The organism is Paenibacillus nitricinens (assembly GCF_052056485.1).
GTDB classification, from domain to species: Bacteria; Bacillota; Bacilli; order Paenibacillales; family Paenibacillaceae; genus Paenibacillus_AQ; species Paenibacillus_AQ nitricinens.
Genome location: NZ_CP183948.1, coordinates 6400913 through 6516255 on the forward strand (window position 1 = coordinate 6400913; position 115343 = coordinate 6516255).

Sequence of the window (115343 nt, forward strand, 5' to 3'; positions counted from 1 at the left end):
GTTATTACCTTCCAGAATCTGAAGAGCCTCCAGTCCATCGGATGCTCCATAGATCTCATCCATTCCTTCAGCTCTCAGAAATACTTCTACCAATTCGCGGATGTGCGGATCGTCGTCCACTACTAGTATTTTTGTCATACAGCACTGGAGCCTCCTCTTTAATGTCCTGAATCTCGGGGTTATTCATCTGTAGCTGCTGGGTGGCAAATTCACGATATAATTCATGGTTTTCCAGTAGCTCCTCATGACTTCCCATTCCGGTAATTTGACCCTTTTCCATAAAAATAATCTGCTCTGCATTTACAACTGTAGCCAAACGGTGCGCTATTACAATCGTAGTCCGACCCTCCATCAAATTGGACAGTGCCTTCTGCACCACGGCTTCCGATTGGCTATCCAGACTGGAAGTGGCTTCATCAAGCATAAGAATCTTCGGGTTCCGCAGCAGTGCTCTAGCAATAGCAATCCGTTGCCGCTGTCCACCAGACAGCTTCACGCCTCTTTCGCCGACATCCGTATTATAGCCTTCAGGAAGTGCATCAATAAAGCCATCTGCATAAGCCATTGCTGCTGCTGCGTGCATCTCCTCCCTGCTAACGTCACGATCCAATCCGTAGGTTAAATTCTCAGCAATCGTACCTGAAAGCAGCGGACTTTCCTGCGAGACATACCCTATAAGCTTCCGCCACGAACGCAGTGAGAATGTAGATACTGGCTTGTCACCCAGCTTAATCAGGCCTGACTGAGGCTCGTAAAAACGTTCTAGCAAGGAGAACAACGTGGTCTTACCGCCTCCACTCGGTCCGACAATAGCCGTCACCTGCCCAGGAAGCATCTGGAAGCTTACATCATTCAATACCTTCTCACCATTTTTATATCCAAAGCTTAATCCCTCTACTGAGATCGGACCTTCTTCGCCATTTGCCTCTTCCTGTCCTTCATATACTTCCTCTTCTGCTGCCAAGGTCTCAATAATACGCTCAGAGGCACCCTTAGCTTTCTGAATCTGTGTGAAGAACGTAGTCAGTTGAGTAAGTGGCATAATAATCTGAATAAGATAAAGAATAAAGGCGACTAGTTCTCCAGCCGTCAAGACGCCGGAAGATACCTGCATCCCACCATAACCGATAATGACCACAAGCAGCATCATAAAAACAAAGGAGACAAGTGGACTGATCATCGCGCTAATCTTGCCTTCACGAATACCAAAAGAAAGCAGGTTCATAATTCCAGCCTTGCCTGCCTCGTACTCTTTTTTCTCTGCGCCTGAGGATTTGACCAGACGGATCTCAGATAAAACACCACTAAGTGTAGCAGTAAAAGAAGCTGTCTCGTCCTGCATACCCTTCGAGATTTTGTACATCTGCCGCCCAAGTGGTACTAGTATCAGCGCAGAAAGTGGAAGAACAGTGAATAGAACAAGTGTCATTTTCCAATTTAAAAATAGTAGAACTGAGATCGAACCTACAATGGAAATCACTCCGGTAAATAAGCTGGCTAGATGTTCAGAAATTAGCGTTTTGATAATCCCTGTATCATTCGTCATGCGGCTGACACTTTCTCCCGTTCGGTTGTCATTATAATAAGCCACAGGCAGAACTAGAAATTTACGCCACAGTCGGTCCCGCAGACCTGCAACCATCTTCTGACCTGCATAATTGAGCAGATAGATAGAGATCCCTCCCGCAATGGTCTGCGCAATAAATGCAGCTGCTATACCCGCAATTTGCAGCTTGCTCACGGAGGCCAGAGAAAAGCCATCCACCAAGTTCTTAGTGAACATCGGGATGACCAGACTGACCAATGTCGATATCATGCTTAACGCAATGGCTATAGCCAATAAGCCGTATGAAGGCTTGGTTTCTCTTAATAGCGTCAAGAACGGCTTCAGCGCCATCTTTCGCTTGGATTCGGATTTCTTCATGACAATGACTCCCCTTTTCTTAATAGCTCTACGAAAAAAGCATAGTAATATCTTTCTCGCCTTACACCCATCCTATCTGCAGATTGTAAACTGAAGTTAAACGCGCCGATCAGACAATAATGCCTTGTCAGTTCTCATTCTGCGGGAATAGTCACAGGCCAAAATAACGCCCGTTACACTTAGCGTTTGTACCTTCTACGCACGCATTCACGCATTTTTTGTCGCTTAGCGTCTCAAACATAAATAAAACCCAAAATAATGAAAAAAAGTAAAAAAGGGTGTTTGTATCCCTTTTCAACACGTGTTACAGTGATAGAAGGGCCTACTATTGGCCACTCTACTCCATGCAAGATATTTAGTGAGAAAGGAGTGAACCATTTGCGAAAAGGCGTTATTCCATCTTCTATCACGTCTTTAAAATGGTTCAATTTTTTTGTATATGGAACCATGGTCCTCTTCACCAGCTTCTTTCAACTATACCTGCTGGATGTAGGGATGAACAAATTAGAGATCGGTGTCTTATTCTCTATGGGAGCGCTAGTATCCATATTTGCAAATCCATTTTGGGCGTTCTTAACAGACCGTTCTCAGAATATACGGCGTATCGTTTTGCTAATGTTATTCGGAACGTTAGTGTGCTCACAGTTTATGTTTCGAGCAAATACATATGAAACGATCTACAACGCCATTATTTTGTTCTATTTCTTCCAAGGACCACTATTTGCTCAAAGTAACACGATGATTCTCAGCTATATTGATGGAACTAATCAGCGCTTCCGTTCTTTCCGGCTTTGGGGTTCAATAGGGTGGGCACTGATTGCGATTGTCGCCGGCTTTATCCTGGATTGGGCTGATGTATCCATCTTGACCTATCTGCTTACAGCGTTACTAGGTGCATCAATCCTATCCGTTCTTGTATTACCTAAAATAAACCATACCATTATGAGAGCTCCGATGCCGTATAAGGGCTTAGGTAAGTTGATTTTCAATCCTTTTTTCTTGTGTTTTTTAGTGTTTGGTATTCTGGTATCCATACCAAACACTATGAACACTACATTTATATCCTTGTATATTACGGATCTGGGCGGTTCTAAAAAAATGATTGGTCTTGCCGTATTCCTCTCCTCCATTTTGGAGGTAGGCGTATTCGTTCTCTGTGACCGGTTCCTGAAACGTAAAATTTCTGTTCTGCTCGGCTGGCTTGCATTGGTCAGTGGTTTGTTCGTTCTGCGTTGGTGGTTTATGGCTGATGCGACTACTGCCCTTCAAGTGGTGTTCATTCAAATTTTACACTGCATAACGTTCGGCGGCTTTTTCTATGTAGGCACCCAATTGACGATGCTCCTGATTCCACGTCCTTATCGCTCTTCCGGACAAGCACTCTACACCCTAAGCTGGAGTGGGATATCCGGTTTCATTGGAGGTATTCTCGGAGGTTGGATGTATCAGTATCTGGGTGCACAAAGCATGTATCAGACAGGTGTATTCTTGACGCTTATTGGAACGCTTGGCTTTGGTTTCATGTGGCTCTTTGTTAGCCGCGGCGGGTATCGTCCCCCTTCAGAGGAAGATGAAGAGATCTTCGACATTGAAGCATTATAATCAAGTATAAACGCCTTCGGCGTCCTTATAAGGACGGTAAGCGTTTAAGCGAGAAATATAAGACATGAAGTATAGGTGCAAAACTTATACTTTCTTATATTTTCAACAAAAAGCAGGCTCAAACGTACCTATTCGGGACGTTTGAGCCTGCTTTGTTGTTACCTTAATTAATTTATCTGTTTAGCCTTGTTTAGGAGGCTGAAATGAACTCTTCAGTGAAACGATAAGATTGAATACAAGATGTCCAGGCGCCGAATATTTGCTATCCACATTAAAATAGCCATGACGGAAGAACTGGAATTTATCCTGAGCCACGCTATCCTTAAGCGCAGGTTCAACAAACCCTTGCAGGATTTCAATGGATTTAGGATTTAGCTGATCTAAGAAACTAGGCTCCGATTTCTCTACCGAGGAATCCAAACCTTCAACCTCCACAGCTTCATCCGCTTCTTCAGCAGAAATCAGAGGCTCATATAGACGGAATTCCGCAGGAACCGCTTGGCTAGCTTCAACCCAGTGCAACGTACCCTTTACCTTGCGGCCTGTAAACCCGCTTCCACTCTTCGTTTCTGGATCATACGTACAATGCAGCTCCACTACCTCGCCATTCTCATCCTTAATAACATCATTACATTTAATGAAATAAGCATGCTTCAGACGTACTTCATTGCCAGGGAACAACCGGAAATATTTGTTCGGCGGATTCTCCATAAAGTCATCACGTTCCACATAAATTTCACGCGAGAATGGAATTTGGCGTACACCCATTTCTTCATTCTCTGTATTATTCTCCGCTTCAAGCCATTCCGTTTGACCTTCTGGATAGTTGGTAATTACAACCTTAAGCGGTCGTAACACAGCCATAGTACGCGGTACAGTTAGCTTAAGATCCTCACGAATAAAGTGCTCCAGCATTTGCAGGTCCACCAGACCCTGACTCTTGGAGATCCCTGCTTCATATACGAATTTACGAATCGCTTCCGGTGTATATCCTCTGCGGCGTAGACCAGAAATCGTAGGCATCCGTGGATCATCCCAACCGTCTACATGTCCTTCGTCTACAAGCAGCTTCAGCTTACGCTTACTAGTCATCGTTTGAGCCAGATTCAGACGACCAAATTCATATTGATGAGGGACAGCTGGCATCTCACATTCAGCTACAACCCAGTCGTAGAATGGACGTTGATCTTCGAATTCAAGTGAGCAAAGGGAGTGGGTAACCCCCTCAATAGCATCTTCTAACGGATGAGCGAAGGTATACATTGGATAGATACACCATTTATCGCCTGTGTTATGGTGATGTGCATGTGTAATCCGATAAATGACAGGATCACGCAGGTTAATATTCGGTGACGCCATATCGATCTTGGCGCGAAGAACCTTCTCACCGTCCTTGAATTCGCCTGCACGCATACGCCGGAACAGATCCAAATTCTCTTCGATGCTACGATCGCGATGCGGACTGTTCTTTCCTGGTTCCGTCAGCGTTCCACGCAATTGACGAATTTCATCCGCACTGAGGTCATCGACATAGGCTTTGCCCTTTGTAATTAATAATTCGGCACGTTTGTACATTTCCTCAAAATAATCAGATGCAAAACGCAGCTCTTCCCATTCATAACCGAGCCACTTTACATCTTCCTGAATGGAGTTTACATACTCCATGTCCTCTTTGGCCGGATTCGTGTCGTCAAATCTTAGATTAGTCTTACCACCGAACTCGTCCGCCAGTGTAAAGTTAATCCAGATCGCCTTGGCATGTCCGATATGTAAATAACCGTTCGGCTCCGGCGGAAAGCGTGTGACAACTTCCTTTACTTTACCTGTACGGAGGTCTTCGGTAATAACATTTTTAATAAAATTGGAGGGGGTAGTACGGTTCTCCACAGCTATCAACCTTTCATTCTGTAGTGTTACACTACTTCTTGTATAAACATGTTTCCTACTAATATACCCGTTAACTCTAGATTGTTCAATAAAAGGGGGCACAAGGTCAGGATCATTTTTTAGCGTCTTTAGACCTTTTGACTTCTCTGCGGGCGATAGAGTAGCATGATAATCATAAGAAATAATCCATAATCATACATAAGGCCTTGTGCCGAAAAGGAGGCAACCGCTTGTTTAATTATGTCATCGATGAAGAGCTGATGTTAAAGCCGCTCCTGCCTGAGCATGCTAGGCACATATTCGCGTTAGTGGAGCGCTCGCGGGAACGGCTTAGGCAATGGCTTCCTTGGGTGGACGCCGTTACGGAACAGGATCACAGCCTTAATTTCATCAAAAATGCTACAAAACAAGGCACCGAAAATGGCGGCTTCACCGCCGGGCTTTGGATTCGCGGCGAGCTGGCTGGCATCATTGGGTATCATCAAATTGACTGGCATAACCGCTCCGTAGGGATTGGTTATTGGCTAGGTGAAGGTTATGAAGGCAAAGGTTATATGACCAGCGCCTGTCGCGTTCTAGTGGACTATGCACTATTGGAAATGGAGCTGCAACGTGTAGAAATTCGCTGCGCGACCGGAAATGTTTCCAGCCGGGCGATCCCGGAACGACTTGGTTTTGTTCTTGAGGGTGTGATTAGACAGGCAGAGAAGCTGCCTGATGGCTACGTCAACCATGCCGTATACGGTTTATTGCGTAGTGAATGGCAGCTGCTCGGCTAAGTTAGGCTAAGCCATGCAACACACATAAGCTCATAATTCAAAATAAACCTGGAAGGCATACGCCTCCAGGCTTATTTTGATTTGTAGATAGTGTCTAACTCTCCGGCAGACCCAGCTGTTTTCGAAACTTGTTCCGAACTACGGCGGAGAGAGTTCCTAGCTCCGCAAGAGCTGCCAGTGCAGCTTCCTCTTGCAGCCCTACTTGCATTAAATGTAGTACATGCGCCACGGACGCACCGCCAGCTCCACTTTCTTTTTTGACAATAGCATCTCCGGTTGAAATCTTTCCTTCACGAAGCACACGCAAGTAAAATCCGCTATATCTAGTGTCCAGCACTTGAGCCGGGAGATCTGCGGGGCCATGCTTTTGTGAGATTTTGAAGCAAGGATAACGCGGCTGACTGACCTGTAGCACAGTGGTACCTATTTCGTACACATCGCCAATGCACACGTCTGTCTCTAATAAGCCTGACGTTGTTATATTTTCTCCAAAGGCAGAGTAATCCAGTTTCTTCCCAAGCTGCCGCTGCCAGTAGGGATAATGCTCGATGGGATAGGCACAAACTGCCTTATCAGGGCCCCCGTGATGTTTCAGGTCCGCCTGACCATCTCCAACAAAACCATTGGCATGTAGCTGAACTGATCCTTCTACAGGCATTTTATAAATTCCAGTCTCCAAAGGTTTCCCCCGATAATCCACTGTTACCGGCCGCCCCACATTAAGCGAGATGATCTCCATATCCTTCTCCTCCTGCCAGCATACAGCACATAAATATTTCATCCACATATCGACCGCCAAGATAAAACTCCTCCCGCAGACGTCCCTCTTCCACAAACCCGCATTTACGATAAAAAGAAAGCGCTGATTCATTACAGGATAATACGCGTAGACGCAACTTACGAATGGCATTATCTGCGGCATGTTCCTTAATAGCCTCTATGAGCTGCCGGCCAATACCTAAACGTTGATAATCCGGATGAACAGCAATATTGACCTCGCACACATGCCTGTTACTCTCCATTCGACTAGGGCAGCCAAACCCAACATATCCGCATAGCTTGTCATCCTTTAGCGCTACTAGCTGCGAACCCGGGGGAGCATTCAGTAGGTAATCCTCTTGGGAACGCCAGATTAATGGCCCCGGGCTAGTGTCCTCCGTCCAGATCATATGATCCAGATGAATCAGTTCCCGCACGTCTTTAATTTCTGAGAACCTTATTATAAACCTGTCCCTGTTGCTAAGTTTCATAAAGATGTACACCCCTTGCCTTGCACCTCTATAGAATTCACAGTAGATCATTTGAATCCACTATGCTCAACTATCCTATTGACCGCTCCAATGAATTTCCTCGGCGGTTGATATACGCATGAACGATAAAGAATCCTACGGACAGCAGTGCCATCGCACATGCCAACCATGCGGTAGGCGCTAGACCTCCACTGTCGTATAATCTACCCATTAAGTATGGCCCAATCACCCTACCGACTGCCCCCATTCCTCCACTTAGACCTAGATAGAAAGGAGCACTGCGACCTGCATGATCTGAAATAAAGGAAGGCATGGCCGGAGATATCAGCATTTCCCCAAGCGTAGCGAGTACCATCCCAAGCACTAGACCTGAATAAGTCGGCATCCATAAAAGAACAGCATACCCTCCTAAATAAAATAGAGCACTTACTGTCATTTGCGCCGTTGAGGTAGATGCGAACCAACGTTTAATTACTGTTACGAGCGGCTGAGCCGCAAAAATGAGAATTCCGTTAAGCGTCCAGAGAAAACCATAAGTCTTCTTAGGCCAGCCCTCAGAAATAATGAAAGGAGATACTCCTGTATTCCAGATAGAGTTACCTAGCAGTAGGAACATCGAGGCAATACCCATATAAAAATAAATTCGTGTGTGCCCCATTAGCTTCCAGGTGGATTGTTTGTCAGGACCAGCCTTCTGATGTTCTGCGACCTCCTGCGAAGAATCTCCTCCGACTTTCTTGAGATATACAAAAAAGAATACCGCAAATACCGCAGAAGTTACGCCGTTCATCACAAAGCTGAGCATATAAGAAATATCGGCCAAAAAACCACTTAACGCCGTACCCAGTGCTACACCAATATTATTGGCGACATAAATAACATTAAACAGCTCTCCGCGCTGCTTCGTAAAACGAAAGCCGATAAATGCCTGAATCGCAGGTAATGACAGTGAATTAAAGAGCCCTACCAGTCCCATCGCGACCATAAATAACGTCCAGTTGTTACTTGCTGCCGGCAAAGTGAACAGTGCAAGTGCATTCATGCCCAGCGCTCCAACAATCAGCCGGTTAACGCCTACCTTATGATAGAGTGAGCCCCCGAGTAGTTGACCCACAATCCCTCCAACCGATTGAATAAGAATCACTAATCCAGCATCCGACATGCTGCGTCCAAGCTCATCAAAAACATACATCGTAACCAGTGGCCACATCAGTGCACTACCCGTTGCATTAATAAGGCTAGCAATTAAAAATATCTTAACTTCTTTAGGATAATTCTGTAAAAACTTCATAAGTAGTGTACATCCCCTGTAATATATGTGTCATTATTCCATCCAGTATTATCCCAAAACAGGGTTCAGGGCAAGCAGACGCATTGACGTGCTATCGTGATAAAGTATTAGTATACTTCACTTCTTATTTAGGGCTAACTTCTAACGTCGCTGAGAAAAAAGCGGCACCGTTCACGTCCACTGTCCGCCCTATTTTTATTATCTATTTATATTTTATAGTTGCCGCTGTCGTCCGTAAAGTAGACTGAACGATAATGAAGTGTTTCGTTATTACAAAGCCGGGGTAATAGAGCCTAGAAACACTCCCCCTTTTAAAATTCGCCGTGCATCCGATTTCGTTCCCCCGAGCTCGGATACATCACGGCGGATTTTATTTGTCTATACAGCAAAAAGCACCCCTCGACTATTCTAAGGAGTGCTCTATAAGATAGGTTTAGGCGTGTTTCTTTACACCGCTGCCGGACATGCTGTCCACGGACTGAATAGATGCAGGCTCTTTACGCAGGTAAGCCATCCAATAAGCTGCCGCAACAAAGATTGCACCACCCGTCAAGTTGCCTAGCCATACCGGAACAAAATTGTTAAAGTACTCTCCCCATGAAAAATAACCTTCAAAAATAGCTGCGGGAATTAAGAACATGTTGGCTACAACGTGCTGGAAGCCGATAGCTACAAAAGCCATCGTCGGGAACCAGATGCCGAGGATTTTGCCACTGAAGTTATCTGCTCCATAGGAGAGCCATACCGCCAAAGCTACGAGCCAGTTACAACCTATACCGGAAACAAATGCCGGAAAGAAGTCTGCTTCAAGCTTATGTCCTGCCATCTCCACTAATTTTTCCAAATACACACCGTCAGAGGTTAAACCAACCACGTGACCGAAAAAGTAAGCTACAAACAAAGCTCCCGCCAGATTGCTTAGGGTAATCAATACGAGATTCTTAACAACCTCCCAGAAGGATATCTTCTTAGCCATAAAAGCAAGTGGCACAGCCATCATATTGCCTGTCAGTAGTTCTCCCCCTGCAAGCAGTACTAGAATCAACCCAACAGGGAAGACAGCAGCTCCAATAAAATTAGCGATGGATCCCCATTCATGTGGTGCGCCAGCAATAACGCGAATATCCAGTAAAAATCCGAGCGCGATAAACGCTCCTCCCAGAAAGCCCAGAATTAGTACGGTGCTTAAAGGATTATGCGCCTTTTTTATGCCGTTCTCGACCGTGACTGCGGCAATCTGCTGCGGTTTATTATAAGCCATGATTCCTATCCCCTTCATCTATTTACTTAAAATTTGTTCCTTTACGACCATTGTAGCGTGTCATAAAACACATTAACGTGATAATTATCACTTAATGAAAAACTAAGTGAAACTTTTCACTGACATGTCAAATTTAACGAAGCGCATCCATAATTACATTTATAAGAATAAGCTCCATATTATTTTAAAGGTAAATAGTACCAGCTTCAATCACAAAAAACCGGAGCCATATATGGCTCCGGTTTACCCTTTATTGTTCACAGGCAATTAAATTATACGGTTACTGCCTCTTTGCTTGGTACTGATGCTGGTAGCGATTCGAGGCCAACTGTATTCAGGAAGTTCCAAGGCTTGTTGTAATGAGGTTGGAAGAAGAAATCGATAAAGGCAAGCTGATCGATTGTCATTTTATTTTGAATACATACAGATACTGTGTTGATTGATTGCGTCAAATCCGTCTTGGACAAGATTTGCGCTCCGAGAATGCGGCGTGTGGCGCGATCAAATACCACTTTTAATTGCACCTGCTCGAAGGTTGGCATAAATTCTGGACGGTAGTTGTCAATAATCATGGTAGTTTCTACGTCCATTCCTTCAGCCTTAGCCCCTTCTTCAGTAAGACCGGTAGCAGCGATATTATCTTCATAAATCTTAATGCCCGAAGTCCCTTGAGTACCCATATAAGGAATCGTCTCTTTCACTAAGTTACGTGCGACCAAAGTGCCCATCCGTACTGCATTGGTTGCCAGTGGAATATAAGCGTGCTTACCTGTAGGGTTGTAATGAATCGCGCAGCTGTCACCAGCGGCATACACATCTGGGCAACTGGTCTGCATATAATCATTGACCAGAATTGCGCCATTTGGCAGCATATCCACTTGACCTTTTAACAGCTCAGTATTCGGACGGAAGCCGATGCAGAGAATTACAAGATCCGCCTCATGCTCCCCTTCGCTTGTGATAACCTTGGTAACTTTACCACCTTCACCAGCAAAAGAACTTACCTTCTCATTCAGCGCTAATTTAATACCATGGTCCTTAAAGGATTGTTCGATCGGCGCAGTAAACTCTGGATCTAAATATTTATTCAAAATACGATCCTCACCATCAATGAGCGTAACTTGCTTTCCGTTCATTTGGAAGGCTTCCACCAACTCAACGCCGATATATCCAGCACCTACAACTGTGATTTTATTCGCTTGTTTAGCTTTTTCTATAATGGTATTGGAATGATCATAGTTCTTGCAAAGTAAGACGCCTTCCAGCTCAATCCCTTCGAGCTTCGGCACAATAGGCCATGATCCCGTAGTCATAATCAGCTTATCGTAGGTATCGTCAAACTCCTGTCCGGTTGCCAAATTGCGAACACGCAATGTTTTGGACTTCGTATCCACAACAGTCACTTCATGACGCATGTTGGTCTTTACACCAAGCTCAGCAAGCTTCTCAGGGGAAGAATAGAATAGCCCGTGTGGGTCCTTGACCACTCCACCTACATATAAAGCAATTCCACAGGATAAGAAAGAAATATTATCATTACGCTCATACACCGTAATCTCGGCTTCCGGGTGAAGCTTAGCAGTATTTACAATTGCGGCAGTTCCGGCATGGGTACATCCAATGACAGCTACTTTCATTATTTTCTTCCTCCTTCAAATGGACAACCTGGTTATATATTCGAATTGCTTGACTGACCAAATTAGATATCTGATCACCGATGAGTTAATTGTGATTTATTTCACTTTATAAACTGATTATATTGTGATATTTATCACATTACAAGTCTTTTCGCCTATATTCTCAGATTGTTCACAATTTTAAGCATTTTCCGTCACTGCTGCCGATTGCGACCTCGTTAGCTTTGCCATGGGCGTAGAACATTATGTTCTGCCCCCTCAGGATATACTTTCTTATAACGCGCAAAAAAAGGCTTCCCCCTAAACCACAGGGAAAAGCCTGATCATAAAATAAAAATAAATCTACACCAAACCGTGAATTACGCCATCCTCATCCATCCATAGTGCCTCAGCAGCAGGCTTAGCCGGTAGACCTGGCATCGTAACAATATTGCCCGTAATCACTACAGCAAACCCTGCGCCGAGCGAAAGGGTAATATCACGGATACCTACCGTGAAACCTTCTGGAGCGCCAAGAAGTCTAGGCTGATCTGAGAAGGAATAAGGGGTCTTCGCCATACATACTTGAAGATTATTTAACCCAAGGCGCTCAATCACCGCTAGACTGCGTTTAGCCGCAGGGGAAAAGTTAACCTCCGCACCACGGTAAATTTCACGAACAATCTTGGTGATTTTGGAAGAGATGTCGAGTTCATTCTCATACAGAGGAGCAAAACGTTCAGTATCTCTCTGGTCCAGAAGTTTCTTTAGTTCCGAAGCCAACTCTTGTCCGCCCGCACTACCTTCTGCCCACACCTTGGATATTGCCGCAGGAACGTTCAATCGTCGACAAGCTTCCACAACGTCATTAATCTCTTCTGGACTATCCCCTTCAAAATGATTAATAGCAACAAGAACAGGTACTCCAAATTTGCCGAGATTCTCTACATGGCGCTCCAAATTAGACAATCCAGAGCGCAGCGCCGTCCGGTTCTCGGTTTGGAGCTCATTCTTAGGTACACCACCGTTATATTTCAAGGATTTCACCGTCACGACAAGCACTGCCGCTGAAGGGGTTAGACCCGCTTGCCGGCATTTGATATCCATGAATTTCTCTGCACCAAGATCCGCTCCGAAGCCTGCTTCCGTAACAACAACATCTCCCAGCTTGAGTGCATATCGAGTACCGATAACACTACTGCAGCCATGGGCGATATTCGCAAATGGACCACCGTGTACAATAACAGGAGTGCCCTCCAGGGTCTGCACCAGATTAGGCTTAACTGCTTCCTTCAGCAGCGCTGTCATCGCTTCAACTGCCCCTATTTGCTCGGCCGTTACAGGCTGTCCCTCTTGGTCATATCCAATCAAAATACGGTTCAGACGCTTTTTGAGATCACTCAGATTATCACATAGGCATAATACAGCCATAATCTCAGAAGCTGTTGTAATCTGAAATCCACTTTCCCGCACAGCTCCATTTCCATCTCCGAGTCCTGTCACGATATTCCGCAGACTACGATCATTCATATCCATCACGCGTTTCCAAACGATACGCTGCGGATCAAGACCCAGCTCATTACCTTGGAAGATATGATTGTCAATCATCGCAGACAATAAATTATGTGCAGAAGTCACCGCATGAATATCACCCGTAAAGTGCAAATTAATCTCATCTGCCGGAATGATCTGTGACTTGCCGCCGCCCGTGGCACCACCTTTCATGCCTAAGCATGGTCCGAGGGATGGTTCACGCAAGGCAGCCACTGTTTTTACTCCTGCTGCGTTCAATGCCTGTGCCAGCCCAATGGTTGTTAAGGTCTTCCCTTCGCCAGCAGGGGTTGGATTCACCGCAGTGACCAATACCAGCTTGCCATCTGGTTTGTTCTTCATGTCTTCCCATAAGGACGGCGATAGTTTACTTTTATATTTGCCGTATAGTTCCAGATGCTCTTCGTCAATTCCCGCTTGTGCTGCTACCTCTGTAATTAACTTCATGCTCGTATTGAACCCTCCTGCCGTTATTATCCTGCTGTATTCCACGCTTTATGCATATTTTGCATGGGCATTACATTCTCTTCAAAGGATACATGGTCTCTGTAAAGCGTCAAGTATAATTTATCACAATAAAATTTAAGGCGCCTATTCTATATTCCTATGTAAAAAAAGAAAATCCCGTCGAAGCTCGGCCAAAGACCGAGATCGAAGGGATACTTGTAAAAGAACAATTCATCAGTCCCTAAATAATCTACAATAAGGACTCAATCTGTTCTGACATCGTTTCTGGTGATTCCTTAGGCTCAACCCGAGCGACAACACGGCCGCTATTATCTATAAGGAACTTCGTGAAATTCCAGCTAATGTCGCTGCTGTCTCCAGCACCGGGTTGCTGCTCTTTTAAATAATTAAAAAGAGGGCTGGCGTCCGGTCCATTCACATCCACTTTGGCAAACACAGGAAATGTAACGCCATAATTAATCTGACAGAATTCTTCTGCCTCTTCACTTGTACCCGGCTCCTGACCCGCAAATTGGTTACAGGGGAATCCTAATACTACAAGTCCCTGATCCCCATACTGCTCGTACAGCTTTTGGAGATCTCCATACTGCGGTGTAAGCCCACATTTGCTCGCCGTATTGGCAATCAGCAGCACCTTACCTTCATACTCCGTGAATGACACTTCTTTACCCGAAGGCGTAACACCGGAAAAATTGTAGATCGACATCGTTATTCCCCTTCCTTCCATGTACTTAGACTACACTACGTATCTTACCCGAACTGTAATAGAATGCAACTTATCGAAACTCTCTAACCACAAAGAAAGAAAAAAGCAGCCCTATATATTGCTTAGGACTGCTCTCTATGATTCTGTTATTTGGATACCGGTACAACATCATAATATTCTTCCAGTGTAATATCTTTATCCACGATATAAGTAGCTATATCCTTGCCTACATAACGAATATGCCAAGGCTCATACTTATATCCTGTAATGTCCTGCTTACCTTCTGGATAGCGGATGATAAAACCATATTCCGCTACATGCTGTGCCAGCCACTCCGCTTCCTTCGTCCCACCGAAACAGCTCTCCGCAGCACATTTTCCATCACTTCCTGAGACATCGATAGCAAGTCCTGTCTGATGCTCACTGTAGCCCGGTACGGCACTGTATGTGCGGGCCATTTCTTCTCCGTCTTTCTCTACATAACGATTATACAGTGTCGTCTGGGTTTTCTGAGAACGGTAAGCTGAGACACCAGCCAAATAAATTCCGTCGTCCTCCGCACCTGCGAACATTTTCTCTAAAGCTTTGGCAGCTTCACTGCGCATCATACGTTTTTCAATTTTCTCTTTAAATGTAAACCGTACATCCGGGTAGACGAGATCGGCTGGTTTATAATTATCAGGCAGTCCATACTCCTTATTTACCATCACAGCTATGCTGTCAGGCCCTTTAAAAGAATCATCAGTGCTATTTCCCTTGCCGTTACTATCCGGTTCGGACGGATCAGAGGGATCCGTTGTATTAGATGGATTAGCTACCACTGGGTCTGTTATGCCCTCTTCAGTGCTATTACCATCTTCACCAGGCTTAGCTTGAAGATCATCCTGCACATTTATATTGGAACCGCTACTATCTGAAGCAGAAGGAGAAGGCGTCGTATACTTCCCAATCCCCCACCCAACAGCAATAACGACAATTAACAAGACTAATATTTTTAATTTTTTAGACATCTGCAAGTTCTTCCTCCTCGAAGTCGAAACACTATATTTATCTATTAGACAGGCTTTCCTTCAAAAATGTTACACTAAGATCCTTTTTTAGACAAATATCGCTCAAATCTGCCCACAAAATAAAGTTACCATAGGTGATTAGCTTGTCTGCTAACTTCCCTATGGTAACAAGTTTTAGCTATGAAATTCCACTTACTTTATCTGGATGTGCCTCTGCCGCCGCTTTTAAAGCCGCCGGAGCTGCCACGTCCACCGCGTGAGGAGCCAGAGTTTCCGCCGTTGCGGCCACCTTTACCAGCGCCACCCTTGGCACCACCGTAACCGCCTTTGCTACCTTTTCCACCTTTACCGCCGCCTCTAGACGGGCTTGCACCGTAGCCGCTGCCTAAGCCGCCTCGTGGCGTGCCTCCAACGTAGGCACCACCGTCTGCACCTCTGGCTACGTTCTCGCTGTAGCCAGTGCTTGGTCCGCCCTTGCGGTTCGCAACGCGCGAACCAGTGCTAGGCGCTGCCGCGTTGCCGCTGGCGGGCGCCTCGCCTCTGGAGGCGAAGGCGCCATAGCCGCCGCCTACTCGCACTACGCCGGCAGCCTTGCCGCCGCCCTTTGGAGCGGCAGCGTCATAACCGCTGCCGCCACGCTTGCCAGCCGCCGCATCAGAACGGCCGCCGCGGCGACCTTCTGCAGGCGCACCCCAGCCGCCTGCTTCCTTACCGCGGCCGCGGCCACCTTGCCGCGCTCCGCCTTCGCCGCGCGGAGCTCCGCCGCGGCCAGAGCCGCCGGTCTTTGGTCCGCGGCCCGTACGCGCTGCCTCAGCACCACCGCTTTGACGACCGCCGTGGCGTCCGCCGCCTTGTACTGCAACGAATTCGCCAACGCCGAATTCATCCTTGTCGTAACGGCGACGATCCAGGCGCTGCGATATGCCGTGCTCAATCAAATCTAGTCCATCTTGCTCACGTGGAGAAGTGAACGTGATTGCAAGCCCTTTACCTCCGGCACGGCCTGTCCGGCCGATCCGGTGAATATAGCTATCCACATCAAGTGGCATATCGTAGTTAAAGATATGGGTGATACCTTCGACATCCAGCCCCCGAGCCGCTACATCTGTAGCTACAAGAAGCTGTAGCTTCGCATCACGGAATCTCTTCATTACACCTTCACGTTTACCTTGAGACAAATCACCGTGCAGCTCATCACAATCATAACCTGCTGCTTGGAGTGCTTCGTTCAGCTTGGACACCCGACGTTTAGTCCGGCAGAAAATAATAGCCAAGTAAGGACGATCCCGTTCAATCAATGCTTTGAGTGCCTCTTCTTTATTACGATCTGAGACTTCCACGACTTGCTGTTTGATATTATCCAGCGGAATCGGAGAACCACTCTTAATAATGATATCCAGAGGCTCTTTCATGTAATTAGCTGCGAGACGTTTAATCGGATCTGGCATCGTCGCAGAGAACAACATCGTTTGACGGCGATAAGGAACAGCCGTAATAATGGTCTCTACATCCTCCAAGAATCCCATATGCAGCATTTGATCCGCTTCGTCCAGAACGAGCATCTTAACGCCACTAAGATCGAGCGTCTCCCGGCGCATATGATCTAGCAGTCTACCCGGTGTACCGATAATAAGATGTCTGCCGCCTTCGAGCTTACGCAGCTGCTTCTCAACATCCTGACCACCATAAACGGCCAGGATTTTGATATCCGTATGACGCGCCAGCTTTCGTGCCTCTTCTGTAATCTGCAAAGCGAGCTCACGAGTTGGAGCCATAATTAGCGCCTGCGGATAAGCTCGCTCCGTGTGGATCTTGTCCATAATTGGCAGCAAGAAAGCTAATGTCTTCCCTGTACCTGTCTTCGCTCTTGCAATTACATCCAGACCCTGCACCAATGGCGGTATTGCTTCCTGTTGCACTGGTGTAGGCTTAACGATGCCTTGACCTTGAAGCAATGTACACAGTAATTCTGAAACACCTAATTCTTTAAATCCCGGCAAATTCTCCACCTCACTATTTTCTCAGTTAAATTTGATTACATCTCTTACTTAACTTCCGTCTTCCAAAGCCCTATTCAGGCAGCCCCTACCCGACTGTCCTTTTGGGGGCGTATGCTTCCGATTCAGCTATATTCAAACAAAAGCGGAAGAACCCCGTCACCGGCATTCTTCCGTCCCATGTATCCCTTGACCCGTTAAAAGAGTGCGGTCAAAGTTCGGTTTCTGGGCAGCAGCGATCCACCGGACGTTTAGACGGCACTCCATTTGCGTTCCATTCCACTTTATACAATAGAAGTAAAGTTAAGCTTAGAAAGTTATCTTTTATATTGTACTTGATAGAACGGCATTTGTGTGAAACTGCAGAATAATAATTATTCTATCCTGTAGTTGTAGGTTAGAACCTTCCTGATTTAAAAATCGCAAAGATCAACCATAAGAACATCAGAAGCGCTACTACGCCGCCAATCTCCACTGTAGGGAAATTCCATAACACTGAAGGCTGACCGCGCATTGCAGTGCCAATAATGAGTCCAACCATGATGATACTGAACGCAAGCATCACAATACTAAACGCTAAGCGGTTCCCAACCCGGTCCAGCTTTCGCTCTAAATTCTTTATCTCAGGTGCCACTACCTCCACCTTTATTTTCCCCTTACTAATTAGCGCGGATAACTGCCTTGCCTGCCCAGGAAGCTCTAGAAGACTCTCCGTTAAATCGGCTACGCCTCCAAGGAGCTTGCGCTGCAATCGGGGACCACTAAATCGCTGCTTCACAAGTTCCCGTCCAAAAGGCTCTGCCATCTCTAAAATGCTAATCGTTGGATCCAAGTTGCTAATGACACCCTCAAGCGTCAGCATCGTCTTACCAAGCATCGTTAGATCCGGCGGAAGGACTAATCGATGCTTGCGAGCAATGCCAAACAAATCATTTAGCGCTTTACCTATGCTCATCTTACTAAACGGAACATCATAATACTCTTCGCGAAGTCGATCCATATCATTATGCAACGCCGTTCGATCAGCATCCTCAGGGATGACTCCGAGACGCAAAATTGCCCGGACCATCGCATCCGTATTCTTGCGCATTAGTGCGATGACAAGCGCAGACAGCTGCTCTTTCATCTCTTCGTTCAGCCGACCCATCATGCCAAAATCAATCAAAGCCAGCTTCCCATCAGCCATTCGTATAACATTCCCTGGATGCGGATCCGCATGAAAAAAGCCATGAATGAAGATTTGCCTTAGCATCATTTCCACGAGTTGCTGAGCGATAACCTTAAGCTTAACTCCGTTACTCAATAACTCATCGCGACGACTCAGCGTAATCCCTACCACATATTCCATCGTCAGCACCCGTGCTGAAGTGTAGTCCCAATAGATATCCGGGATGTATACTCCGTTATAATCCATCTGTTGAGCAATTTTCTCTGCATTGCGGCCTTCTTGGCCGTAATCCAGCTCGCCAAGCAGAGATTTCGAGAATTCCTCTACCATACGGGACAACTGATATTGCCTTGCCCAGCCTAGCTGCTTCTCAGCAAGAGCACTTAGATCTTTGAGAATTTCCAAATCTCTACTCATCGTTCGCAGTATGCCAGGGCGCTGAACTTTAACAGCCACCACTTGCCCACTATGAAGAACAGCTCTATGCACTTGACCGATCGACGCAGCCGCAAGGGGAGTATCCTCAAAGGAATTAAAGATTTCATCCATCCGTTGATCGAGTTCATGCTCCACAATCGTGCGCACGCGCTCCACAGGGAACGGGGGGACATTATCCTGTAGTTTTACCAATTCTTGAATAATAGAATCAGGCAGCAGATCCGAACGGGTACTGGCGAGTTGTCCAAGCTTAATAAAGGTTGGACCCAAATCCTCCAATACGAGCCGAATCCGCTCCCCGAGCGTAAGACTTGTATGAGCTTCTTGCGTTACAAGACGGCGTGGAAGGGATAATAAATGATAGAGCCCCAGCTCCTCCACCATATAGCCAAAACCATGGTGCATAAGCGCCATGGCAATGGACCGGTATCGTCCGGCATGTCTAATACGTACTGCCATTTAGTCCGTACGCGTTTCCGCCGATGTTCCTTCTAGATGGGAAATGCCCTCCAGCTCGGCCAATCGACGCTCCAATACAGCAATTCGGCCTTCCAGCTCATCAATATCACTTTGTGCAGGAACCTTCATTTCCTTTAACACGCGTTGTACTTGTTCTTGTACAACAGACTTGAGCATACCTCGCTCTTCTTCACCGCGTTCAATCAGACGGTCAACTAGGGCCTTAGACTCCGAAGGAGCAAGCTCCCCACGCTTCACTAGTTCCTCAACAACCTTTTCTACTTTTTCCTTACTAACAATGGTGAGGCCCACTCCTAAAGAGATCGCTTTTTTAAACAAATCACTCATAGTACTTCCTCCCAAAGATTCCGTTTCGTTACAAACGGAGTTGATGATTAAAGTATACCTCACTGTGTGCGTATTTCAAAAAAATGCGATATCACTCAGTTGCTTACCGGAATGCGTGCAGCCCAAGTAGCTGCCTGCAAGATCAGTTTACGCAGTGCTGGATGGCGGAAGGATGGCTCATGATGCCCAGGCATAAGGAATACTACTCGTCCTAAACCATAGCTGTGGCACCATGCAGCTGGAAGCCATTGCCCCTCCGATTCATACTGAAGAAGAATAGTCCGATCTGTGAACGGATCAAATTCGAAATGATAAGGCTCTTCATCCAGCTGGAAGTCTTCAACGCCCTCAGTAATGTCATGCTCCAGCACCTTAAAATTCATTGGCTCGTAAGCGGTGTGACCATTAAAGCGGCCCCCGATCAGCTGAGCTAATTCGTTACGCTTCGTCAATGAAGCACCTGTATGAAGAACAATTAGTCCTCCACCACCGCTCACGTAGCTGAGTAGGCCAGCGGTTTGCTGAGGAGATACCGTTTCATTCCATAATTCGTTGTAGGCAATGCATAAGTCATAACTTCCCAAATGCTCAATGCGCATCATTTTTTTATTTTCTGAACACTGAACGGTTAATAAATCATTTAAGATCTCGCTAATTTGTTGGTCCACTCCTTGAAGTGGATGGAAACGGGGATGGGTATAATCACCAAGTAACAGACATTTTCTTTTGTCCATGGGGATCCTCCTCCTTATTCATTGTTATTATTCATCACATGTTGCCTATATTCTAAGGAAAACTGCTGCGAATGTCCATGCAGATGGCAGGTTTACTACTCTTAAGGCATTCTCTTCCGGGTAAAAAAGCATCCCCACCCATTGAACCCGGCGGGAATGCTTCTGTGTGGTAACGTCGATCTTGTAAAGCTGCCGCACATTGTGGGCTAGCGATTCGCCCCCACATATTTGCCCAGCTCTACAATCATACTCCCCATCCGTTCATGCTCAGGCATGATGATACGCTGTACGCCCTCTTCCTTAAGTGCCTCAGAGGTAATACGCCCTACAGAAACAGCAAGCACTTTATCCTCGAAAGACTTCAGCATCTCCTCCAGCTTACCCTGTTCCCGAGCAAATTGAGAGAGGAAACGAAATTGTGGCGCACTCGTAAAAGCCACGGCATCAATCTTACCTTCTATGATTTCTGTAAGCAATCTTTCAAGCTCACCCGGTTCTGGTAGAGTATGACGATACGGCAGCACTTGGCGGGTATTCGCCCCAGCCTCCTGCAGCCATTCGAGCATACGAGGCGCTGGATCGCCGTGCAGCTGCAGTACGACCTCCTTGCCCTGCAAATCCAGAGATTGAAGCCCACGAATCAATCCGATCGTACTTCCGTCGTCGTCACGAACCTCCGGCGTAAGTCCTCTTTTTTTCAAAGCATTCACTGTCTTATAACCCCGTGCAGCAATAATAGAACCAGAAAGGACTTCTAAGAAACGCTCAGCGATATTCAGGCGTTCAGCCGTTTGGAAGAGAGCATCCAGTCCCATGCCTGTGGTAAGGATCACCAAATAAGGCGGATCACTAATCCATGAATTCAATCCTTCCTCCAACGCCTCATCATCAAGAAAGACAGTACCTTGAGCAGGTCGGCATAACGCCGTCCCCCCCATATTTTGCACCAGCTTGGCCATCTCTTCCGATTTGCGCGGACCCGCCAAGGCGACCGTGAACCCCTTCAGTTGCTCTGCCATGTACTATTATCTCTCCTCTCTCCGTTGCCTAACCCAACATTATTGTTTATCAGTATACTTGCAAAGGGCTGCAAAAGGGAAGATAAAAGCATCGTTTTCCTATATGAAATATATATCATTACTTGGAGGAGTGTATTTTAAAGCTACTCACAAGCTTTTGCAGTTCCTCTGCAAGATGGCTAAGATCGGTAGATGAAGATGCCATCTCCTCAACAGAAGCGAGCTGCTCTTGCGCTGCCGTTGCGATGGTCTCTGTATTCACAGCCGCTTCTTCAGAAATGCCACGAATCTCTCCTATAGCCTTCTCCATGTGATCTGATTCCACCAATAAGGTCTGTACAGCCCCACCCATTGCCTCAATCTTCTCTGCGGCACTCTTGACCGCTCTACGAATACGGGAGAAAGAACGTCCGGAAGTATCCACGGCCTCAATCCCTTCGGTTACGCGCTGCTTTGTGTCTTCCATCGTATGGGTCACCAGTGTCATCTCACTATTAATGGCGGTAATCTGCTCAGCAATCAAATGCGCTGATTTCTCTGATTCCTCTGCCAGCTTACGCACTTCAGCAGCAACAACGGCAAATCCACGGCCATGCTCTCCAGCTCTGGCCGCCTCAATAGATGCATTGAGAGCTAACAGATTGGTCTGACGGGCAATCCCTGTGATGACGCCGACAATGCCCTCAATTTGACCGGTCCTTTCATTTAGCTTGTCGATTACACTGCCAAGCTCACCCACCGTTCTATCGATACCATTGATCTTATCCACCACGCTGATGACAGAATCATTTCCTTCCGAAGCAGAGAGTGAAGTCTTGTCCATCATCGCAGAGACCTGCTCCATATATACAGAAATATGATCCACTTCGCTGGTCGTCGCCGCTGTACTTTCCATTCCTTTTCGTACACCAATTACCTGCCGTTCAGTCCCTGCTGCTACCTCCTGAATTGCTATCGTCATTTGTTCGATCGTTTGAGCATTCTGCTCCGCACTGGCAGTTAGCTCTTCGGCTGAAGAGGAGACATTACTCGTCATCTCCTGCACACCTATGATCATCTCGCGCAGGCTGAGCACCATTAATTGAAAGTTCTCTGCTAGCATACCAATCTCATCTTTACGGAAAGCCCCCATGTCTTCGGACAGATCCCCTTTAGCTATCACTGCAGTTGCTTTGCGCAGACGGGTAAGCGGCTTCAGAATAGATTGAATATTAAAATAAACCACGATCAGTGCAAGTAAAACGGAAACTACGATAACAAGCAGCGCTGTATCGCGAATCCCGCTTGTTGCCGAAGTCACTTCATCTATGCTTATCGTACCGCCGATTCTCCAGCCCGTAAGCTCATTCACCATAAACGTCATCTTTTTGTGCGTATCCTTGTAAACATAATCAAAGGTACCTTGTTCTTCCTTGAACATTTCCTTTACAAAATCAGCCGATGATTCCTGCCCAATAACCTCTGTTGGATGAACAAGATATTTCTTGCTGTTATCAAGGATAATAATATATCCTTCCTTGCCAACCTTAGCCGAGGTCAAAGCTCCTAAAGTGGAGAGATTGAGATTCAAGGTAACCACCCCGTCTCCGCTCTTCAGGACCGTTGATATGGCAACTGCCGTTTCCTGATTTACGGTTTGAAAGGCCGGAGAGATCACCACACCCTTCCCGTGCTTCAGAGAATTCACATAAGCACTTTCCTTCCTTGGATCGTAGCCTTCAGGTAGCTTGGCTTCCGAAGCATGGATAGATTCCCCTCTGCTTGTACTAACATAGATGTCTAGAACATCAGGATGCAGCACAGCATATTCCTTCAGTCTGGATTCCATAGAAGCTGCCGTCTGCCCAGTTGCCTCCCTGTTGGCACTCTCAGCAGTGAACTCAGCGGCAAAATAAGAAATAGCATCTATTTTGGATTGAATATTCGAGTTGATGATTTCATTTACTGCCACAACACTTTCAGTAGCATTGCTCACTAGATGATCTTCCACTTCATGGCTGGCAGATTGATAGGTACGCCAACCTATAATGATACTGGGTAAGAGCAGAACTAGTAGGTATGTAAGAATTAATTTGGTTCGGATACTCATACCCGCTTTTTTGTTCATAGTTGTCATCACTCTCTCTCTCTTCGAGTCTTAAAGAAGGACTTATTTACCAGACTTACTATATAATTATATATCCTCCTTTGGAACCGATTTTCCTCCTATCTTTCTTCATTTTTCTCATCATTCTTAAGAATTGTCATATAAACGCAACAAAAAGACCGCCTCAAAGAGCGCGATCTACTCAAATAAGCCTATTTCTTATCATTACCGCAGCAAAAGGCTCCGGTTCTTTCATCCCTAGTTCACGTTCTTGTTCTTGCAGTTCGGGCAGACGCCTCCGAATACCACATGAGCATGACCAATCGTATAACCTGTATCCTTGGCCACTGTGTTCATCCAGTCTCGTGGAACTTGGTTCATTACCTCATCAACCGCACCGCAAACCTCACAAATGATATGCTGGTGATCATCCATGCGGGCATCATATCTGCTGGCAGCCTCACCGAGCTTGAGCTCACGAATCATTTGTTTATCTGAAAGATAACGAAGAGAGTTATATACAGTACCGTATGCTAAGCTATGACCTTGCTCTACTAGCCGGTTCATCACTTCCGCGGCTGTGGGATGGTCATGTGAATTAAGGACGATATCGTAAACGGCTTGACGTTGGGAAGTCAAATTTAGACTTTTCATTGCTATCATCCTCTAACTTATTTTTAGATCAAGTATAAATCGCGAACGTAAGAACGTCAATCCCACTTTTATCCACTGTTTACTCTCTCAGCTACTTAATCAATCCAGAATATTTGATGTCAACGTCAGCTTTGACCTGAAAATCGAGACCCGCATAAAGCCCCTTCCACACTTCCATTTCGGTATCATTATTAAAATGCCTGGCTCCATAGTGCAGACCCCACCCAAATGGATCCAGACCACTAGCTTGAATTTTAGTCAATAACGATAATATATCTTGTTCCAGTTCTCTTCCCCCGGCTGCCGCAATCCCCTCCAACTTACCATTGGTCACCAGATCCGGACTGCTACTTTCTTCGAGAATCCCTCTAATCTTAATATGATATCGAATAGTAGCTTTCCCGTGCTCTGGCGTCAGAATTTTGTAGTCTGAGGACGATCTCTCTGTGTAGTACTGATACATAACTCCCTCTGAATGGGCCGGCAAATTAGTTCGTAAGTTCGAGCGCGACAGCAGATTATATAACCGTGTTTCGTTGGGAGTAAGAACCATTTTAATTTTCTCATTATTAAGCAGAGCAATTTTATTTATTAAAAACTCCTTATCCCCTCTTGCCTCGATAATCGGTAGAATCGGATCAATTCCCTTCTCATAAATATTTCTCATCAGCTGAAAGGAATATACACTAGAAATAAATGGAGATTCCGTGCCTTGTCCACTCATCGCCAGAATAAGAGAATTTGATGGGATCCGCTCCGATTGGGGTCTTACCTGTAGAACCTGAAGTGCTTCCGGACGCCCTATTGCGAAATTAAGAATAAGCTGCATATCTCTACGTCGCACAGCCCAATCCATAACATGTAGAATGTCTTTACGCGCAACCCCCTCCCCCAAAATAATCGATTTACAATGGGAGTAATCAAGCTCCTTTTCCACTCTGGATTTCATTCTACGAAGCGCTTCCGAAATGCTCGGAGACTCCTCAGTCAATATTTGCATCTTCTCATCAATCTTGGTAACATCCCCTTGAGGGATGGCAAGCTTCAAGCTAATCTTAAAATTGCCTTCTTCTGCACCTTGATCAACGCCGATCGCCAGCACAAAAATCCGCAAATCAATCTCCTTGAAGTCACAACCAGCAAGAAGAAGGAATAAGGTAATCCCAATTCCGGCAAGGAATCTTCTCACAGGTTCCCCCTCCTAACTTTGCGATAACAATAAAATAACAGAGCGATGATGAACATCTCACCAAACCAGCGAATTTGCAGAAACCAGGCACCAAACATGTTAAGTTGATATTGATTCAGCCCCATTAAGGACAGAACCATTGCGCTAAACAAGACTAGGATGCTCCACTCTTTCCATTGCTCTGCTTTTGGGGACTGTTTTTTTACAGATGAAACGGCACCTTTAAAAAGCTCTAGACCTCCATGCCAATGAACAATTACACTCACCAGAGATAAACTCAAATAGGCGAAATAAAAAATAAACAGCATCCGTTCAATAATAAAGGATTCCATCCGAATACTGTCGGCCGTCGAGAACCATGTATACACATGTCTATCAATTGCAATGGTTCCAAAGTAACCGATGGGGACCAAAAAGGTTAAGAGAAGTACGAGCAGTCCCTCCACCCCTAAAATCCAAACATGCTTTAGCTTCAGCCCATGAAATACCCGATTAAATATAGCAAGGTTTAAGTAACCACTAAAAGAAAAGGTAGCTGCCGAAAGGCTCATTAGGTCCGGCTTATGCCAGAAGTATGTTAAGACCTGCAGAACAGAATCCCAATTGAAGTCCGGATTGGTCAATGCTTTTACGAGGCCATAAATAATTAACGGTAAGGTTACGCTGAGAATGATTTCAAGCCCATACAAGATGGATAGAGAATCGAAACGACAGCAGATGCAGACCAGGACTAAAAAACTGATCACAACAGTATAAGGACTCGAATCCGGACTGATAAACCGCAGCGTGATATCTACAAAAGAAAGTAGCGTAACCCCACCGGCCATACACCATAAGCCAGCAAAAAGGAGTAGCAAGGTTCTGGCTAACTTCTTAGGAAGCAAAGAGTAAAATATTTCTGGAAAACCCTCTCCGGGGAACTTAGCAATCAATACAGTAAATATATAAACAAACAAAGTGCCAAAAATCGTTCCAATTAGTATGGATATCAAAGCACCTGAAAAACGTCTGTCTATTAGTTCCCTAGGAACAAAATTAATGATATTAATCAAGCTGTTCATCAGAAAAAGACAGTAGAAATAACGGCTTTTGGCCATCAATATTTCCCGCCCTTCTTCTTACCAAAGTTATCAAGAAAAAACAACCTGAAATAGGGTTGTCCAAAACTCCGTTGATTGCATAAATACATCGCGAACCCCACCACACAGATCACTACACCAACCATTCCTAGAACAGCGGCAGCTATAAGAAAAATGTACTTCAGCACGCGTATCGACAAGCTCATCATATTCAATGGAATCAGAAAATTGGATATTGCAACGGCCGAGACCAATATAATCATAATGTTACCTACAAGCCCTGCAGCCGTAGCTGCTTGACCCAAGATTAGACCTCCGACCGTCGTGGCCGTAGGACCAATCGCCTTGGGAAGCCGTAAACTCGCCTCGGTCAGAAATTCCATCATCATAAGCATTAAGAGCACTTCTACAAAAGATGGATAGGGCACAGTCGCACGACTACCTGAAATGAGCAGTGCAACCTGTACACGAATAATCTCGGGATTATAAGAGGTAAGTGTTACATAGATCGCAGGCAGCCACAACGTCATGCACACACCGATAATCCGGAGTAGCTTTAAGAACCGACCCACAATAGGAAATTGTATTTTATCATCCATGGATGTAAAGAAATCGTTAAATATGGAAGGCAGCACTATCGCATATCCCGTTGTATCCAGGAGTATCGCTACTTTTCCTTCAGACAAATTAAATACGACTCTATCAGGCCTTTCGGTCACAATGGACTTGGGCAATATTCTCAGACTGTCACTACTTATAAATTTCTCAAGTTCTCCCATTGCCTGCAAAATATCAACCTTTAGGGTACTCATCTTCTCCCTTAATTCCTCTAACACATTATGATCAACACGCTTAGTATCATATAGGATTGCCACCTTTGTTTTGGAGACATCGCCGATGACCATGGTTTCCATTTTGAGATTAGTGGATTGATAGCGCCGACGAATCATGTTCAGATTCACCGCAAGATCCTCCGTTAGCGCATCTGAAGGTCCCTGAGAAATGCTTTCTGCAGACGTTTCACTGACACCACTACTTTCCGTACTCATTGCGTCATAAAAACAAATCACATCATTTATGCTAAGAAGAACATATCCGCTAAGCAAAAGATTGATCGCTGTTTCCTTCGTAGTCTCTTCTTCCGTGCCCGGATACGTCGTAATGTAATCAAGGTAAGCGTTAGTATCGCCCATCTCATAAAATGGTGTAATCACATGGCGACTGAGTGTCTGCGAATCTGTAACGCTTTTAATATAAATTAAGTTGATCTGCCCAAAAGGCGCTACGAGCGTCCTTTCGATTAAATCGGCGAATCCGTCCAATTCACCCTTGATCCATTCCAGAGAAACATCGTGCTTATCCTGTTGAACTGACATGGATCATCCCTCCTAATTATCCTGCGCTTCCCGGATGCCACCTTATTTTGGCACTATTTCTCTCAATTCATGCACTACACATATGAACACAGAGTTTCTTTTAACGGGTCTGTGGTAATAAATGAAATGAGTATTGTATAGATGGAGGGATAATAAGATGGATCCACATCGTAAAATAACGCAAGGTCTCCCGCAATTTCCTGAATCATTATGGAGAGACACTACGGATTTACCGACTTTTCCAAAGCTGACTGAAAATATTACTACAGATGTCGCAGTGATCGGCGGCGGGATTACAGGCATTACTACAGCCTATCTCTTAAGCAAAGCTGGATACAAGGTCACACTATTGGAGGCAGGGGAAATTCTCAGCGGTACTACGGGGTTTACAAGCGCCAAAATCTCTGCCCAGCACGGATTAATCTACAATCATTTGATGAAGCATTTCGGAAAAGAGAACGCCCTTCTCTATTATCAATCAAATCATAGGGCTATGAATTGGATCATAAATACAGCTGAAGAACTTGAAGTGTCTTGCGGCATGAAACGTGAAGCAGCCTATCTATACGCGGATGCTGAAGATCATAAAACGCTTAAAGAGTTGGAAGAAGAGTATAAAGCCTATGAACAATTGGGTCTGCCCGGTGAATGGCTGGATAACGTATCTATCCCTCTGATGGCGAGCGGTGCGATTAAATTACCAGGACAAGCTCGTTTTCACCCCCTGCAATATCTGAAGGCCTTGTTGAAGGTTATCGTGGAAAAAGGTGGCGTGATCTATGAGCATACGATGATGACGGACAAGGTGGAGAAGAACGATAAGCTTACGCTTTTTACAGAAAAGAATGACCACCGCATCACCTGCCGTTACGCTGTGTCGGCTTCTCATTTCCCCTTCTACGATGGAGGTGCGTTATATTTCTCGCGACTTCATGCTGAACGTTCCTATTGTATGGCGATCCAGCCCGAAACGGATTTTGAGGGTGGAATGTATTTAAGCGCCAGCGAACCAACCCGTTCTCTGCGTGCTGTGGAGTGGGAAGGACATCCTCTGGTTATCGTAGGTGGGGAGAATCATAAGACAGGCCAAGGCATCTGCACGATAGGTCATTATGAGAATCTGGAACTGTTCGCAGGTCACTTGCTGGGCATCAAATCGATCCCTTACCGCTGGTCGGCACAGGATTTAATTACCCTGGACAGGGTTCCCTACATCGGCAAGATTTCAGACAACGAAGAGATTTATATCGCTACGGGATTCGGAAAATGGGGCATGACAAGCGGTACCTTGTCCGCTCAAATCATCTCGGATCAGATTCAGCGCAAAGATAATCCATATACAGAGCTATACGATCCATCCCGCTTCAAAGTTGGCGCCAGCCTAAAGAGCTTCTTCGTTCAAAATGCCAATGTGGCAAAAGAGCTTGTAGCGGGAAAAGTTGAGATCGTCCACAAAAAGACAAGTGACCTGGAGGCAGACGAAGGAGCCGTTGTCTTCCATGACGGCAAACGGGTTGGCGCCTACAAAGATCCAGAAGGTAAACTTCATCTGGTGGACAGAACTTGTACGCATATGGGCTGTGAATGTGAATGGAACGACGGCGATCGTTCTTGGGATTGCCCTTGCCACGGCTCCCGTTTCTCCTATGATGGAGAAGTATTGGAAGGACCTGCATCGGTGCCACTGACGAAGCTTTACGAATAAATTGAGGTCCTTCGGCAGGGGCGGTTGTGAATGCCGTATAGCATTCAGGTATAATAGGACATGAATGAAGCATTAGCTTCAAAAATGTTTAAAGGAGCGTGACGTTAGAGATGGATTTGAGAGGAAAGAGTGTTGTGATTACGGGTGCGGGCAAAGGGATCGGCAAATCCTTAGCCATGGCACTAGCTAAGGAAGGTGCTAATTTGGGCCTGATCTCCAGAACTTCAGGCGATCTCGAAGCGTTGAAATCAGCTTTAACGGAAGTATACGACGTGAAAGTCAGCATTGCCGTAGCGGATATCGCTGTACGCGAAGAGGCTGAACGTGCGGTTGCTTACCTGCAAAATGAGCTAGGACCATTTGACGCATTGATTAACAATGCCGGAATTGCAAAATTCGGCACATTAGTAGAAATGGACCCCGCCGATTGGGAAAGCCATATCCAAGTCAATCTTTACGGAACCTATTATGTAACTCGCGCTGCACTGCCAGCTATGATTGAGAAAAATGGTGGAAATATCATCAATATCTCTTCTACCGCGGGAGAGCGTGGCTTCGCGACAGGCTCGGCTTATTGCGCATCCAAGTTTGCACTGATGGGCATGACCGAAGCCCTCGCACAAGAGGTGCGTAAGCACAACATCCGCGTCGTAGCCTTGACTCCAAGCACTGTAAACACTGGACTAGCTTCCAACGCTGGACTTAAGATCGGTGACGAAGACCGCATGATGCAGCCTGAGGATGTAGCTGAATTGGCCTTAACAGCCTTGAAGCTCCCGGATCGTGTCTTCCTAAAAACAGCAGGACTCTGGACCACGAATCCGCAATAAAACAGAGCTGGCTGGTTCTACGCCAGCCGTACTTTGTGGAGAAGAAAACCTCAAGACTGCTCTTCTCCATCCTCTGATTACACTTTGTGCGATAGAATGCCTCTATACCTCGAACTCTGGATACTATTTGACGTTCGAATGACGTTCGAATAACGTTCGAATAACCGATAGTTGCACTTTGTACATCTATTCAGCGTAAAAAGAGGCTCCGTCACACTTTAATTGCACTCTGTGCAACTAAAAGTAGGAAATTCTCGACCATTGGCCAGATTCATCTAATTTAGTTGCAGAGAATACACTTATTGCTTCTTTTCTAACGAATCAGAGCTTTTAAGTGTATAAAGTGCAATTATATATTCAGCCTAATGTTTATGTATGGATATCACACTACTGAACGGAGGTTTTCCTAACATGCTGGTAGTCACAAATACTATTAAAGTTAAAGAAGGTCATGGTGAAGCCATTGCTCAACGTTTTGGAGGAAATAATGGTGTACAGGATATGCCAGGATTCGTCCGCATGGAGGTTTGGCAAGGAAGTGCCAAAGAAGGTGTTGAGGAATTAAAAATCTGTACCATGTGGGAGAATGAGGAGGCATTTAAAGGCTGGACCTCCAGTGACTCCTTCCGTCAATCACACCGCGGTGCTGGTGGGAATGAAGCCATTCTTGGTGCTTCGATCGACAAATATAAGCTGATGATCAGCCGAACACCTGGCACCAGCAATTAAGTGTAGAGATTGGACGACTAGTCCCAATAGCTATTCGTATAACTTACGTCTACAATTAACAAAAGTACGACTGCCGCGACAAAAACAACAGGGATGCCCTAAGCCGATATGGCTTTGAGACATCCCTGTTGTTTTTTACAGTGTGTCGCTTATTGCTCACTAACATGAGGCAAAGCTTGCTCCACCTCTTGATGTTTCCCCGGCCAGAATGCCCACCGGCCAAAAAGTGTCGTAATAGCGGGCACAAGGAACGGACGAACTACGAAGGTATCAAGTAGGATACCTAGCGCGGTGATGATACCAAATTGCACAAGCACCTGAATCGGTAAGCTAGCTAATACAGCAAAAGTACCTGCCAGAATGAGGCCTGCCGAGGTAATTACTGAGCTGGTCTCATTCACGCCTTCCGCGATCGCCTGCTTAAGCGGCATGGTCTTACGCTTTTTCCAAATATTCGAGATCATAAAGATATTATAATCTTCTCCAAGTGCCACCAGGAATACAAAGGAATAGAGCGGGATCGCTCCTTGAATAGCATCTGCACCCATCACATAGTGAATGATAATCCAGCCTAAGCCAAGTGCAGAGAAGAAGGAGAGAATAACTGTTCCGACCAGATAAATAGTTGCCACTATCGAACGCAGATATATCAACAACAGCAAAGTGATCAACCCGATAACAACAGGGATAATCAGATCGGTGTCGCGATCTCCGATTTTTTTGGTATCATACTGAGTCGCTGTCTGACCACTTACCCACACATGATCTGAAGGACTCTCTACCCCTACATCAATCAGCGCTTGCTCTGCCGTTTCTAAAAGGGCTGGAATATGCCCCATCGCTTCAAGTGAATAAGGATTGTTCTTAAATTCGATATCAAAACCCAGAATATCCTTGTTCACAGCGCCCTGCTGCGGATCAGAAACCGTATCCACATACGTGAGCCCTCCGAGAATGACTTTAAGGTCCTCTCCACTCGCTTGCCCCTTAGTATTAATAATCAGTTTAGCGGGAGCTAGTTCGCCCGGTGAAAACTGCTTACCGATGAGGTCGAACCCTTCGCGGGACTCCATATTTTTAGGAAAAGAAGAGAGGATATCATACGTAAACTTGATTCCACTGGAGAATGAAGCCAGAATCCCCAGTCCGATAACGGTCACTCCTACGATAGCCCAAGGCCTGGAAACTACAAATCCGCCAATCCCTTTTTTATGGGAGACTTTAAGTTCTGGAACTGGTTTCCCTTTAGCCTTAGCCCGTTCAACCTCCATTTGCGGCGTGCGCGGAATGAATGGGAAGAACGAGGTCCGTCCGAAGATCGCCAAAAGTGCAGGTACAAGCGTTAAGCTAGCAATTCCCATAATGAAAATCGAAACACTGAACGGTATTGCAAAGCGATGATATGCTCCATACTTAGCCAGTAATAGCGCGAACAGTGCGAGCACAACGGTGAAACCACTCATTGCAATAGCCCCTGAAGAATCGGTAATGGAACGAAGCAGGGCACGAGTTTTGCTTTGCTCTATCTTCAGAAGCTGACGGAATCGCGAAATCAGGAACAAACAATAGTCCGTACCCGCACCGAACAACAGAACCGTCATGATGGAGACTGCCTGCGAATCCACGGTGATCCAGCCTTCTTGCGCCATTTTTCCAAGGATCGGGCTAGTAATACCATAAGCGAATCCAACAGCAATAAGCGGAATAAACGCCAAGATAGGCGAACGATAAATCACCAATAAGAACACCAGCACAAGCACAACCGTAGCAATCAGCAAGGAAACGTCTGCGTTCTGGAACAGTCCAGTAGCATCGATAGATATACCCACTGGACCCGTAACACGTAAACTCAGGTCTTTTCCATCCGCCTTAGCAGTGGACGGATCTCCTCCGGTCTCCGTGTTTATGATCTTTTTCATTTCTGTCACAGCTTCGCCGAGCTGATCACTATCTGCCGTTTTATCAAAAAGCACCGGGGTTACCAGCGTACTAAGATCCTCGGATAACGAGGCCTGTAGTGCTTGTGGCGGCAGCTGTCCTAATGGAGGGACAAAATTCTGATGGGGCAATGGTTGCTGCTCCAACTTCTTGTACACAGCAGTGATATGTACTAAATCATCTTGTGAAAGCCCACCTTCTCTATGCCATACGAGCAGCGCAGGCACTCCGCTTCCACTAGGGAATTCCTGCTCTGCAATAGCTGCTGCCTGTACCGACTGTGCATCATCTGGGAGGTTAGGCGCATTATTAGCAACCTGAGAATTCACTGCAGGCCATAACAGGGTAAGTGCACCTACAAGCACTATCCACACGAGAAGAGTAATCCACTTCGTCTTTTTTCCTGCCACCCATTTTCCATAGCCTGACATTCCCTTCATCCTCTCCTTTACCATGCAGCCTTAAAAATGAGCCGCGGGTCATTTTTAATTCTATCATATATATGCTTTAATTTTTAATCAAACTTTTTTTATTTTTCCGAAAAATCAAAACACCTCACCACATATAAAATACCCCTCTCTTCACATTGAAAATCAGCAACATGTGAAAAGAGGGGTTTATGGTCTGCTACACTTTTTTCTTTACTTCAATTTAGATTTAGCCTGCGTCCAAATCTCCTTCAGAGAACTGACTGTTATAGAGATCAGCATAGAATCCGCCTTGTGCCAGCAGCTCCTCATGGTTGCCCTTCTCGATTACACTACCTTGTTTCATAACAAGGATAAGGTCGGCATCTCGAATCGTCGAAAGACGGTGGGCAATTACAAAGCTGGTTCTGTTTTGCATCAATGCCTTCATTGCTTTTTGAATCAACAATTCGGTCCGTGTATCGACACTGCTTGTTGCTTCATCAAGAATGAGGATCGATGGATCAGCCAGAATCGCACGGGCAATCGTGATCAGCTGCTTTTGTCCTTGTGAAATATTAGAAGCTTCTTCATTTAACACCGTATTATAGCCAAGCGGAAGTGTGCGGATAAAGTGATCGGCATGGGCAGCCTTGGCCGCACGCACCACATCAGCCTCTGAAGCACCTTCACGTCCGTAAGCAATGTTATCGCGGATCGTACCATTGAACAGCCAGGTATCCTGAAGCACCATACCAAATTTGCTGCGCAGGTCGCTCCGTTTCATATTGGTAATATTGACGCCATCAATGATAATTTCCCCATCGTTCAGCTCGTAGAAGCGCATCAACAGGTTAATCAAAGTGGTTTTACCAGCACCGGTAGGACCGACAATTGCTATAGTCTGACCTGGACTAACCTCAATGTTCATGTCCTCAATCAGAATCGCATCTTCTTTATATCCGAATTTCACATGACGGAACTCAACGGAGCCTTCCGGAGTACCATCATCAAGCTTCGCAACTGTAGTAGTAACTTCCTTAACTTCCTCTTCTTCATCCAGAAGTTCGAATACCCGTTCTGCAGAAGCAATCGTGGATTGAATAATATTAGCAATATTAGCCGTTTGTGCAATCGGCTGGGTGAACTGACGGGAATACTGAATAAAGGCTTGAATATCCCCGACATCGATCATTTTTTTAGTAACAAAGATACCGCCGACTACACAAATCATTACATAACCCAAGTTACCAATAAACATCATGAGCGGCATAATCATACCGGACATGAATTGGGCACGCCAGCCAGAGTCGTAAAGCTTATCGTTAATTTCATCGAAATCCTTAAGGGACTGCGGTTCACGACCAAATGCTTTAATAATCCGGTGACCGGTATACATTTCCTCTACATGACCATTCAACTGACCAAGTGATTTCTGCTGGCCCACAAAATAAGTCTGCGAGCGCTTGGAGATAGCCATAATCACAACGAAGCTGAGTGGCAATGTAACAATTGTAATCAAAGTCAGCCATGGGCTGATGGTAAGCATCATTACGATGACACCGATAATGGTGACAATAGAAGTAATCAATTGAGTTAAGCTCTGCTGCAGCGTAGTACTGATGTTATCCACATCATTCGTAGCACGGCTTAGAATTTCCCCATGGGTACGGGAATCAAAATATTTCAAAGGCAAACGTTCCAGCTTGCTGTTGATTTGCTCACGCATGTCGTAGACGACCTTCTGAGCTACGCCAGCCATTACATACTGCTGGATATAGCTAAACAGAGCACTAAGCAAATACAGACCCGCAAGGATGATCAGGATATCATTAATGTATCCAAAATCAATGGAAGCTCCCTCAACACCCATTAATTTACCATAAGCACCTTCAAACAGTTTAGTTGTTGCTTTACCCATAACCTTAGGACTGAAAATACTGAACACCGTACTGGCAATAGCCATAACTAGAACGATGATTAATTGAACCATACGAGGTCTTAAATATTTAATCAGACGACGAAGTGTACCCTTAAAGTCTTTAGCCTTTTCTGCAGGCATCCGCATGCCAGGTCCGCCACCAGGTCCAGGACCTTTATGGGCGCGTGGAGCTGCAGGCTTATTGTTTTGTTCACTCATGCTATTTCCTCCTCTGACAGCTGCGAGGATACGATCTCGCGGTACACATCACTGCTCGCGAGCAGTTCACGGTGAGTGCCCATTCCGGCGATTTCACCCTCATCAATAACAATAATCCGGTCGGCATCCATAACGGTACTAACCCGTTGAGCTACGATTAGAACAGTGGATTCCGTGGTTTCATCTTTGAGTGCCGCGCGGAGCTTAGCATCTGTTTTGAAATCAAGCGCTGAGAAGCTGTCGTCAAACAGATAAACTTGAGGTTTTCTCACAAGCGCACGTGCAATGGACAACCGTTGTTTCTGACCGCCGGAGACATTACTACCGCCTTGAGCAATTTCCGAATCAAACCCATCTTTCATGGCTGAGACGAAATCGTAGGCCTGAGCTACCTTGGCTGCATGAATGATTTCTTCATCGGTAGCATCCTCTTTACCGTAGCGAATGTTTTCGTTAATCGTACCTGTGAACAATACCGCTTTTTGAGGGATGTAACCAATTTTGCTCCGTAGCTCTTCTTGTGTCATCTCACGTACATCTACTCCGTTCACACGTACAGCACCTTCGTTAACATCATAGAACCTTGGAATCAAGCTGAGCAGGGTAGATTTACCTGAACCTGTACCACCGATAATCGCCGTAACTTCACCTGGACGAGCACTAAAGCTAATTTTCGAAAGTGCAGGTTGTTCCGCCCCAGGATAAGAAAAGGAAACATTATCGAATTCAACAAAACCACGCATATGATCGCGGCCGTCTTTTTTAGTAGCTTGAGCCGTTGTTTGCAATTCACTCTCTGATGGATCTGTGAACTCCGGACGCATATCGAGCACTTCATTGATACGTAAGGCTGAAGCTGAAGCACGAGGAATCAGCACGAACATCATCGACACCATAATCAGGGAGAACATGATTTGCATCGCATATTGAATAAATGCCATCAGTGAGCCGACTTGTAAATCGCCATCGCCAATTCGAATCCCACCAAAGTAAAGAATTGCGATCATGGAAAAGTTCATAACAATCATCATAAGCGGCATCAAACCGGCCATGATTTTATTTACTTTGATCGCTGTGTCTGTCAGATCACGGTTAGCCTCGGAGAAGCGTTTATTCTCATGATCAATCCGGTTAAATGAACGGATAACACGGATACCCGTCAAATGTTCACGTAACACCAGATTTAATTTATCCAGCTTGATCTGTATCGCTTTAAACAGTGGTAATCCCTTCATTCCGATAAAGAAAATTGCGCCAACGAGTACCGGAATAACTACTACAAAGATCAATGATAATTTCGCATCTTCAGATACCGCCATGATAATACCACCAATCATCATCATCGGTGCACCGATCATCATACGCAGCATCATAGTAAGTACCGTCTGTACCTGCGTAATATCATTCGTTGTACGGGTAATTAAAGATGCGGTACCGAGTTTATCAAATTCATGTAGCGTGAAATTCTCTACATGGTTAAACACACGAGCACGGGTAAGTTTACCGAATCCTGCTGCCACTTTTGCCGATAAATAGCTGGCAATGACTGAACATATAGCCCCGCCCCCTGCAACTAAAAGCATGAAGCTACCTATTTTCCAAATAAAACTACGATCTCCCTGAACAATTCCTTTGTCGACGATGTCGGACATCAGCGTTGGGAGGTATAAGTCGCCCATGGACTGTAAGAACACAAGAATTAATACAGCACCAATAGCTACTCGAAATGGCTTCAGTTGTTTAAATAATTTAATCAAGCTTCTCATCTCCGTTCATTTGTAGCCTATCCCAATTAGGTGGTGGATTATCCTCAACAAAAGCATGTACCTTCAGCAATAGTTCTGTGAGCTGCTTAGTCTCTTTTTCACCTAAGTACTGTACGAGCTCATCCAGCATTGCATCTCTATATTGCTCTGCTCTTCGTGTGAGGTTTTTTCCACTCTCCGTCAATTTCACGCGTACGACTCTTCGGTCCGAAGGATCTGCGTGTCTTTCCACCATCTGTTTCGCCTCAAGACTATTAATCAATTGCGTAATAGTTGGAGGTGTGAATCCGAGGAGTCGGCTGATTTCAGATATCTTTAGACCCTCATCATCAGAATGATTCCATTTTTCAATGCATATCATTAAAGTCATCTCACTCGGCTTATGGCCTTCAACACCCTTTTGCCATTGGCCTTTATGCAGCCGTTTCATCGCCGCGAAAAGCCCGTGTGCGACTGAATTTTCAGTATTTTCTGTATTTCCTCCGTTTATCCCAATTTCTATCACCTCTAATTTAGTTAGGTCAGCTAATTATTAAACACTGAATTATTTAGGCTACCTAATTATATTTTCGGCACAACGCTTTGTCAAATTTTGAATACGGTATCAATTATTACGAAATAAAAAACTCCCAACCACAGAGGTAAGGAGTTCAATAAGCAGATATGTAACTATATATATTATAATGTCGAACATAACTTTAATATTAGAATCCTACTCCGTGCTCCATAGTCGTAATGCCTCCATGGCCGCCACCAATGGTCGGTTGACCAATAACGATGAAGCTAAACAATACTAAAATGCCGGCCATCATCAATAGTGATTTTTTCATCTTTTCTCACCTCCCTTATTAAATTTCTATATTTCTCCTGTTGATTCTGAGTTGCGTAGTCCCTGTTGGTCTCAAATAAAGTTACACACTTTATGAAGTCTATTCCATTATTCGTCTTGATAGATAATTCTAAAGACTGAATAGTATACTCCACACCTGTAGTATATTGTTTGTTTCTTATTTGATATATGGCTATTTGATAATACAACCGGTATAGTCGGTCGATATTAATAGGATCTTCAAACTGTTCAAATCGCAACATCTCCCGTGAGAACCTTGTAAGCACATTGTCTACAGAAAATTTGTGAAGATTAGCCGATTCCATAATAATAATGAGACCTGGCAATATTTCACCGGGATGATCAGCCAAGAAGGCTACATAATCCGGCACGACATTAACATTACCTTCCAACAACTCTAATGTAAAGTTATTGCCGATTGCAAATAATCGGAATTTATCTACGGCTTGATGACCTGCTTCGTCCAACATTTCAAACCAACTAAGGTCTGCGTAACCTGCAGTATATTTCTTCGCCGCTTCGTATTCACCTTGTTTTGTCAACGCAGTTGCTTTGAGCAAATATCCATGACCATAATAGACGACGAGCGGGCGTTCAGTACAGAGTGTTTCTGTTCGTTTATCTTCACTTCTTCGCAGTTCTTGGCGGTAAACTGCATTGGCTAAGGCCCTCAACTCATCTGCGTAGCTTTCCATTTCTCCCCATCTACGAAGGGTGAAACATAACTGCGTCAGCATTAATAAACCATCCAATTGCATGTTTTCTGGAAGACGCCTCCTGAATGGACTAAAACTAATGACTGCGCTCAGTTTCTCCTCCATATCCAGCGTTTGTAAATATTTAAAAATACGATAATGACTGATCGCGAGACGTTCACTGTAACTATCAGACTCGTTCTCTACTACAATCTTGTAAAAGAGGATTGATTCCTGTATTTTTCCCTTGTTAAACAATTTATCAGCTACCGAATAAACGATATCTAGCGATTTCGGATATTCCAATAACCTGTTTAATGTTTCATCAATGCATTGCTGCTTGCCCAACTCAGCACAACGTATTAAAAAGGGCTCTACCCTGCGGCGTGAGACCTTCTCCTCATTGAAGCATTCATCTACATAAAGTGGATACAGCCATCCATCAGGAAAACCAAAGGCTTTAATGATTGCATCTATTTGTCCCAGGGACATAGGCTTCGGTGGATTCCCGTGCAGGATTGCACTGAGACTTCCTCGATTCAGACCACAAATTTTTGAAAATGAGGCGAGATTATGGCCGGAGCGGGACAGATTTTTCTCAATTTCTGAGCGTATAGTTGTTAACTTTCCCTCCACTCGGCACCCCCAAAGTTTGACTTGAAAAGATTCTATTAATTGACATTATAGGTGAAAGTTATGGATTGTACAACCAATAGATTGTACGACAAAAAGAGGAGCGTATTTCTCTCCTCTTTATCGGTTGGATCTTCGTAATAGTGTAATTCTATGGATGTATCGAAGTTTAATTTATGGTATTAGCGGCTTTTGAGCTTCAGCAGTAAGCTGTTGCACTCGCCTTGCGACTGCGCAAGTTCTCCATCATCTTATGTTGTGCCAGCAAAATATAACCGTCCAATCGCTCGCTTAGCTCTAGGACAGCATGGTCACTAAGACTCCGTTTCTCCGCGACTTCCAGCAATTCGCATCTAAGGCTCTCTATAGTCACAAACAGCTCATCTTCTCTGTAGTCTCTTCTATAAGCTTTCTCGGAAGAACCTTGATATAGTGTCACAACTCTCTCCTTCTCTCTATCAACATCTCCTCCTATCATAATCCATGATACCAAAAAACATATTTTCAAAAAAAAAGAAAAATTTGCAGAACATCCACAAAAAATAAAATAGTTATTATTTCTGATGTTCTATAGACTCGTAGGGAAGTCATTTGGGTATTGTTCTCTCAATAGACCCTTTGCAAAAGAAATCCATTCCCGTGCTGCAAAGGATAAATAACGATCTCTACGCCACGCCATAGCGAGCTGCCAAGGGATTACTGGATCTGTCAAAGGAATAACTACCAATCGTGAGCGGTCCATGTCGCGGCAAATGGTTTCCGGCAATAATGCGATTCCCATTCCCGCGGCGACCATCTTGCTGATTAAGTCCCATTGTGAACTCTCATATATAACCTTTGGCTGAAATCCAGCTTTTACACATTCCGTAATGATCCGATCATGCAGCGTAAAATCCTCTCGAAATAGCACGAACTCCTCTTCTGCCAGTTCACTTAGCGGAACAAGCTCTGCCTCGGCCAGCCGATGTCCCATAGGCAAAATAAGATTCAGCGTCTCTTCAACAAAGGTAAAACAATGAAGTTTGGCTGTATCTACAGGCAATACGACCATTCCAATGTCCAGTAGTCCGGTTTCTACATCTTCCTCCACTTTTTTGGCCCCATCCTCATGCAGACGAATCGTAACCTGTGGATATCGCTTATGAAATTGACCAATTACTGAAGGAAAAAAACTCGCGCCTACCATAGGAGGCAAACCGATACGGATGTGACCCTGCTCCAGATTCCGTAAGTTATCCAGTTCAGAAGACAAGCTGGCGAAAGACTCCACGATATTTTGCGCTTTGGTGAACAAAATTTCCCCTGCGTCTGTAAGCCTTACACTCTTCCCTTCACGGTAGAACAAGTCTGCCTCCAGTTCGACCTCCATATTCCGAATCATTTTACTGATCGTGGGCTGTGTTATATATAATGATTCAGCAGCTCTGGTAAAGCTTTTCATTCGTGCCGCTTGAACGAAATATTCTAATTGTCGGATATCCATTTATGTGCCCCCCTAATCCATAGACAAAAGGAATGTCATTTATTCGATCTATTCATTTTACCTATGAAAACAATTGATGTAAACTTTCATTATCATGAAAGGAGCGAAGCCTTATGAAAAAGATTGTTATAGGCTTGCTGCAGGTAGCGGGACTTATGTTATTCTCTTTACTTATCAACGCTTTGACCCCATTATTGCATATCCCTATTCCCGGAAGCATACTCGGAATGATTATATTGTTTCTCCTGCTTGAGTTCGGTGTCATTCGTCTAAATTGGGTAGAAGTGGGTGCTTCTTGGCTACTCGCCGAGCTCCTACTGTTCTTCATTCCATCTGCTATAGGTGTAATGAAATACGCTAATATTCTGGAAACGGATGGATTACGTATTCTTGCCGTTGTCGTCTTAGGCACATTTGTTGTGATGGCTAGTTCCGGATTACTTACCAGTAGAATTTATAAAGCGAAGGAGCGGAAAGAATCATGTTAAACGCTCTGCTATTCTTTGGTCTCACGGTCGCGGTGTATTTACTCGCGAAACGTATCTATGCTTCTACTGGTAAAGTCTACACCTCTCCATTAATCATCACACCAGTGATTATGATCATCTTTCTGCTTATAACAGGCATTACTTATGACTCATACAATGCGGGAGGAAAATGGCTGACGGATTTGCTGCAACCAGCAACCATGGCCTTTGCCATCCCTTTGCATAAGAACTTCAAGGTACTCAAAAAGCACGCCGCCGAAATTGCGGCAGGCGTGCTATCAGGGACGATAGTTGCGGTGATCTCTTCCATTCTGCTCGCCAAATGGCTGCATGTTAGCGGCGATCTGGCAGCAAGTCTGGTCCCGCGTTCGGTAACCACACCGATCGCTATGAGCATCTCGCAAAGTATCGGCGGTGTACCGAGTATCACAGCAGTCTTCGTCATTATTACCGGGATACTGGGTACAATGATGGGCCCTACTGTACTTCGTATCTTCCGCATTGAGAATGAAATTGCGCGCGGTGTATCGCTGGGAACCGCTGCACATGGTACAGGAACATCCAAAGCCTTCGAGCTTAGTTCACTGACCGGAACCATCTCCAGTATTGCGATGATTCTGTCCGCGCTGTTATCTATAGGTGTGGCGCCAGCTTTGCTCGCGATATTCCTCCACTAGGCTAACCCAGCTTGGGCCAAGGGCATGTCACTTTAGTACATCTAAAGTAGCATGTCCTTTTTCTATGAATCGAACCTTAGAACTTAACAGGCAACCCGCTTTGCGCTGAATCGTAGGCCGCACAGGTGACTTTGAGGGTTTTGTATCCATCCTCATAGTCGCATAAAATGCGCGAGCGATCCCCCGTCCGTACAGCATGTATGAAGGCTTCACTTTCTACTAAATATGGGTTTCCTGTATTCTCAAATTCGGTACTATTGCCGCTTCGCACTTCCAAGAGACGATCCGGGTTCCAGTCCAATAGTCCCCGATCATTATAGAAGCTTAGACCTACACTGCCCACCTCATCAGGTAAAACGCATGTATTTGAAATATTAGCAATAATTCCATTTTCAAGCTTCAGGGATACCGTACCTACATCTGCCACGCTCACACCTTCATGCTGCTCATGCATAATCCGGTTTCCGAACATGCCGTAGACTTCCTTTACTTCTCCGGCTAGATAGCGCACCAAATCGACGATATGTGTAGTTTGCTCTGTGAATTGTCCTCCGGATTGCTTCTGATCACGCCACCAAGCTACGCCTGGCATGCCGCCCATCCATTGCCCCATAATCATACCAACCTTGTCACCACGCAAAGTTTCTTTCAGACGCTTAATGTTCTCCTGATAGCGTAAATGATATCCTACCGAGGTTAACAAATGATGTTCTTTAATATCCTGAAGTAGGCTTGCGGGAATTTCAGTAGTCATACTAAGCGGTTTTTCTATAAAAAAGGGAATATCCCTCTTGATTAATGATCGTTCGATCGCACCATGAGATTGTGGAGGCACACAAATATAAACAGCATCGAGCTTCTCCGCATCCAGCATCTCTGTAATATCACCATATCCAGCAGCATCGTATGGTCGTGCCATATCTTCGCCTTTAGCCTTACTGCTTCCGCAGACCGCCTGCAAACGGACATCATCCATCTCTGCCAGTAAATCAGCATGTACCTTAGAGAACCAACCCGTACCCACAATACCCACTCTTAATGTCATACTTTTTCCTCCTGCCGATTGATTATGAATACCTTTTCATAGATTATACCCTCTTATGAGCGGATAAGATAATCTCTCCATTCTTCGGGAAGCAAATGCATATAAGGACGCTGCAAAAAGCGATCATCCGCAAGCACAATAATGCCTGTATCTGTCTCACTTCGAATCAGCCTGCCTCCAGCTTGCAATACCTTGCACATTCCCGGGTAGACATAAGCATAATCAAAGCCGTTTTTACCTCTGGCATTAAAATACTGACGCAGTAGATTACGCTCAAGACCAAGCTGTGGCAGGCCAACACCAACAACCATCACCCCGTTGAGACGGTCTCCTGGCAAATCTACACCTTCCGAAAAAATCCCTCCGAGTACAGCAAAGCCTAACAACGTCTCGTCATTATCTGGACGAAAGGATGCTAAAAAAATCTCTCTAGCCTGCTCACTCATGCCTGTATCCTGCATCAAAGTCCGTACTTCGGGGTAATTCTCCGTAAAGGCCTGATATACGTTTTGTAAATAGAGATATGAAGGAAAAAAGACCAGATAATTGCCCTTCTTTGAAACCATTTGATGCAATGCCTGAGTTAACGGGATGAGAGAAGCTTCCCGGTCATGATAACGTGTGGAGACAGGCAGCACGGTCACCTCCCATTGCTCCTTCTGAAAAGGAGATGAGACCGTTAAGCTGTAATCTTCCTCCACCGCACCAATCATATCCCGATAATACGATAATGGAGAAAGCGTAGCAGAGAACAGAATCTGACTTCGAAAGCTCTTAGACATTTGCCCCAGCAAATGCGATGGATCCAAATTAAATAACTTCAAATACACATCACCGCGCCGGACCTCAGCATAGGTTATGTAGCGTTCATCATAGGTCTTAAAGGTGCGAAGCATCCCTTGAACTGCAAAATAGGTATCCAGGAGAACATTTTCTCCTTCTCCATTCTGAGGAACAATGCTGGCGCTCGGGTGAATAAGTTCCTGTTCCGCCTCCAAAGAAAATATCTCAAGCAAGGCTGGCAGCTCCTCCGGGAATGAGGCCCACTGCCCTTGCCCCTCTTCATTACAAATTTTGCGAAGGGAGATGAAAAAAGCATTCACCGATTTACCTGCAGCACTCAAATTACGGTTTACTTCCTTGTACTGACGCTGGATTTCTAGAAAGGGGGCCTTCAGCAAAGAGGCCGAGAACATCTCTCGTCCCCGGTCTACCAGATTATGCGCTTCATCTACTAGAAGCACCGTTTCTCTCTTTCTCTCCTCCGTTAGCCGTTTCAGGCTGATCCGAGGATCATATATATAATTGTAATCGCAGATCACCGCATCACAGGCATAGGCTGCATCCAGCGAGAACTCAAACGGGCACACTTTATGTTTGTGAGCATACAGTGCTAGGGTGTCTCTGCTCATCAGCGTCTCATGCTCTAACAGATCCATTACTGCATCATTAATCCGATCATAATAGCCATCCGCATAGGGACAGGAATCTTTACCGCAAATCCCTTCATCATGAAAACAGCTCTTTTCTTTAGCAGTAAGTGTGATGACATGCAGCTGAAGTCCCTGTGTCAGCAGTAGAGAAATGGCTTCCTGCGCGGCAAAACGGGTAACCGTCTTAGCCGTTAAATAGAACAATCCTTTAGCTTGTCCTTCGCCCATTGCTTTAAGGACCGGGAACAGCGTTGACATTGTTTTCCCAATACCTGTGGGCGCCTGAGCGAACAGACTGACCTTTTCTACGATGGATTTGTATACCGCTCCGGCAAAATGGCGTTGTCCCTTTCGATAAGAAGGAAACGGGAATTGTAACTCTCGAAGGCTCTGCTCCTTCTTAGCCTCATGACGAACCATCATTTCAGCGTACGGAGCATATCTGGCTACAGTATCATTAGCAAATGAGATCAGTTCATCTAAAGACAACGTTCGGTACAAGCTTTTTTGCTCATCAGTAGCCCGGTGGACATAGGTAAGCTTTACTTGAATAGAAGAAAGCTCCTGCTCCAGCGATACCATATATGCGTACATCAGCGCCTGAGCCCAATGAACCTCATGTCCCTCTTCCTGCATATCCAGCAGTCCGGAGGTTGATTTGATTTCTTCGACCGTTAGGCTCCCATCCTCCGAAACAAGCAGTCCATCACAGCGTCCATCTACTATATAGAGTAAGGTACCATAAGGGATCTCTGTTTTCAGATAGACCTCTTTGCGGTCGCCCTCTTTATATTGCTTTTGGATTTTCTGATGTATTCGTGTTCCTTCAACCATGGAGGAAGTACCATGAAATCCAGGCTCAATACTACCGCTGCGAAAAACATACTCGACGAGCGTTCTAACGGATAGGGTTACAGTACGATCCAACTATTCTCGCCTCCCTTAATTAGCCATATATCCTTTTTGTTCCCAATGTCTATTTCGGTCCTTTAATCGCTGTATATCCCCATAGGATAGCATAAACATCATCTTTCACCCATGCGTGTTTAACTTTACGCACTCCACAAAGCTTATACTTACGCTTTCGGTTTTTGACTTTCTTCTGCTAGCCCTGCATAATAAATTTTATTACTATGGAATCAATTTGTCTTGGTGCTGTTTCGTCCTGTTTGAGAAATGGCGTTTTATCATGTAGAAAGAGGGGGAAGCTGTGTCATCCTTTAATATTAAACGTTGGATCATTAAACCTTTTGTGTTTTTCACAATACTTTTTATCCTAAAAGCATTTCTGGCTTGGGGCGTCATTTTTGATGATGTGCTGCCTTGGAAATCATTATTGACAGAAATCCCTTTTGCCTGGGCGCTCTTCTGTATTATTGAGCGGTTCGCCTCCAAACGAAAGCTTGGATATTACATGACAGTCAACTTATTAGTGACAGCCATCTTTTTCGCAGCCATTATGTATTTTAAATATTATGGTGTCATTGTAACTTACCATGCCGCTGAGCAGGTGAATCAAGTCACAGCCGTCAGCAACAGCGTATTCTCACTCATGGACCCTTACTACCTACTAATCTTTACAGATATCATTGTCCTAGGAGGCTATTTCTTCTTTAATAAGAAAGGCCGGATCTATAAAAAGGAAAATATCAACCGTCGTAACGGAAAAATAAAGTATAGCGTAATATTCGCAGTCTCACTTGGCTTATGCTTGTTCAATATTTTGCCTAATAAGGCCAGTATGAACGAAATTAAAAAAGCTCAGGAGATGGGTATTCTTAATTATGAAGCCTATACGATCTTTGCTAAAGAAGAACCAGAACTTGTGCAATCAAGTGACATTACACAAGATGCCATCAACAAAGTGAAGGGAATTAATACTGCAGTTAGTTCTCCGCTTCATGGCACGGCTAAAGGCAAAAATCTTATTATCATTCAATTGGAATCCTTCCAGAGCTTTTTGATGGGTCTTCAGCTAGACGGGCAAGAGATTACACCGAACCTGAACAAGGTAATGAAGGATAGTCTCTACTTCCCTAATTTCTATCAAATGGTCGGTCAAGGGAATACGTCGGATGCAGAGTTCGTAGTGAACACTTCAGCCTACATCCCTCCACGCGGAGCAGCAACCATGTCCTATGTGGATAAGGTGCTTCCAAGTCTGCCACGCTTGCTAAAAGACAATGGTTATCAGACCGCAACCTTCCACACCAATGTCGTAGAGTTTTGGAACCGCGGTGAGCTGTACGAATCGCTGGGCTTTGATCATTATTATGATCGTAAATTTTTTGGGGAAGATGATGTCTTCTTCTTCGGTGCTTCTGATGATACGCTTTATAGTAAAACAGCCGACAAGCTGAAAGAAATGAGCAACGAGGGTCAACCTTTCTACGCTCAGGTCATTTCGATGTCAGCGCATCATCCATTCACAATCCCTGAGGAAAAATACCGTATGAAGCTTCCAGAGCGTTACGAAGGTACTTTTGTGGGTGACTATATCCGTTCCCAGAACTATGCGGATGATGCCTTCGGACATTTCGTAGAAGAGCTTAAAGCGAATGGCGTATGGGATAACAGCGTAATCATGATTTATGGAGACCATATGGGACTGCCTATTTATTCTCTCGATCATGATGATAAGCAATTAATGACTGAAATTTATGGTCATGAATATTCCTATGCGGATATGTTAAACATTCCTCTGCTCATCCATACAGGAGACAGCACAGCACCACAGACCTTAGAGCAAGTCGGTGGCGAAGTGGATATTATGCCAACTGCTGCTGGTCTTCTTGGAATTTCATTAGAGAATAACCTGGTTTTCGGTCAAGATCTACTCAGTCAGACTTATAATTTGCTGCCAGAGCGATATTATTTACCTTCCGGTTCTTTCATTTCCAGTTCAGGACTGCTTATTCCGGGTAACAGCTTTGAAGACAACACTCAATATTCAATCGATAAGAATGGAAAAGCACCGTCTGCCACTGAGGATGAATACAACCGAGCATTGAGACTTTTACAGCTCTCCCATAGCTATATTACGCAACTGCCAGACAAACCAATTGAACCATAAGCCATTCATAAAATAAGATTTCAAAAAAGGCCACCTTCCGGAGAAGGTGGCCTTTTTCTGTATCAATATACTAAACCTGGGGATTTACCGTTCCTGATCCTCGATCATACGGTAGTACTCTGCAAAATTTTGCAGCTCTTCCGGTTTCAGTATAGATAAATGTTCAGCAAGCAGCTGTTTTGAACGGAAATGTCCTTCTTCAAGTGTCCGCTGGCCTAGCTCGGTGATGGTTACGACAACCGCTCTCCGATCTTTTCCATCCGTCTCACGCTTAATGAAACCCAGCACTTCCAGACGATCCAACATCACTGTAATGGCACTCGATTTGACCTCCATAGACTCCGCCAGTTGTACAACCCGCGACTGCTTCTCTTTCGCTACTATATTTAACAGACCCATCTGAGGTACGGTAAGTCCGAGTTCTTTGTGCAATGACATTTGTGACATGATCTTACGTTGTACTCTCCACATAGATAATCCAAGACGCTCTATTAACGGATCTAATTGATGCGGCATCCTTGTTTCAACTCCCAATCCGTTTTTAATAACTCAAGCGTACCACTAGAACTGGTTAGGATTCAATGCTTTTGTCTACTAAACATTTCATAATCACGTTTATTTCCATAAATATTCCACTAATTTACAATTTCCGACACAAAAATACTATATTCTATGTAAGGTTCTAGGCTTAACGATACGCTATAATCGTAGCAGTGAGATCGATTGTCACCGAAAACATAATTTGTCAAGGTTGGTGCAAAAAATGAAATTGGCAACTAAATTAACTTGGATGATGTTTATCGTGTTACTTCTTGTTGGATCATCCATCGGGTTCTTCGGATACCGTACTGCTTACAAGCAAGTAGACGAAGCAGCAGGTATTGAATTGGTAGGCTGCGCCAATATTACAACCGGACTGATTGACCCCTCAGACATTACCGCCTTAATTGCAGGAGATCAAAGCAAACTGGAGGCTGTCGAGGACCGGATCGGTTGGATTGTGGCACATAAGGCTATTTTTAAAGAGGCGTTCATTTTATCGCTAGACGGTAAGATACTCGCCGCTGATTCAAGTTTCAAAGCAAGAGGTTATAAAGCAGGCGACACTTTTTATTTCTCAGATGAAGAGAAGCAAGTGATCACTAAATCTAAGCATTCCGCTTACTCCAAGGTTTATACATACGAAGGTACCTCACTTAAGACGGGTTACGGCCCCATCTATCAGGATCATGATCCGTCCAAGCCTATAGTTGCGCTAATGGCTATTAACTTTGATGGCCCTTTAATTCAAGAACGGACCCGGGACATCATTGTTCAGCCTTTTATTATCGGGACTTCCATTCTAGTTATTGCTATTGTGGCAGCATACCTCTTAATCCGCCGAATGGTAAGTCCACTAACAAAGTTATCCCGAGGCGTAAATCTTGTTGCACAGGGTGATCTTACTCATGATCCTATATCATTCAACAGCAAGGATGAGATTGGTACACTAGCTCGAAATTTCAACGGCATGACACAGAGCTTGCGCATGCTCATTACCGAGGTCAATGAAACCTCCATGCAGGTAGCATCTTCATCTGAAGAGCTCTCTGCCAGTGCGCAAGAAACTAATCGTGCTGGTGAGTACAGTGTGAACGTTTCGATTGAGCTTGCTGATGGAGCTAATACACAATTGCAAAATTTGGAGGGTGGTTATAAGTCTGTACAAGATTTGTCACACTTCATTACAGAGATTGCAGGAAATGCAGATAACGCAATGAATAATGCTACCAGTAACGCTGAAAAGGCTCGTACAGGTCGAGAAGCAATGGATTCTACTACGCAGCAGATGAGCGTCGTCAGTGACAGCATCACTGATTTAGCTGTCATTATTGAAACCTTGGGCGGCTACTCCAAGGAAATCGAGAATATCGTGGGCACGATTGCAAGTATCGCAGAAGAAACCAATCTGCTGTCGCTGAATGCAGCCATTGAAGCTGCAAGAGCCGGAGAAGAGGGAAGAGGCTTTGCGGTAGTTGCACAATCCGTACGCAAGCTTGCCGAACGTTCCGCCCAATCCGCTGCCCAAATCGGTCAACTCGTAAACATCATTGTAAATCAGATGGACCATGCAGGAGAAACCATGAAGCGCTCTACAGAAGAGATGGAGCAAGGCCGGGAATTAATCGTAACGGCAGGTCAATCCTTCTCCGAGATTGAAATGTCTGTCTCTGGGATGGCTTCACAAAGTCAGCAGATTTCCGGTACAGTCCGCGAACTAGCCTTCATCTCCGATGGTCTCGTTACTACTCTACAGAATATTGTAGACGTCGCTAATCAGACAGCAAGTGGTGCGGAAACATTATCCGCCTCCTCACAAGAGCAGCTTGCAGCCATGGAAGAAGTGGAGTCAGCTGCAGGTTTCCTGTCCTCGCTAGCTGAGAAGCTACAGATTCTAATTGAACGCTTCAGAGTATAATCCTTCTCATCCATGTAAGTTCTTAAACTTAAAGGGGCTAGCGACCAAGCAGAGAAATTCTGCTTGGTCGCTAGCCCCTCTTCTATGTATTGAGATCACGACGCTGCCGTATGCGCTAAAAACCACTCACCCAGCTCATGTACAGGCATCGGCCGACCGTAATAATAACCCTGCATGACTCTACAGCCCAGTGATTTCAGCAATTCAATCTGCTCTGGTGTCTCCACACCTTCCGCCACGACTTCCATATTAAGATGAGTCGCAATCGCAATAATATTGCTGATAATAGCTTTCTTGGAGTGCATCTTGCTGTTACGAATAAATACTTGGTCAATCTTGAGTGTGTTCACCGGGATCTCATCCAAATTACCAAGGGAGGAAAAGCCTGTCCCAAAGTCATCCAGCGATACTCTTACCCCAAGCATTCGAAGTCTAGACAGCTGTGCAACCGTCTCTTTCATGTTATGCATCGCAATGGACTCTGTAATCTCCAGTTCGAGAAAGTGTGGCTCTAATTCTGAACATGTGAGTGCTTCCGCTACAACATCGTATAGACTTCCATCCTCAAACATCCGTGCGGACATATTAATAGAGACCGGTACGTTAGCTATCTCTTCCTTATGCCAGAACCTGTTCTGGCTACACACATCATGTAACATCCAATAGGTAATCGGAACGATCAGTCCGGTCTCCTCTGCAATAGGAATGAACTCTCCTGGTGAAATAATCCCATGTTCTGGGTGTCTCCAGCGCAGTAACGCTTCAAGCCCCACCGTAACATTCATATAAGAGTCCCATTTCGGCTGATACACAACCATAAACTCAGAACGAGCCAATGCTTTTCGAAGATCCTTCTCTAGCGACATCCGCCGCAACTGATTGCGATTTACTTCTTGGTCGAACACACTCCATTTATTCTTACCTGAATCCTTAGAAGTATAAAGAGCCGTATCCGCAGCCTTCATTAGCGCTGAGCGGTCAGTCCCATGCAAAGGAGTCATACTAATTCCAACGCTTGCAGTAACATATAGCTCGTTGCCCTGAATACGATAGAATTTCTTAAGTTCATGCATAATATGCGCCGCCTCTTCCTGCGCACCCTCCAGCGTGCAATCTGGCAGAGCAATCAGGAATTCGTCACCGCCTAAACGGAAGGTCTTCCCTTTATCTCCTACAGAACGGATTAATCTAACAGCAACCTCCTGTAGTAACATATCACCTATATCATGTCCCAGCGTATCATTAATTGACTTAAAGCGATCTAAATCCACTATAAAAACAGCACCAGATCCACTTTCAAAAAATTCATCTTTAAAATAGCGTTCTAGTCCATGTCGATTCGGCAGCTCTGTTAGTGGATCATGATATGCCATTCGTTCAAGCACATGGCGATCCAGAAATACGGCGCCAGCAGAAACTGCGAGCATAAGTAACGCTGCCAGCGAAAATGCCATTAACAGTATAACATCCGTCTCCACAAAAAAAGGTTTGCTTCCAGGCAAGTTGTTATATTCAAAATGACTAGCCCTTACACTTGTGTAATGCAATCCGGTAACTGAAAATCCAATAAACAACGCCGAGTATAGCTTCCATCGCTGAAACCCTGCGCATTCTTTAAACTTGTGAAACATCAATAATCCGATATAAGACGAAACCAAAACCAGAATTACAGCAGCGGCTTGAATCCATATATCATAATGAATCCTCGTCACAATCTTTATAGAAGACATTCCGATATAGTGCATAGCCGAAAAGCCGCTTCCCAAGAGAATACCACCTACTACTAAATTCCATATCCTTAATTGAGGAACAGATGTGATCCGGAATGCCAAATAGCAGAATGACACACCCACCAATAGCGATATTATAGATCTGCCTGGATAATAATTGACCTCCGCTGGAAAGCGATTCGCCATTATCCCAACATAATGTATTGCCCAAATACCGCAGCCTAACACACATGCTCCCGAGATCAACCACAGACGTCGGATTTTGCCAGTAGAACGCGGAACTTGCGAAATCAGATTCAGTGCAGAATAAGTAACTGTCGCCGCTAGCACAAATGATAGTAAAACAATCCATACATTATAGTGGATTCCCATTTTATCCATTAATTAACCTCTTCACCGGTTTTGAATCCCGTAATCACTCAGCGTATTTCTCAAGTAAAAAATCAGTACACGAATATCAGATATGGAAGAGTGCGTAAAGATTATAGGTTATCCATAAAAAGAAACTTTAGATGTATTCTACTCTGTATTCAGAAGATTGTCTAAGTAAATACTGGAATTTATACCCTTTTTTTATTTCGTGAAAAATGTCCATATTTGACACATTACTCAACCCGGAAAACTTGAATTATGACCTGTTAATGATATATTTTTCGGAAAGGTAATTCGCCAAATCCATAGATTCAAAACTACCAGTACCAACAGGTAGATATAAATTCCACCCATAAACAAAGTAAAGACATAATGAATACCTGCCATCCCCATCAGCAAAAATAATAACCCAAAGGAATTTGCAGTGTAATCCTTCTGTTTAGCTGCCTCATAACGTTCTGAGAAAGGTAGTACCGGAGGATAAGAACGGAAACAAATGACTCCATAGATCAGCATTGCAAACAGCACAACTACCAAGTCTGGTATAATTCGCAGCCCAAACAACCAAAGATACACTATCGCTTCTATAGCGAATAAAGGTAATAGCAGGCGAACTATCGCTGCCTTAAGCATTCCACGATAGATGGGTGCGGTGTTCGGCAGAGGAATCAGCTTATAAATCCAAGAGCCTTTATAACCCGCAGAGTACCTTAGCATTAGAACAACCGTCTGAAGTAACGTCGCACCGAAATAAATCATCAGGAAAGTGTTTGAATCCTTGATAGACGATGCATTCCCATCCCAAAAGATCCCAAATATAAAAATGAACGGGAAGACAATGGAATAACCGATTGCCGGATATACCTTTAACTTGAAGTCACGCTCATTCTTCATCATTGACCAGCTAAAACGAAAGAACATTCCCTCTAACGGGTTCTTACAAGTTATTTTCGACAACCAGTCCACCATTCGGGCGTTACTGTTGCCAACATTCCCTTGCTCTGAAAGCTTCTGTAAGCTGTTTTCGAATAGAGGCATCAGTTTAACATACGCCACAATCAGCAGAACCGGAATTACTAAAGCTAGTACTGAAAGCACGACGAAGTGTGTATCTCTGGCCCCGCCAATCAACATCTCAAAGGGAGCCGCAAACCAAATCGGAGAAATCAGATACTGCCACCATGCCGGCTTAAAAGAGAGGCTCAATTCAGCAATATCGAACAATCTAACTACGAGCTGATACCCTACTGTAATCCCTATAGTCAAAATGATCTGTACATAATTAATAATATCCTTGAGCTTCTCCCCGTCGAAAAACTTCATGATCAGTAAATAAAGCAGCGCCGTAATAACGAGGATAAAGCAGTCCATCAGAATGATCTCAAAAGCATATATTAGAAAAAATAGTACTCCCTGTTTAAACAGGCACAAAATCAGCGAAGGTCCGGTCAATGTCAGCGTCACTGAAAATAAATAAATGAGAATGTGGATGCTCTTCGCCATGTTCAAGGTACGGCGGTTCACTGGCTTTGAAGCAAGTATGTTTTTGTCCCGAAGATCAAGCATCACGGAAGAGAAATCAGAGATCAGCGTGGTCGTAATCATAAACATCACTACGCCAAATACAAGGCTCATTTGTAGCATATAATTGCCCGTTAACATCATAAGAGGAACTAACATGACGCCAAAAAGTAAATAAATCCATTGCACACGCAGCGGCGAGCCCTCTTTCTTCTCCTCCTTTTTCTGCATTCCAGCCAGCACTGTCGGTGTTCTTCTTCCGTCCATCGTCAGTTTGACCTGCAGAATACTCCGCATCACATCATAATCAACTCCGATTCGGCTAAACCCACCTCGCAGCTTATCCAGAAGCTTCAGCACATAGAAATCAGTCATGAGAAGATACCTCTTGCATGACCGCAACAAATTCCCCAGCAATATCACGGTATTTATCAAATCCAGTTAACTGATTAAAAATATCCTCAAGCGACCCTTCGCGGCCCTTCTCTCTTAACTCAGCAAAGCTCCCATCCGCCACGATATCTCCACCATCGATCAAAACAATCCGGCTACTGATCTTCTCAACCACATCCATGATGTGTGAAGAATAGAAAATGGTCTTGCCCCTTGCCGCCAAAGATGCAAAAATCTCCTTTACCACCATTACGCTATTGGCATCCAGACCGCTTAACGGTTCATCTAGGAACAGAATATCGGGATCATGAAGCATGCTGGAGATCAGCAGTACCTTTTGTTTCATCCCTTTGGAGAAGGTTGCGATCCGCGAATCATAAGCCTTCTCAAGACCTAGTAAGGCCATTAATTTTCCAGCTTTGTAGTCCACATCACTACGCTTCATGCCATACAACTCACCTACAAAGGTTAGATACTCTCTAGCGGTGAGACTATCATATAATTCGGCCACCTCCGGCACGTATCCTATTCTTTTCTTGTAAGAAACATCTCCATCAGCAATATCCCTACCGAAAATCTCTACTTTGCCGTTATAGCCTTCTACCAGACCGAGCATAATCTTAACAGTTGTGCTCTTTCCTGCCCCGTTAGGGCCGATATAGCCAATAATTTGTCCTCTGTATACCTTAAGGTCAATGCCCCTTAGCACCATTCGGTCCGTGTAGTTCATCCATAAACCAGAAATCGCAATGACTGGATCATCAGCAAGGCCCATATCCTAATCCCCTCTCTAGCGACTAATTGACGATGTTAGGAATTACCATTCCATGAAATTACAATAATTGTATCATTCAACTGAATCCCACTCCATAATTTAACTCACTAATCTTATATTTATGAATGTTAATGCCTTTTTCAGCACAAAAGGGAGAACCATTGGTTCCCCCTTAGAGTGAAGAGATCTATCCCACGCAAATTATTCTGTTTGATCCACTTGATCATATGAAGCTCTGGTCTTTTAAACCCATACATAATTTTGACTCGTCCACTGATTTAATGCTCTCATAGGCTCAAGTAACGATACCCCTAGGGGTGTTAGGGAATACTCTACGACGGGTGGAACGGAAGGTGTAATCTCGTGCTCTATCAATCCATCCTGTTCCAGTTACCGCAAAGTTTGAGTTAGCATTTTTAGAGATGCCTTCGATTCGTCTTCTGATATCACTGTAACAAATGATTCCATCTTCCATGTACACTTCTGAAAAATCTGCATTAATTTTTAACAGTAGAACCCCCCTGCTTTTTTTTGCAGGGGGGTTCTACTGTTACATTCAGCTACCGCTCAATCATTTCGATAATAGATTATAAATGACCTGTGCCGCTTGCGCTCTTGTAGTAACTTCTTTAGGACTCAGCTTGCTATTCGCTCCGGTTACTACACCTCTTTCCACCAGAGCCTGAAGGGCTTCCTGTGCATAGCCAGCAATATCCCCTACATCACCAAAATCAGAAAGAGTTACAGCCTTCTTCTCGGATGGCAGTTCACCTAGCGCTACAAGTGAGCGATACAGAAGTGTAAATAGCTCCTGTCTAGTGATCTGAACCTCTGGCTGGAATTGATTATCTCCCGAACCTGTGGCTACCCCAAGGCGCTTAGCAGTCGCGAGATAGTTCGTGTAATACGTATTGCCCGCATCCGCAAAATTATCAGTTGCGGTAGCGTCGGGTATGATTCCATAAGCATTCAAGAGCAAGACTATGAATTGCCCTCTAGTTATTGCAGCATTCGGACTGTAATGCTCTGCATCCGTACCGGATGTGATACTGCGTGCCGCAAGATAACCTACTGCACTGCTATACCACGAAGTCTCTGAAACATCCGCAAAGCTCACCTTGTTATATCCAATAATATATTGGGAGAAATGTGTGGTAACAAAATCTACGGTTCCCTTGGCAGCGTTATAATTCCCGCGTACATTCTCCAGGCTTCCGTTGGCATTGATATGGTATACGATGACCGCATCTTTCTGCTCTCCTGCTTGCAGTGTATACGGCACACTGATATGGATAATGCCCCCACCAAAGGTGGAAATGATACTCTGACCTGCTTTTACCGACAAATCATAAACGGGTCTGTCCCCGAGAACAGCCTTACCTTCTGCCGTTAACGAAACCTTAGCAATGGTTATGACAATATCCCCTGCATCCGAGGCTGCGCTGATACTTGCCAAAGATTTGGCATCGAGCGTAATCGCACCTACATTCTCATAATAAACGGTAATCTCGGTCTTTGTGCCAGAGACCAACTCGTTAATTATGCCTCTCGGTAGCGTAAGCTCGGCTGTTCGGGTTTCAGAAGTAGCCGCAACTTTAATTTCCAGTACGGCTTTCTTCCCATCCGCTTCTGCTTTTTTAGCAAGATTCACAAGCTCGGTAGCCACTTCCTTCGTGATTGTTGCTGTGGTTACTCCTGTGGTTTTATCCGTTTTGGTTGCTGCTGTTGATGATAAATTCACAGTGTTACCAGTTGTTGTTGTAGCAACCAGTTGAGGGCTTGCTATTGGTGTTGGTGTAGTCGTGATCGGTGTAGAATTCCCACCCGATCCACCTGTTCCAGGATCTGAAATAGGCACATAGGCCGGAACAACAATGTCAGTCGCTGGACTTGCCTTATAACCTTCTTTGGCTGCGTATCTCACTTGATACGTGCCCGGTATTAATCCTGTGATTTCTTTGTCTGGTGCATACACATAATTAGTTACACTAGACAGCTTATATTCTAAGGCTGTCGTGGTTCCTGTAATTTTCCCATCATTGTTCGCTGTAGAGGTAGGTGCTACCCCCTGTAAACCGGATGGCGCTGCTTGCTCTGCACTGAATGCTGGAACGATTACATCTGCTGCTCTACCCGCGTTAAATCCCTCTTTAGCTGCGTATCTTACCTGATAGATACCCGGCACCAATCCAACGATCTCTACATCTGATGCGTAGACATAATCGGTAACCGTAGACAGCTTATATTCCAGCGCTTTCGTAGTCCCTATAATTTTACCGTCGTCATTAGCTGCACTGGTTGGTGCCACACCTACTAATCCTGTAGGTGCCGCTTGCTCGCCATAGGCCGGAACTTCAACAGTAGCATCTTTACCTACACTGTATCCTTCTTTTGCCGCAAATCTTACTTTATAAAAGCCCGGAGTAAGACCTGTGATAGCTACGCCTGTTACAGGCTTATAATCAGCTTCTCCAACACCTTTATACTCCTGCCCTTCAGCTGAGCCCGTAATTTGCCCATCATCGTTAGCCTCAGAAGTAGGAGCTACGCCGAATAGACCTGTTGGAGCTGCTTGTTGATGGCTATAAGCAGGCACCTCCACACTTACGTCTTCTCCAGCATTATAAGGAATGATCGTTGGTCCCGCTGCGTTCGTCGGGCCTTGATATCCTGATGTAGCCGCATATCTTACTTTATAAACACCAGGCGCAAGCCCTGTAATCGCTGAGCCTGATACTTGCGTATATGCCATATCTCCAGCCAGCTTATATTCCAAGGCTGAACTTGTGCCCAAGATTTGCCCATCCTTCTTGTCTGCTGCGGTTGGTGCTACACCTGTAAGTCCAGCAGGCACAGCTTCCAGTTTAGAGAATAGCTTATCCAGAGCTGTTGTAGTGTTAGTGTATCTGGCTCCGACTGGGTAATTCGCCTGCACGTAATCCGGTTGGATGTTCGTCCAGCTGTACATAAGCTCAATATGCCCTAGAATAGGTGCATTTGTGCCGCCTGCATCTTTGTTATCCTTGTTGTACGTGAACAGATATGGAACCTGAAGTCTATCTCCAATCACGGTGTCTCCAAGCTCATTCACATAACTAATCACAGATGGCTTGGCTGCTGTATTGTTCTCGGTCTTGATATTGGTCAGATAAGTACGGACCAGATCGACATACAGCTTCGCATATGGATGATTCGTTGTTCTAATCTGTAGCTCATTGTTGTTATGCGGATTCGCATTGCCAGCGGTACCACTGTTATTACTAGGCTCAGCAACCGTCACACCCGAGTCCAGTTTAGTATCGAAGAGGTAGACCTTAGCGATATTATGTTTTTTGGCATACTCGTTAATATATTTAATAACGGCTTGCGTGTTGGGGCACCATGAGCCCCCTAACAAGATCGCATAGTTGCCCTCACTCGCCAAAATTTGCTTCAGCTGATGATAGGTAACATGTTCATAAACAAGCGTACCATCCGATTCATTAAAAATCGTAGGTTTCCCTGGATTTTCACCTTCATAGTTCTTGTTGAATGCTGCCTTGATATAAGCGGACTCATCGATCGTGCTGTACCCAGAAGCGGCACTAAGCACCTGTCTTACGGATGCTTTATAAGCATTAACCTTCGCCGCATCAAGTGTTCCGTTCGTCAGGAACTCATTCCACGAGTAGCTTTTATCCAGATAGGATACAACAGGAGCGATATTTCCTTGTGCATCCTTGTGATCCTTGTTGTATACCAAGAGAAATGGAGATTCGATCTTATTAGCCGTTACGACATCCCCGTTTTTATTGGTATAGCTAACATTGCGTTCTGGAACGTCCTTTGAGGATAGATTTAAATTCTTCAAATATTTATTTACTAAATCAACGTATTTGTAAGCAAATTTATTATTGCTGTCTGCAATCTGAAGGGTATCCCCATCCAGCTTAGTATCAAAGTTATAAATCGTAGAGATGCCATATTCCTTGGCTACCTCGTTGATAAAGCCGATGTCGGCCTGTGTATTCCCGCTCCAAGCACCGCCAACCAGAACAGCGTAAGTGCCTTCACTCTCAAAAAGATGAACGATATCCTCATAGGTTGCCGTTTTAAATACATGGTTAGGATCATTCAGACGGTCATAAACATGATTGAAATAATCATACTGGTTAACGCCAGCTTGGGAAGAGGTCAGCGCCTCTGCGTTATCCGGATTAGCATAAGCTCTTCCTGCCTGAGTAGGCAGAATTAGCAGGGAGGCTGCCAGCAGCAGCGTTAAAAATTTTTTAAAGGTTAATGGTCGTATCATTATGTGCACCTCGCCTTAAATCGATTTATGTGATATATGAGCTGAAAGGAATCCTGAATGAGCCTGCTGCTCATCAAGGACAAACCTCTTCCTCAACGGCTGGTGCTGGTGCCTGAACCGTTTCCGCTGGAGCTGCTGCTGGTGCGCTGACCGTGGATGACGATGAAGAAGAGGACGATGTCTTCGGTTGGGCAGGCTCAACTACTGGAGCAGCAGTCGCTTTAACGACCTCTGTAGTAGAGAAGGTAATCACCTTTTTGGTAGGTGTCTCCGTTGCTTTGGCTACAGGTGCCGCGGTTTCCTTAGGCTGTACAGATACGACAGGAGCGGCGGTCGGTTGAGCGGCTTTAGCCGTTACATTTGCTTTGGGAGCTGCCGTAGGCGCAGCCGATGGAACCGGTGTAGCTGTTTGAGTTTGCGTGTTGACAGTCGCAGCTACCGTGGTTGTAGTTGTAGCTACCTTAGCGGTCTCCACGGCTGGAGCGACGGTCGCCTTAGGCTGAGTTTCACCCACCGCTGGAGCTGCAGAGGCAACAGTCTTCTCCCCAGAATCAACGGTTACGTCTGGAGCAGCAGTCGCTTTTGCGGAGACAGTCTCCACGGCTGGAGCTGAAGATTCCGGTTGAACCGTTTCTGTAACAGGAGCCGAAGTGGCTTCTGCCTGAACAACGACTACGGCTGCAGAAGTAGCTACAGATGCCGCTGCTGCAGAAACGGATACTGCTGTATTACTGCTTGCTTCAATGGATGCTGCCTCTGCTGTCTTTTTATTAGCGGATACTGCAGCATACGTCAGTGCGGAAAAGACGACAGTTGCAGCAACCAAAGATATCGTAAGTTTTTTCATAATGTGTACCATCCTTTTCAAATAAAATAAGATTCAACACGGTACGTATTACGTACCTGTTGAATCTCTGGCTGTCCAGTCGATCCATGCCACTTCACTACATTTTCGCATCTTACCTCCATTACCTCTCCCTTCTCTAAAATAAAAAAGAGACTCAACGAGACGCAGATTACGCGTCTTTCGTTGAATCTCCGGCTGTCCAGTCGATTCCAATTGGTCTAACAATTAAGTTCCATATTATTCATGCTACAGTCCCTTGTCAATCAATTTTTATTTTTCACATGGTTTTTATCGGGATTAATTATTTTTAACATATTATTACATTGACTTTACTATAAATTCTATATAGATTGATCTCAATAGGATTAATCACATTAAAAAACTAGGTTTAAGGGGGTATCGGTAGTGAACATAGATAACAACTTGTTATCCGCCATCGAAACGAACTGGTATGGATTTGTTGCTTCCATATTTGTTTTTGCAATTTTGTTTCTACTGGCACGTAAACGAATCGGGTTTGGTACTCGGGTACTCATCGGACTTGGCATCGGACTTATTGCCGGAATATTCTTTCAATACTTCGATTTAGAGACCAAAGCTATCAGTACATTCGGCAGCATTTATGTAAGCTTGATTCGCATGCTCGTCATTCCTTTAGTCTTCATACTCGTATTGAACAGCATTTCTTCCTTAACTAATCTGGAGTATCTACGTAAAATAGGGATCAAAACCTTCGCCTGGTTCCTCGGTACGACGGGTATTGCTTCTATTATCGGCCTATCCGTGGCATTGCTGTTCAATCCCGGCCAAGGCATTCAGCAGGATGTACCCGCAGATTTCGCTGCTCGGGAAATTCCGACCTTCTCACAGGTTATTCTAGATCTCGTTCCATCTAACCCTGTGAATGAAGCAGCTACGGGAAAAGTTGTGCCTCTGCTCATTTTCGCTATCTTCCTAGCAGTAGCTATCATCAAGATTGGTTCTAAGAAACCAGAAGCCGTGAAACCTGTACGTGATCTTATTGAGTCATTGACACTGATACTGCATCAGGTCGTGAAATTCATTATTCGCCTGACACCTTACGGCGTATTCGCACTGATTGCCGGAATTACCGCTCGGTATGGCTGGGAAACGCTGCAGGAGCTGGGCAGTGTTATTATCACCTCATATGTAGCAATGATTATACATTTTGTGCTTATCTTTGGCGGGTTGGTTCTATTGGTAGCGAAAGTGAACCCAATTCGTTTCTTCCGCAAAATATATCCAACCATTACTGTTGCCTTCACAACCAGAAGCAGCTACGCAACACTTCCTGTCAATCTTGAAGTCATTACGAAGCGTCTGCATGTCTCCCCACGGATCGCGAGCTTTATCGCCCCATTAGGAGCATCGGTCAACTTTAATGCTTGCGGCGGGATTTGGCCGGCAATTGTGGCTGTGTTTACCGCCCAAGTATTCGGTATTGATCTGAACTGGACGGACTACATTACGCTGGTCTTAGTAAGTATTATCTCTTCTATTGGTGTAGCTGGCGTACCTGGACCAGCCGTAATCTCCACTACGGTAGTATTAACCGCTCTTGGTCTGCCGCTTGAAGGAATCGCTATCGTTGCAGGTGTAGAAGCGCTCATCGATATGGGTCGTACCGCTGTAAATGCAACGGGAACAGCTGTAACCGCGTTGTTGGTCGCAAATTCAGAAGGTGAATTTGACCGCGAAGCCTTTAATAGCAATGACGACGAAGATGATATTCTAGTGGGTACAGTTTAAACGCTGAACACGCAAGCAAAACGCCTTTCTTATATTTTAAAAACCTCCGGCATCTGCTTATAGCAGAAAGCCGGAGGTTTTTTTGTAGATTCATATAAGATTCAGCTATTACTGCATGCTAATTCTTTGGCGTTGTTTAGCTGAAGCAAGACAGGTTTCAACCAGCCGCATACTTAGCACTGGATCCTCCGGTGCAATGAGTCTCTTTCCTGTGAACACAGCAGCTGCAAAATCATCCACCTGCCGAATGTACGGATTAGCCCCTGTGGCATCAACCCGTCTCATCTCATCGCCAGTGTACACAAAGAATTCCGCATCCTCGTCTCTAGCGTTGAAAGGCATAGGCACCTCAATTCGTCCCTCAGTCCCAAGAATCTCCAAGAGCTGGCGGTTATATGCCCACATACCGCAATCAAAGATCAAGCTTAAACCATTTGGAAACTCTACCAGCCCTGAAGCCATCATATCTACATTATCATGCTCAGGGGAGAACTTCGCATGCACGGTCACAGCTTCCGGCTCCGTCCCAAACAAAAGTCGTGCTGCACTTAATGGATAACAGCCCACATCATAAAGCGAGCCGCCGCCCCAAGCCGATTTAAAACGAATATTTGAAGTGTCTGTAGCATCATTGTAAGTAAATGTACCTCGAATCGAGCGTAATTCTCCGATTTCACCGCTAGCGATAATGTCCCGGAGTTCAGCAATCCGTGGATGATGCCGATACATGTATGCCTCTGCTAAGTGGACGCCTGCATCGTTGCATGCTTTCACCATCTCTGCAGCCTCTGCACTGTTCAGCGCGATCGGTTTCTCACACAACACATGCTTACCTGCTTCTGCCGCACGGATCACCCATTCTCGATGAAGATGATTCGGGAGCGGAACATACACCGCATCGATTTCTTTATCTGCAAGTAACTCTTCATAACTGCCATATGCTTTCTCTATTCCGAACTCTGCGGCTACAGCGCTGCTTTTTTCCAAGCCACGACTTGCTACCGCCTTAATCATTCCCGAATCTGAATTCATGATAGCTGGCATCACTGAACCTGTCGCAATCTGCGCACAGCCTATGATCCCCCAGCGAAGTTTTTGCACCATAACGGCACACCTCTTCCCTTGGTCTAGTTACTATACTTTAAGACACCTTATCATAAAATGAAACGCAGCACTAATCAAAGAGAACAGTCAGAACGTAAAAAAAGCAGCACCCAAAGGAGCCTCCACTCCGATAGACACTGCTTTTTAATTCGATGGAAAAGCTATATGACCATACTTAACAGGACAGCCGCACCAAGCACAACCATACGTGCCGTGCTCATCAACACAAAATTTTTGACGGCAAGAATAAAGGTACTCGCCTTCTCTTGCCTCTGTGTGAACAAATCGATATTTCGGTGCAGCGGGATCAGTGTAAGTAGAATCGCTAAGACAAGAATAGGGTTAATCCCCAAGATCAGCAGCACTACAAGATCCAGATAAGAGACATAGTAGAGATATTTAAACAGCACGAGCGCATTGCGGCGGCCAATATAGACCGGAAGCGTGTATCTGCGGTTCTCCATATCTTCATCAATATCACAGATATTATTAGCGAGCATAATCCCTGCAATCCCTAAAATGGCGGGAACAGAGAACCAGAACAGGTATAGCACTTCCACAATGTTAATATTCAGGCTGACCCAGCCGTTCTGAAGCAGCAGCGACACCACATGCTCGTCGGTATGGATATAAGCAGAGATAAAAATAATAACAAAACCCATAAACAAACCTGAGAACAGTTCACCTAACGGCATCCGCGAGATCGGAATCGGTCCGAACGAATAAAGGATACCTATTAAGAACGACAGTCCACCCAGCAAAAAGACCAGCAAACCTGTCTGAGTAACAAGGGCGATCCCTCCCCCTGCAGCCAACACTAGCAAAATAACAATGGTCGCCACGACGGTGCTCTCTTTTAGCTTAAAATGTACAATTGCATTATGCGTTTCATAGCCATAGCCGTGGGTTTTGGAAGCTTTTTTAAAATCGTAATAGTTGTTAATCGCTGTCGTTGCCATATCAAAACTTAGTAAGGAAACGAACATCAAACCAAAACGCAACACATAAAAATCCTCAAACCGGTGCAGGGCATACAGCGTCCCCATTAGGAAGGGGATCATACTGGCTACTTTTGTCGGCAACTCCACAAATCTTAGAAAGCTTTTAATATTCACACCATACACCCTTATTTATCAATTGAGCCTGCAAGGTATTACTGTTCAGTCGTTGTAATCTTTACTGGGGACCATTCAGCAATAACCGTTTGTCCATGCACAGACACGCTACCCTCAGGACTCAGATCCTTCTCTGTCATAATTCCGAGCGCCACTGTAAAGTTGTTGAATTTGAGCGGAATATTTTTCTCGCGGCGTACCTCTTTGCCATTCAAATAGAATACAGCCTCATCCTTGCCACGGTGGTACGTAATGCGGTAGGTATTAAATTCACGTGGCTGGAAATCCGTATCTTCTTTAAAGATGCAGAAATATTTCGTTCCTTTGCTCTCTGGTACTTGTACGCCCGGGAACGGCAGAATACCATATACACTAGCATATTTATCATTTCCCGCAAAAAAGTCTAACGCCGCACCTGTCGTAAAATCAAGCAAGTTCAGCGATACATAACCGTCGTACAAGTCTCCAGGTGCTGTTCCTTGTGTGCGGCAACGAATTTGCAGCTCGAAGCTAATCTCTCCAGCCTCAGGAATTTCCACTGGCTCCGCGGAGTAATACATATGCTTAGCATTGTCTAGAATTTGCACTTGATGATTCTCACGAGATAATTTGGCACGTACATACAAGGTATCATTACGAACAATAACTACCGCTTCCGGTTCACGATAAGCCCAGAACGATCCATCAGGCAGTGTAAATCCACCTGTTTTCCAAACCTTTCCTTCTTCTAAAATAGAGTGGAAGTCTCCAAGCACCATTTGGTTACTTTTAGCGTTTGGTTCTTCCTTCATCAATTCCTTGTCCTTCTTTTCCATGAAAGCTCACTCCTTCTGTATTCTTATATTTTCAGAATAATCCTTGAATTAGTAATGCTGCTGCCATCACTACACCGCAACGCACGGAGGCCTTTTGTGAAGCACCCATGAGTGGGATATAGGCTGGCGAAGCATTATGTGGCTTCAGTTCACGATAAATACGAATCGGCCAGAAAGCTGTAACTAGCGCCAAAAGCGCATAAACTGGAAGTACGCCCATCAGCACACAGACCACCACAGAGGCGTAACCAGTGAAGAGAAGTACACGCGAAAATACAAGTGCCTTCTGCTCCCCCCACACTACAACAAGCGTAAGCTTTCCAGCCTGCTCATCCGCTTTCCAATGTAGGAAATGGTGATTAAACAACAATAAGGTAGTTAAAAATCCAACTGGCAACGAAAGAATAACAGGCTTCATGCTGAATTGACCCGTTTGTACGAAATAAGAGCCCAATACCGGCATAATACCAAAAGCAATAAAGATGGCCAGCTCACTGTACCCTTTGCCGCGATATCCATAACGCAGTGGCGGAGCCACATAGAAATAAGCGATTAAAGCACCTACAAGTACAAACCAGAGGATATTCCAACCGCTATATATACTAAGGATTCCACCGCAGATAAGAGCAATCCCCAGCATACTCCAGGTCATCCTTGCATAAAAAGACTCCGAGAGGATTCCACCTGTCAGTAGCCCGGAGTTTGTGCTGATTTCACCAGCGGAATTCTTTGCTTCTGTATCGGTTCCGTTGCGGAAATCCCACAGATCATTCACCATATTGGAGAATAAATGCGCCGAAATTGCCCCTATTAAGGTAAGAATAAATAAAACCGGATGGAATGCCCCTTCCCATACATATGCCCCAACCGTACCCAAAACAATCGGGATGAGCATAACAGAGAAACTCCAAAACCGGGTCGCCTTGGTAAATAATGTCCATTTGTTCACTTCAAGCTTACCGCCTTTTTCATTTGATTTGATAATAATTATCACTGACTATTATACATCAATTTTCGATAGATTGTGAAGATTATCACTGCATATAATGTCTAATCTTGACATAATAACTCCGTTTGTTCGGCTAAAGGATATATTAATAGATGATAAACGTGTAAATACCCTCTTCTTGGACATAAGACCACCCTTTCTCAACAAAAAATGAGTGTTGTTTTATAGGCAAGCCCATACCGATATGATATGATAGGCAAGCCTATGAACAGCGCTCCCTGAGTGCTGTTTTTAAGAGCGTAAAACTATATATAATAATGGAGGCTTTTACTGTCATGTCAGCGCAATCCCCTAACACCCAATCTGTCAAAATCGTCACCGCAGACCCTAGCGCCATCGGGCTATTCGGACTGGCTATTGTCACATTGGTTGCTTCTTCGCAGAAGCTTGAGTTTACAACAGGACTTAGCTACGTCATTCCTTGGGCTATCTTCCTGGGAGCATTCGCTCAACTATTTGCCGCAATTCAAGATGCTAAGCACAACAACACCTTTGGTATGACCGCCTTTGGCGCCTACGCTTTCTTTTGGTTCGGCATGGCTAGCAGCTGGCTGATCAAGCTCGGCGTATTCGGCCCAACGCTTGCAGAGGCTGTAGATCCTAAGCAGCTCGGATTTGTATTTCTGGGTTATTTGATCTTTACAATCTTTATGACCATTGGTGCGGTTGAGGCTAATAGAGTTTTGCTTATCATTTTTGTATTGATAGATTTCCTTTTTATTGGACTAACCTTCGATTCCTTTGGTATCGCTCCAGAATTCTTCCATAAGCTTGCTGCTTGCGCCGAACTTGGAATTGGTATCGTATCCTTATACGGATGTGGCGCTTCTGTGCTAAACGCTCATTTCGGACGCACTTTCTTACCGATCGGAGCTCCGCTAGGTATTTTCAAGAAATAATAATTCACCTTTTTTGAATCCTAACTTTTGCAAGCTGAAAGGATGCCTGAGACTATGCATGTCCTATCCTCTTCTGAATTAGCCGTAACCGCTATATTTGCGCTTATTCTCGCAGTTATTGCCTATTTGATCATTCGGAACATCCCAAAGATGACTGGTGATATCCCGGCTTTTCGCAAAAGAACACTGGTTTGGACCCAGGTTTCGCTTGTACTAACCGTACTTCAGCTGAACTTCAAAGCAGGTGACTGGCGATTTTCTATCGTTCTTGGACTCATCGTATTATTTACCGGAAGCATTTGGCTTTCCGCCCGTTACCATGACATCCGCAGCACCTTAGATCCAGAATCCAAAGATTCTGAAGCACATTAGTAGAAGCTAGGTAACAAAATAAAGGTGATGAAGCTCCCGTAAGGGGGCTTTTTTTTGTGAATTCGGAAGGTCCCTTCGCATACTTCTCCCCTCCATAACCATACTAATGACATTCTAAGCTAAAACGCCTTCGGCGTCCTCTTAAGGACGGTAAGCGTTTATGCGAGAATTATAAGGATAACGTATTTCGTGATACTTATACTTTCTTATAATTCAAAATATGTAACGGGAGGCCTATGCAGGTGAGTAAAAAAATAAATCTTCTGATGTTCAGCGGAGAATACGACAAAGCCATGGCAGGACTGATTCTAGCGAATGCTGCGAGAGATATTGATGTAGAGGTTACGATGTTTTTCTCTTTCTGGGGTTTGTTTCTAGTACGTGATCCGGAGAAGATGACGCTAGAGGATAAGAGTATTTATGAGAAGCTGATGGATGTCATTACGCCAAAAGGTCCTAACCAGCTGCCACTCTCCCATTTGAATTTCAGCGGGCTGGGCCGGATGATGTTAGAAGAAATGATGGAGGAGCAAGGTGCCCCGAAGCTGATCCATTTTCTAAAAGGGGCTCGTAAGAAAAACATCAAGTTCTATGCCTGCAAGCTCTCCGTCGAGATTATGGGCTTTAAAACAGAGGAGCTACTGCCAGAGGTCGAGATTATAGATGCTGCGTCGTATTTAAAAGATGCACTAGAAAGCGATGTTCAATTATTTATTTAAATGAATCAACTAGGCTTTAACCCAATTCCCCAAGCAAGCATATACTGGTGGCATAGAAACTACTGGTACGCCGATAACACACTTATAACCTTAGAATAGACGGTGTACGGGCTGGAGGGAAATCCGTGCTAAACATCATCCACGCCTCTTCTGCAGAGACGCCCGCTTCACTACAAAACCATTTCGAGACTTTTCGTGAGCACACCATTGGTATTCGGCATCAGATCACCACTCCCTATGGTAGACAGCCACTGCTGTATGCCGATTGGACTGCAAGCGGACGCTTATATGAACCGATTGAGCGGAAGCTTCAGGAAGCCTTCGGTCCATATGTTAGTAATCCACATACAGACTCCAACATGACCGGATTAACCATGACACTGGCTTATAATGAAGCACGACAAATTATTAAAAAGCATGTAAATGCTGGCCCCCAGGACATCCTGCTCTACTGCGGAAATGGAACAACGGGAGCCGTAAACAAGCTCCAGCGTATCATGGGCTTAAGGCTCCCTGAATGGCTTCAGGACTATAGCTCCCATTCGATGGAGGAGCGTCCTGTGATCTTCACCAGCCATATGGAGCATCATTCCAATATCCTTCCCTGGCAGGAGGGGCTTGGTGACGTCGTGACTGTTCCTCCCGGAGAAAATGGAAATATAGATCTTCAGCAGCTTGAAGCCCAGTTGAAATTGTATCAGCATCGCCGCTGGAAAATCGGTTCATTTACGGCTTGCTCCAATGTAACCGGAATTCAGACTCCCTACCAGAAGCTTGCCGCGATTATGCACCGTCACGGAGGCCTTTGTTTTGTAGATTTTGCCGCCAGTGCTCCTTATGAGCCTATCGATATGCATCCTGTCTCACCACTGGAGAAGCTGGATGCAATCTTTTTTTCTCCGCATAAATTTCTGGGTGGACCGGGCACGAATGGCGTTCTAATTTTTGATAAGGCTCTAAGTAATGGACGTATTCCTGACGAACCGGGTGGAGGTACAGTGGCTTGGGTCAATCCTTGGGGAGGACGCCGCTACACCAATGAAATAGAGATGCGGGAAGACGGGGGAACGCCGGGGTTTCTGCAAGCTTTTCGGACAGCACTTTGCGTGAAGCTAAAGGACCAGATGAATGGAAACGGTCAATATATGGTGATTAGAGAGCATGAGCTATGCCAGCAATTAATGAACGGGCTCCGTAGCATACCCGAATGCTCGCTGCTAGCTGGAGATCATACAGAACGACATGGCATTGTCTCTTTTACACTACGTGATATTCATTATAATCTTGCAGTTCAACTATTGAATGACCGCTTTGGTATACAAGCCCGGGGGGGCTGCTCTTGTGCGGGTCCATATGGGCATTACCTGCTTGGATTAGGATGGGCGCAATCTTCTCAGATCGCTGAGGCAATTACTGTAGGAGACCAGTCGCTTAGACCAGGTTGGATCCGCATCTCTCTACACCCTATTATGACGAATCAGGAGGTAGAGAGAATTGTATCCGCTGTACGAAATATCGCAATCCATTTCCAGCAATGGAAACAGGACTATTTTTATGACGCTTCCACGAACAGTTGGACCCATATCTACGAGGAGAATCCAGCCGAAGCGAAGGTTAAGGAGCTTTTTTCTGTGTAGGCTCCAGCTTATTGTGTGGAACCCTTCACCATATCCAGATCAGCAGCACTGGCGTTGGAGATGACTTGCTCTACATTCTTGCAGCCCGGAATTACACTGGTTACCGTGGAATGCTGAAGGCACCACGCCAGAGCCCACTGTGCCATATCGAGACCAGAAGGCACTTCGTTCGCTGCAATCTCAGCTACAGCGCGCAGTTGCTTTTGTCTTACATCGTCTTTATGATTAGCTCGCACATCACCCTGACCAAACACCGCATCCGGCTTATACTTGCCGCTTAAATAACCACTCGCCAACGGAACACGCGCCAACACACCCAATTTATGCTCGATGCAGAGCGGAAGAATCTCTTCCTCAGGTTGACGATCCAGCCGATTATATACTACTTGTATGGCCTCTGCTTGAACATCCGCTGCTGCAGAGGTCTGATGTACACCCGAGCCTGATGCACTTATCGAGACACCTAAATGACGGATTTTTCCTGCCTGCTTCTGTCTGTCGAGCATACTCCACAGCTTGTCATTATCGAATTGTTCATCTGTGCCCGAGTGGAATTGATAAAGGTCAATGTATTCTGTCTGGAGTGCACGCAATGAATCATCTAGCTGCTTAAGTACATCCTCAGCACGCCATAACTGTTCCCTCTGCAAATGTCCCTGAAAATGATGTCCGAATTTCGTAGCCACAATCCAGTCTTCTCGTTTCCGGCGAGCCAGATAGCCCCCGATGAACTTCTCTGATAAGTGGTCTCCATAACATTCAGCCGTATCAATCAAATTAATACCCAGCTCTCCTGCCTTATCCAGCATGGCATCAACTTCAACCTGAGTGAAATCCTTGCCCCACTCTCCACCGAACTGCCAAGTACCCAAGCCGATCACTGATACATTCATTCCTGTACTGCCAAGCTTACGATATTTCATCATCATTTCCTCCTTCGTTCTATTTAAATAGTTGATTCGCAATACTAAGCGCTCTTATTTCCATCCTGTACGGTTCTAGCGAATCGCGCCTCGATGGCTTTAACACCCCATAGTGACAGGCCAATAAATGCCAACACATAGAGGATCTCCCACGGCTGGCGGATGAACCGTTCCAGATCATTTCCAATATATGAAACCGCAAATACCATGATCGCTTTCCCTACAGTGAGCGCTAGGAGATACGACCGAAACCTCATACCAGCCAGACCAGCAGCCATATTAATTACAACGAAGGGCCCTACCGGAAATATGCTAAGCAGAAAAACATAGCTGAATCCACTTTGCCGCACCCATGTCATGCTTTTGGCTACTTTGGGGCGCTCAGCCCATTTTCGCAGATAACGATGGGACGCCACTTTGCGAATAATCCAAAATGTAGTCACACAGCCCGCAACCAGGCCGATCCAAGAATACAAAAAACCTAACCATAACCCATATACTGCTCCATTTAACCCTACGATCGCAATCGTTGGTAGTGGTGGTATAAATGATTTCATAAACGTCAATGCAATGCCCGGAAAGGGCCCAAACGAACGATATTGTTCAAGCAGATGCCGCAGATTATCCTCTGTCAGCCAAGACATAATATCAAGAAAGTACATAACCAGCTGATCTCCTCATCCGATTGGAATTCTTAACACCTGGTCTCAATTATACACGAAGTTGCGAGCATTCCTACTACATGAATGACAGTGAGTAAATCGTCAGTTACCATAGATAAAAAGTACATATGAGACAGGGGCGTATGGTTATGATCATCCATTCAGAAGCCTTGGTTTTACAACGTACCACTGTGCAGGATTTAGCGTTCGTTCTAGCCATTGAACAAAGTGAACTAAACCGCATCTATATTGGTCAATGGACTAAAGCGGAACACGCTGCAGCCCTCCAAGACCCAAATATTCTACATCTTACAGTTTGGGACAGTTCAGGAAAAAGAGTCGGTTATATCATCATTACAGGACTTCAAGACACTCATCTTACCGTTTGTATTAAAAGAATCGTCATCCATTCCAAGGGGTTTGGGTATGGTAAGCTGTCGCTTTGTCTCGTGACCGACTGGATCTTTCGCCACACTGAATCACATCGCCTATGGTTAGATGTTAGAGACCACAACCACAGAGCACGCCATGTCTATGAAAGCTGTGGCTTTACACTGGAAGGTACTCTACGTGACTGTATAAAAGTAGGGGAACACTTTGAATCTCTGCATATCATGTCCATATTACGGCATGAGTATATGGAGCATGAACAGAAGCTGTAAATTAGATAAAGACCTAGATATAGGGAAAGTCTCCCTATATCTAGGTCTTACAAGAGATAAAAACCAATATAAAGGGAATAGCTCCCTTTTATTTACCGGAATCGTTCAATATCAGGGATATCATAGTGATTTATAGGGAGGTATTCCCTTTAATATCTATTTCATAACCGTAATCGGCTAAATATACGGAGATTTTCCCTATAATCGTCCTCCCAGAGCAATTACGCAAAATAACGTCACATTTTCAGCACCCGCTTTACAATGACACAACAAAAAGCCGAGCACCAAGCTCCCTAATCCAGAAGCTTACTACTCGGTTTTCAACTCATACACCTCAAACCTCTCCACTGTAACAACCGGTCTGCTCACCTGCCTCCATCTGCCCTGCAACCACAAGAGTGGTCACGTACTTACGGGCATCCGCTGTCAGCAACAATAACTCTATTGTGCTTTTGGCCGGTTCTCCTCTAACAAACTTTATTCGGGCACCGTCCAAGTCCTCTTGGATACTGGCAATGGTATATCCTTTAAAGAGCAGCCCGTCGATCTCTTGCTGTTCTTTGGCATATTCCGCATAAGCAGACACTAGACTACACCTCCGCTAATTTCTGCCTTGGACGGAAGAGGAGCCTCCGCTGCAAAACGCTTGCGTTTTAAATATTTTCCCGAGCCCGCCTTGCCAACAAATTGCTTGTCGCGAATCACAAACTCACCTCTACTGAGGACAGAAACAGGCTCTCCCTTTACTTCAAAGCCTTCAAACGCATTATAATCGACGTTCATATGATGCGTGTCCGCAGAGAGTGTTCGTTCTACAGCTGGATCAAAAATAACCAAGTCAGCGTCGCTGCCTACTGCTACTGTGCCTTTTTGCGGGTACAATCCAAACAGCTTGGCACTGGAGGTCGAAATAATATCCACGAATTTATTTAACGAGATCCGCCCCTTCTGCACACCTTCCGAATAAAGAATCGTAAACCGATCCTCGATGGTCGGTCCACCGTTCGGGATTTTGGAGAAGTCGCCAAGTCCCAGATCCTTTTGCCCTTTGAAATCAAAGGAGCACTGATCCGAGCCAATCGTCTGCAAGCTGCCGCTCCACAGCGCATCCCATAACACATCCTGATTCCACTGCTCACGCAGCGGCGGAGACCATACGTATTTGGCACCTTCGAAATTTGGCTTCTCTAGCGCCGTCTGATCCAGAACTAAATACTGCGGACAAGTCTCGCCGTAAACACGCAGTCCTTTTTTACGTGCTTCAGCAATCTTCCAAGCAGCTTCTGCACAGGTCACATGTACAACATACAGCTGTGAATCCGTCAGCTCGGTCAAATAAGCCGCACGCCCCGTAGCTTCACCCTCCAGCTCTGGCGGACGAGTCAGCGCATGAAAGATCGGATCGGTGTTGCCTGCAGCCAAAGCCTGCTCCACCAAATATTCAATGACATCCCCATTCTCCGCATGCACCATTACGAGCGCGCCTTCTTTTTTCGCGGCTTGCAGTGTCTTAAAAAGTGTACCGTCATCCGCCTGAAAAGTGTTCTTATAGGCCATAAATACCTTAAGTGAGGTAATGCCTTCATTCTCAATAATCTCCGGAAGCTCGCCCAGTACTTTATCGTTTAATTCTGAGACCATCAGGTGGAAGCTGTAATCAATCACCGCTTTATCCTGCGACTTATGATGCCATGTATCTACGGCTTGCTGTAGCGGTTGTCCTTTGGTGGTTAAGCAAAAATCAATGACTGTGGTCGTTCCGCCATATGCAGCCGCAATGGTTCCCGTCTCGAAATCATCGGCTGTAACTGTGCCGCCAAAAGGCATATCCAGATGCGTATGAGGATCGATGCCTCCAGGAAAAACATAACACCCAGAGGCATCTATAATCTCCGCACCCGGGACCTCTAGATGAAGGCCAATCTCTGTAATAACCCCGTTTTCAATCGCCACATCGCCTGTATACGTATCTGCTGCGGTAACGATGATGCCATTTTTAATAATCTTCTTCATCCTTATCCCACCTCCACTTCTGAATAAGAGCCATTTAAGCTACCGATCACCTTCTGACGCTCATTCCAAGTCAGAGAGGCAACCCCAGTGTCTACTGGAACCATATCGATCGCGCCGTCTGCTGGACAGACAATAGAACAAAGATTACAACCTACACAGTCCTCCTCACGAACCTGTAGTATAGCTTTCCCATCTGCATTAGTTAACATATCAATACATTGATGTGAAGCATCTTCGCAAGCAATATGGCATTTATTGCAGTTGATACAGTTCTCCTCATGAATGCGGGCAACGACCTTATAGTTGAGATCCAGATCGCCCCAATTGGAGTATCGGGATACCGATTTGCCGATTAGTTCAGTTACGGAAGCCAGCCCTTTGTCATCCAAATAGTTATTCAGCCCATCGATCATTTCCTCCACAATCCGGAAGCCATGATGCATGACCGCGGTACATACTTGAATGCCCGTAGCGCCCATAAGCATGAACTCCACAACATCCTGCCAGGTAGAAATTCCTCCAATGCCGGAGATTGGAATACCTACTCCCCGGTCACGAGCACACTCAGCCACCATGCTAAGCGCAATAGGCTTCACAGCCGGGCCGCAATAACCGCCATGAGCGCCCTGACCCCCAACATTCGGAATCGTATTCCAGCTATGAATATCTACGCCTGCAAGACTGTTGATAGTGTTGATCATACTAATCGCATCCGCTCCACCCTTAACGGCATGACGGGCAACGACGGTGATATCGGTAATGTTGGGTGTCAGTTTTACTATCACCGGGGTGGTCGCCACTTCTTTTACCCAAGTGGTCTGCGCCTGCACCAGATCTGGTTGCTGCCCCGAAGCAGCGCCCATTCCCCGCTCAGCCATACCATGCGGACAGCCAAAGTTAAGCTCTAGGCCATCTACGCCTACATCTTCTACCCGCTTAACAATCTCATGCCATTTATACTGTGAAGGTTCTACCATCAGGGAGGCGATAATCGCATGATTCGGGAATCTTTTCTTCGTTTCGTAGATTTCCTTCAGATTGACCTCAAGCGGACGGTCGGTGATCAATTCGATATTGTTAAAGCCCGCAACCCGCTGCCCATTGAAGTTCACTGCCGCAAACCGCGATGAAGTATTAATAATCGGATCACCGAGCGTCTTCCACACCGCCCCGCCCCATCCTGCTTCAAAGGCCCGCTGCACTTGATAGCCTGTATTCGTAGGCGGCGCGGAAGCCAGCCAGAATGGATTCGGTGATTTGATTCCTGCGAGATCAATACTTAAATCTGCCATTGATGTTCCCTCCCTGTCTTATAAAATCCAATTTAATTCCTAAGCTCAGCCCACAGATCTAACGGCAGGCTCCTGCAGGCCTGAGAACTGTTTTACAATTGCATAGGCTGCGTCTTTTCCCTGCTGGGCTGCTGATACTACCATGGCCTCCCCTTTGCCTGAACCAAATATGATATCGCCAGCAGCATAAATTTGCGGATCAGAGGTTCTACAGGTGGCCTCCTCCACCCTCACAACCCCGCGATCATGCGCAAGACCTAGAGAATCGATCAGATCTAGGCGACGCTTTTGACCAATAGCTATTACAACCGCATCTACCGGAATCAAGAACTCCGAACCCTCTATCGGCATAGGCACTGGGCGTCCATCCTTGCCCGGCTCCTCTGTCAGCTTCATCTGCACACATTCCAGTGCGGTTACATTCCCAAGCTCATCACCCACGATACGCTTCGGCAAAGTAAGCCAGTTAAACTCCACACCCTCCTGCTTCGCAAATTCATATTCAAAATCGTAAGCCGTCATCTCTTCGCGGGTCCGCCTATAGATCATTTTTACATTTGTGGCTCCCAGACGCACTGAACATGTAGCCGCATCAATAGCTGTATTGCCCGCACCAATAACTGCGACCCGCTGGCCCATCAGCTCTAGCAGAGGAATGGCGGTCTTTGTGGATTCCACGAGGGCAATGGCATCATAGACGCCAGCCAATTTTTCACCTTCAATTCCTAACGGAGGTACATAACCCATGCCTGCTGCCAAGACGATGGCATCATAGCCCGATTTCAACTCTTCTACAGAGACATCTGCTCCGACTTTTACACCTGTACGTATTTCCACACCCAGCTTCTCTACCTGCTCTACTTCCCAAAGAGAGATTGACTGTGGAAGCCGAAACGACACAATCCCATGTGTATCCAGTCCACCAGCCAGTTCCTTGGCTTCGTAAATTACAACAGCAAAGCCCTCACGGGCAAGCTCCCTAGCCGCAGACAACCCCGCAGGACCGCCGCCGATTACAGCTACCTTTTTCCCATTAGGAATACCTGCTTTAAATAATTGAACTCCGCTGTTCATCGCCCAATCTGTCGCATAACGCTGTAACAATCCGATTTGGATCGGCGCCGAGGCACCATTTAACACACAAGCTCCTTCGCATAGTTCATCTGTAGGACAAACGCGGGCACAGCTGGCACCCACAGGATTGGAATCCATAATCGTCTGTGCCGAGCCTTTCAAATTGTCAGTCGCAATCCGTTTGATAAAGGAGGGGATATTAATGCTGGTCGGACAAGCTTTTATACAAGGGGCATCGTAGCAATATAGACAGCGATTAGCCTCATCCATAGCACCCTTATAGGTCAGAGGCGGCTCAGCCTCGGCAAAGTTACGCATGAACATCTCTGGTGTAAATGCTGTTAACGGAGAAGAATGCTCCATCACTAGTTCCTCCTTATGGATAATTCTCATCTTTATGTTATATAACATAACATATTTTCCATTATATTCTGAATATTTTGCTTACATTCTTCGGATTATTGTAGTAATATAAGCATTAACAGAAATTATCTCTCAACGTCCTGCCTGATCAGGTTATATATACTGACATTCTTTAATCAAACTATAGTCATTTCGAATTTTCGTTGCATTAGACACTTTGTCTAATTTCAAAACTGTATTTTTTACATGTGAGAATAGGCTGAGAATAACAGGACGTTAATGGCTGGGTTGAGTACAGACGATCGAGGGGGAATAACTATGGATTGGGAGCTTGTATTAACCATTCGCGACGCTTTAACAAGACCACTATTCGCAGAGGCCGAAGTCATCGGCGGCAAAAGCGGCTTGAGCCGTGCCATTCGCTGGGTACATGTACTGGAAAGTGCCATTTTCGATACACTGATTCACGGGGAAGAAATGATTCTGACTACGGGGATTGGCGCAAGCGTCGATCTGCCCGCCTCCCTGGAATTCATGCAGAACCTAATCGATAAAAATGCCGCTTGTTTATGTATTGAGTTAGGTACGTATTTCAGCACCATCCCACAAGAGATGATCGACTTAGCTAACGCAAATGACTTCCCGCTGATCATCTTCACCCGCACGGTTCGCTTCGTGGATATCACCCTAGACCTTCATTCCATCATCATCAATCGGCATCACCGGATGCTGCAAGAACTCGAAAGCATCTCGCGTGAATTTCACCGCCTAACTTTAACCTCACAAGGAACCTTGAAGGTACTACAATTATTGTGTAAAAGCACCCGCACACAAATTATCTATATGCAGCTGCAGGGTAAGCCATTGTTCTTCCCCGCACTTTCGCCGGAGGAGCAAACACCCCTGCTGAATTTCTTCACCGCTTTCGGCGACGAAATGGAAGGTGTTCAGCCTGACGCTGCGCCATATATCCGAGAATATGGACAAAAGACTATTGCAATAAAACCTGTAGGCGCATTGGATCAGACCTGGGCTTATATCTTGATGGTCTGCAATCATAAGCCACAAGAATTCGACTGTCTGCTGCTGGATTCTGCCTCGCTGTCCATTGCTCAGGAGCTGCTACGAACCCGTTATATGGAAGAGCGCAAGCTTTTTTCAGAAAATCTTTGGGTCGATGAGCTGATCAATGGTCGCATGGAGGATGACAACCGCTTAAAAGGTCTGATTGGTTCCAATTTCAACGTGGTCAACGAACTCCCTTACCGTGTATGCCTTATAGAGATCAAGAACCCCAGAGATGTAAAATGGAACAGCTCGGAGAACGAATGGGAATCTATCACCTTCCATCTTTCGCTCACCCTGCGTTCCATCTTCGAGAAACATTCCCTACGTCCGCTGATCACACTCAAGAACAATCGCCTCACCGTCATCGCACTCGACATTCAATCAAAAATGCCTGGAAAAATGCGGCTTCAGCAAGCACTCGAGGCCCTTCAGCATATCCGCTCCGACGAGAAGCTCAAAGATTTGCAGCTGGTTATCGGAGTCAGCAAATCGCATAAGCGCCTAAAACGGGCCTATTCCGGTTACCAAGAAGCCCTGCAAGCCTTATCGTTATACTCCTGTTATCAGAAGTCACTGCTGTTTTACGATGAGCTTGGCGTTTTTCAATTACTACTTAGCTTAAATGACGGGAAAACGTTGCAGAACTTCATTCGCAGCTATCTTGGTCCATTAATCGACCACGATCAAACTAAGGGCTCCGAGCTGCTTCTCACACTGCGAGTCTACCTTGACCATGATGGTTCCAAACAGATTGCCGCGCGAAATTTGTTCATCGTTAGACAGTCACTGTATTATCGTCTGGACAAAATAACAGAACTGCTGGGCGAAGACTTCATGCAGCCGGAGAACCGGATCTCCATTCAGGTTGCCCTGCGTGCCTACCAATTCCTATACCCGGACAAAATCACTTTGCCCAGCCCCCGCTCATTACAGATTTAAACGTATTAATAATAAACTCTATATCTTCATCTGTGGAGGATAAGGGCGGAGCGAAGGTAAGCACATTGTTGAACCCAGCTACCGTATCGCCATTCTTGCCGATAATAAGTCCTTTGGATTTGCATTCAGCAATAATGCCTTTCACAATACTCAGATCAACCGGTTTCTTACTGGCCTTGTCTTCAACCAGCTCAATCCCTGTCACCAAGCCAAAGCTGCGGACATCACCTACAAGCTTGTGATCCAGTAACTCGGTGAATGCAGTGTTCAGTCTTTTGCCCAAAAGCTCTGCACGTTCCACCAGCTTCTCCTGCTCGATAATTTCCAGATTGCGTAACGCTAGTGCACACGAAGCCGGATTACCACCAAACGTGTTCACATGACGGAAATGACCGTAATCATCACTATTGTCCTTAAATACCTCATAGATATCCTTACGAACAGCTGTGGCGGACAGGGGAAGATAAGCACTGGTCAATCCTTTAGCCATTGTCACGATGTCCGGCTTCACATGATAGTTGTGATGACCAAACTTACGTCCAGAGCGTCCAAATCCACAAATCACCTCATCTATAATAAGCAGCACGCCGTGTTTGCGGCAGATTTCCTGCACCCGATTCAGATAGACTTGATGCGGCACGATGACGCCACCGCCCATAATCACAGGTTCCATAATCACCGCAGCTACCGTCTCTACGCCTTCCCAAAGGATCATATCCTCTATTGACTGTGCACATTGGAGGTTGAATTCTTCCACAGAAATCCCTGCCGGGCGGCGATAGCTGTCCGGGGGAGCTACATGCAGAAACCCACCCGTCAGCGGTTCATACTTATATTTGCGCTGAGCCTGACCCGTCGCAGATAACGCACCAAGCGTGCTGCCGTGATATCCACGGTAACGGGCAATAAATTTATGGCGATAATGCTGGCCGATTTGCTGCTGGTACTGGCGGGCTATTTTAAACGCAGCTTCGTTGGCCTCTGACCCACTGTTGGAAAAGAAAATCACGTATTCGTCTCCAAGCCACTCATTCAGCTTCTCCGCCAGCGCAATCGCCGGGAGGTGACTTTGCGTCAGCGGAAAATAAGGCAACGTCAGCAATTGGTTGTAGGCTGCTTCCGCCAGCTCCTTGCGGCCGTATCCCACGTTTACACACCATAACCCAGACATTCCATCCAAAAAGCGATTACCCTGTATATCCGTAATCCACGATCCACTTGCCGAGGCGGCAATCATAGGCGGATTTTTTTCACTGTAAGGCGTAATGTTGTGCCATAAATATTGCTGATCCTTCTTCAACGCAAGCTCGCTATCATTCCCAAGACGCTGCATAAGTTTTTCTCCTCTCTAGTAGCTCAGTTTTTCTAATAGCGGGCAGTGAGCATCTTTTTACGTGTATAAAATTCCACCCCATCTCGCCCATTGGCATGCAGATCTCCATAGAATGATTTCTTATAACCCGAGAAGGGAAAAAAGGCCATGGGTGCAGGCACGCCCAGATTCACACCCAGCATCCCTGCATCAATTTCTTCCCGGAATTCACGGATCGCCTTTGCGCTATCTGTATAAATGCACGCCCCATTCGCGAATGGGGACTGATTCGTTACCACAATCGCTTCACTAAGACTTTTCACACGAATCACAGACAATACTGGCGCAAAAATTTCATCCTTCCAGATGGTCATTCCCGGCTGTACATAATCAAAGATCGTCGGCCCGATAAAATAACCCACACCGCCCGCAGCCGGATCTTTCCGTCCGTCTCTCACAAGCTCGGCTTGTTCAGCCTTTCCAATCTCAATGTAATCGAGCGTACGCTCCTTATTCGACTGACGGATGACCGGACCCAGAAATACCCCGTCAGCGGCACCATTACCAATCTTAAGCTCATCCGCACCAGCTATCAGGCGATCAACTAGCTCGTCAGCGATGGCCTCATGGACTACCACAACCGAGCAAGCCATACACCGCTCACCCGCAGAGCCAAAGGCCGCCGCAATAATATTTTTCACCGCATTGTCCAGCTCCGCGTCAGGCAGAACAATGGAATGATTCTTAGCTCCTGCTAAAGCCTGCACCCGCTTGCCCTGCGCCGTCCCTGTCTTGTATACATATTCCGCTACCGGCTGCGAGCCCACGAACGAAATCGCCTTCACTTCCTCATGTTCCAGCAGCCCGTTGACCACCTCATGTGCTCCATGAACAACATTCAGCACACCTGGCGGAAAACCCGCTTCGGCAAATAGCTCAGCCAACCGATTAACGAGCAGTGGCGTACGCTCAGAAGGCTTCAGCACAAAGGAATTCCCACAAGCAATGGCGAGTGGAAACATCCAGCAAGGGACCATCATCGGAAAATTAAACGGGGCAATCCCCCCAATAACCCCCAACGGATAACGGTACATCCCGGATTCAATTCCGGTAGCGATATCAGGAAGCTGGCTGCCCATCATTAATGTGGGGATGCCTGCGGCAAATTCCACACACTCAATACCACGCTGCACCTCCCCCTGCGCCTCTTCCAGACTCTTCCCATTCTCCAGCGTAATCAGCTCAGCCAGCTCATGCCAATGCTCTAACAGCAGCTGTTGATATTGAAAGAAATAACGTGCGCGACGGGGCACGGCGACTCTTTTCCACAATTGAAATGCTACAGCAGCCGCATCGACCGCCCTACCCAATTCTTCTTTGCTTGATAGGGGCACGTAGGCAATTACTTCACCAGTCGCCGGATTATATACCTCTTCTTCCTGCCCAGATGACGACGCTACCCAAGCGCCATTCACATAATTCTTAACCTTTCCGACTTGTGTCACTAGGAGAGACATAACTCGCACCTCTTTCTCTATTTCAGATGCACAGATAGACTGCTGATTATAATAGATGACCGCCAGAACGGGCGGTCATCTATTATAACTATAAGTTCGACTTCTTACTTTGCCGCCATTTCTACGATTTCGTTCGTGTAAGCTGCATCTACCTTAGCCGGTTCTTTAATAACACCGAACTTTTGCGAAATATCAGCCGTTTGCTGGAACGCTGCTGCATCGGTGAATCCCATTTTGGCACTATCAAAGCCCTCAGGCAGAATCAGCTTGGCAACCTCGGTCATCATCGTTAGTTGATGCTCTTTAGTCGTACTGCCATCTTCCGCTTGCTTCATTACACTGTCCACCGCAGCCGCAGGATCGGCAATGGCGTCTTTCCAGCCCTTCAAAGAAGCGCGAACAAACTTGGCCGCAGTCTCCTTGTTCTCCGCAAGCCATTCCTTATTGGCAAACAAGTTATCCTCCAGCATCGCTACACCTTCTGTATTCATATCGATCACATTCAGATCCTCTGCCTTGATGCCCGACTCAAGTACAACCTGATATTCGTTATATGTCATCGCCGAAGCCGCATCAATCTGATCCCCTAAGAACTGATCCATCGTAAAACCTTGCTTCGTAAAGCTTAGATCCTTGTTCGGATCGAATTTATATTTATCAAACAGGGCTAATAGCTCAAATTCATTGCCACCCATCCAGTTCCCAACCTTTTTACCTTTTAGATCGGCTGCGGAATTGATGCCTGCCGATTTTTTGGAGACTAGGACCAATCCGCTCTTTTGATAGATTTGCGCGATTTGCACCAGCGGCATACCCTCTTCCAGACTCGGCAGTAGACTGGCTACCCAACCAACACCAATATCCGCAGAACCACCTGCCACTTGCTGTTCTGGAACAATATCCGGCCCACCCGGCAAAATCTCTACATTTAGTCCCTCTTCCTTGTAATAACCTTTATCCTGCGCCACAAAATACCCGGCGAATTGCGCCTGCGGCACCCATTTCAGCTGCAGCTTCACGGTTACCGGATCAGCCGCAGCACTTGCCTCAGGAGCTGCTGAAGTTTCAGGAGCAGTCGTAGCTTCAGCTGCCGGGTTATTATTATTGCCCCCGCAACCCGCCATTAAAGAAACACTCAACATCATCACGATCGCCAACAAACCACCACGAAATTTGTGTTTTTTGCCGTTCATCAATGAAACTCCCCCTACCGTAATTTAAGTTTGTACCAAGCATAAACGCCTTCCGCGTCCTTATAAGGACGATAAGCGCTTAAGCGAGAAATATAAGGAATGATGTATAGTGTGAAACTTATAGATCCTTATATTGTAAGACAGCACAGTATGGACAATCATCGTGGTACGCGCTATGCAGACAGCCGCGGGCGGTTTCTCTATTCCATTCCCACATCACTGGATGTAATGATCATTAGGTTAACGCTGCGAAGGATGCCACTTGATGAATACTTTCTCCAGTCGCTCAACCACCAGGTAGAAAAGTACACCTGCAATGGCAGCCAGAACAATGCAGGACCAGCCTAGCGGCATTTTGGCGACCTTTATGGAATTGGAGAGCAGATACCCAAGCCCTTTGGAGGAGAAAAAGAATTCCCCAACAATGGCCCCGATCATGCTGGCAGTGGCGTTAATCTTCAGCGCCGTAAATATATAAGGCAGACTGCTCTGAATCCGCAAATAACGAAATACTGCCGGCTTACCCGCCGCGTAGGAATGCATCAGATCCAAAGCCAATGGATCGATCGCCGCCATGCCTTTATAGGCATTGATCGCCATTGTCGCCATCGTAGTCGCCGTTACTATGGCAATTCGCGAGCCTATTCCATCCCCGAACCACAGATTCATAATGGGCGCGAGGGCGACGATGGGCACAGCATTTAGAGCAGCAACCAGCGTTAAGCTTCCGCTCCCCCAACGCGGCCACGCAGTAGCGGCTAATGCAATCAGAAATCCAATCGCAGAACCAACCAACATTCCTAACACAGCCTCAGTAAGGGTGTATCCGGTATAGGACAACAACAAGCTGAAATTATCTCTCATGGTCGCAGCAATGGCTGTAGGCAGCGGCAGCTGATATTTTTTCAAATCAAAGATCTTATGAAAAAATTGAAATTCCCATAGGGCAAGGAACAACACACCCGCTAACATAGGCAGTAACACCCTTGTGTTAAAGATTCTCTTCAGCATTCGTGAACCGCCCCAACGCGCTGGTTCAGCCGTTTCATTACTTACAGGGCCAATAAACGGGATCTCCCGAACAGAGTTGGTCTCCATTAGCCACCGCCTCCTTTCGGACGATATTCAGGCTGCCACGGCGCTACCAGACGTTCGATTAGACTAATCAACCAATAGCTTGCAATTCCCAACAAAGCGCCAACAATCACCGTAGACCAGAACATATAGGTATGAGAGCTGCCATAGTAGAGATTGCGCAGCATGATTACACCAATCCCGTGCTGTGCACCCATCAGCTCTACCAGGATAGCACCAGTGACAGCAAGCGGAGCAGCTATTTTAAGTCCCCCGAACAAACCAGGCAGAGCTGCTGGAAATCTCAGTTTCCAATAGACTGCCCACGGCTTCGCTGCGTAAGAATGCATTAATTCAAGCGCTGAAGGATCTACACTTCGCAAACCGCGTAGCATGTTCAATGCCACCGGGAAAAAGGTGATATAGCCCGAAATAATAATCCGTGAGGTCTGTTCATCGCGCACAATCCCATAGATGATTGGCGCCAGCCCTAGAATCGGAATCATTTGTGAGGCAATCGCATAAGGAAAGGTTAACTGCTCTATTGTCTTCGATAAGCTCATCAGCACTGCTAATGAGGCACCAGCCACAGCCCCAATCAGGAAACCAACACCCGCATTGCCGAAGGTCGCGGCTCCTTCCTTCAAGAGTGTGCCTCCATACTGCCAGAAGGTGGCTAACACCTCATGCACATAAGGCAGTTTGGACTGTGCTAGCGGCGTCTCCACCACATGGAGCAGCATCCAGGAGGTTCCTTCCCAGAGCAGCAGCAGACCCACAATCCAGACAAACAATGGCAGCAGGCGACCTCGTATGAAGATACTGCCCCCTCTCATCCTCACACCCCTTCGAAGCTGTCGCGAATATTTGCGATCAGTTCGAAAAACGCTGGGCTGTTTCTCATTTCCGCCGTTCGTGGACGTGGCAGAGGAATATCAACCACAGCGGACAAGCGACCTGGATGCGGGGAAAGAACAAACACCCGGTCTGAAAGGAATATAGATTCAGGAATACTATGCGTTACAAAGACAATGGTGTTCTGCACCTTACTCCAGACGGACAGCAGCTCTTCATTTAGACGCTCACGCGTAAATTCATCCAGCGCAGAGAACGGCTCATCCATCAGCAGAATTTCCGGCTCCATCGACAACGCCCTGGCAATCGCCACACGTTGCTGCATCCCTCCACTTAGCTGCCATGGATATTTATCTGCAAAGCTCTGCAGCCCCACTAGATCAAGCAGCTCCATCGCCTTTTCCTCTCGGATCGACTTCTTGACGCCCATCAGTTCCAGTGGCAAGGTAATGTTATGCTTCACCTTCCGCCAGTCATACAGCACTGGACTTTGAAAAACAATGCCATATTTCTGGGCCAGCCTTGCTTCTCTGGCACTTTTTCCAGCGACTACAATATTCCCGCCCGTTGGCACGATGAGATCTGCCATCAGTCTCAAAAGCGTTGTTTTGCCACATCCTGAAGGCCCGAGCAGTGAGACGAACTCCCCCTTGGCAATATCAAGACTCACCTGATGCAGCGCAAGCACTTCTGCAGCTTCTGTCCGATAGCGCATTTCAACATTTTTCAGCTGAATTTCCGGAATATTGGTCGCGAGTAATGACATCCTCAGCCCCCCTTATCAAAATAAGCTCTGCATTTAATGTTAGTTAATCTAACTCATAATTGAGTAAATTGAGTTAATTCTTCTGTCGTGTAGTATTAACTAACATGTTACACCCTGCTCGCTACACTCTCATTAGACAATTAGTAAAATAGCTCCTGTGAATTTGCGTCATTTTGTCTATGAGACATTTTTCGAGTTGCGAATCAGAACTTATTTTTTTATATCCGTAAATATGTGGTAATATTTATCCAATATCTCTCCTTAGTAGGTGACAATAGACCCATGGGATCTGTAATTTCGAATTATATTGTTATTGTTGCTATATCAGGTGTGCTGAGCGTACTACTAGCCCTTTTCGCCTATTATAAAAAAACCGATTTCTTAGGCATCAGAGCTTTTGTTATAAGTTCCTTTGCATCTGCTATTTACACCTTCGGTTTTGCTTTAGAGCTATCAGGAAAAACACTGGAGGAAATCAGTCTCTGGATTAAGCTAGAGTATCTGGGGATGCCCTTTATTGCACCGGCAAGCCTAATTATGGTGATACATTTCGTTGGGCTGGAGGGTTTGTTTAAAAAAGGCATGCGGGTGGCATTATTTATCATTCCGTTCATTTCAACACTGTTGGTATGGACTAACGATTATCATCATCTCTTCTATAAATCCATTTATTTACGAGACAATACCCCGTCCCCACTTGTTGATGTAGTGATGGGACCTTGGTATATTGTTCACGGCAGCTTTACTTTTGGCTGTCTGCTGGCAGCCATTTGCCTTATGATCTGGCAGTGGAACCGAATGAAGCGAGTATACCGCAGGCAAATCATCACGATCATCATCGGACTAAGCCTTCCCACCCTTGGCTCATTTTTATATCTAATGGGCTTAACGCCTTACGGTATGGACCCGGTCCCCATCATTATGAGCTTGACTTCATGCCTATATATTTGGGCTATTTTATCCCGGGGAATGTTAACTGCCGCACCTATTGCTCGTGAGAATCTGTTCGAAAGCATGCGAGAAGGCGTGCTTGTCACCGACCGCTCGGACATGCTAGTCGATTACAATCGTGCAGCTGCGGATATGATAGAGGGGCTGAACTCCTCATCGATTGGCAGACCCTTAGCGCAGCTGTTTCTTAACGCAGGCAAAGACGCCTTGTCCTATGTAATGGATGCCGAGCCGCTGTTGCGCGAAGAACGGGAAGTGGCTTGGAACAAAGCTGGTGAAATCTGTTATTATCAAATCCGCTCCTCTCCGGTACAAAAACAAGGGGGAAACATCGCGGGCCAGATGATTATGCTGATCGACGTGACTGAACAAATACTGCTTCGGGACAAACTGCGTCAATTGGCTACGATGGACAGCTTAACGGGGATATATAACCGCACTTATTTCTTGGAGCTCAGTCGAGCGCTGCTTACACAGTCCGCCAGCCTGCGCAGTTCATTCTCCATGATTTTACTGGATGTAGACTTCTTCAAGAGCATTAATGACCGCTACGGGCATCAATATGGAGATCAAGCTCTCCAGCATATTGTTCAGGTGTGCAGCAGACATCTACGAGAAGGAGATCTCTTCGGTCGTTATGGCGGCGAGGAATTCGTGATCTGTCTACCAGATACGTCGTTGAAGCAAGCTGCAGGGCTCTGTGAAACTATCCGTGCCGATATTGAACAAAGCATCTTGTACACGCTTATCGGGCCCATTAACGTGACCGCCAGCTTCGGAGTAGTAGAAGCCCTAAGTCTTGAAGCCACTCTAGAAGAGCTGCTCTCAGAGGCTGATCATGCCCTGTACAGTTCGAAAAGAAACGGACGAAACGCTGTTCACCTCTCCCAGAGGTCAGAAATCACCCTTTTCAAACCTATATAAATGCATTCTTGTCCCTAATAGCGCATTCCTCAACCGTCCTTATTTTTCATAGTCTGTTTTTAGGTTTAATAGGAGTTATCTGAAAATTTAATCAGAGTGTAGGAAAAATTCGCTTTATGGATATGGGAGGCGCAAGAAATAATGAGGAACCATACAATGATGCAATTTTTTGAATGGCATGTTGCTGCGGACGGCAAACACTGGGATCGCTTAAAAGAAACAGCTCCCGCGCTAAAGGCCGTAGGCATTGATTCTGTTTGGGTACCTCCTGCGACAAAGGCCGTCTCCGCTGACGATACAGGCTATGGCGTGTATGATCTATACGATCTGGGCGAATATGACCAAAAAGGTACGGTACGCACCAAATATGGCACCAAGCAAGCACTGATCGACGCCATTTCGGAATGTCAAAAAAATGGAATCGCGGTGTACGTTGATTTAGTCATGAATCATAAGGCAGGCGCGGATGAAAAGGAAATCTTTCAGGTTATCGAGGTCGACCCTAATGACCGGATGAAAGAAATCTCCAAGCCTTTCGAGATTGAGGGCTGGACTAAGTTTACTTTCCCCGGCCGCGGGAATGAACACTCTTCCTTTAAGTGGAATCACAATCATTTCAACGGCACTGACTTTGATGCTAAATCGGGGCGAACAGGAGTATTTCGTATCGTAGGCGAGAACAAAACATGGAACCAGAATGTGGACGACGAGTTCGGCAACTACGATTATCTAATGTTTGCAAATATTGATTACAGTCATCCAGAGGTCAAAAAGGAAATGATCCAATGGGGAAAATGGCTGGTGGACACGCTCCACTGCAGCGGCTTTCGCTTAGATGCCATCAAGCATATTAACCATGAGTTTGTAAAAGAATTCGCGGTAGAAATGTTTAATAAATGTGAGAAGGATTTCTATATCGTGGGTGAGTTCTGGAATTCGGATTTAGAATCCTGCCGACAATTTCTAAATACCGTGGATTATAAGATCGACCTCTTCGATGTCTCCCTTCACTACAAGCTGCATTCAGCTTCCTTGGGGGGTAGAAACTTTGATTTAACTAAAATCCTCGACGACACACTGGTGCAGACCCATCCTACCAATGCTGTAACGTTCGTTGATAATCATGATTCTCAACCCCATGAAGCTCTGGAATCTTGGGTAGATGATTGGTTTAAGCAAAGTGCTTATGCACTTATCCTACTGCGACGCGATGGATATCCGGTTGTGTTTTATGGCGATTATTATGGAATTGAAGGTCCTACACCTGTACCAGGTAAAAAAGATGCCATTGATCCGCTATTATACACCCGCTATCACAAGGCTTATGGTGAACAGAAGGATTATTTCGATCATCCCAACACGATTGGCTGGACGCGGCTCGGCGTGAAAGACATCGAGCGCTCCGGTTGTGCGGTTGTGATTAGTAACGGTGAAAACGGCCAAAAAAGAATGTTCGTAGGGGAAAAACGCGCTGGTGAAGCATGGGTGGATTTCACCCATAATCACAAGGCGACTATAACGATTGAAAAAGATGGCTGGGCGACCTTCCCGGTCAACGGCGGCAGCGTATCTGTTTGGGCGCTACCCGATGCAGGGACTGACAAAAAGTAATTATGTTGTATATAAATAGGGTGCTCATCGCCATTTTTCAGCGATGAACACCCTATTTTAGTTGTTGTTTGGAGTATTTTCTGGATGACGGGATACTAGCCTTACCAGATCCAGTGTAAGGATGGGCAACGTTACGGAAGCTGGATAGGCCAAGTAACGCGGCTCCCACTCCGGGCTGAACTTTTCTTTATAGCGACGCAGTCCGGCAAAGCCGTACCAGTGTCCACCTCTTTTAAACACGAGATGAGCCAGTTTTTCCTCTCGTAGTGCTCCGGCATTCTGACCCACACTGGATAGTGGAGCATTGCCAAGATTAAAGCGGTGATACCCCTCCGACTTCGCCCATTCCAGCAAACGAATGAATAAATAATCCATCGTACCATTCGGTGCGCCCTTTCGATGGCGCATTAAATCAATAGACAGGGTCTCTCCCCGGTCATACCCCGGTGCAATCGAAGCAAAAGCCAGTACCAACCCTTCGCTGTTCCGCAGGATCGCAATGGGCGCTAGCTGTAGATAATCTTCCTTGAACCATCCCAGCGAATATCCTTTTTCGACTCGCCTGCTCAGCCATTCATCCGAAACCGACCGCAGCTCTCGCAGTAAATTTTCAGCATGTGGTGCAGTTGCAATTTCAAAAACATAACCTTCCCGTTCAAAACGATTGCTTACACTGCGCAAATCACTATTCTTTTTGCCACTTAGCGTAAAGGTATTGAGCGTTACCAATGCCTCTTCACCCAGCTTGAAGAAGCGATAGCCCTGCTCATGATAGATGGATAAGAAGGCAGGCGTAGCTTGATAGAAAACGACAACCAGCCCAAATTTATCCGCAGCTTGTCTGAATTCATTGATAGCTTCGTTCATTAAGCTTTTCTCACCTAGCGGATCACCTAGGACAACGAGCTTGTCTCTGACTCTGGAAAACGCAAGAAGCACCTTGTCATTCTGCGCCCAGAAGAAGCTTTTATCCCCTAAAAACAGCATATGGGTCAAGGCATTGCCTTGAACGCCCTCTAAAAAGCGCTTCAGCTTGGCTATATCAAAAGCACCGAAAAGCTCCTCCGCCTTATGATGCGGCCGAAGGGTTACCAGCATAGTGAGAATGATCCAGGAGAAGGCTAGCCCTCCGATTGCCGTAAAGGCGACATGACTATGCCGCTGAAGCCATTCAGGCTGCACTCCGGGAGGCAGATGCTTCAGAAATCCACGATGTACATAACTGCCCATCAAATAATAAGTAAGCGCGATGACAGACGTTAGGGCAAACCACCAGATCGTGCTCTGTTTACTGACTTGGGCACTGATTCGATAAAACCGAGATCTGGATACCCACAGGATGAGAGCTACCAGAAGCAGAAAAAGTGCCTCTTCATAATCAAACCCCTTAGCCACAGCAAACACCGATCCAGTGAACAGAAGTATGCTAGTCCATACATATGCACTATGCACTCGCAACGTAATCCCCCGTGACAATATAATTAGCATGAAACCAATAAGTACAGACAGATGATGCGACAATTGCATCACTGGAAAGGACAATATCTCCTCCGTAATCTTCAACCTATACAACAACCCCGGCGTTGCAGTAGATAACAAGAGAATCAGACCGCTTGCTAATACTAACTTACCGAGAGCCCACACCCCTAGATCGCTCAGAAAGGAATACTGACCCGGCCACCCCCAAATCTTTTGCCATAGATTAAGAGAGGGTTCGAACCCTGGAGCTGAACGATCTAGACCCTTTTTTCCTTGCAAACCAATTTCCAGTGCAGCCAGCACCAATCCAATCAACCAAGGAATGACATAATAAAACAATCTAAAGATAACAAGTACCGCCATCGCCTTATCGCTCTGGTATCCAAGCTGTGTAAGTCCAAGCAAGGCGATAAGATCAAATGCACCGATACCGCCGGGGGCCATACTCAATATGCCTGCAATGGCGGCAATCGTAAACACACCAAAGATAGCTATGAAATGGACCTCGTCCAAAAGATGGCTGCTGATGGTCCAGAAAGTCACGCCTGCAAAGCTCCATTCCAAAAAGGAAGCACCCACAGAAGCCACGACTGTAAACCATGGTGTTCTGCCTTCTCCACGGTTAATCCACTTTGCATAAAGTGCTGAGCGCTGTACAAACACAAATATCGGCAAATAAAGCGCCATCCCCCATACTGCGAATACGAGCCAGCGATGTTCTTCCAGCAAAGCCGTTGCCGGGAGTAAGCCAAAGATATTAGCCCATGAAAGCAAGGATAACCCAGTAATCATAAGTGGGGATAGAAATACGATGGCCGGGGTTAGCACAGAGGTTGGCACTCCACTTTTTTTATACAGCAGCGTCCTTAAACCCACTCCAGCCAGACCCGCAAAGCCAATCAAATTATTAAATGTATTAGCAATCCATGCATACCGAAACGTACTCCATAGCCCTACTTTTAAACGGAAATGTGCCCGAATCAAATAGTCATAGGCACTCATTACAGCTACTGCGAGAAGGGCAAAGCCGACCATTTGAAAAATAGCGGACGTGGGCACGCGCCTAAGTTCACGCATAATAAGCCCTAAATGAACCTGCTTCAGCTCATGTTGCCCCTCCCAGTATACGAACGCAATAATAGCGACTGGAAAAAGAGCTCTGACCGCCCTGATCCGATAGATAGATAGGATTAGCCTTACAATTTTGAATCTTTCTAATGTCTGTTGCTTAGAATGCATGAGCCCACCTGCCTTTACCGCTGACACATGTTGTGCTAGACAATTTTTACAACTAATTCATTATAGCAATACTTGGAATAGATGACCCGTGATAATCAACACCTAATCCATTAGACTGCCAACAGTGCCTTTACCCCTGCAATAATTAAAGAATTTATGGGAAAAGTGGAGTAATCATAATAAATATATTACGAAGATGGACAGGTTATTATGACGGAACTTTACTTAAGGGTGCTTTGTCAGTATTGGCAAACAATGCGTTAAAAGAACATGTAAATTAAAGTTTAAACCTAAAAATACATAACAAAAAGGACATCCCTCACGGCAAAGGATGCCCTTTTTATTATGTAATGCGGTTTACAATAGGTTATACACGGATATCAAATCTGCCTTTGCTATCCGTTGTTGCGGTAGCTATCTCTTGCGGACTTGCTGCAGCAGGCTTATTGTTCGCAGGTTTGGCAGGTGCCTCTACAACACTGTTAGCGGAGGAAGCACTGCTCTGAGACTTCTGCGAGATTTGTGCCTCGATGGTCTTAATCTGTTGTTCAATTTGCTTCGTTTTCGTTTCCTTGGTCTTGTCATCGTCTGCGCTGGTATTAATCTTGTCCAGTTCAGCTTCTAGCTTCGCTTTTTGTTTCTCAAGCGTACTGGTATCTGTAGTGCTAGATGTCGAGGTAGTATACGATGTGGAACCTGAGACTGCTGATATACTCATGGTTATCCCTCCCTTCCTTACCTCCAATATAATCCTTTTGCAAGTAAGGAACGTTAAGACCCGCTGAAAGTTTGCTGAAAATACTACTTGCTGGTTGTAAGGATGGGCTGCTAGGCGCTTGCTTTTCCTCGTCTAACAAGCAGCATATAAGAAAGAATCGAGAGAAGTCCGGTCCCTGCTATTACAATCGCCATCGGAAGTGCTGATTCAACTCCCCCAAGACCAACAAGTGGCGCCACACAGCTACCTAGCAGCAGAGGAATTAATCCGATTAACGCCGAGGCACTGCCTGCCGCTTCTCCTTGATCTTGCATCGCCAATGAGAAGCTGGTCGCTCCGACAATCCCCACACTGGAGACAACTGCAAATAAACAGATCAGAATAGGGATCAGCCCTCCTCCTACCAGAATCGTCAGCAGTAGTAAGAGGCCTCCCGTCGTACAGAGCAATAGTCCGCTAAATAGCAATTTAGTCTCACTTACCTTGCCAGCAAGTCTGCCGGCAATTTGGCCTGTAATAATAATTCCAATCCCATTCACAGCAAAGATCAGACTGTATACCTGCGGTGTAACCGCAAAAATATTTTGCAATACAAAAGAAGAACCTGAGATATAAGCAAACATGGATGCCGTAACAAAACCTTGCGACAAGGCATAGCCCATAAACTTACGATTGCCAAGCAATACCCGGAAGGTAAGCAGTGTCCCCTTCAGTCCACTCTTAGAGCGTCGCTCCTTCGGCAGTGTCTCTGGCAAGCGCAATAAAATGGTTAGACAAAAAATAATTCCGGCAGCAAATAAAACTAAGAATATCCCCTGCCATGTAGTTACTCTTAACAGTTGGCCCCCAATAACCGGAGCCAAAATCGGTCCGAGACCATTCACAATCATCAATAGTGAGAAGAACTTCGTGAGTTCAGAGCCACTATATAAATCACGAACAGCCGCTCTAGAGACAACCACGCCTACTGAACCAGCAAGCCCCTGAATAAACCGTAAAGCAACCAGCAGTCCAATCGACGGACTAAAAGCACACAGCACTGATGATATGGCATAGATGAACATTCCTATAAGCAGCGGACGGCGACGGCCATACACATCACTCAGCGGTCCAGCGACCAACTGTCCTGAAGCTAGTCCCAGCAAAAAGAAGGTCAGACTAAGCTGTACTAAAGCAGCAGTCGTACCGAAATCCGCGACAAGCGTAGGCAGTGCAGGCAAATACATATCAATCGACAACGGGCCGATCGTTGTAATGGAACCGAGAATCACAGCCAGCTGTAATCTCTGCTTCCGTGAGGGTCCACCTGCGGCAAGCTTATTACCATTTTGCATTCCAATCATAATCCTTACTTCAACCTTTCTAAAGCAACCCATAGGCCTTTTTTTGTATTCTTCATACTAACGTAAAGGAAGTGAATTGATCAATCCTTTTATGGAGGGCTGCTAGCGCCTGTGTAACAAAAATAACCGCCTTCCGGCGGTTATTCTGATTGTTTTATGCATTTGTAGATGTGCTGCGCATTTGCAACCAATCTCTAGCGGCTTCAGCCTCAGCAACACTCAGGCGATGACCTTGGTTGCCCCAGTGTGTTGTCACCTCTGCGCCTGCCTTCTGTAAAATAATCTCCAAATCCTCAGTCTCCGAAGAAGCGATAAGCGGATCATTTGTACCTGCTCCAATGAAGATAGACACCCCTTCAAGAGAAGGAAGCCCTACATTCCGCAGCGGCACCATCGGATGCAGTAGAATTGCGGCGCGGAAAACCTCCTTATAGTGGAACAGCAAGCTGCCGGCAATGTTTGCACCGTTAGAGTAACCCACGGCTACCAGATTGTTGGCATCAAATCCGTATTGCGCTGCGGCATCGTTCAGAAACTGCTTAATCTCGTGAGTACGGAAGATTAGATCGGCTTCATCAAACACTCCTTCAGCCAGCCGCCGGAAGAACCTCGGCATACCATTCTCTAGAACATTCCCTCTGATACCCAGAACTGATGAATCTGGAGATAATAACCCCGCAAGCGGTAGCAAATCTTGCTCATTGCCCCCCGTACCGTGGAATAATACAAGCGTGGGCTTCGTTATATCCTTACCTTTATGAAATACATGAATCATCCCTGCTTCACCTCAATTTCTCTTATTTGAATAGGACTTAAATTTTCTTCGATAGCCGTACGATGCGGTTCATACCAAGAAGGCAGCATCAGTTTCTCGCCCAGAGCATCCGGTGCCTCATCTCGAGCAAAGCCTGGAGGGTCTGTAGCAATCTCGAAGAGGATCCCCCCTCTTTCACGGAAATAGATCGCATTGAAGTATTGGCGGTCTTGAACCGGTGTTGGATGATGTCCATGGCTCTGTACATGTTGCCCCCATTCCAGCTGCTCAGCATCATCTTTTGCACGCCATGCAATATGGTGAACCGTACCTGTACCTCCTGCACCTAGCGGGATTGGCGTTGTCTTCAGATCAATAATATTACCCAAATCGCCAGTGGTTCTGTAACGACTATATCCGTCTCCATCCGCGATATGCTCCATTCCCATCGTATGGACAAGCGTCTCTGCCGTTTGCAGCGGATTGTTGCTGTAGAGCACAGCGCCACCGAACCCTTTGATCGCATGCTCGGCAGGAACCCCTCCGAAAGACCACTTACTAAGCGCTCCTTCCTCACGTTCCACAAGGTCAATACGTAAACCGTCATAATCAGTGAAGGATAGATAGGTTTCCGAGATTCTATTGCTGAGGGTGACCGAAATTTGATATGCAGCAAGACGTTGTTTCCAGAATGCCAATGAGCCCACAGGTATTGCATAAGTGGTTACACCGACCTGTCCAGCGCCGATTCTACCTTTACGCCCCATGGAAGATGGAAAGAATGTAATTATCGTCCCCGGTGCACCCTGTTCGTTCCCAAAATATAAATGATAAACTTCCGGAGCGTCAAAATTAATCGTTTTCTTCACCAGCCGTAGTCCTAGAATACCGGCGTAAAAATCAACATTACGCTGAGCATCGCCAACAAAAGCTGTAATATGGTGGATTCCTGCAGTTTGAAGTGTCATTATTATAAACCCCCTTCTTAGTTAAAAATCAAGGCATCCAGAGAAATCGAACCCGGCCCCGTAAGTGCTATACCTACCGCAACCACAAGTACTGTGAGTGGAAACTCAATACCGTTTGCAGTAGACCAGAAGCCATTTGGCGCATGAACCTTAATGATGGCTCCAAGCATCGTAGCAGCGATTAACACTGCTGCAACAGGAGTTAGTAGCCCTGCCGCGAACATAAATCCACCCGCCAGCTCTAGAATACCTGCTAATACCGCCATCGTAACGCCTGGTTTAATGCCTATGGACTCCATCCAGCCGCCTGTACCCTTCGGGCCATATCCGCCAAACCATCCAAATAGCTTTTGTGCGCCATGTCCGATAAACGCAATCCCGATCACTAATCTCATCAATAATATTCCTACACTTATCATGGTTAATCCACTCCAATTTTCTTTGATTTAATTATCTTAACATTAAGATATATGGTAAATTTTTTTGTCTACCAGCGGCAAGAAGCAGCGAACTGCTTCTAACCTTATAGAAGCGCTCTTCCTAATGATATTTCAGCGCTCTATACACCTTTACCTAACTTCTTCAGTAAATCGATAGCCTGGCCCTTCTCTTCCTTATCCAGTCCATGCATTAGATCATGAATCGAAGCCACATGACGCGGGAAAATCTTATCGAACAGCTCACGCCCTGCATCCGTAATCTCCGCATAGGTCACGCGTCTGTCCTCGCTACACGGAACACGTTTCAGCAGACCTTTCTTCTCCAGCTTGTCGATATTATAGGTGATGCTTCCACTCGTAACGAGAATCTTCTCCCCGATCTGTTGCAGTGGAATACGGGTCCGGTGATACAGCACCTCAAGCACCATGAATTCGGCAGACGCCAGCCCGTAACTCTTCATATCCTTCACAGCTTGATCCATCAAGCTTCTGTAAGCCTTAGATAATACAACAAATAACTTTAAAGAAGACGCCTGATCCATCTCCGTAGTATTCTCTGTATTACGAACATTCTCTTCGGTATTACTCATCAATTCCACCTCCAGTTTGACAGCGATGTTGTACAATCTAAAGTAAATGTCTTTATGTTAAATATCTTTAATTTAAGATAACTATACTTCCTCACACTACCTTTGTCAACCTCGCCACTTAAAAAAGATAACATAAGGTGCTTAACGAGCTATTAATGTTCTTTCTACGAATTTTTAAGAGCGTGATGAAAATCACTCTAAGTTTGACCTGACCCTTAAAACGGCGTATTCTTGTCTTTACGAATGACTATTTAGTAAGCGATTTCACTTCTCTCAAAGGAGGCAACCTGATGGTGGAGGAACATGCTGGTGCGCGGCGCGTGCTGATCGTAACAGCCGTAGCCGCAGAGCGAGACGCGGTCCTGCGCGGCCTGCAAGGCAGCGACAGGTTCCATGTGATTGCTGCCGGCGCAGGTACGGCAGCAGCGGCGGCGGGAACCGCCGCAGCACTCGCAGCCGGATCTTACGGCTGCGTAATTAGCGCCGGGATCGGCGGCGGGTTCCCGGGGGTGGCACCTTTAGGCTCGCTGGTCGTTGCCAGCGAGATGATAGCCGCCGACCTCGGGGCCGAGACGCCGGAGGGCTTCCGCAGCGCTGCCGAGCTTGGCTTCGGCAGCGTGTCCGTGCCGGCTGACCGCGGCACGGTACAGGCGGTTTCGGCCGCGCTGGCAGCGGCCGGACTGACCGTAAGCACGGGGACCGTGCTTACGGTCTCGACGGCGACCGGCACCGCGGAGACGGCCGCCGCCCTCATCGCGCGGCATCCTGGTGCCGTCGCGGAGGCGATGGAAGGCCACGGGGTTGCCGTGGCCGCTGAGGCGCTGGGGCTCCCGGTACTGGAGCTCCGCGCCATTTCGAACCCGGTCGGTCCCCGCGACCGGTCCGCCTGGAAGATCGGCGATGCAATGGAAGCATTAACGGCGGCAGCCGCTATACTATTGGAGGTGCTGTAATGACAACTGAGCTTAATATCGCTTTTTCCCCTTGCCCTAACGATACCTTTGTATTCCATGCCTGGGCACACGGGCTTGTCCCGAATGCACCACAACTGAATGTAACCTATGCCGACATTGATATTACCAACACACTTGCTGCTAATGGAGAAGGCCCTGAAGTCCTTAAAATCTCCTATGCCGCCTTACCATGGGTTCTTGAGCGTTACAAACTGCTGCCATGCGGCGGCGCACTGGGTCGCGGCTGCGGGCCGTTGCTTCTTACCGCAAGTGGCCCAACAGCGATCAAACGTCCCGAAAAGCTAGCTGGACGCCGGATTGCAGTGCCTAGCGAACGCTCTACGGCTTATCTACTTTTCAGATTATGGGCAGCACAGCATATAACGGGAGGCATCGGTGAAATCGTCGTCATGCCTTTCGATGAGATCATGCCTGCTGTACGTGATGGCCATATCGATGCCGGACTTGTAATTCACGAAGCCCGCTTTACTTACGCATCTTATGGTCTTAATATGCTGACTGACCTAGGCAGCTGGTGGGAAAGCGATACTGGCCTGCCGATTCCACTCGGCGCGATCATTGCTCGCCGCGATCTGGATACCGATGCAATCACTGGCTCGATTCGCAGCTCTCTTCAATATGCATGGGATCATCCTACTGACTCTAGAGACTATGTGCTTAGCCACGCACAAGAGTTAGCTCCAGAAGTGGCAAAATCTCATATTGATCTCTATGTGAATGAGTTCTCGATGAACTTAGGCGATGACGGCTACGCTGCAATCTCTGCCTTACTAAATCGTGCTGCAGCAGAAGGACTTGTACCTGCCATCGACCCAGAATTACTTCGGTAGCATGCACTAGGTATTCTTAACACACTCTAAAACTAGACATAGCCTAAAATCCCCGGTTACACACATAAGGTGTCCTCCGGGGATTTTGTTTATTCTAAGCAGCAGTTGTTGCGATTGCCTTCAATCCATTATTTGGAATAGCGGAGCGATGGCTATACAATAGACCTATAAATAGATTCTATGAAGGAGGATCACATGATACCTGAAAACAATAGCAAGCAAAACATCGATCGATTTCTCGGCTTTCAAGCGGACTATGACCGCTACCGTCCTGAAGCTCCTCCCCTGATCATCAAGCTGCTGACCGACTACTTAGGCAGCACACCTTCAGTCGTCACAGATATAGGCTGCGGCACGGGCTTGTCTACTTTTCTGTGGAAGGATGTCGCGGACCACGTAATAGGCATTGAACCGAATCCAGATATGCTGGGAAAAGCAATCGATAAATTAAGCCGGATAGAAGATCCTCAATCCATCACTTTTGTACAAGGTTATTCTAACCAGCTTCCACTTGCAGTGGACAGCGTAGACATAGTGACCTGCTCACAGTCATTCCACTGGATGGATCCTGAAAGCACACTTCGAGAAATCTCCCGGGTCTTGAGAACAGGTGGTGTCTTCGCTGCCTACGATTGCGACTGGCCTCTCCCCCTTCAACAGAAGGTAGAAGAACGTTACAACCAACTGATCTCCAAATCCGAGGAACTGCTCGCCTCACTCTTACCTGATGCTGAGAGAGCACATAAATGGGACAAAGAAGGGCATTTGTCACGGATTCAGGCTAGTGGAGCTTTCTCTTTTGCAAGGGAGATCGTATTTCATAATCTTGAATCCTGCGATGCGCAGCGCTATGTAGGACTCGCTCTAAGTCAAGGCGGAATACGAACCGTGTTGAAACAGGACGCTACCTTGCTCGATCAGGACATTGCAGACTTCACAGCTGCGGTTGAACAACATTTTCAAGGACGCACCCTAGAGGTTCTGGTCAGCTATCGGATGAGAATCGGCATCAAATAATCTCAGCACTTAAGCGCAAAGAATGCCCCGATTTTCCTTATAGGAGGAAAGTCGGAGCGTTTTTTTATTTTATTTGACTTCTTCCATGAACAAATTTAGGTTCTCAACGATTTCCTTAGATCTGGAATGGTGTAAATAATGTCCGCCCTCAAATGTCATCACTTTTCCATGCACAGATTCCTTAACTTGCCCTTCATGCAGAGGAATCCAATCTTTCACGGTTGTATTATTCGCTTGTATAAAGAATATAATGGGAAGATTCTTGTCGAATTTCAACCCTCTGGCTGCGACAAAGTTAGGATATATATGTTCCATTTCATTTAAGGTAGTGGAATTATTCATATTTTTGAGCGATATCAATTTCATTTGTTTTTTGGTCTCATCATCAAATGGCAGTCCATCATAAGGGTCACCGCTTAATTGCAATCCCAATCTAATGATACCTGAGTCTTTGAGCAGCTTTAATTTTTTTATCGGGAATTTAACATCCATACCGCCTTGCTCAGGAACACTACTATCAACCCCTACAAATGCACTCACTTCGTTTGGATATTTCTTCGCATATTCCAATCCGTAAATACCTCCAATGGAGTGACCCATTAGAATATATTGGTCAATGTTTAGATTCTGTACGGCTTCATGAACCTCACTTATGATATTCGCTGTAGTTCGTTCCTTATCGGTCTCATCACTTAATCCATAACCAAACGGCTCAACCGCGACCACTTTGTAAAATGGTGATAACTCATCAATCAACGGCTTAAAATCAAGTGCTGGCGCTCCAGTTCCAAAGCCCGGGATAAGTACAATAGTCTGCTTCCCTTGTCCTTGGATCAAAACATTCATACTTTTTCCGTCAACAGGAACTAACTGACCATATTGATGTATTTTTTTCTGATCAGATTTGTTGCTAATCACATTAACTGTATAAACAACAGCTAGAAAAAGCACGATCAAAATCACTATTGCTCCTAATATTTTTAGCAACAAGTTACGTACTTTATGCTTTTTCTTTTCATTCCCCGTTTTTATTACCTCTGTTTGTGTCACCCTCATCTTCTCCTGTCCTATTCTATTTATTATGTCGCCTTAACGTTTCGCTAATGAGATCTTAACCAACAATGATGTACTCCTCATGACCACAATATGAACTAAATATGAATAGGCAAAAAAATACTACGGCAGCGCAAGCAAGAAATCTTACCTGTGCTACCGTAGTATGAACAATGAGGCGGGCGTTCAACCCCTCGCAAAATATCCTTGAACGCTAATTATTCTGTGGGCGCTATAATTGGTAAGGTGACGATGAAGGTCGTTCCTTGGCCAGGTTCGCTTTCCACTCGGATATCCCCTTTATGAAGCGATACGATCTGTTTAACAATGGCTAGTCCCATCCCGCTACCACCATACTTGCGACTGTGGGAACGATCAGCCTTAAAGAAGCGTTCAAATATACGCTCTTGGTCCTCGGGAGAAATACCAATGCCAGTGTCGGATATTCGGACGGATACATTGTTCAAATCTTGTTTGATGCTGACGTTAATCACACTGTCATCCTTGGAGAATTTGATACTATTTCCAAGGAGATTCGTCCACACCTGACTTAACAAATCATGGTCAGCCCATACGACTACTGGTTTCAAATCAAGCTCAAAACTGATGTTGCGCGCCGACCATTGGGGCTGTATCGCCACAATTACTCGTCTGATCTGTTCGTCAAGACTGAACGTGATAAGTCGCAGTTGTTGGGATTGTGATTCAAGCACACTCAGCTTTAACAGACTATCGCTCATCTTGGACATCCGCTCCGCTTCAGCAATAATAATATCGAGATAACGATTCCGTTCATCCTCTGTGAGGGCAACTTTCTTGAGCGCAATAGCATAACCAGATATGGAGGTGAGCGGAGACTGAACCTCATGTGACACATTCGTTACGAACTCCCTGCGCATTTGCTCAAGGTGCTGAAGATCGTGCATCATTTCCTCGAAGCTATTAGCCAAGGTACCTAGCTCACCCATCTGCTTAATATTCAATTCGACATTAAAATCCCCAGTTGCTATACGCCTAGTTGCCTTTGTAAGCCTTTTGATCGGTCTCACTAAGAACATAGAAGCGACCAAAATTAATACGCTTCCCGTTATTAACGAATACGCCAAAAAATTAAATAGCAGATTCCTCGTAGAAGACAAAGTAGGAGGCACAAGCGGCTCCACAAACATCGCCTTCGTTCCCATTTCAGTTTTCAAAGGTAGTCCTAAGAGGTTGGAAGAACCTATACTCGGTTTTACTTGAACAGCTTCACCAGCCAATACTTTCTTTAGTTGCTCCCTAGTCACGGTAGCAGGGCTCTCTCCATTAAGCTCTCCGTAGGACCGGTAATGGCCGTTCTTATCGTAAATTCGAATATGATAGGAATCCAGCTGCTTCATTCCACTAACAAGAGCATCCGCTTCATGTAACGGTAAGGTTTCGTATATCCGGGCGATGTCCTGACCAAAGCGAAGTAAAGGAATTCGCAGGTTTTCGTTTAATTTATCTTGGAATACCCAAGTTGTCACAAATAGAGAAATCAATGTTCCTCCAATCACGGAGACCAGAAAGGTCAGAACAACACGTGTATATAAGGATTTGATCATTCGTAGACCTCAAACCGATAGCCAAGCCCCCGTACCGTTTCGATTCGAAAATCAGTTGCAGACGCAAATCGTTCACGTAGACGCTTAATATGTACGTCTATCGTTCGATCATCTCCAGCATAATCAATTCCCCAAATCTGATCGATTAACTGCTCGCGCGTATAGACTTGCCCGGGTGTTCCAGCTAGCTTGTACAGCAATTCGAACTCCTTAAGCGGCAACGTGAATGACTCTGTTCCTCTCATCACCTTATAGGTTTGCCGATCAAGGACGACGTTGCCGAACTGGATCGTCTGGGTGGAACCAATCTTGTATCGCTTCAATAAGGATCTAACACGAACCGTCAACTCCAGCGGATCGAATGGCTTCGTCAAATAATCGTCTGTTCCCAGTTCGAAGCCCTTCACCTTCTCCCAGGTTTCACCTCTGGCAGTTAGCATAAGTAAGGGAAGATCTGGATTGGCTTTTCGTAGCTCTTTGCATAACGTCCACCCATCCATAACCGGCATCATGATATCGAGTACAACAAGATCAACCTGCTTTGAGGCATAAACGGCTAACGCTTCTTTGCCGTCTGCAGCTTCGGCTGTATCAAATCCGTCGTTACGTAGAAATAAACAGACGAGTTCGCGAATGTTCGCGTCGTCGTCAGCAACTAGTATAGTAGGCATTGCGTCCCTCTTTTCAGATATTAAAAGAGCGTCTAACACGGTAATCCGTATGTAGACGCTCTTCTACTTACTTTCCTCCCCTATATAGGCTGAACAACGAACATAACAAAAAGCGATTAGGAATGGAGGGGAATATTGGAACTGTAGGAGCGTTAGCGACAGCCTTTGTTTGCGGATTTCCACCGCGAAGAGCGATACCAATCAAGAAATCTGCAAACAACAGCTGCCGGAAGTCCAATGATTCTCCGCAGAGACTACTCAGCTTTAAGTTTTTAACATTAGTTCAGTCTAGATAGCTTACTTCTTATTCATCTTAAACTTCAGGAAAAGCTCATTGTAATGAGCAAGCATCCGTTTCCCAAGGTTATCATACACCTCAAGCCGATCCGTAATCTCGGCAGGCGGGTAGAACCGGGTATCCTCGGAGGTTTCCTTCGGAAGCAGCTCCAGCGCAGGAATGTTAGGTGTGGAATAACCTACGTATTCTGCATTCTTAGCTGCTACATCTGGGCGAAGCATGAAGTTAATGAACTTATGTGCTCCATCCACATTATCCGCTGTTTTTGGAATGACCATGTTATCGAACCACTTGTTCGAGCCTTCCTCAGGCACTACATAATCAAGCTTATCATTCTCGTCCATGATCTCTGAAGCATCGCCGGACCATACAATTCCGACAGCAGCCTCTTCATTGGCAAGCAGCATCTTGATCTCATCTCCGACAATCGCCTTAACGTTAGGAGATAGCTTATTCAGCTTGGTCAGCGCTTCTTGCAGGTGAGCTTCATCCCGGTCATTAACGGAATAGTGTAGGCTGTTCAAAGCCATACCCATTACTTCGCGTGCTCCATCCACCAAGAAAATGTTGTTCTTCAGCCTGCTGTCCCAGAGGGAATCCCAGCTGGTGAAGTCCATCCCCTTGGTCATTTCAGGGTTGAAGATAATCCCGACAGTTCCCCAGAAGTAAGGCACGGAATATTTGTTACCAGGATCGAAGGAAAGATCCATAAACCGCGGATCAATATTCTTTAGATTCGGAACCTTGCTATGATCCAGCGGTATTAGCAAATTTTCTTCTTTCATCTTGGCGATGGCGTAATCCGAAGGAATGACGACATCAAAAGTAGTTCCACCCTGCTCCACTTTTGTTAGCATGGCTTCATTAGAGTCAAAGGTTTGATAAATGACCGTTAATCCGGTCTCCTTTTCAAATTCCTTGAGCAGATCAGGATCGACATAGTCGCCCCAGTTATAGATAGTCAGTGTATTCCCTCCGGAATAGCCCTCTCTTGAGTTCATCCAGGAGCCTAAGTACATTAGCGCAAATGCCGTGATTACAATCGCCAAAAAAGCATTAATCAACTGTTTCATCTAGGCACCCCCGCTTCCGCTACAGGCTCCGCCACGGCCTCCGAGGTATTGGATCGGTTCTTCTTAAGAGTCAGGAAGTAATAACCGACAACGAGCAATATCGTGAACAGGAAGATCAGTGTCGACAACGCATTAATGGATAGTGACACCCCTTGCCGGGCTCTGGAATAAATCTCAACTGATAGCGTCGAATAACCATTACCCGTTACGAAGAACGTAACTGCAAAGTCATCCAGTGAATACGTAAGTGCCATGAAAAATCCACTAAAGATCCCCGGTTTGATAATCGGCAGAATAACCTTAGTCAGAACATCCTTGCGGCTTGCGCCGAGGTCACGTGCGGCATCCGTTAGTGAAGGACTCATATCCTGTAAATGCGGCAGAATCATCAACACGGCAATCGGTACACTGAACGCGACATGCGAAAGCAGGACGGACACGAAACCAAGCTTGATGCCTGCAATGGTGAACAGGATCAGGAACGATGCACCGATAATGACATCCGGACTAACGATCAATACGTTGTTCAAAGATAACAAGGTATTTTTAGCACGGCGGTTTTGTACACTCTTAATGGCCAGTGCACCAATAATAGCGATAAGCGTGGCGATAGCCGAGGACAGAAGCGCGATGACAAGCGTGTTGATCATGATGATAATCAGACGTGTATCCTGAAGGACCTCACGGTAGTAATCCAGTGTAAAGCCCTCGAACTTGTGCATCGTCCCCCCACTGTTGAACGAATAGTACATCAAATAGAAGATTGGCGCATACAGAACAGCGAACACTAGCACTAGGTACAGATTGGAGAACCCGTTTTTATTTCTCATTCCGCACCCCTTTCCGCGATCCGCCGGTAATAATCATGAACAGCGCCATAATAGCAATCAGAAACACTGCAACCGTGGAGCCCATGCCCCAGTCCTGTGTGACCAGAAAATGCTGTTCAATGGCAGTACCGAGCGTAATGACCCTGTTGCCCGCTATCAGACGAGTAATCATAAACAGGGACAGCGCTGGTATGAATACCGCCATACATCCGGAACGCACACCCGAAATGGTCAATGGAAAAATAACGCGCCGGAACGTCGTCCAGCCCGAAGCACCCAGATCACGTGCCGCATCCAGCAAGGATAAATTAAGATCCTCCAAAGCGCTGTAAATCGGCAAGATCATGAATGGGATAAAGATATACACAGAGACAAATACAAAGCTGAAGCCCGTAAACAAAATTTGTTGTTCTCCGATTCCAAGCAGATCAAAGAAATTGTTGATCGGTCCGAACGTACCAAATATGCCGATAAAGGCGTAAGTTTTCAGCAGCAAATTAATCCAGGTCGGTAAAATAATCAGCAATAGCCATAGCTGCTTATGCTTCGTTCTCGTCAACAGATATGCTGCCGGGTAGGCGACCAGCAAAGAGAATGCTGTAATCAAAAACGCATACCAGAATGAGGTCAGCGTCATTTTTAAGTACACAGGTGTAAAGAAGTTCACGTAGTTATCTAGCGTAAGATGCCCATCCAGATCAAATAGAGAATAATAGATGACAAGCAGCACGGGTGCGATTACAAACAAGGCGATCCAGAGGTAATAAGGGATGAGATAATACGATCTGCCCTTATTCTTCATGACTCTCCACCTCGGCGTAAGCTTCCAGACGTTTGTCGAACTCTTCCTCCGTTTCACCAAAACGCATAACATGAATCGCTTCCGGATCAAAATAAAGGCCAATTTCACTGCCTACAGTCGCTTTACGTGTAGAATGCACAAGCCATTCATGTCCGGATTCATCATAACAACTGATTTCATAATGGACACCCCGGAACAACTGGGAATCCACTCGCACACGTAGCTTACCCTGTTCCAATGTTGAAATTTCCAAATCCTCGGGGCGTATAACAATCTCCACAGATTCGTTTGGTTTAAGGCCGGCATCAAAACATTCAAAGCGGCGCCCGTTAAACTCCACCAGATAGTCTTCAATCATTACACCCGGAACAATGTTGGACTCGCCAATAAAATCAGCCACGAAACGGTTAATTGGCTCATCATAGATATCGTTAGGCGTGCCGCTTTGTTCGATTTTTCCTTTGTTCATGACAAAAATCCAGTCGGACATCGCGAGTGCCTCTTCCTGGTCATGTGTAACAAAAATAAAGGTAATGCCAAGCCGTTGCTGCATTTCTCGCAGTATGTACTGCATCTCTGTTCGCAGCTTCAGATCGAGCGCAGATAGCGGCTCGTCCAGCAAAAGAACCTGCGGCTCGTTCACAATCGCACGAGCAATGGCCACGCGCTGCCGTTGACCACCGGACATTTCGTTAATAGCACGCTGCTCGTAGCCCACAAGGTTAACGAAACTTAGCGCTTCCTGCACCTTCTTCGTGATGACGTCTTTCTTAAGCTTCTTAATGCGCAGTCCGAAAGCCACATTCTCGAATACGTTCAGGTGTGGAAACAGTGCGTAATCCTGAAAGACCGTATTGACCTGCCGCTCATTGGCTGGAATGTGGTTGATCACTTTACCGTTTAAATAGATAGACCCGCTTGTTGGCTCTGCGAACCCAGCGATCAATCGTAGAATAGTCGTTTTACCACAGCCTGATGGACCAAGTAGTGTATAGAATTTGCCGCGCTCTATCTCAAAGCTTACTCCTTTTAACACCGGATCTTCGTCGTCATATTGCTTGGTAACCTCTTCAAATGAAATAATGGTGCCTTCCTGAATAGCTATAGCTAACAACCTCCCTGCCTAAAGTATCACAATACTATTTTACCCGCATCTCGCGGAGAACAATCGAATGGGCATGCTCAGCGCTAATAAGCGACAATTCCTCCTCTCATTCGACACTCCAATAGATATAGCATATTAGATTGTACCATTATATGCGATAGCTTACATGGATAAGGAATGCGTAAACTTAACAACTTTGTAAAATATCCAGTCCTCCAAGCCTTTTTCAAGGTGTTATAATGAAAACGAACTGAAAGATCAGACAGTTTTTTCATTTTTTTCCGAAAGAAGATGAATGATAATGAACGAGGGGTTACAAGACCGCCTTGAAAAATATGGTTTCTCACTTTACATGATACGAATTACGCTGGCTGCTTCACTCTCATGGGTGGCCGTACACAGCATATATGGTAGCCAATATTTATACTTTGCACCCCTTGCGGCTATCCTCATCACCCAAGCCAGTGTTAAAGCATCGCTAGAAAAAGGAATCTACCGCCTGATCGGCATTATTCTTGGCGGGATCGTTAGCCTAATTGTTGGCCAGTTTTTTGATGTAGGCGGGCTTTCTATCCTGCTCATTCTACTCATCGGGATTGGCATCGCTACGGCCTGTAAGATGAACATTCAAGCTGTTTCACAGGTGGGTGTTACTTCCGTTCTAGCACTTACTTTTTATCAGAATGACTACGTGCTTTGGAGAATAGGGGAAACATTTATCGGCGTGCTAATCGCCCTGGCCATCAATATGATTATCGTGCCGCCGAACAGGTTCGTCAAGGTAAAAGCATTGGCATTCGAAGGAAGTCTTCTACTTGCGGATGCATTAAAAGATCTCGTAGGCGTAAGACGCGATTCTCCGAAAGACAATTTGCTGGAGGAAGCAGGTAAACTCCTGTCGAATAGCAGCCGGGAACAGAAGGAAATGTTCTATACCCTCACACATTATCAGTGCCAGGGTGAACTGAAGGGGCTCATACAGGCTACCTCACACCTAAAAAGCATTCATTCCTACGTCAAAGACATTGCCGACGATATTCGTCTTCTGCCAGCGCATCATGCCTCTTCGGACTGGATGAAGGATGTGCTGGAGTCAACCGCAGATTGTATTGCTCTTTATGGAACCAGAACCTTATCAGACGCCGAATGCCAACGTTCTCTTGCCGATTGTATAGAGCGTGCCCGTGACCTGCAATTGGCCAGTTTCTCTGAACTACAAGGGAATTGTTCGCTATCAAGCATTCGTGATCTTGGTGCGGTCTTCAGTCACTTAAACCGGGTGTTGGAGGAAGTAGAGCGTGCTAAATCTGCTACTTATGCTGTAGCCACTCGGCCCTCAACAGCTGAAGCCGCACGCGCTTTACGTTTTATTAAAAAGGGACTCTCCCAGAAGCTATAAGCTCCAGGAGTGTCCCTTTTGTTATTGCTCTATTAGACATAATGCCCTCTTACGTTCCTGATTACTACAACCATTGCACAAGTTAACTAAACCGACTGCTTCGCGGCACGCCCTATCCTCACATTCACCAGAACAATGCTGCTAACAATAAGGAGTAGACCAATCACAAGATTTAAAGTAATCTGCTCATTTAAAAAGACTACGCTAGTACCTATCGAGATCAGTGGAATTAAAAAAGTAAATGATCCGACCTTCCCTGCCTCTCCCTCGTTAATCAGCTTGAAATAAATCAGCCAGCCTAGCGCAATCACAAAAATAGCGATAAATAAGGTATCCACGATAAACGTTCCACTCCAGGTGATATCCGACCACTTCTCCGTAGCAGATCCCGAGAGTAGCAAAATGATACCACCGATCGTTATTTGCATAGCGGTCATCCATAGCATATCCACGCGCACAGCATTTCGTTTCATATACACCGTTCCTAATGCCCAGCTCAAAGCACTGGCTAAAGCAAGCACAATTCCCCCTATAGAGATGCTTCCGTTAAGTCCTCCAATACTGAGGGAGCCTACTCCGATGAACCCTAGCAACAGACCGGCCATTTTGAGCCCGTACATGCTCTCTCCTAACCACAGCCATGAAAAAATGCCCAGCAAGACCGGCTGCAGAAATACAATGGACGAGAATAATCCTGCGGGTACATACTGCAACCCAATCGTCTGAAATCCATAGTAAAACACGATACTTAATATAGCCGAGGTCAGATAGATCGGCCATAGCTGCTTGAAGCGGAGCTCCTTCATCTTAGGAAGTGCAATTAGAATAAGAATGAATCCGCCGATGACGGTTCGGATACCTGCAAATAATAAGGGCGGAGCGTAGTCTAAGGCGATTTTCGATATAGGCCAATTTATGCCCCATACCATCACCAAAAATATAAGAAGGATGATGCTTTTCTTCTGCTGATTCATGTATTCACTCCTTGGTGTAGATTCATCACAAATGATACAATAATTAAGAATATAAATGAAATGAATAATACTCATAAGGGGCATATCATATTTGTTATGAACAATACTCAAATTCGTTTGTTCGTCAAAATCGCGGAAAGCGGTAGTTTTACCAAAGCTGGTGTAGAACTGAATATGACTCAGCCTGCTGTCAGTCGAGCAATTTCCTCTTTAGAAGCTGAACTGGATGTAAAGCTATTACTTCGGGATCGGCGGAGCGGCCTAATGCTTACTGACATTGGCAAGCGCATCCTTGTTATCTTTCGTGAAATTCTAATGGGCTTCGATAAGGTCAATCAGGAGATTTACGCAGAGAGGGGACTTGAGAAAGGAAGCATTCGGATTGGGGCTTTTCCTGTAGCATCTGCCTATTTTTTGCCGAAGATTATTAGCTCTATCACTGCACGATATCCGAATATCACGATCAGCCTGCAGGAAGGCTCTATCGCCGAAGTTAGAGAATGGCTGGAATCCAAAGAAATTGATGTTGGCTTATTGCTCGCTCCCAGCGAGGCCTTTGAAACCATCCCACTATATAGAGAAAAGCTGTACGCTGTTATCAGAGATGATCATCCTTTGCACGAGCGTTCGGTTATAGGTGTGAGTGAATTAGCGAGTGAGCCTATGCTGATCTGTAAAGCAGGCTATGAACCACCGGTAGTAGATTTATTCCGCAGAAGCAGCAGCTATCTGAATGTAAAATATGTGGTTAATAACTATGCAACAGCTCTTAATATGGTTCAAGAGGGGCTGGCTGTGGGTGTGATGTCTGAGTTATCATTGTTATCTTTACCTCCAAATGTAGTAACCCGCGAACTGCAGCCTGACGCCTACAGAGATATACATATCGCAGTTAGTTCGCTTGCCGATACTTCCATTGCTGTGAAGATGTTCGTGGAGACAGCTCTGGATCTTTTTACTAAGCCTAAAAAAATAGATGATGAGGAGTGCTGAGAATGAACTTTAAAAGACTTGGTAATAGCGGATTACAAGTATCCGCATTGGGACTGGGTACAAACGCTTTTGGTAAAAGGGCGGATCAAGAAACCTCCATTCAAATTGTACATGCTGCGCTGGATCATGGCATTAACTTTATCGATACCGCTAATATTTACGCCGGCTCCGAATCTGAGCGGATCATCGGTTTGGCCTTGGAGAGTAGAAGACATGAGGCTGTTCTCGCCACTAAAGCAGGCTTAGTTAAGAATGACGGACCTAACGGAAGCGGCTCCTCGAGGCGCCATTTGATGCAGGAGCTAGAAGATAGTCTTCGCCGCCTAAAAACGGACTATGTCGATCTATACCAGATCCACACCTTCGATCCCAATACGCCACTTGAAGAGACGTTACGGACCTTGGACGATATGGTATCTTCGGGCAAAGTACGCTATATCGGGGCTTCCAACTATACAGCATGGCAATTAATGAAGGCGATTGGAATTAGTGAGGCACGGAGCTTCGCCAAATATATTTCAATTCAGTGCAGCTATTCCTTAGCGGATCGGACCCCGGAGAATGAGCTTCTCTCCCTTTGTCTTGATCAAGGTGTAGGGATTATTCCTTATTTTCCTCTGGCGGGCGGAATTCTCACAGGCAAATATAATTCAAGCGGTTCTGCACCTTCAGGGTCCAGAGCAGATACCGATCCTAATTTCAAAAGATTCCTGAATCATGAACGGATCGAACTGGGGAACAAAGTGGGGCAGATCGCTGAAGAGCTGGGAACCTCTTCTACTGCACTTTCCTTAGCTTGGCTCATGAATCGTCCTGCCGTCTCGACAGTTATTGTTGGGGCTACCCGCGTAGAGCAGCTGGAGCAGAATTTGCATAGTACCTCCATTCAGCTTAATGAGGAAACTACGAGCAAGCTGGATGAGGCAAGTGATTCCTTCCGCTTTGGCGAACCTTTCGCCTTTTATCGGCTCCCATAATTTGAACTATTACAATGAAGGAGGGGAGTATTATGACATCACATACAACAGCAAGCATTCAAGTGATGCTTGAAGAACATAAGGATTTTTTTAATCGTGGTGTAACTAAAGAGATTGCTTTTAGACTTAGTCAGTTACAAAAACTTAAAGACAGTATTAAACGATATGAGAGTCGAATTATCACTGCCTTACAACAGGACTTAGGAAAAAGTGAGTTTGAGGCTTATGCCACAGAAATTGGCTTCACCTTGGACAGCCTAGGTTACATGATGAAGCATCTCAGACGTTGGGCGAAGCCCGTAAAGGTTAGATCACCACTGCATTTATTTCCTGCGAAGAGTTATATCTTAAGTGAACCTTACGGTACCGCGCTCATTATAGGACCTTTTAATTATCCATTTCAGCTGCTGATCGAACCGCTTATAGGCGCCATTGCCGCTGGAAACTGCGCTGTCCTCAAGCCATCAGAGAGCACACCATCTATCACGGCTGTTATAGAGCAGCTCATTCAGGAGACCTTCGAACCCCAGTATATTCGCGTAGTTCAGGGGGAGAAAGAGACCACCAATCTGCTGATCCATGCCAAGTTTGATTATATTTTCTTCACGGGCAGTGTTCCGGTCGGCAAAATCGTGATGGAAGCCGCTGCGAAGAATCTAGTGCCTGTAACCTTGGAGCTTGGCGGGAAAAGTCCGGTCATTGTCGACACATCCGCCAATCTTGATGTTGCAGCGAAGCGAATCGTATGGGGAAAATTATTAAATGCCGGTCAAACCTGTATTGCCCCCGATTATTTGCTCGTTCATAAGGACATTGCTAATGAATTGATCACCAAAATCAAACATCAAATTACTGAATTCTATGGTCAGAATGCGTTGCCGAATACAGATTATGGCCGGATCGTAAATGAGCGCCAGCTGCAAAGACTCACCAGTCTCATTGAACGGGATCAGAAAAAGGTGATTATGGGCGGAACCGTCATTTCAGAAGAACGTTATATTGAACCTACACTAATCTATCCTGCGGCTTGGACTGACGCTTCTATGGAAGATGAGATCTTCGGTCCGATCCTGCCCATATTGGAATATCATCAATTGGATGAAGCTATCCGGAGTATTAACGAGCATCCAAAACCGCTTGCACTTTATCTGTTCACAGCCGATAAAAATGTTGAACAAGAGGTGCTTTCCCGAGTCTCATTCGGAGGAGGCTGCATCAATGATACGATCTCGCATGTGGCGAACGCTAGCTTGCCGTTTGGTGGGGTAGGGAACTCTGGAATCGGCGGTTATCACGGGAAGCACAGCTTTGAAGTCTTTTCCCACCGTAAAAGCATCGTCAAGAGAGGCACACGAATCGATCTCGGAATTGTGTACCCACCCTATGGGAATAAGATCAAGCTAGTCCGGAAAGTATTGAAATAAACAAAGCAGTAAACCTCCCATGACTGGGAGGTTTACTGCTTTTCAGGGAACGACTTTTCACTATTTGTACAGCTGTACCAATTCCTCTACATGTAACTCCGCGGTAGAAGGAAACCATAGCTCAGCAATCTCTTTCAAGGATGGACTTCCGGCTCCAACGGACCTCATACCAGCGGCTTTGATGGCGGCTATCCCCTCCGCTGTATCTTCGATAGCTACGCAGCAGTCAGGTGATATGCCCAGCATCTCGGTGACTTGTAAATAAATTTCCGGATCCGGCTTGCCCATACGGATGTTTTTAGGGTCAGCAATCGCCTGAAACAAGTGTCCGATCTCCAAGCGTTCAAGAATCATCATCGCATTCTCATTGATTGAAGCCAGCCCGACAGCGATTCGCTTATCTTTCAAATCAGTTAGCAGATGATGGATACCGGGGTGCAAATCATCTGCTGTCATTTGTTGAATCAGCTGCTTATACATTTCGTTCTTTTTGTTGCATAGCATTCCTTTTACCGGTTGGGGTAAATTCAGGCCGCTTCCCTCCAGTAGGATCTCTAAACATTCCATTCGACTATGGCCCTTCAGACGTACATGCTTCTCTCTATCAAAAGAAATCGCCAGCTCATCGGCTAAGGCTTTCCAGGCCAGATAATGATACTCACTAGAATCGGTAATAATCCCGTCCAGCTCGAAAATAACAGCTTCAAGCTGCTTCACATTTGAAAGGGACACCGGCTTCTTTACAGTTAACTGCACCAGGCTCCCTTTATGTAGAATTTCAACCACTTCACCTGTCAGTAGTGTATAGATCACTACCTTACTATCAACATAAATATCCAATAAATGCCCACCGCTTGTTATTTTAAACCGATAGCTGTCCCATTGTGCTGGCAAGGCAGGATTAAAGGATAGCATACCGCCACATAAGCGCATCCCACCAAATCCATTTACAATCGACAGCCAAGATCCTGCCATAGCAGCAGTATGCAGTCCGTCCTTCACATTGCGGTTGATATCATCTAAGTCCATCCGTACTGTGCGGTCAAAGTAGGCGTATGCCCCCGTTAAATCACCAATCTCAGCAGAAATAATACTGTGAATGCACGGTGACAAAGAAGAATCATGTGTCGTTAGCGGCTCATAGTAATTGTAATTCCGGATCTTATCCGCCAAGCTGAACTGATCACCTAACAGAAACATGGCCATTACCAGATCTGCCTGTTTGAGCACCTGATGGCGGTAAATCACCAGCGGATGGTAATGAAGCAGAAGTGGGTATTTATCCGCTGGCGTATGTTCAAAGTCCCACTTCTTCTTAGTCAGAAACGTATCATCCTGAGCATAGATGCCAAGCTCCTCATCAAAAGAGATATACATTTTTTCTGCGGCGACCAGCCAATCACCAGGCTCTTCCTCAGTCAGACCAATCTTGCGCTTCAGTCGTTCAAAAGGCTCCGGATACTGCTTTCCTAACAGTCTGGCTATCTCATATGCGTAATAGAGTTGATCCCGTACCATAAGATTAGTGTATGCATTATTGTTAACGATAGCTGTATACTCATCGGGACCCGTCACCGCGTCAATACAGAACGCACCCTCCCTGGCCGGATTAAAATGACCCAGATCCACCCAAAAGCGGGAGGTCTCAAATATCATTTCCGCCCCCTCCAGGACAAGAAACTCATAATCGCCAGTTGCCCGCACATACTGTTTAATGGCATAGGCTATATCCGCGTTAATATGCATTTGTGCCGTTCCTGCCGGAAAATAGGAGGAGTTTTCAGCCCCATCTATGGTGCGCCAAGGATATAGTGCTCCCTTCTGAGACATCACTGCTGCCCGTTCCCGTGCCTTATCTAACGTAGCATAACGAAACTCGAGTAGCTTCCGGCTAATCTCCGGCTGTGTAAATGTAAAAAAGGGTATCATATACATCTCGGTATCCCAGAAATAGTGACCTTCGTATCCTTCACCTGTCAGGCCCTTAGCCCCAATATTCGTAACCCCGTCACGTCCTACGGATTGCAGCAATTGAAAAGCATTAAAACGGATACCCTGTTGAAGCGCAAGATCGCCCTGAATCTCCACATCGGTATGTGCCCAGAAATGATCCAGAAAAGCCCGTTGTTCATGAACAAGCGCTTCAAATCCACAATTCTCTGCCAATCGTTGTACTTCTAAGCACCTGCTCAACAGCTCGTCTTCTATATAATCCTTAGAAGTGTGATACGAAATGTACTTGGTCAGGGAGATCCTTTCCCCCATCACCACTGGTACAACCCATTGCATGGATAATCGCTGATCTTCTAGCTGCATGAGCCTTTCATATCCAGAGCTACAATTCAGACTGTGACTTATCCCTGTTAAAAGAGCAAACCCGGTATGCCGCGTCCTCTGCTTCATCCACAAAAAGGACTGCTCGAGCTCATGACCGGTTTCGACTAGCAGCAAATTGGGTTCCTTACTCCCTGATCCCAGCCGGGGGTCATCCGTGACCTCCGGTCTTTGGATCTCACCATCGATCGATGAATTAAACGTTAGGGTTCCCTCAAAATTCAATGCCTTAACCTCGTAATCTATGGCCGCTAAATGTTTATGCTGCATGGCCACCATCCGACGAATGTTCAGCTGTACCCTGTGTCCGGCAGGAGATTCCCATTCTACCTGCCGATGCAAGATCCCATTTCGCATATCCAGCTTCCGTTCATAACGGTGCACTTGCCCACTGTTCAACTGAAAGGTATGACCCTCAATGCTGAGCTCAATAATCTTGGCGTCCGTTACGTTCAGCATGGCTTGGTTGCGGGAAGGATACCCATAAGCTCCCTCTGGATAAACAATAGGCTCAGAATCAAAAAATCCATTCAAATAGTTCCCTGTTACAGATGAGCCCGAGTGGCCATGGTAACCTTCCTCGAAATTACCGCGCATGCCAATGTATCCATTACCAAGAGCAAATACACTTTCGCTTCTCTGATTGTTCTCTTCATCATAAG

The 115343-nt window shown here is 45.7% G+C and carries 95 protein-coding genes (2 of these 95 running past the window's edge); 25 read left to right on the forward strand and 70 right to left on the reverse strand.

Features of this window, described 5'->3' with window-relative positions:
- Positions 1 to 138, reverse strand: partial view of a response regulator transcription factor gene (locus ACN6KS_RS28540; RefSeq protein ID WP_094874785.1) — the 5' portion only. It extends 549 nt beyond the left edge of the window; the window shows 138 of its 687 coding nt (coding positions 1-138); it begins with the start codon at positions 136 to 138; its stop codon lies beyond the left edge, outside the window.
- Positions 68 to 1924, reverse strand: coding sequence for an ABC transporter ATP-binding protein (locus ACN6KS_RS28545; RefSeq protein ID WP_094874784.1), 1857 nt, complete (start codon positions 1922 to 1924; stop codon positions 68 to 70). Before ACN6KS_RS28545 ends, ACN6KS_RS28540 begins: the two co-directional genes overlap by 71 nt.
- A 369-nt stretch (positions 1925 to 2293) precedes the next feature.
- Between ACN6KS_RS28545 and ACN6KS_RS28550 the strand changes: the two genes are divergently transcribed.
- Positions 2294 to 3526: an MFS transporter gene (locus ACN6KS_RS28550; RefSeq protein WP_373455852.1), complete on the forward strand. Its 1233-nt coding sequence runs from the start codon at positions 2294 to 2296 to the stop codon at positions 3524 to 3526.
- A gap of 180 nt (positions 3527 to 3706) precedes the next feature.
- Here the strand turns inward: ACN6KS_RS28550 and ACN6KS_RS28555 are convergent, their stop codons facing one another.
- Positions 3707 to 5413 carry a glutamine--tRNA ligase/YqeY domain fusion protein gene (locus tag ACN6KS_RS28555; RefSeq protein WP_094872105.1) on the reverse strand — a complete coding sequence of 569 codons (1707 nt, stop codon included), beginning with the start codon at positions 5411 to 5413 and terminating at the stop codon, positions 3707 to 3709.
- A 230-nt stretch (positions 5414 to 5643) separates the two neighbouring features.
- On the opposite strand from ACN6KS_RS28555, the gene ACN6KS_RS28560 reads away from it, so the two are divergent.
- The gene (locus tag ACN6KS_RS28560; RefSeq protein WP_094872103.1) at positions 5644 to 6192 is read left to right on the forward strand and encodes a GNAT family N-acetyltransferase; all 549 of its coding nucleotides are present in this window, start codon (positions 5644 to 5646) and stop codon (positions 6190 to 6192) included.
- A gap of 94 nt (positions 6193 to 6286) precedes the next feature.
- On the opposite strand, the gene ACN6KS_RS28565 is transcribed toward ACN6KS_RS28560, so the two are convergent.
- From ACN6KS_RS28565 to ACN6KS_RS28650, 18 genes are all read right to left on the reverse strand, one after another.
- On the reverse strand, positions 6287 to 6931 hold the full coding sequence (locus ACN6KS_RS28565) for an MOSC domain-containing protein (RefSeq protein WP_341135903.1): 645 nt from the start codon (positions 6929 to 6931) through the stop codon (positions 6287 to 6289).
- Positions 6912 to 7442, reverse strand: coding sequence for a GNAT family N-acetyltransferase (locus tag ACN6KS_RS28570; protein WP_094872100.1), 531 nt, complete (start codon positions 7440 to 7442; stop codon positions 6912 to 6914). Before ACN6KS_RS28570 ends, ACN6KS_RS28565 begins: the two co-directional genes overlap by 20 nt.
- A 70-nt stretch (positions 7443 to 7512) precedes the next feature.
- Positions 7513 to 8733, reverse strand: coding sequence for an MFS transporter (locus ACN6KS_RS28575; RefSeq protein ID WP_094872099.1), 1221 nt, complete (start codon positions 8731 to 8733; stop codon positions 7513 to 7515).
- Between the two features lie 433 nt (positions 8734 to 9166).
- Positions 9167 to 9994 (reverse strand): formate/nitrite transporter family protein, encoded by an 828-nt coding sequence (locus ACN6KS_RS28580; RefSeq protein WP_094877329.1) that lies wholly within the window; start codon positions 9992 to 9994, stop codon positions 9167 to 9169.
- A 272-nt stretch (positions 9995 to 10266) separates the two neighbouring features.
- Complete coding sequence (locus tag ACN6KS_RS28585) at positions 10267 to 11631, reverse strand: FAD-dependent oxidoreductase (RefSeq protein WP_440960964.1); 1365 nt, start codon at positions 11629 to 11631, stop codon at positions 10267 to 10269.
- 342 nt (positions 11632 to 11973) lie between these two features.
- Entirely contained in the window at positions 11974 to 13608 is a 1635-nt protein-coding gene (locus ACN6KS_RS28590; RefSeq protein WP_341135906.1) for a formate--tetrahydrofolate ligase, read from the reverse strand.
- A 250-nt stretch (positions 13609 to 13858) separates the two neighbouring features.
- The gene (locus ACN6KS_RS28595; RefSeq protein WP_440960965.1) at positions 13859 to 14335 is read right to left on the reverse strand and encodes a glutathione peroxidase; all 477 of its coding nucleotides are present in this window, start codon (positions 14333 to 14335) and stop codon (positions 13859 to 13861) included.
- Positions 14336 to 14481: 146 nt separating this feature from the next.
- Positions 14482 to 15345, reverse strand: a complete 864-nt coding sequence (locus ACN6KS_RS28600) for a M15 family metallopeptidase (protein ID WP_094872091.1) — start codon at positions 15343 to 15345, stop codon at positions 14482 to 14484.
- A 197-nt stretch (positions 15346 to 15542) separates the two neighbouring features.
- Positions 15543 to 17354: a DEAD/DEAH box helicase gene (locus ACN6KS_RS28605; RefSeq protein WP_440960966.1), complete on the reverse strand. Its 1812-nt coding sequence runs from the start codon at positions 17352 to 17354 to the stop codon at positions 15543 to 15545.
- A gap of 385 nt (positions 17355 to 17739) precedes the next feature.
- Positions 17740 to 19407, reverse strand: a complete 1668-nt coding sequence (locus tag ACN6KS_RS28610) for an ABC1 kinase family protein (RefSeq protein WP_280787305.1) — start codon at positions 19405 to 19407, stop codon at positions 17740 to 17742.
- A complete protein-coding gene (locus ACN6KS_RS28615; RefSeq protein WP_094872086.1) occupies positions 19408 to 19755 on the reverse strand; it encodes a phasin family protein in 348 nt (115 codons plus the stop codon).
- 95 nt (positions 19756 to 19850) lie between these two features.
- The gene (locus tag ACN6KS_RS28620) at positions 19851 to 20489 is read right to left on the reverse strand and encodes a ThuA domain-containing protein (RefSeq protein WP_042192549.1); all 639 of its coding nucleotides are present in this window, start codon (positions 20487 to 20489) and stop codon (positions 19851 to 19853) included.
- A 206-nt stretch (positions 20490 to 20695) separates the two neighbouring features.
- Positions 20696 to 21508: a uroporphyrinogen-III synthase gene (locus tag ACN6KS_RS28625; RefSeq protein ID WP_094877336.1), complete on the reverse strand. Its 813-nt coding sequence runs from the start codon at positions 21506 to 21508 to the stop codon at positions 20696 to 20698.
- 118 nt (positions 21509 to 21626) lie between these two features.
- Positions 21627 to 23624, reverse strand: coding sequence for a methyl-accepting chemotaxis protein (locus ACN6KS_RS28630; protein WP_094872083.1), 1998 nt, complete (start codon positions 23622 to 23624; stop codon positions 21627 to 21629).
- A gap of 228 nt (positions 23625 to 23852) precedes the next feature.
- Entirely contained in the window at positions 23853 to 24248 is a 396-nt protein-coding gene (locus ACN6KS_RS28635; protein ID WP_042131422.1) for a Fur family transcriptional regulator, read from the reverse strand.
- Between the two features lie 91 nt (positions 24249 to 24339).
- Positions 24340 to 25437 (reverse strand): Ger(x)C family spore germination protein, encoded by a 1098-nt coding sequence (locus ACN6KS_RS28640; protein ID WP_341135910.1) that lies wholly within the window; start codon positions 25435 to 25437, stop codon positions 24340 to 24342.
- Entirely contained in the window at positions 25434 to 26534 is a 1101-nt protein-coding gene (locus ACN6KS_RS28645) for a GerAB/ArcD/ProY family transporter (RefSeq protein WP_341135911.1), read from the reverse strand. Before ACN6KS_RS28645 ends, ACN6KS_RS28640 begins: the two co-directional genes overlap by 4 nt.
- Positions 26534 to 27892: a spore germination protein gene (locus ACN6KS_RS28650; protein ID WP_440960967.1), complete on the reverse strand. Its 1359-nt coding sequence runs from the start codon at positions 27890 to 27892 to the stop codon at positions 26534 to 26536. The genes ACN6KS_RS28645 and ACN6KS_RS28650 overlap by 1 nt, the downstream gene beginning before the upstream one ends.
- A gap of 157 nt (positions 27893 to 28049) precedes the next feature.
- On the opposite strand from ACN6KS_RS28650, the gene ACN6KS_RS28655 reads away from it, so the two are divergent.
- The 3 genes from ACN6KS_RS28655 (at position 28050) to ACN6KS_RS28665 (ending at position 31156) form a co-directional block, all read left to right on the forward strand.
- Complete coding sequence (locus tag ACN6KS_RS28655) at positions 28050 to 29597, forward strand: FAD-dependent oxidoreductase (protein WP_280787308.1); 1548 nt, start codon at positions 28050 to 28052, stop codon at positions 29595 to 29597.
- A gap of 110 nt (positions 29598 to 29707) precedes the next feature.
- Positions 29708 to 30427 carry a 3-ketoacyl-ACP reductase gene (locus tag ACN6KS_RS28660; protein ID WP_094872075.1) on the forward strand — a complete coding sequence of 240 codons (720 nt, stop codon included), beginning with the start codon at positions 29708 to 29710 and terminating at the stop codon, positions 30425 to 30427.
- Positions 30428 to 30838: 411 nt separating this feature from the next.
- A complete protein-coding gene (locus tag ACN6KS_RS28665; protein ID WP_042131428.1) occupies positions 30839 to 31156 on the forward strand; it encodes an antibiotic biosynthesis monooxygenase in 318 nt (105 codons plus the stop codon).
- Between the two features lie 149 nt (positions 31157 to 31305).
- Here the strand turns inward: ACN6KS_RS28665 and ACN6KS_RS28670 are convergent, their stop codons facing one another.
- From ACN6KS_RS28670 to cidR, 8 genes are all read right to left on the reverse strand, one after another.
- Entirely contained in the window at positions 31306 to 33534 is a 2229-nt protein-coding gene (locus ACN6KS_RS28670) for an MMPL family transporter (protein ID WP_094872074.1), read from the reverse strand.
- 217 nt (positions 33535 to 33751) lie between these two features.
- Positions 33752 to 35641: an ABC transporter ATP-binding protein gene (locus ACN6KS_RS28675; protein WP_440960968.1), complete on the reverse strand. Its 1890-nt coding sequence runs from the start codon at positions 35639 to 35641 to the stop codon at positions 33752 to 33754.
- Positions 35638 to 37398: an ABC transporter ATP-binding protein gene (locus tag ACN6KS_RS28680; RefSeq protein ID WP_094872072.1), complete on the reverse strand. Its 1761-nt coding sequence runs from the start codon at positions 37396 to 37398 to the stop codon at positions 35638 to 35640. Before ACN6KS_RS28680 ends, ACN6KS_RS28675 begins: the two co-directional genes overlap by 4 nt.
- Positions 37391 to 37837 (reverse strand): MarR family winged helix-turn-helix transcriptional regulator, encoded by a 447-nt coding sequence (locus ACN6KS_RS28685; RefSeq protein WP_341135912.1) that lies wholly within the window; start codon positions 37835 to 37837, stop codon positions 37391 to 37393. Before ACN6KS_RS28685 ends, ACN6KS_RS28680 begins: the two co-directional genes overlap by 8 nt.
- Before the next feature lie 274 nt (positions 37838 to 38111).
- The gene (locus tag ACN6KS_RS28690) at positions 38112 to 38237 is read right to left on the reverse strand and encodes a hypothetical protein (protein WP_256990535.1); all 126 of its coding nucleotides are present in this window, start codon (positions 38235 to 38237) and stop codon (positions 38112 to 38114) included.
- A complete protein-coding gene (locus tag ACN6KS_RS28695) occupies positions 38191 to 39588 on the reverse strand; it encodes a DNA-binding protein (RefSeq protein ID WP_094877344.1) in 1398 nt (465 codons plus the stop codon). Before ACN6KS_RS28695 ends, ACN6KS_RS28690 begins: the two co-directional genes overlap by 47 nt.
- A gap of 196 nt (positions 39589 to 39784) precedes the next feature.
- Entirely contained in the window at positions 39785 to 40024 is a 240-nt protein-coding gene (locus tag ACN6KS_RS28700; protein ID WP_256989909.1) for an aspartyl-phosphate phosphatase Spo0E family protein, read from the reverse strand.
- Positions 40025 to 40153: 129 nt separating this feature from the next.
- Positions 40154 to 41068: a cidABC operon transcriptional activator CidR gene (gene cidR / locus ACN6KS_RS28705; RefSeq protein WP_094872065.1), complete on the reverse strand. Its 915-nt coding sequence runs from the start codon at positions 41066 to 41068 to the stop codon at positions 40154 to 40156.
- Positions 41069 to 41181: 113 nt separating this feature from the next.
- Between cidR and ACN6KS_RS28710 the strand changes: the two genes are divergently transcribed.
- The gene (locus ACN6KS_RS28710; RefSeq protein WP_094872063.1) at positions 41182 to 41556 is read left to right on the forward strand and encodes a CidA/LrgA family protein; all 375 of its coding nucleotides are present in this window, start codon (positions 41182 to 41184) and stop codon (positions 41554 to 41556) included.
- Positions 41550 to 42233: a CidB/LrgB family autolysis modulator gene (locus ACN6KS_RS28715; RefSeq protein WP_042192587.1), complete on the forward strand. Its 684-nt coding sequence runs from the start codon at positions 41550 to 41552 to the stop codon at positions 42231 to 42233. The genes ACN6KS_RS28710 and ACN6KS_RS28715 overlap by 7 nt, the downstream gene beginning before the upstream one ends.
- Before the next feature lie 76 nt (positions 42234 to 42309).
- On the opposite strand, the gene ACN6KS_RS28720 is transcribed toward ACN6KS_RS28715, so the two are convergent.
- A complete protein-coding gene (locus ACN6KS_RS28720) occupies positions 42310 to 43278 on the reverse strand; it encodes a Gfo/Idh/MocA family protein (RefSeq protein ID WP_440960969.1) in 969 nt (322 codons plus the stop codon).
- Between the two features lie 53 nt (positions 43279 to 43331).
- Positions 43332 to 45638 carry a helicase C-terminal domain-containing protein gene (locus tag ACN6KS_RS28725; RefSeq protein WP_440960970.1) on the reverse strand — a complete coding sequence of 769 codons (2307 nt, stop codon included), beginning with the start codon at positions 45636 to 45638 and terminating at the stop codon, positions 43332 to 43334.
- A gap of 283 nt (positions 45639 to 45921) precedes the next feature.
- Here ACN6KS_RS28725 and ACN6KS_RS28730 point away from each other — a divergent pair, with 283 nt between their 5' ends.
- Positions 45922 to 47784: an LTA synthase family protein gene (locus tag ACN6KS_RS28730; protein WP_094872060.1), complete on the forward strand. Its 1863-nt coding sequence runs from the start codon at positions 45922 to 45924 to the stop codon at positions 47782 to 47784.
- 84 nt (positions 47785 to 47868) lie between these two features.
- Here the strand turns inward: ACN6KS_RS28730 and ACN6KS_RS28735 are convergent, their stop codons facing one another.
- Positions 47869 to 48300, reverse strand: a complete 432-nt coding sequence (locus ACN6KS_RS28735; protein WP_094877348.1) for a MarR family winged helix-turn-helix transcriptional regulator — start codon at positions 48298 to 48300, stop codon at positions 47869 to 47871.
- 247 nt (positions 48301 to 48547) lie between these two features.
- On the opposite strand from ACN6KS_RS28735, the gene ACN6KS_RS28740 reads away from it, so the two are divergent.
- Complete coding sequence (locus ACN6KS_RS28740) at positions 48548 to 50242, forward strand: methyl-accepting chemotaxis protein (RefSeq protein ID WP_440960971.1); 1695 nt, start codon at positions 48548 to 48550, stop codon at positions 50240 to 50242.
- Positions 50243 to 50337: 95 nt separating this feature from the next.
- Here the strand turns inward: ACN6KS_RS28740 and ACN6KS_RS28745 are convergent, their stop codons facing one another.
- The 6 genes from ACN6KS_RS28745 to ACN6KS_RS28770 all read right to left on the reverse strand — a co-directional run bounded on the left by ACN6KS_RS28745 (position 50338) and on the right by ACN6KS_RS28770 (position 60171).
- Complete coding sequence (locus tag ACN6KS_RS28745) at positions 50338 to 52353, reverse strand: bifunctional diguanylate cyclase/phosphodiesterase (protein ID WP_440960972.1); 2016 nt, start codon at positions 52351 to 52353, stop codon at positions 50338 to 50340.
- Between the two features lie 228 nt (positions 52354 to 52581).
- The gene (locus tag ACN6KS_RS28750) at positions 52582 to 54240 is read right to left on the reverse strand and encodes a hypothetical protein (protein ID WP_440960973.1); all 1659 of its coding nucleotides are present in this window, start codon (positions 54238 to 54240) and stop codon (positions 52582 to 52584) included.
- Entirely contained in the window at positions 54233 to 55033 is an 801-nt protein-coding gene (locus ACN6KS_RS28755) for an ABC transporter ATP-binding protein (RefSeq protein ID WP_094872052.1), read from the reverse strand. The genes ACN6KS_RS28750 and ACN6KS_RS28755 overlap by 8 nt, the downstream gene beginning before the upstream one ends.
- Positions 55034 to 55276: 243 nt before the next feature.
- On the reverse strand, positions 55277 to 55408 hold the full coding sequence (locus ACN6KS_RS28760) for a winged helix-turn-helix transcriptional regulator (RefSeq protein ID WP_341135920.1): 132 nt from the start codon (positions 55406 to 55408) through the stop codon (positions 55277 to 55279).
- Positions 55409 to 55604: 196 nt separating this feature from the next.
- Positions 55605 to 59324: an S-layer homology domain-containing protein gene (locus tag ACN6KS_RS28765; protein WP_440960974.1), complete on the reverse strand. Its 3720-nt coding sequence runs from the start codon at positions 59322 to 59324 to the stop codon at positions 55605 to 55607.
- 73 nt (positions 59325 to 59397) lie between these two features.
- The gene (locus ACN6KS_RS28770) at positions 59398 to 60171 is read right to left on the reverse strand and encodes a hypothetical protein (RefSeq protein ID WP_440960975.1); all 774 of its coding nucleotides are present in this window, start codon (positions 60169 to 60171) and stop codon (positions 59398 to 59400) included.
- A gap of 411 nt (positions 60172 to 60582) precedes the next feature.
- Between ACN6KS_RS28770 and ACN6KS_RS28775 the strand changes: the two genes are divergently transcribed.
- Positions 60583 to 61941 (forward strand): dicarboxylate/amino acid:cation symporter, encoded by a 1359-nt coding sequence (locus ACN6KS_RS28775; protein ID WP_094877356.1) that lies wholly within the window; start codon positions 60583 to 60585, stop codon positions 61939 to 61941.
- Positions 61942 to 62049: 108 nt separating this feature from the next.
- Here the strand turns inward: ACN6KS_RS28775 and ACN6KS_RS28780 are convergent, their stop codons facing one another.
- The 4 genes from ACN6KS_RS28780 to ACN6KS_RS28795 all read right to left on the reverse strand — a co-directional run bounded on the left by ACN6KS_RS28780 (position 62050) and on the right by ACN6KS_RS28795 (position 65924).
- Complete coding sequence (locus ACN6KS_RS28780; protein ID WP_440960976.1) at positions 62050 to 63045, reverse strand: Gfo/Idh/MocA family protein; 996 nt, start codon at positions 63043 to 63045, stop codon at positions 62050 to 62052.
- Between the two features lie 161 nt (positions 63046 to 63206).
- Entirely contained in the window at positions 63207 to 64160 is a 954-nt protein-coding gene (locus ACN6KS_RS28785) for a 1,4-dihydroxy-2-naphthoate polyprenyltransferase (protein WP_440960977.1), read from the reverse strand.
- Positions 64161 to 64198: 38 nt separating this feature from the next.
- A complete protein-coding gene (locus ACN6KS_RS28790; protein ID WP_256989907.1) occupies positions 64199 to 64975 on the reverse strand; it encodes a DUF6081 family protein in 777 nt (258 codons plus the stop codon).
- A 31-nt stretch (positions 64976 to 65006) separates the two neighbouring features.
- On the reverse strand, positions 65007 to 65924 hold the full coding sequence (locus ACN6KS_RS28795; RefSeq protein WP_256990090.1) for a prenyltransferase: 918 nt from the start codon (positions 65922 to 65924) through the stop codon (positions 65007 to 65009).
- 335 nt (positions 65925 to 66259) lie between these two features.
- On the opposite strand from ACN6KS_RS28795, the gene ACN6KS_RS28800 reads away from it, so the two are divergent.
- The 4 genes from ACN6KS_RS28800 (at position 66260) to ACN6KS_RS28815 (ending at position 69611) form a co-directional block, all read left to right on the forward strand.
- Positions 66260 to 66883, forward strand: coding sequence for an acetate uptake transporter (locus ACN6KS_RS28800; protein WP_042192624.1), 624 nt, complete (start codon positions 66260 to 66262; stop codon positions 66881 to 66883).
- A 54-nt stretch (positions 66884 to 66937) separates the two neighbouring features.
- Positions 66938 to 67255, forward strand: coding sequence for a hypothetical protein (locus ACN6KS_RS28805; protein ID WP_094877300.1), 318 nt, complete (start codon positions 66938 to 66940; stop codon positions 67253 to 67255).
- 242 nt (positions 67256 to 67497) lie between these two features.
- A complete protein-coding gene (locus ACN6KS_RS28810) occupies positions 67498 to 67974 on the forward strand; it encodes a DsrE/DsrF/DrsH-like family protein (RefSeq protein WP_094868316.1) in 477 nt (158 codons plus the stop codon).
- Between the two features lie 125 nt (positions 67975 to 68099).
- A complete protein-coding gene (locus tag ACN6KS_RS28815) occupies positions 68100 to 69611 on the forward strand; it encodes an aminotransferase class V-fold PLP-dependent enzyme (protein ID WP_440960978.1) in 1512 nt (503 codons plus the stop codon).
- A gap of 8 nt (positions 69612 to 69619) precedes the next feature.
- Here the strand turns inward: ACN6KS_RS28815 and ACN6KS_RS28820 are convergent, their stop codons facing one another.
- A complete protein-coding gene (locus tag ACN6KS_RS28820; protein WP_440962458.1) occupies positions 69620 to 70534 on the reverse strand; it encodes an aldo/keto reductase in 915 nt (304 codons plus the stop codon).
- Positions 70535 to 70578: 44 nt separating this feature from the next.
- Positions 70579 to 71196: a TVP38/TMEM64 family protein gene (locus ACN6KS_RS28825; RefSeq protein ID WP_094868319.1), complete on the reverse strand. Its 618-nt coding sequence runs from the start codon at positions 71194 to 71196 to the stop codon at positions 70579 to 70581.
- 149 nt (positions 71197 to 71345) lie between these two features.
- On the opposite strand from ACN6KS_RS28825, the gene ACN6KS_RS28830 reads away from it, so the two are divergent.
- Entirely contained in the window at positions 71346 to 71858 is a 513-nt protein-coding gene (locus ACN6KS_RS28830) for a GNAT family N-acetyltransferase (protein ID WP_440960979.1), read from the forward strand.
- 334 nt (positions 71859 to 72192) lie between these two features.
- Here the strand turns inward: ACN6KS_RS28830 and ACN6KS_RS28835 are convergent, their stop codons facing one another.
- Genes ACN6KS_RS28835 through ACN6KS_RS28850 form a run of 4 tightly spaced genes read right to left on the reverse strand, consistent with a single transcriptional unit; the run spans position 72193 to position 76600 of the window.
- Complete coding sequence (locus tag ACN6KS_RS28835) at positions 72193 to 72444, reverse strand: hypothetical protein (protein WP_094877297.1); 252 nt, start codon at positions 72442 to 72444, stop codon at positions 72193 to 72195.
- Complete coding sequence (gene hydA, locus ACN6KS_RS28840; protein WP_440960980.1) at positions 72444 to 73871, reverse strand: dihydropyrimidinase; 1428 nt, start codon at positions 73869 to 73871, stop codon at positions 72444 to 72446. Before hydA ends, ACN6KS_RS28835 begins: the two co-directional genes overlap by 1 nt.
- 2 nt (positions 73872 to 73873) lie before the next feature.
- Entirely contained in the window at positions 73874 to 75163 is a 1290-nt protein-coding gene (preA, locus tag ACN6KS_RS28845) for an NAD-dependent dihydropyrimidine dehydrogenase subunit PreA (RefSeq protein ID WP_440960981.1), read from the reverse strand.
- A gap of 45 nt (positions 75164 to 75208) precedes the next feature.
- The gene (locus tag ACN6KS_RS28850) at positions 75209 to 76600 is read right to left on the reverse strand and encodes an NAD(P)-dependent oxidoreductase (protein ID WP_440960982.1); all 1392 of its coding nucleotides are present in this window, start codon (positions 76598 to 76600) and stop codon (positions 75209 to 75211) included.
- A 318-nt stretch (positions 76601 to 76918) separates the two neighbouring features.
- Here ACN6KS_RS28850 and ACN6KS_RS28855 point away from each other — a divergent pair, with 318 nt between their 5' ends.
- On the forward strand, positions 76919 to 78607 hold the full coding sequence (locus tag ACN6KS_RS28855) for a PucR family transcriptional regulator (RefSeq protein WP_440960983.1): 1689 nt from the start codon (positions 76919 to 76921) through the stop codon (positions 78605 to 78607).
- Here the strand turns inward: ACN6KS_RS28855 and ACN6KS_RS28860 are convergent.
- The 6 genes from ACN6KS_RS28860 to ACN6KS_RS28885 form a co-directional block, all read right to left on the reverse strand.
- Positions 78573 to 79940, reverse strand: a complete 1368-nt coding sequence (locus ACN6KS_RS28860; RefSeq protein ID WP_440960984.1) for an aspartate aminotransferase family protein — start codon at positions 79938 to 79940, stop codon at positions 78573 to 78575. The genes ACN6KS_RS28855 and ACN6KS_RS28860 overlap by 35 nt on opposite strands.
- Positions 79941 to 79972: 32 nt before the next feature.
- Positions 79973 to 81436, reverse strand: coding sequence for a CoA-acylating methylmalonate-semialdehyde dehydrogenase (locus ACN6KS_RS28865; protein ID WP_440960985.1), 1464 nt, complete (start codon positions 81434 to 81436; stop codon positions 79973 to 79975).
- 104 nt (positions 81437 to 81540) lie between these two features.
- Positions 81541 to 82629 carry an ABC transporter substrate-binding protein gene (locus tag ACN6KS_RS28870; RefSeq protein WP_440960986.1) on the reverse strand — a complete coding sequence of 363 codons (1089 nt, stop codon included), beginning with the start codon at positions 82627 to 82629 and terminating at the stop codon, positions 81541 to 81543.
- Between the two features lie 240 nt (positions 82630 to 82869).
- Complete coding sequence (locus ACN6KS_RS28875; RefSeq protein ID WP_341135931.1) at positions 82870 to 83727, reverse strand: ABC transporter permease; 858 nt, start codon at positions 83725 to 83727, stop codon at positions 82870 to 82872.
- Positions 83727 to 84539 (reverse strand): ABC transporter permease, encoded by an 813-nt coding sequence (locus ACN6KS_RS28880; protein ID WP_440960987.1) that lies wholly within the window; start codon positions 84537 to 84539, stop codon positions 83727 to 83729. Before ACN6KS_RS28880 ends, ACN6KS_RS28875 begins: the two co-directional genes overlap by 1 nt.
- Before the next feature lie 2 nt (positions 84540 to 84541).
- Positions 84542 to 85324: an ABC transporter ATP-binding protein gene (locus tag ACN6KS_RS28885; RefSeq protein ID WP_094868331.1), complete on the reverse strand. Its 783-nt coding sequence runs from the start codon at positions 85322 to 85324 to the stop codon at positions 84542 to 84544.
- Between the two features lie 282 nt (positions 85325 to 85606).
- Here ACN6KS_RS28885 and ACN6KS_RS28890 point away from each other — a divergent pair, with 282 nt between their 5' ends.
- Both ACN6KS_RS28890 and ACN6KS_RS28895 read left to right on the forward strand, forming a co-directional pair.
- Positions 85607 to 87199, forward strand: a complete 1593-nt coding sequence (locus ACN6KS_RS28890; RefSeq protein WP_440960988.1) for a histidine kinase N-terminal 7TM domain-containing protein — start codon at positions 85607 to 85609, stop codon at positions 87197 to 87199.
- Positions 87200 to 87337: 138 nt separating this feature from the next.
- Positions 87338 to 88810 (forward strand): alpha-amylase, encoded by a 1473-nt coding sequence (locus ACN6KS_RS28895; RefSeq protein ID WP_094868333.1) that lies wholly within the window; start codon positions 87338 to 87340, stop codon positions 88808 to 88810.
- 57 nt (positions 88811 to 88867) lie between these two features.
- On the opposite strand, the gene mprF is transcribed toward ACN6KS_RS28895, so the two are convergent.
- From mprF to ACN6KS_RS28930, 7 genes are all read right to left on the reverse strand, one after another.
- Complete coding sequence (mprF, locus tag ACN6KS_RS28900) at positions 88868 to 91528, reverse strand: bifunctional lysylphosphatidylglycerol flippase/synthetase MprF (protein ID WP_440960989.1); 2661 nt, start codon at positions 91526 to 91528, stop codon at positions 88868 to 88870.
- Positions 91529 to 91895: 367 nt separating this feature from the next.
- Complete coding sequence (locus ACN6KS_RS28905; protein WP_094868335.1) at positions 91896 to 92246, reverse strand: FlxA-like family protein; 351 nt, start codon at positions 92244 to 92246, stop codon at positions 91896 to 91898.
- Positions 92247 to 92356: 110 nt separating this feature from the next.
- Complete coding sequence (locus ACN6KS_RS28910; protein ID WP_094868488.1) at positions 92357 to 93580, reverse strand: multidrug effflux MFS transporter; 1224 nt, start codon at positions 93578 to 93580, stop codon at positions 92357 to 92359.
- Between the two features lie 163 nt (positions 93581 to 93743).
- A complete protein-coding gene (locus tag ACN6KS_RS28915; protein ID WP_440960990.1) occupies positions 93744 to 94364 on the reverse strand; it encodes an alpha/beta hydrolase in 621 nt (206 codons plus the stop codon).
- The gene (locus tag ACN6KS_RS28920) at positions 94361 to 95311 is read right to left on the reverse strand and encodes a ring-cleaving dioxygenase (RefSeq protein ID WP_094877284.1); all 951 of its coding nucleotides are present in this window, start codon (positions 95309 to 95311) and stop codon (positions 94361 to 94363) included. Before ACN6KS_RS28920 ends, ACN6KS_RS28915 begins: the two co-directional genes overlap by 4 nt.
- Positions 95312 to 95328: 17 nt before the next feature.
- Positions 95329 to 95730: a DoxX family protein gene (locus ACN6KS_RS28925; RefSeq protein WP_094868338.1), complete on the reverse strand. Its 402-nt coding sequence runs from the start codon at positions 95728 to 95730 to the stop codon at positions 95329 to 95331.
- Positions 95731 to 95870: 140 nt separating this feature from the next.
- Positions 95871 to 96341, reverse strand: coding sequence for a MarR family winged helix-turn-helix transcriptional regulator (locus ACN6KS_RS28930; RefSeq protein ID WP_280787328.1), 471 nt, complete (start codon positions 96339 to 96341; stop codon positions 95871 to 95873).
- A 290-nt stretch (positions 96342 to 96631) separates the two neighbouring features.
- Between ACN6KS_RS28930 and ACN6KS_RS28935 the strand changes: the two genes are divergently transcribed.
- The 3 genes from ACN6KS_RS28935 to ACN6KS_RS28945 all read left to right on the forward strand — a co-directional run bounded on the left by ACN6KS_RS28935 (position 96632) and on the right by ACN6KS_RS28945 (position 99162).
- Positions 96632 to 97294 (forward strand): futalosine hydrolase, encoded by a 663-nt coding sequence (locus tag ACN6KS_RS28935; protein ID WP_094868339.1) that lies wholly within the window; start codon positions 96632 to 96634, stop codon positions 97292 to 97294.
- A complete protein-coding gene (locus ACN6KS_RS28940) occupies positions 97294 to 98145 on the forward strand; it encodes a 1,4-dihydroxy-6-naphthoate synthase (protein WP_094868340.1) in 852 nt (283 codons plus the stop codon). Before ACN6KS_RS28935 ends, ACN6KS_RS28940 begins: the two co-directional genes overlap by 1 nt.
- A gap of 195 nt (positions 98146 to 98340) precedes the next feature.
- Positions 98341 to 99162, forward strand: coding sequence for a class I SAM-dependent methyltransferase (locus ACN6KS_RS28945; RefSeq protein ID WP_440960991.1), 822 nt, complete (start codon positions 98341 to 98343; stop codon positions 99160 to 99162).
- Between the two features lie 69 nt (positions 99163 to 99231).
- Here ACN6KS_RS28945 and ACN6KS_RS28950 read toward each other — a convergent pair whose 3' ends face one another.
- The 7 genes from ACN6KS_RS28950 to ACN6KS_RS28980 form a co-directional block, all read right to left on the reverse strand.
- Positions 99232 to 100212, reverse strand: coding sequence for an alpha/beta hydrolase (locus ACN6KS_RS28950; protein ID WP_042192697.1), 981 nt, complete (start codon positions 100210 to 100212; stop codon positions 99232 to 99234).
- Between the two features lie 221 nt (positions 100213 to 100433).
- A complete protein-coding gene (locus tag ACN6KS_RS28955) occupies positions 100434 to 101801 on the reverse strand; it encodes a sensor histidine kinase (protein WP_094868342.1) in 1368 nt (455 codons plus the stop codon).
- Positions 101798 to 102472, reverse strand: a complete 675-nt coding sequence (locus ACN6KS_RS28960) for a response regulator transcription factor (protein ID WP_094868343.1) — start codon at positions 102470 to 102472, stop codon at positions 101798 to 101800. Before ACN6KS_RS28960 ends, ACN6KS_RS28955 begins: the two co-directional genes overlap by 4 nt.
- Before the next feature lie 297 nt (positions 102473 to 102769).
- Positions 102770 to 103843: an ABC transporter substrate-binding protein gene (locus tag ACN6KS_RS28965; RefSeq protein ID WP_094868344.1), complete on the reverse strand. Its 1074-nt coding sequence runs from the start codon at positions 103841 to 103843 to the stop codon at positions 102770 to 102772.
- Positions 103840 to 104673 carry an ABC transporter permease gene (locus tag ACN6KS_RS28970; protein WP_094868345.1) on the reverse strand — a complete coding sequence of 278 codons (834 nt, stop codon included), beginning with the start codon at positions 104671 to 104673 and terminating at the stop codon, positions 103840 to 103842. Before ACN6KS_RS28970 ends, ACN6KS_RS28965 begins: the two co-directional genes overlap by 4 nt.
- On the reverse strand, positions 104663 to 105475 hold the full coding sequence (locus tag ACN6KS_RS28975; RefSeq protein WP_042192705.1) for an ABC transporter permease: 813 nt from the start codon (positions 105473 to 105475) through the stop codon (positions 104663 to 104665). The genes ACN6KS_RS28970 and ACN6KS_RS28975 overlap by 11 nt, the downstream gene beginning before the upstream one ends.
- Positions 105465 to 106574, reverse strand: coding sequence for an ABC transporter ATP-binding protein (locus tag ACN6KS_RS28980; RefSeq protein WP_094868490.1), 1110 nt, complete (start codon positions 106572 to 106574; stop codon positions 105465 to 105467). The genes ACN6KS_RS28975 and ACN6KS_RS28980 overlap by 11 nt, the downstream gene beginning before the upstream one ends.
- A 307-nt stretch (positions 106575 to 106881) precedes the next feature.
- Between ACN6KS_RS28980 and ACN6KS_RS28985 the strand changes: the two genes are divergently transcribed.
- Complete coding sequence (locus ACN6KS_RS28985) at positions 106882 to 107979, forward strand: FUSC family protein (protein WP_440960992.1); 1098 nt, start codon at positions 106882 to 106884, stop codon at positions 107977 to 107979.
- Positions 107980 to 108065: 86 nt separating this feature from the next.
- Here ACN6KS_RS28985 and ACN6KS_RS28990 read toward each other — a convergent pair whose 3' ends face one another.
- Positions 108066 to 108953, reverse strand: coding sequence for a DMT family transporter (locus ACN6KS_RS28990; RefSeq protein WP_094868347.1), 888 nt, complete (start codon positions 108951 to 108953; stop codon positions 108066 to 108068).
- 96 nt (positions 108954 to 109049) lie between these two features.
- Here ACN6KS_RS28990 and ACN6KS_RS28995 point away from each other — a divergent pair, with 96 nt between their 5' ends.
- Genes ACN6KS_RS28995 through ACN6KS_RS29005 form a run of 3 tightly spaced genes read left to right on the forward strand, consistent with a single transcriptional unit; the run spans position 109050 to position 112347 of the window.
- A complete protein-coding gene (locus tag ACN6KS_RS28995) occupies positions 109050 to 109946 on the forward strand; it encodes a LysR family transcriptional regulator (RefSeq protein WP_440960993.1) in 897 nt (298 codons plus the stop codon).
- Positions 109947 to 109948: 2 nt separating this feature from the next.
- Positions 109949 to 110923: an aldo/keto reductase gene (locus ACN6KS_RS29000; RefSeq protein WP_094868349.1), complete on the forward strand. Its 975-nt coding sequence runs from the start codon at positions 109949 to 109951 to the stop codon at positions 110921 to 110923.
- A gap of 32 nt (positions 110924 to 110955) precedes the next feature.
- The gene (locus ACN6KS_RS29005) at positions 110956 to 112347 is read left to right on the forward strand and encodes an aldehyde dehydrogenase (RefSeq protein WP_440960994.1); all 1392 of its coding nucleotides are present in this window, start codon (positions 110956 to 110958) and stop codon (positions 112345 to 112347) included.
- A 60-nt stretch (positions 112348 to 112407) separates the two neighbouring features.
- Here the strand turns inward: ACN6KS_RS29005 and pgmB are convergent, their stop codons facing one another.
- A protein-coding gene (pgmB, locus tag ACN6KS_RS29010) for a beta-phosphoglucomutase (RefSeq protein WP_440960995.1) crosses the window boundary here: on the reverse strand, positions 112408 to 115343 show its 3' portion. It continues 70 nt past the right edge of the window; the window shows 2936 of its 3006 coding nt (coding positions 71-3006); the start codon falls outside the window, past its right edge — the gene reads right to left on this strand; the stop codon is at positions 112408 to 112410.

Excerpts from the sequence above, each read along its gene's own strand:
- ACN6KS_RS28545 (WP_094874784.1), bottom strand. The coding sequence starts at position 1,924 with ATGAAGAAATCCGAATCCAAGCGAAAGATGGCGCTGAAGCCGTTCTTG.
- ACN6KS_RS28565 (WP_341135903.1), bottom strand. The coding sequence starts at position 6,931 with ATGGAGATCATCTCGCTTAATGTGGGGCGGCCGGTAACAGTGGATTAT.
- ACN6KS_RS28570 (WP_094872100.1), bottom strand. The coding sequence starts at position 7,442 with ATGAAACTTAGCAACAGGGACAGGTTTATAATAAGGTTCTCAGAAATT.
- ACN6KS_RS28575 (WP_094872099.1), bottom strand. The coding sequence starts at position 8,733 with ATGAAGTTTTTACAGAATTATCCTAAAGAAGTTAAGATATTTTTAATT.
- ACN6KS_RS28580 (WP_094877329.1), bottom strand. The coding sequence starts at position 9,994 with ATGGCTTATAATAAACCGCAGCAGATTGCCGCAGTCACGGTCGAGAAC.
- ACN6KS_RS28585 (WP_440960964.1), bottom strand. The coding sequence starts at position 11,631 with ATGAAAGTAGCTGTCATTGGATGTACCCATGCCGGAACTGCCGCAATT.
- ACN6KS_RS28590 (WP_341135906.1), bottom strand. The coding sequence starts at position 13,608 with ATGAAGTTAATTACAGAGGTAGCAGCACAAGCGGGAATTGACGAAGAG.
- ACN6KS_RS28595 (WP_440960965.1), bottom strand. The coding sequence starts at position 14,335 with ATGTCGATCTACAATTTTTCCGGTGTTACGCCTTCGGGTAAAGAAGTG.
- ACN6KS_RS28600 (WP_094872091.1), bottom strand. The coding sequence starts at position 15,345 with ATGTCTAAAAAATTAAAAATATTAGTCTTGTTAATTGTCGTTATTGCT.
- ACN6KS_RS28610 (WP_280787305.1), bottom strand. The coding sequence starts at position 19,407 with ATGGCAGTACGTATTAGACATGCCGGACGATACCGGTCCATTGCCATG.
- ACN6KS_RS28615 (WP_094872086.1), bottom strand. The coding sequence starts at position 19,755 with ATGAGTGATTTGTTTAAAAAAGCGATCTCTTTAGGAGTGGGCCTCACC.
- ACN6KS_RS28620 (WP_042192549.1), bottom strand. The coding sequence starts at position 20,489 with ATGGACAAAAGAAAATGTCTGTTACTTGGTGATTATACCCATCCCCGT.
- ACN6KS_RS28625 (WP_094877336.1), bottom strand. The coding sequence starts at position 21,508 with ATGGCAGAGCAACTGAAGGGGTTCACGGTCGCCTTGGCGGGTCCGCGC.
- ACN6KS_RS28630 (WP_094872083.1), bottom strand. The coding sequence starts at position 23,624 with ATGACAACTATGAACAAAAAAGCGGGTATGAGTATCCGAACCAAATTA.
- ACN6KS_RS28635 (WP_042131422.1), bottom strand. The coding sequence starts at position 24,248 with ATGAAAAGTCTAAATTTGACTTCCCAACGTCAAGCCGTTTACGATATC.
- ACN6KS_RS28645 (WP_341135911.1), bottom strand. The coding sequence starts at position 26,534 with ATGGCCAAAAGCCGTTATTTCTACTGTCTTTTTCTGATGAACAGCTTG.
- ACN6KS_RS28650 (WP_440960967.1), bottom strand. The coding sequence starts at position 27,892 with ATGTCAGTTCAACAGGATAAGCACGATGTTTCTCTGGAATGGATCAAG.
- ACN6KS_RS28655 (WP_280787308.1), top strand. The coding sequence starts at position 28,050 with ATGGATCCACATCGTAAAATAACGCAAGGTCTCCCGCAATTTCCTGAA.
- ACN6KS_RS28660 (WP_094872075.1), top strand. The coding sequence starts at position 29,708 with ATGGATTTGAGAGGAAAGAGTGTTGTGATTACGGGTGCGGGCAAAGGG.
- ACN6KS_RS28665 (WP_042131428.1), top strand. The coding sequence starts at position 30,839 with ATGCTGGTAGTCACAAATACTATTAAAGTTAAAGAAGGTCATGGTGAA.
- ACN6KS_RS28670 (WP_094872074.1), bottom strand. The coding sequence starts at position 33,534 with ATGAAGGGAATGTCAGGCTATGGAAAATGGGTGGCAGGAAAAAAGACG.
- ACN6KS_RS28675 (WP_440960968.1), bottom strand. The coding sequence starts at position 35,641 with ATGAGTGAACAAAACAATAAGCCTGCAGCTCCACGCGCCCATAAAGGT.
- ACN6KS_RS28685 (WP_341135912.1), bottom strand. The coding sequence starts at position 37,837 with ATGAAACGGCTGCATAAAGGCCAATGGCAAAAGGGTGTTGAAGGCCAT.
- ACN6KS_RS28690 (WP_256990535.1), bottom strand. The coding sequence starts at position 38,237 with ATGAAAAAATCACTATTGATGATGGCCGGCATTTTAGTATTGTTTAGC.
- cidR (WP_094872065.1), bottom strand. The coding sequence starts at position 41,068 with ATGGATATCCGACAATTAGAATATTTCGTTCAAGCGGCACGAATGAAA.
- ACN6KS_RS28710 (WP_094872063.1), top strand. The coding sequence starts at position 41,182 with ATGAAAAAGATTGTTATAGGCTTGCTGCAGGTAGCGGGACTTATGTTA.
- ACN6KS_RS28715 (WP_042192587.1), top strand. The coding sequence starts at position 41,550 with ATGTTAAACGCTCTGCTATTCTTTGGTCTCACGGTCGCGGTGTATTTA.
- ACN6KS_RS28720 (WP_440960969.1), bottom strand. The coding sequence starts at position 43,278 with ATGACATTAAGAGTGGGTATTGTGGGTACGGGTTGGTTCTCTAAGGTA.
- ACN6KS_RS28735 (WP_094877348.1), bottom strand. The coding sequence starts at position 48,300 with ATGCCGCATCAATTAGATCCGTTAATAGAGCGTCTTGGATTATCTATG.
- ACN6KS_RS28740 (WP_440960971.1), top strand. The coding sequence starts at position 48,548 with ATGAAATTGGCAACTAAATTAACTTGGATGATGTTTATCGTGTTACTT.
- ACN6KS_RS28745 (WP_440960972.1), bottom strand. The coding sequence starts at position 52,353 with ATGGATAAAATGGGAATCCACTATAATGTATGGATTGTTTTACTATCA.
- ACN6KS_RS28750 (WP_440960973.1), bottom strand. The coding sequence starts at position 54,240 with ATGACTGATTTCTATGTGCTGAAGCTTCTGGATAAGCTGCGAGGTGGG.
- ACN6KS_RS28755 (WP_094872052.1), bottom strand. The coding sequence starts at position 55,033 with ATGGGCCTTGCTGATGATCCAGTCATTGCGATTTCTGGTTTATGGATG.
- ACN6KS_RS28765 (WP_440960974.1), bottom strand. The coding sequence starts at position 59,324 with ATGATACGACCATTAACCTTTAAAAAATTTTTAACGCTGCTGCTGGCA.
- ACN6KS_RS28770 (WP_440960975.1), bottom strand. The coding sequence starts at position 60,171 with ATGAAAAAACTTACGATATCTTTGGTTGCTGCAACTGTCGTCTTTTCC.
- ACN6KS_RS28780 (WP_440960976.1), bottom strand. The coding sequence starts at position 63,045 with ATGGTGCAAAAACTTCGCTGGGGGATCATAGGCTGTGCGCAGATTGCG.
- ACN6KS_RS28790 (WP_256989907.1), bottom strand. The coding sequence starts at position 64,975 with ATGGAAAAGAAGGACAAGGAATTGATGAAGGAAGAACCAAACGCTAAA.
- ACN6KS_RS28800 (WP_042192624.1), top strand. The coding sequence starts at position 66,260 with ATGTCAGCGCAATCCCCTAACACCCAATCTGTCAAAATCGTCACCGCA.
- ACN6KS_RS28805 (WP_094877300.1), top strand. The coding sequence starts at position 66,938 with ATGCATGTCCTATCCTCTTCTGAATTAGCCGTAACCGCTATATTTGCG.
- ACN6KS_RS28820 (WP_440962458.1), bottom strand. The coding sequence starts at position 70,534 with ATGAAATATCGTAAGCTTGGCAGTACAGGAATGAATGTATCAGTGATC.
- ACN6KS_RS28825 (WP_094868319.1), bottom strand. The coding sequence starts at position 71,196 with ATGTACTTTCTTGATATTATGTCTTGGCTGACAGAGGATAATCTGCGG.
- ACN6KS_RS28830 (WP_440960979.1), top strand. The coding sequence starts at position 71,346 with ATGATCATCCATTCAGAAGCCTTGGTTTTACAACGTACCACTGTGCAG.
- hydA (WP_440960980.1), bottom strand. The coding sequence starts at position 73,871 with ATGAAGAAGATTATTAAAAATGGCATCATCGTTACCGCAGCAGATACG.
- preA (WP_440960981.1), bottom strand. The coding sequence starts at position 75,163 with ATGGCAGATTTAAGTATTGATCTCGCAGGAATCAAATCACCGAATCCA.
- ACN6KS_RS28850 (WP_440960982.1), bottom strand. The coding sequence starts at position 76,600 with ATGGAGCATTCTTCTCCGTTAACAGCATTTACACCAGAGATGTTCATG.
- ACN6KS_RS28855 (WP_440960983.1), top strand. The coding sequence starts at position 76,919 with ATGGATTGGGAGCTTGTATTAACCATTCGCGACGCTTTAACAAGACCA.
- ACN6KS_RS28860 (WP_440960984.1), bottom strand. The coding sequence starts at position 79,940 with ATGCAGCGTCTTGGGAATGATAGCGAGCTTGCGTTGAAGAAGGATCAG.
- ACN6KS_RS28865 (WP_440960985.1), bottom strand. The coding sequence starts at position 81,436 with ATGTCTCTCCTAGTGACACAAGTCGGAAAGGTTAAGAATTATGTGAAT.
- ACN6KS_RS28870 (WP_440960986.1), bottom strand. The coding sequence starts at position 82,629 with ATGAACGGCAAAAAACACAAATTTCGTGGTGGTTTGTTGGCGATCGTG.
- ACN6KS_RS28875 (WP_341135931.1), bottom strand. The coding sequence starts at position 83,727 with ATGGAGACCAACTCTGTTCGGGAGATCCCGTTTATTGGCCCTGTAAGT.
- ACN6KS_RS28880 (WP_440960987.1), bottom strand. The coding sequence starts at position 84,539 with ATGAGAGGGGGCAGTATCTTCATACGAGGTCGCCTGCTGCCATTGTTT.
- ACN6KS_RS28885 (WP_094868331.1), bottom strand. The coding sequence starts at position 85,324 with ATGTCATTACTCGCGACCAATATTCCGGAAATTCAGCTGAAAAATGTT.
- ACN6KS_RS28890 (WP_440960988.1), top strand. The coding sequence starts at position 85,607 with ATGGGATCTGTAATTTCGAATTATATTGTTATTGTTGCTATATCAGGT.
- mprF (WP_440960989.1), bottom strand. The coding sequence starts at position 91,528 with ATGCATTCTAAGCAACAGACATTAGAAAGATTCAAAATTGTAAGGCTA.
- ACN6KS_RS28905 (WP_094868335.1), bottom strand. The coding sequence starts at position 92,246 with ATGAGTATATCAGCAGTCTCAGGTTCCACATCGTATACTACCTCGACA.
- ACN6KS_RS28910 (WP_094868488.1), bottom strand. The coding sequence starts at position 93,580 with ATGCAAAATGGTAATAAGCTTGCCGCAGGTGGACCCTCACGGAAGCAG.
- ACN6KS_RS28915 (WP_440960990.1), bottom strand. The coding sequence starts at position 94,364 with ATGATTCATGTATTTCATAAAGGTAAGGATATAACGAAGCCCACGCTT.
- ACN6KS_RS28920 (WP_094877284.1), bottom strand. The coding sequence starts at position 95,311 with ATGACACTTCAAACTGCAGGAATCCACCATATTACAGCTTTTGTTGGC.
- ACN6KS_RS28925 (WP_094868338.1), bottom strand. The coding sequence starts at position 95,730 with ATGATAAGTGTAGGAATATTATTGATGAGATTAGTGATCGGGATTGCG.
- ACN6KS_RS28930 (WP_280787328.1), bottom strand. The coding sequence starts at position 96,341 with ATGAGTAATACCGAAGAGAATGTTCGTAATACAGAGAATACTACGGAG.
- ACN6KS_RS28935 (WP_094868339.1), top strand. The coding sequence starts at position 96,632 with ATGGTGGAGGAACATGCTGGTGCGCGGCGCGTGCTGATCGTAACAGCC.
- ACN6KS_RS28940 (WP_094868340.1), top strand. The coding sequence starts at position 97,294 with ATGACAACTGAGCTTAATATCGCTTTTTCCCCTTGCCCTAACGATACC.
- ACN6KS_RS28945 (WP_440960991.1), top strand. The coding sequence starts at position 98,341 with ATGATACCTGAAAACAATAGCAAGCAAAACATCGATCGATTTCTCGGC.
- ACN6KS_RS28955 (WP_094868342.1), bottom strand. The coding sequence starts at position 101,801 with ATGATCAAATCCTTATATACACGTGTTGTTCTGACCTTTCTGGTCTCC.
- ACN6KS_RS28960 (WP_094868343.1), bottom strand. The coding sequence starts at position 102,472 with ATGCCTACTATACTAGTTGCTGACGACGACGCGAACATTCGCGAACTC.
- ACN6KS_RS28965 (WP_094868344.1), bottom strand. The coding sequence starts at position 103,843 with ATGAAACAGTTGATTAATGCTTTTTTGGCGATTGTAATCACGGCATTT.
- ACN6KS_RS28970 (WP_094868345.1), bottom strand. The coding sequence starts at position 104,673 with ATGAGAAATAAAAACGGGTTCTCCAATCTGTACCTAGTGCTAGTGTTC.
- ACN6KS_RS28975 (WP_042192705.1), bottom strand. The coding sequence starts at position 105,475 with ATGAAGAATAAGGGCAGATCGTATTATCTCATCCCTTATTACCTCTGG.
- ACN6KS_RS28985 (WP_440960992.1), top strand. The coding sequence starts at position 106,882 with ATGAACGAGGGGTTACAAGACCGCCTTGAAAAATATGGTTTCTCACTT.
- ACN6KS_RS28990 (WP_094868347.1), bottom strand. The coding sequence starts at position 108,953 with ATGAATCAGCAGAAGAAAAGCATCATCCTTCTTATATTTTTGGTGATG.
- ACN6KS_RS28995 (WP_440960993.1), top strand. The coding sequence starts at position 109,050 with ATGAACAATACTCAAATTCGTTTGTTCGTCAAAATCGCGGAAAGCGGT.
- ACN6KS_RS29000 (WP_094868349.1), top strand. The coding sequence starts at position 109,949 with ATGAACTTTAAAAGACTTGGTAATAGCGGATTACAAGTATCCGCATTG.
- ACN6KS_RS29005 (WP_440960994.1), top strand. The coding sequence starts at position 110,956 with ATGACATCACATACAACAGCAAGCATTCAAGTGATGCTTGAAGAACAT.